This window comes from Streptomyces sp. NPDC093568 (assembly GCF_044764945.1).
Lineage (GTDB): Bacteria > Actinomycetota > Actinomycetes > Streptomycetales > Streptomycetaceae > Streptomyces.
In genome coordinates this window covers 1-115343 of the sequence record NZ_JBIWJD010000001.1, presented here as the reverse complement: position 1 = coordinate 115343, position 115343 = coordinate 1, and the positions used below count along the sequence as shown (strand labels likewise).

The 115343-nt window shown below is 70.1% G+C and carries 92 protein-coding genes, 1 tRNA gene, 2 rRNA genes and 1 pseudogene (1 of these 96 running past the window's edge); 37 read left to right on the top strand and 59 right to left on the bottom strand.

Annotated elements, in window-relative coordinates:
- Nucleotides 1-443, bottom strand: partial view of a M16 family metallopeptidase gene (locus ACIRD7_RS00480; protein ID WP_403447801.1) — the beginning only. 907 nt of this gene lie to the left of the window's left edge; 443 of the gene's 1350 nt are visible here — the first part of the coding sequence; it begins with the start codon at nucleotides 441-443; its stop codon lies off the left edge, out of view.
- Nucleotides 444-1035: 592 nt separating this feature from the next.
- Here ACIRD7_RS00480 and ACIRD7_RS00475 point away from each other — a divergent pair.
- Complete coding sequence (locus ACIRD7_RS00475; protein WP_403447800.1) at nucleotides 1036-3492, top strand: DNA topoisomerase (ATP-hydrolyzing) subunit A; 2457 nt, start codon at nucleotides 1036-1038, stop codon at nucleotides 3490-3492.
- Between the two features lie 6 nt (nucleotides 3493-3498).
- Here the strand turns inward: ACIRD7_RS00475 and ACIRD7_RS00470 are convergent, their stop codons facing one another.
- Entirely contained in the window at nucleotides 3499-4608 is a 1110-nt protein-coding gene (locus ACIRD7_RS00470; protein WP_403447798.1) for a CobW family GTP-binding protein, read from the bottom strand.
- A gap of 323 nt (nucleotides 4609-4931) precedes the next feature.
- Between ACIRD7_RS00470 and ACIRD7_RS00465 the strand changes: the two genes are divergently transcribed.
- Nucleotides 4932-5483: a DUF6082 family protein gene (locus ACIRD7_RS00465; protein ID WP_403447796.1), complete on the top strand. Its 552-nt coding sequence runs from the start codon at nucleotides 4932-4934 to the stop codon at nucleotides 5481-5483.
- On the opposite strand, the gene ACIRD7_RS00460 is transcribed toward ACIRD7_RS00465, so the two are convergent.
- Together ACIRD7_RS00460 and ACIRD7_RS00455 are read right to left on the bottom strand one after the other, a co-directional pair.
- Nucleotides 5484-5990 (bottom strand): hypothetical protein, encoded by a 507-nt coding sequence (locus tag ACIRD7_RS00460; protein WP_403447795.1) that lies wholly within the window; start codon nucleotides 5988-5990, stop codon nucleotides 5484-5486. It lies immediately after the preceding gene.
- Nucleotides 5987-6256, bottom strand: a complete 270-nt coding sequence (locus tag ACIRD7_RS00455) for a hypothetical protein (protein WP_403447793.1) — start codon at nucleotides 6254-6256, stop codon at nucleotides 5987-5989. The genes ACIRD7_RS00460 and ACIRD7_RS00455 overlap by 4 nt, the downstream gene beginning before the upstream one ends.
- A 57-nt stretch (nucleotides 6257-6313) precedes the next feature.
- Between ACIRD7_RS00455 and ACIRD7_RS00450 the strand changes: the two genes are divergently transcribed.
- The 7 genes from ACIRD7_RS00450 (at nucleotide 6314) to ACIRD7_RS00420 (ending at nucleotide 12408) form a co-directional block, all read left to right on the top strand.
- Nucleotides 6314-6892, top strand: coding sequence for a DUF4240 domain-containing protein (locus ACIRD7_RS00450; RefSeq protein ID WP_403447791.1), 579 nt, complete (start codon nucleotides 6314-6316; stop codon nucleotides 6890-6892).
- Nucleotides 6893-6951: 59 nt separating this feature from the next.
- Nucleotides 6952-7338: a hypothetical protein gene (locus ACIRD7_RS00445; RefSeq protein ID WP_403447789.1), complete on the top strand. Its 387-nt coding sequence runs from the start codon at nucleotides 6952-6954 to the stop codon at nucleotides 7336-7338.
- Nucleotides 7335-7928 (top strand): hypothetical protein, encoded by a 594-nt coding sequence (locus ACIRD7_RS00440; RefSeq protein WP_403447787.1) that lies wholly within the window; start codon nucleotides 7335-7337, stop codon nucleotides 7926-7928. The genes ACIRD7_RS00445 and ACIRD7_RS00440 overlap by 4 nt, the downstream gene beginning before the upstream one ends.
- Nucleotides 7929-8400: 472 nt before the next feature.
- Entirely contained in the window at nucleotides 8401-8637 is a 237-nt protein-coding gene (locus tag ACIRD7_RS00435) for a hypothetical protein (RefSeq protein ID WP_328422532.1), read from the top strand.
- 365 nt (nucleotides 8638-9002) lie between these two features.
- Nucleotides 9003-9947 carry a sucrase ferredoxin gene (locus ACIRD7_RS00430; RefSeq protein WP_403447785.1) on the top strand — a complete coding sequence of 315 codons (945 nt, stop codon included), beginning with the start codon at nucleotides 9003-9005 and terminating at the stop codon, nucleotides 9945-9947.
- A gap of 107 nt (nucleotides 9948-10054) precedes the next feature.
- Nucleotides 10055-11731 carry an ATP-binding protein gene (locus ACIRD7_RS00425; protein WP_403447783.1) on the top strand — a complete coding sequence of 559 codons (1677 nt, stop codon included), beginning with the start codon at nucleotides 10055-10057 and terminating at the stop codon, nucleotides 11729-11731.
- Complete coding sequence (locus ACIRD7_RS00420; RefSeq protein ID WP_403447781.1) at nucleotides 11728-12408, top strand: response regulator; 681 nt, start codon at nucleotides 11728-11730, stop codon at nucleotides 12406-12408. The genes ACIRD7_RS00425 and ACIRD7_RS00420 overlap by 4 nt, the downstream gene beginning before the upstream one ends.
- A 168-nt stretch (nucleotides 12409-12576) precedes the next feature.
- Here ACIRD7_RS00420 and ACIRD7_RS00415 read toward each other — a convergent pair whose 3' ends face one another.
- The 3 genes from ACIRD7_RS00415 to ACIRD7_RS00405 form a co-directional block, all read right to left on the bottom strand.
- The gene (locus tag ACIRD7_RS00415) at nucleotides 12577-14169 is read right to left on the bottom strand and encodes a cation acetate symporter (protein WP_403447779.1); all 1593 of its coding nucleotides are present in this window, start codon (nucleotides 14167-14169) and stop codon (nucleotides 12577-12579) included.
- Entirely contained in the window at nucleotides 14166-14627 is a 462-nt protein-coding gene (locus tag ACIRD7_RS00410) for a DUF485 domain-containing protein (protein WP_403447777.1), read from the bottom strand. Before ACIRD7_RS00410 ends, ACIRD7_RS00415 begins: the two co-directional genes overlap by 4 nt.
- Nucleotides 14628-14852: 225 nt before the next feature.
- Nucleotides 14853-16976 carry a type IIA DNA topoisomerase subunit B gene (locus tag ACIRD7_RS00405; protein ID WP_403447775.1) on the bottom strand — a complete coding sequence of 708 codons (2124 nt, stop codon included), beginning with the start codon at nucleotides 16974-16976 and terminating at the stop codon, nucleotides 14853-14855.
- Nucleotides 16977-17421: 445 nt separating this feature from the next.
- Here ACIRD7_RS00405 and ACIRD7_RS00400 point away from each other — a divergent pair, with 445 nt between their 5' ends.
- On the top strand, nucleotides 17422-17652 hold the full coding sequence (locus ACIRD7_RS00400) for a hypothetical protein (RefSeq protein ID WP_383408983.1): 231 nt from the start codon (nucleotides 17422-17424) through the stop codon (nucleotides 17650-17652).
- 111 nt (nucleotides 17653-17763) lie between these two features.
- Here ACIRD7_RS00400 and ACIRD7_RS00395 read toward each other — a convergent pair whose 3' ends face one another.
- The 7 genes from ACIRD7_RS00395 to ACIRD7_RS00365 form a co-directional block, all read right to left on the bottom strand.
- Nucleotides 17764-18621 (bottom strand): serine protease, encoded by an 858-nt coding sequence (locus ACIRD7_RS00395; protein WP_403447773.1) that lies wholly within the window; start codon nucleotides 18619-18621, stop codon nucleotides 17764-17766.
- A 149-nt stretch (nucleotides 18622-18770) separates the two neighbouring features.
- A complete protein-coding gene (locus tag ACIRD7_RS00390; RefSeq protein ID WP_403447771.1) occupies nucleotides 18771-20309 on the bottom strand; it encodes an RNA polymerase sigma factor in 1539 nt (512 codons plus the stop codon).
- Nucleotides 20310-20734: 425 nt separating this feature from the next.
- Nucleotides 20735-21622, bottom strand: coding sequence for a FadR/GntR family transcriptional regulator (locus tag ACIRD7_RS00385; protein ID WP_403447769.1), 888 nt, complete (start codon nucleotides 21620-21622; stop codon nucleotides 20735-20737).
- 163 nt (nucleotides 21623-21785) lie between these two features.
- A complete protein-coding gene (locus ACIRD7_RS00380; protein WP_403447767.1) occupies nucleotides 21786-23759 on the bottom strand; it encodes an ATP-binding cassette domain-containing protein in 1974 nt (657 codons plus the stop codon).
- A gap of 190 nt (nucleotides 23760-23949) precedes the next feature.
- Nucleotides 23950-24708: an NUDIX domain-containing protein gene (locus ACIRD7_RS00375; protein WP_403447765.1), complete on the bottom strand. Its 759-nt coding sequence runs from the start codon at nucleotides 24706-24708 to the stop codon at nucleotides 23950-23952.
- A gap of 427 nt (nucleotides 24709-25135) precedes the next feature.
- Nucleotides 25136-27052, bottom strand: a complete 1917-nt coding sequence (locus tag ACIRD7_RS00370) for a glycogen debranching N-terminal domain-containing protein (protein WP_403451582.1) — start codon at nucleotides 27050-27052, stop codon at nucleotides 25136-25138.
- Nucleotides 27053-27699: 647 nt separating this feature from the next.
- Nucleotides 27700-29343 carry a DUF4192 domain-containing protein gene (locus ACIRD7_RS00365; RefSeq protein ID WP_403447763.1) on the bottom strand — a complete coding sequence of 548 codons (1644 nt, stop codon included), beginning with the start codon at nucleotides 29341-29343 and terminating at the stop codon, nucleotides 27700-27702.
- A 224-nt stretch (nucleotides 29344-29567) separates the two neighbouring features.
- Here ACIRD7_RS00365 and ACIRD7_RS00360 point away from each other — a divergent pair, with 224 nt between their 5' ends.
- On the top strand, nucleotides 29568-31733 hold the full coding sequence (locus ACIRD7_RS00360) for a RecQ family ATP-dependent DNA helicase (RefSeq protein WP_403447761.1): 2166 nt from the start codon (nucleotides 29568-29570) through the stop codon (nucleotides 31731-31733).
- 315 nt (nucleotides 31734-32048) lie between these two features.
- A complete protein-coding gene (locus ACIRD7_RS00355) occupies nucleotides 32049-32684 on the top strand; it encodes a hypothetical protein (protein WP_403447759.1) in 636 nt (211 codons plus the stop codon).
- A 327-nt stretch (nucleotides 32685-33011) separates the two neighbouring features.
- Here the strand turns inward: ACIRD7_RS00355 and ACIRD7_RS00350 are convergent, their stop codons facing one another.
- The 3 genes from ACIRD7_RS00350 to ACIRD7_RS00340 all read right to left on the bottom strand — a co-directional run bounded on the left by ACIRD7_RS00350 (nucleotide 33012) and on the right by ACIRD7_RS00340 (nucleotide 35129).
- A complete protein-coding gene (locus ACIRD7_RS00350) occupies nucleotides 33012-33653 on the bottom strand; it encodes a hypothetical protein (RefSeq protein WP_403447757.1) in 642 nt (213 codons plus the stop codon).
- Between the two features lie 68 nt (nucleotides 33654-33721).
- Nucleotides 33722-34423 carry a ribonuclease HII gene (locus ACIRD7_RS00345; RefSeq protein ID WP_403447755.1) on the bottom strand — a complete coding sequence of 234 codons (702 nt, stop codon included), beginning with the start codon at nucleotides 34421-34423 and terminating at the stop codon, nucleotides 33722-33724.
- A gap of 82 nt (nucleotides 34424-34505) precedes the next feature.
- Nucleotides 34506-35129 (bottom strand): TetR/AcrR family transcriptional regulator, encoded by a 624-nt coding sequence (locus tag ACIRD7_RS00340; RefSeq protein WP_403447753.1) that lies wholly within the window; start codon nucleotides 35127-35129, stop codon nucleotides 34506-34508.
- A gap of 186 nt (nucleotides 35130-35315) precedes the next feature.
- Between ACIRD7_RS00340 and ACIRD7_RS00335 the strand changes: the two genes are divergently transcribed.
- Nucleotides 35316-36863, top strand: coding sequence for an MFS transporter (locus ACIRD7_RS00335; protein ID WP_403447751.1), 1548 nt, complete (start codon nucleotides 35316-35318; stop codon nucleotides 36861-36863).
- Nucleotides 36864-37427: 564 nt separating this feature from the next.
- Here the strand turns inward: ACIRD7_RS00335 and ACIRD7_RS00330 are convergent.
- The 3 genes from ACIRD7_RS00330 to ACIRD7_RS00320 all read right to left on the bottom strand — a co-directional run bounded on the left by ACIRD7_RS00330 (nucleotide 37428) and on the right by ACIRD7_RS00320 (nucleotide 39730).
- Nucleotides 37428-38333 carry an ADP-ribosylglycohydrolase family protein gene (locus ACIRD7_RS00330; protein WP_403447749.1) on the bottom strand — a complete coding sequence of 302 codons (906 nt, stop codon included), beginning with the start codon at nucleotides 38331-38333 and terminating at the stop codon, nucleotides 37428-37430.
- Nucleotides 38334-38345: 12 nt separating this feature from the next.
- Nucleotides 38346-39005, bottom strand: a complete 660-nt coding sequence (locus tag ACIRD7_RS00325; RefSeq protein ID WP_403447747.1) for a histidine phosphatase family protein — start codon at nucleotides 39003-39005, stop codon at nucleotides 38346-38348.
- Nucleotides 39006-39124: 119 nt separating this feature from the next.
- The gene (locus ACIRD7_RS00320) at nucleotides 39125-39730 is read right to left on the bottom strand and encodes a YdbC family protein (protein ID WP_403447746.1); all 606 of its coding nucleotides are present in this window, start codon (nucleotides 39728-39730) and stop codon (nucleotides 39125-39127) included.
- Between the two features lie 156 nt (nucleotides 39731-39886).
- Here ACIRD7_RS00320 and ACIRD7_RS00315 point away from each other — a divergent pair, with 156 nt between their 5' ends.
- Nucleotides 39887-40420: a TerD family protein gene (locus ACIRD7_RS00315; RefSeq protein WP_403447744.1), complete on the top strand. Its 534-nt coding sequence runs from the start codon at nucleotides 39887-39889 to the stop codon at nucleotides 40418-40420.
- A gap of 155 nt (nucleotides 40421-40575) precedes the next feature.
- Here ACIRD7_RS00315 and ACIRD7_RS00310 read toward each other — a convergent pair whose 3' ends face one another.
- Both ACIRD7_RS00310 and nrdR read right to left on the bottom strand, forming a co-directional pair.
- Nucleotides 40576-43470 (bottom strand): vitamin B12-dependent ribonucleotide reductase, encoded by a 2895-nt coding sequence (locus ACIRD7_RS00310; protein WP_403447742.1) that lies wholly within the window; start codon nucleotides 43468-43470, stop codon nucleotides 40576-40578.
- 165 nt (nucleotides 43471-43635) lie between these two features.
- Nucleotides 43636-44205 carry a transcriptional regulator NrdR gene (gene nrdR / locus ACIRD7_RS00305; RefSeq protein ID WP_403447740.1) on the bottom strand — a complete coding sequence of 190 codons (570 nt, stop codon included), beginning with the start codon at nucleotides 44203-44205 and terminating at the stop codon, nucleotides 43636-43638.
- Between the two features lie 565 nt (nucleotides 44206-44770).
- On the opposite strand from nrdR, the gene lexA reads away from it, so the two are divergent.
- Entirely contained in the window at nucleotides 44771-45550 is a 780-nt protein-coding gene (gene lexA / locus ACIRD7_RS00300; RefSeq protein WP_093911680.1) for a transcriptional repressor LexA, read from the top strand.
- A gap of 189 nt (nucleotides 45551-45739) precedes the next feature.
- Here the strand turns inward: lexA and ACIRD7_RS00295 are convergent, their stop codons facing one another.
- The 4 genes from ACIRD7_RS00295 to ACIRD7_RS00280 form a co-directional block, all read right to left on the bottom strand.
- Nucleotides 45740-47725 (bottom strand): ATP-dependent DNA helicase, encoded by a 1986-nt coding sequence (locus tag ACIRD7_RS00295; protein ID WP_403447737.1) that lies wholly within the window; start codon nucleotides 47723-47725, stop codon nucleotides 45740-45742.
- Between the two features lie 535 nt (nucleotides 47726-48260).
- A complete protein-coding gene (locus ACIRD7_RS00290) occupies nucleotides 48261-49082 on the bottom strand; it encodes a GNAT family N-acetyltransferase (protein ID WP_403447735.1) in 822 nt (273 codons plus the stop codon).
- 38 nt (nucleotides 49083-49120) lie between these two features.
- Nucleotides 49121-51103, bottom strand: a complete 1983-nt coding sequence (locus ACIRD7_RS00285; RefSeq protein ID WP_403447734.1) for an IucA/IucC family protein — start codon at nucleotides 51101-51103, stop codon at nucleotides 49121-49123.
- 242 nt (nucleotides 51104-51345) lie between these two features.
- On the bottom strand, nucleotides 51346-53103 hold the full coding sequence (locus tag ACIRD7_RS00280) for a diaminobutyrate--2-oxoglutarate transaminase family protein (RefSeq protein WP_403447732.1): 1758 nt from the start codon (nucleotides 53101-53103) through the stop codon (nucleotides 51346-51348).
- 459 nt (nucleotides 53104-53562) lie between these two features.
- Between ACIRD7_RS00280 and ACIRD7_RS00275 the strand changes: the two genes are divergently transcribed.
- A complete protein-coding gene (locus ACIRD7_RS00275) occupies nucleotides 53563-54783 on the top strand; it encodes a trypsin-like serine peptidase (protein WP_403447731.1) in 1221 nt (406 codons plus the stop codon).
- A gap of 263 nt (nucleotides 54784-55046) precedes the next feature.
- Nucleotides 55047-56249, top strand: coding sequence for a trypsin-like serine peptidase (locus ACIRD7_RS00270; protein ID WP_403447729.1), 1203 nt, complete (start codon nucleotides 55047-55049; stop codon nucleotides 56247-56249).
- A gap of 99 nt (nucleotides 56250-56348) precedes the next feature.
- Here ACIRD7_RS00270 and hflX read toward each other — a convergent pair whose 3' ends face one another.
- The 6 genes from hflX to miaA all read right to left on the bottom strand — a co-directional run bounded on the left by hflX (nucleotide 56349) and on the right by miaA (nucleotide 64801).
- A complete protein-coding gene (gene hflX / locus ACIRD7_RS00265; protein WP_403447727.1) occupies nucleotides 56349-57839 on the bottom strand; it encodes a GTPase HflX in 1491 nt (496 codons plus the stop codon).
- Nucleotides 57840-58026: 187 nt separating this feature from the next.
- Nucleotides 58027-59670, bottom strand: a complete 1644-nt coding sequence (locus ACIRD7_RS00260; RefSeq protein WP_403447725.1) for a M1 family aminopeptidase — start codon at nucleotides 59668-59670, stop codon at nucleotides 58027-58029.
- A gap of 114 nt (nucleotides 59671-59784) precedes the next feature.
- Nucleotides 59785-61974 carry a RelA/SpoT family protein gene (locus ACIRD7_RS00255; RefSeq protein ID WP_403447723.1) on the bottom strand — a complete coding sequence of 730 codons (2190 nt, stop codon included), beginning with the start codon at nucleotides 61972-61974 and terminating at the stop codon, nucleotides 59785-59787.
- A gap of 298 nt (nucleotides 61975-62272) precedes the next feature.
- Nucleotides 62273-63142, bottom strand: coding sequence for a diaminopimelate epimerase (gene dapF, locus ACIRD7_RS00250; protein WP_403447721.1), 870 nt, complete (start codon nucleotides 63140-63142; stop codon nucleotides 62273-62275).
- A gap of 108 nt (nucleotides 63143-63250) precedes the next feature.
- A complete protein-coding gene (locus tag ACIRD7_RS00245) occupies nucleotides 63251-63754 on the bottom strand; it encodes a hypothetical protein (RefSeq protein WP_403451580.1) in 504 nt (167 codons plus the stop codon).
- Nucleotides 63755-63862: 108 nt separating this feature from the next.
- A complete protein-coding gene (gene miaA, locus ACIRD7_RS00240; RefSeq protein WP_403447719.1) occupies nucleotides 63863-64801 on the bottom strand; it encodes a tRNA (adenosine(37)-N6)-dimethylallyltransferase MiaA in 939 nt (312 codons plus the stop codon).
- A gap of 182 nt (nucleotides 64802-64983) precedes the next feature.
- Here miaA and ACIRD7_RS00235 point away from each other — a divergent pair, with 182 nt between their 5' ends.
- Nucleotides 64984-65256, top strand: a complete 273-nt coding sequence (locus ACIRD7_RS00235; RefSeq protein ID WP_403447717.1) for a hypothetical protein — start codon at nucleotides 64984-64986, stop codon at nucleotides 65254-65256.
- Between the two features lie 24 nt (nucleotides 65257-65280).
- The gene (locus ACIRD7_RS00230; RefSeq protein ID WP_403447716.1) at nucleotides 65281-65550 is read left to right on the top strand and encodes an antitoxin; all 270 of its coding nucleotides are present in this window, start codon (nucleotides 65281-65283) and stop codon (nucleotides 65548-65550) included.
- A gap of 75 nt (nucleotides 65551-65625) precedes the next feature.
- On the opposite strand, the gene ACIRD7_RS00225 is transcribed toward ACIRD7_RS00230, so the two are convergent.
- The 4 genes from ACIRD7_RS00225 to ACIRD7_RS00210 all read right to left on the bottom strand — a co-directional run bounded on the left by ACIRD7_RS00225 (nucleotide 65626) and on the right by ACIRD7_RS00210 (nucleotide 68842).
- Nucleotides 65626-66342, bottom strand: coding sequence for a class III extradiol dioxygenase subunit B-like domain-containing protein (locus ACIRD7_RS00225; protein WP_403447714.1), 717 nt, complete (start codon nucleotides 66340-66342; stop codon nucleotides 65626-65628).
- A 34-nt stretch (nucleotides 66343-66376) separates the two neighbouring features.
- Nucleotides 66377-66646 (bottom strand): hypothetical protein, encoded by a 270-nt coding sequence (locus ACIRD7_RS00220; RefSeq protein ID WP_403447712.1) that lies wholly within the window; start codon nucleotides 66644-66646, stop codon nucleotides 66377-66379.
- 35 nt (nucleotides 66647-66681) lie between these two features.
- Nucleotides 66682-68211 (bottom strand): tRNA (N6-isopentenyl adenosine(37)-C2)-methylthiotransferase MiaB, encoded by a 1530-nt coding sequence (miaB, locus tag ACIRD7_RS00215; protein WP_403447710.1) that lies wholly within the window; start codon nucleotides 68209-68211, stop codon nucleotides 66682-66684.
- A 154-nt stretch (nucleotides 68212-68365) separates the two neighbouring features.
- Nucleotides 68366-68842: a MarR family winged helix-turn-helix transcriptional regulator gene (locus tag ACIRD7_RS00210; protein ID WP_403447708.1), complete on the bottom strand. Its 477-nt coding sequence runs from the start codon at nucleotides 68840-68842 to the stop codon at nucleotides 68366-68368.
- A 170-nt stretch (nucleotides 68843-69012) separates the two neighbouring features.
- On the opposite strand from ACIRD7_RS00210, the gene ribA reads away from it, so the two are divergent.
- The 3 genes from ribA (at nucleotide 69013) to ACIRD7_RS00195 (ending at nucleotide 71151) form a co-directional block, all read left to right on the top strand.
- Nucleotides 69013-69684 carry a GTP cyclohydrolase II gene (gene ribA, locus ACIRD7_RS00205; protein WP_403447706.1) on the top strand — a complete coding sequence of 224 codons (672 nt, stop codon included), beginning with the start codon at nucleotides 69013-69015 and terminating at the stop codon, nucleotides 69682-69684.
- Between the two features lie 35 nt (nucleotides 69685-69719).
- A complete protein-coding gene (locus ACIRD7_RS00200) occupies nucleotides 69720-70016 on the top strand; it encodes a DUF2218 domain-containing protein (protein WP_403447705.1) in 297 nt (98 codons plus the stop codon).
- 187 nt (nucleotides 70017-70203) lie between these two features.
- Nucleotides 70204-71151, top strand: coding sequence for an NADP-dependent oxidoreductase (locus ACIRD7_RS00195; protein ID WP_403447703.1), 948 nt, complete (start codon nucleotides 70204-70206; stop codon nucleotides 71149-71151).
- Between the two features lie 9 nt (nucleotides 71152-71160).
- Here ACIRD7_RS00195 and ACIRD7_RS00190 read toward each other — a convergent pair whose 3' ends face one another.
- Entirely contained in the window at nucleotides 71161-71565 is a 405-nt protein-coding gene (locus ACIRD7_RS00190; protein ID WP_403447701.1) for a MazG nucleotide pyrophosphohydrolase domain-containing protein, read from the bottom strand.
- Nucleotides 71566-71708: 143 nt separating this feature from the next.
- Between ACIRD7_RS00190 and ACIRD7_RS00185 the strand changes: the two genes are divergently transcribed.
- The gene (locus tag ACIRD7_RS00185; RefSeq protein WP_403447699.1) at nucleotides 71709-72704 is read left to right on the top strand and encodes a TAXI family TRAP transporter solute-binding subunit; all 996 of its coding nucleotides are present in this window, start codon (nucleotides 71709-71711) and stop codon (nucleotides 72702-72704) included.
- Nucleotides 72705-72800: 96 nt separating this feature from the next.
- On the opposite strand, the gene ACIRD7_RS00180 is transcribed toward ACIRD7_RS00185, so the two are convergent.
- Complete coding sequence (locus tag ACIRD7_RS00180) at nucleotides 72801-74192, bottom strand: sensor histidine kinase (RefSeq protein WP_403447697.1); 1392 nt, start codon at nucleotides 74190-74192, stop codon at nucleotides 72801-72803.
- An 8-nt stretch (nucleotides 74193-74200) separates the two neighbouring features.
- Nucleotides 74201-74887 (bottom strand): response regulator transcription factor, encoded by a 687-nt coding sequence (locus tag ACIRD7_RS00175; protein ID WP_403447696.1) that lies wholly within the window; start codon nucleotides 74885-74887, stop codon nucleotides 74201-74203.
- 288 nt (nucleotides 74888-75175) lie between these two features.
- Here ACIRD7_RS00175 and ACIRD7_RS00170 point away from each other — a divergent pair, with 288 nt between their 5' ends.
- The 8 genes from ACIRD7_RS00170 (at nucleotide 75176) to ACIRD7_RS00135 (ending at nucleotide 81905) form a co-directional block, all read left to right on the top strand.
- Nucleotides 75176-75952: an amino acid ABC transporter ATP-binding protein gene (locus ACIRD7_RS00170; protein WP_403447694.1), complete on the top strand. Its 777-nt coding sequence runs from the start codon at nucleotides 75176-75178 to the stop codon at nucleotides 75950-75952.
- A 103-nt stretch (nucleotides 75953-76055) separates the two neighbouring features.
- Entirely contained in the window at nucleotides 76056-76898 is an 843-nt protein-coding gene (locus tag ACIRD7_RS00165) for a glutamate ABC transporter substrate-binding protein (RefSeq protein ID WP_403447692.1), read from the top strand.
- A 94-nt stretch (nucleotides 76899-76992) separates the two neighbouring features.
- On the top strand, nucleotides 76993-77667 hold the full coding sequence (locus ACIRD7_RS00160) for an amino acid ABC transporter permease (RefSeq protein WP_403447690.1): 675 nt from the start codon (nucleotides 76993-76995) through the stop codon (nucleotides 77665-77667).
- A complete protein-coding gene (locus tag ACIRD7_RS00155) occupies nucleotides 77664-78572 on the top strand; it encodes an amino acid ABC transporter permease (protein WP_403447688.1) in 909 nt (302 codons plus the stop codon). Before ACIRD7_RS00160 ends, ACIRD7_RS00155 begins: the two co-directional genes overlap by 4 nt.
- A 176-nt stretch (nucleotides 78573-78748) precedes the next feature.
- Complete coding sequence (locus ACIRD7_RS00150) at nucleotides 78749-80392, top strand: FAD-dependent monooxygenase (RefSeq protein ID WP_403447686.1); 1644 nt, start codon at nucleotides 78749-78751, stop codon at nucleotides 80390-80392.
- 203 nt (nucleotides 80393-80595) lie between these two features.
- Nucleotides 80596-80682: a putative leader peptide gene (locus tag ACIRD7_RS00145; protein ID WP_313960178.1), complete on the top strand. Its 87-nt coding sequence runs from the start codon at nucleotides 80596-80598 to the stop codon at nucleotides 80680-80682.
- 90 nt (nucleotides 80683-80772) lie between these two features.
- Entirely contained in the window at nucleotides 80773-81357 is a 585-nt protein-coding gene (locus ACIRD7_RS00140; protein WP_403447684.1) for a cysteine dioxygenase, read from the top strand.
- A gap of 107 nt (nucleotides 81358-81464) precedes the next feature.
- Complete coding sequence (locus ACIRD7_RS00135) at nucleotides 81465-81905, top strand: rhodanese-like domain-containing protein (RefSeq protein ID WP_403451579.1); 441 nt, start codon at nucleotides 81465-81467, stop codon at nucleotides 81903-81905.
- Between the two features lie 132 nt (nucleotides 81906-82037).
- On the opposite strand, the gene recX is transcribed toward ACIRD7_RS00135, so the two are convergent.
- Both recX and recA read right to left on the bottom strand, forming a co-directional pair.
- Entirely contained in the window at nucleotides 82038-82889 is an 852-nt protein-coding gene (recX, locus tag ACIRD7_RS00130) for a recombination regulator RecX (RefSeq protein WP_403447682.1), read from the bottom strand.
- Nucleotides 82890-82892: 3 nt separating this feature from the next.
- The gene (gene recA, locus ACIRD7_RS00125; protein WP_403447680.1) at nucleotides 82893-84020 is read right to left on the bottom strand and encodes a recombinase RecA; all 1128 of its coding nucleotides are present in this window, start codon (nucleotides 84018-84020) and stop codon (nucleotides 82893-82895) included.
- A 443-nt stretch (nucleotides 84021-84463) separates the two neighbouring features.
- Here recA and phoU point away from each other — a divergent pair, with 443 nt between their 5' ends.
- Nucleotides 84464-85138 carry a phosphate signaling complex protein PhoU gene (gene phoU, locus ACIRD7_RS00120; RefSeq protein WP_403447678.1) on the top strand — a complete coding sequence of 225 codons (675 nt, stop codon included), beginning with the start codon at nucleotides 84464-84466 and terminating at the stop codon, nucleotides 85136-85138.
- A 123-nt stretch (nucleotides 85139-85261) separates the two neighbouring features.
- Here the strand turns inward: phoU and ACIRD7_RS00115 are convergent, their stop codons facing one another.
- Together ACIRD7_RS00115 and ACIRD7_RS00110 are read right to left on the bottom strand one after the other, a co-directional pair.
- A complete protein-coding gene (locus ACIRD7_RS00115) occupies nucleotides 85262-86533 on the bottom strand; it encodes an AI-2E family transporter (protein WP_403447676.1) in 1272 nt (423 codons plus the stop codon).
- A 60-nt stretch (nucleotides 86534-86593) separates the two neighbouring features.
- On the bottom strand, nucleotides 86594-86788 hold the full coding sequence (locus ACIRD7_RS00110) for a DUF3046 domain-containing protein (protein WP_403447674.1): 195 nt from the start codon (nucleotides 86786-86788) through the stop codon (nucleotides 86594-86596).
- A gap of 80 nt (nucleotides 86789-86868) precedes the next feature.
- Here ACIRD7_RS00110 and ACIRD7_RS00105 point away from each other — a divergent pair, with 80 nt between their 5' ends.
- Nucleotides 86869-87813, top strand: a complete 945-nt coding sequence (locus ACIRD7_RS00105; protein WP_403447672.1) for a hypothetical protein — start codon at nucleotides 86869-86871, stop codon at nucleotides 87811-87813.
- A 6-nt stretch (nucleotides 87814-87819) separates the two neighbouring features.
- Here the strand turns inward: ACIRD7_RS00105 and ACIRD7_RS00100 are convergent, their stop codons facing one another.
- From ACIRD7_RS00100 to ACIRD7_RS00090, 3 genes and pseudogenes are all read right to left on the bottom strand, one after another.
- Complete coding sequence (locus ACIRD7_RS00100) at nucleotides 87820-88128, bottom strand: AzlD domain-containing protein (protein WP_403447670.1); 309 nt, start codon at nucleotides 88126-88128, stop codon at nucleotides 87820-87822.
- A complete protein-coding gene (locus ACIRD7_RS00095; protein ID WP_403447668.1) occupies nucleotides 88125-88847 on the bottom strand; it encodes an AzlC family ABC transporter permease in 723 nt (240 codons plus the stop codon). Before ACIRD7_RS00095 ends, ACIRD7_RS00100 begins: the two co-directional genes overlap by 4 nt.
- A 32-nt stretch (nucleotides 88848-88879) precedes the next feature.
- Nucleotides 88880-89710, bottom strand: a pseudogene (locus ACIRD7_RS00090) (AraC family transcriptional regulator); the annotation flags it as partial.
- A gap of 149 nt (nucleotides 89711-89859) precedes the next feature.
- On the opposite strand from ACIRD7_RS00090, the gene ACIRD7_RS00085 reads away from it, so the two are divergent.
- From ACIRD7_RS00085 to ACIRD7_RS00075, 3 genes are read left to right on the top strand one after another with little or no spacing between them, the layout of a single operon-like run.
- Nucleotides 89860-94833, top strand: coding sequence for an ATP-dependent helicase (locus ACIRD7_RS00085; protein WP_403447666.1), 4974 nt, complete (start codon nucleotides 89860-89862; stop codon nucleotides 94831-94833).
- 49 nt (nucleotides 94834-94882) lie between these two features.
- The gene (locus ACIRD7_RS00080) at nucleotides 94883-95770 is read left to right on the top strand and encodes an Fpg/Nei family DNA glycosylase (protein WP_403447664.1); all 888 of its coding nucleotides are present in this window, start codon (nucleotides 94883-94885) and stop codon (nucleotides 95768-95770) included.
- A 32-nt stretch (nucleotides 95771-95802) separates the two neighbouring features.
- The gene (locus ACIRD7_RS00075) at nucleotides 95803-96567 is read left to right on the top strand and encodes an SDR family NAD(P)-dependent oxidoreductase (protein ID WP_403447662.1); all 765 of its coding nucleotides are present in this window, start codon (nucleotides 95803-95805) and stop codon (nucleotides 96565-96567) included.
- Between the two features lie 27 nt (nucleotides 96568-96594).
- On the opposite strand, the gene ACIRD7_RS00070 is transcribed toward ACIRD7_RS00075, so the two are convergent.
- From ACIRD7_RS00070 to ACIRD7_RS00030, 9 genes are all read right to left on the bottom strand, one after another.
- Nucleotides 96595-96855, bottom strand: coding sequence for a hypothetical protein (locus tag ACIRD7_RS00070; RefSeq protein WP_403447660.1), 261 nt, complete (start codon nucleotides 96853-96855; stop codon nucleotides 96595-96597).
- A 287-nt stretch (nucleotides 96856-97142) separates the two neighbouring features.
- Entirely contained in the window at nucleotides 97143-97523 is a 381-nt protein-coding gene (locus ACIRD7_RS00065; RefSeq protein WP_030046881.1) for a helix-turn-helix domain-containing protein, read from the bottom strand.
- A 109-nt stretch (nucleotides 97524-97632) separates the two neighbouring features.
- A complete protein-coding gene (locus ACIRD7_RS00060) occupies nucleotides 97633-98178 on the bottom strand; it encodes a CinA family protein (RefSeq protein ID WP_403447658.1) in 546 nt (181 codons plus the stop codon).
- Entirely contained in the window at nucleotides 98175-98966 is a 792-nt protein-coding gene (gene pgsA, locus ACIRD7_RS00055) for a CDP-diacylglycerol--glycerol-3-phosphate 3-phosphatidyltransferase (RefSeq protein ID WP_403447656.1), read from the bottom strand. Before pgsA ends, ACIRD7_RS00060 begins: the two co-directional genes overlap by 4 nt.
- Nucleotides 98963-100444 carry a 30S ribosomal protein S12 methylthiotransferase RimO gene (gene rimO, locus ACIRD7_RS00050; protein WP_403447654.1) on the bottom strand — a complete coding sequence of 494 codons (1482 nt, stop codon included), beginning with the start codon at nucleotides 100442-100444 and terminating at the stop codon, nucleotides 98963-98965. Before rimO ends, pgsA begins: the two co-directional genes overlap by 4 nt.
- A gap of 94 nt (nucleotides 100445-100538) precedes the next feature.
- Nucleotides 100539-101375 (bottom strand): helix-turn-helix domain-containing protein, encoded by an 837-nt coding sequence (locus tag ACIRD7_RS00045; protein WP_403447652.1) that lies wholly within the window; start codon nucleotides 101373-101375, stop codon nucleotides 100539-100541.
- A gap of 280 nt (nucleotides 101376-101655) precedes the next feature.
- Entirely contained in the window at nucleotides 101656-104397 is a 2742-nt protein-coding gene (locus ACIRD7_RS00040) for a DNA translocase FtsK (protein WP_403447650.1), read from the bottom strand.
- Between the two features lie 161 nt (nucleotides 104398-104558).
- Entirely contained in the window at nucleotides 104559-105239 is a 681-nt protein-coding gene (locus ACIRD7_RS00035) for a two-component system response regulator (RefSeq protein WP_403447648.1), read from the bottom strand.
- Nucleotides 105240-105483: 244 nt separating this feature from the next.
- Nucleotides 105484-110961 carry a HAMP domain-containing protein gene (locus ACIRD7_RS00030; protein WP_403447646.1) on the bottom strand — a complete coding sequence of 1826 codons (5478 nt, stop codon included), beginning with the start codon at nucleotides 110959-110961 and terminating at the stop codon, nucleotides 105484-105486.
- A 379-nt stretch (nucleotides 110962-111340) separates the two neighbouring features.
- On the opposite strand from ACIRD7_RS00030, the gene ACIRD7_RS00025 reads away from it, so the two are divergent.
- The gene (locus tag ACIRD7_RS00025) at nucleotides 111341-114085 is read left to right on the top strand and encodes a SpoIIE family protein phosphatase (protein WP_403447644.1); all 2745 of its coding nucleotides are present in this window, start codon (nucleotides 111341-111343) and stop codon (nucleotides 114083-114085) included.
- Nucleotides 114086-114128: 43 nt separating this feature from the next.
- On the opposite strand, the gene ACIRD7_RS00020 is transcribed toward ACIRD7_RS00025, so the two are convergent.
- The 4 genes from ACIRD7_RS00020 to ACIRD7_RS00005 form a co-directional block, all read right to left on the bottom strand.
- Nucleotides 114129-114204: transfer RNA gene (locus tag ACIRD7_RS00020), tRNA-Thr, on the bottom strand.
- A gap of 76 nt (nucleotides 114205-114280) precedes the next feature.
- Entirely contained in the window at nucleotides 114281-114943 is a 663-nt protein-coding gene (locus ACIRD7_RS00015) for a DegT/DnrJ/EryC1/StrS family aminotransferase (RefSeq protein WP_403451578.1), read from the bottom strand.
- A 113-nt stretch (nucleotides 114944-115056) separates the two neighbouring features.
- Nucleotides 115057-115173: ribosomal RNA gene (gene rrf / locus ACIRD7_RS00010) — 5S ribosomal RNA — on the bottom strand.
- Nucleotides 115174-115246: 73 nt separating this feature from the next.
- A 23S ribosomal RNA gene (locus ACIRD7_RS00005) occupies nucleotides 115247-115343 on the bottom strand; the annotation flags it as partial.

The window sequence follows — 115343 nt, the reverse complement described above, 5'->3', positions numbered from 1 at the left end:
TCGTAGCGCTGGCGGCGCTCGTTCTTGACGACGTCGCGCTGGTTCTCCAGGCCCTCCTCGTCGAGCGCCACCAGGAGGCTGCCCATGCGGTCGGCCTCCAGCCACAGCGCGAGCTCCAGCTGGTGGGCGGGCATGGTCTCGAAGTAGTTGGTGCGCTCGAAGCTGGTGGTGCCGTTCGGCGAGCCGCCGGCGCCCTGGACGAGCTCGAAGTGCCCCGTGCCCTTGACGCTGCTCGACCCCTGGAACATCAGGTGCTCGAAGAGGTGGGCGAGTCCGGTACGGCCCTTGACCTCGTGGCGGGAGCCGACGTCGTACCAGAGACAGACCGCGGCGACCGGCGTGAGGTGGTCCTCGGAGAGCACCACGCGCAGGCCGTTGGCCAGGCGGTGCTCCGTCGCGGTGAGGCCGCCGGATTGTGCCTCCGGTGTGGCCGTGTGACCCATGGGCAAGGTGTCCTTCCGGTCGCGTGCACTGCGCTTTGCCGAGCAGTTCGGCTTGCGTTCCTGCCACTGTATGCAGCGTCCGAAGGGTCGGCGAAGTTCCCGGTCAGAACGCCTGGGTGCGACGCGTGGGCGCGAGCCCGGGCACTGCCCGCCCCGGGTCCGCGCTTCGCGCCCCGACCTGCGGATCGGGGACGGCCGCGGGCCGCCGCGTGGTCGCGCACTCCCGCGCGGCCCGGGCGACCTCGCCGGACCCCCTGTCGATCACTCCGGCGAGTGAACGGTGAACCGGCGTGACCTTGCCGCCGGGGGCGACGCACCCCATGGAGCGGCACCCGTGGCCGCCTGTCGGTAGGGCCCGGGAATTCCGCGGGACCGCTCCTGGCCCGTTGCACGTCCGCGTGCAAGCACCGGGCCGGCCTGGGAGTTGATGCCGGTTCCCTCCCCTCGGTCGCCGTCGGGGGCGGACGTCGGCGACACTTCTCACGCGCCGGGTGGGAGGCCAACATCGGATCCTGGTCGGTGGTTGTCAGTGCCGCGGTCCACAATGGTCCGCGTCATATCCGTCAAACGCTTCAGCAAGGAGCCGGCAGCGATGGCCCGCCGTAGCACGAAGACCCCGCCGCCCGACGACTCGTACGAGGAGAAGATCCTCGACATCGACGTCGTCGACGAGATGCAGGGCTCCTTCCTCGAGTACGCGTACTCGGTCATCTACTCCCGAGCCCTGCCGGACGCTCGCGACGGGCTCAAGCCGGTGCATCGCCGCATCGTGTACCAGATGAACGAGATGGGCCTGCGCCCCGACCGCGGCTATGTGAAGTGCGCCCGCGTCGTCGGCGAGGTCATGGGTAAGTTGCACCCGCACGGCGACGCGTCGATCTACGACGCCCTGGTGCGCATGGCCCAGCCCTTCTCGATGCGCGTCCCGCTGGTCGACGGTCACGGCAACTTCGGCTCGCTGGGCAACGACGACCCGCCGGCCGCCATGCGGTACACCGAGTGCCGGCAGGCGCAGGCGACGAGCCTGATGACCGAGTCGATCGACGAGGACACGGTCGACTTCGCGCCCAACTACGACGGTCAGGAGCAGGAGCCGGTGGCGCTGCCCGCCGCCTTCCCGAACCTCCTGGTCAACGGCGCCTCGGGCATCGCCGTCGGCATGGCCACGAACATGCCGCCGCACAACCTCGGCGAGGTCATCGCGGCCGCCCGCCATCTGATCCGCCACCCGAACGCGGATCTGGACACCCTGATGAAGTACGTCCCGGGCCCCGACCTGCCCACGGGCGGCCGGATCGTCGGCCTCGCCGGTATCCGGGACGCGTACGAGTCGGGCCGCGGCACCTTCAAGATCCGCGCCACGGTGGAGATCGAGACCGTGACCGCCCGCCGCAAGGGCCTCGTCATCACCGAGCTGCCCTTCGCGGTCGGCCCGGAGAAGGTCATCGCCAAGATCAAGGACCTGGTCGGCTCGAAGAAGATCCAGGGCATCGCCGACGTCAAGGACCTCACCGACCGCGCGCACGGCCTGCGCCTGGTCATCGAGATCAAGAACGGCTTCGTGCCGGAGGCGGTCCTCGAACAGCTCTACAAGCTGACGCCGATGGAGGAGTCCTTCGGTATCAACAACGTCGCGCTGGTCGACGGCCAGCCCCTCACCCTGGGCCTCAAGGAGCTCCTGGAGGTCTACCTCGACCACCGCTTCGAGGTCGTCCGGCGCCGCAGCGAGTTCCGCCGCGGCAAGCGCCGTGACCGTCTGCACCTGGTCGAGGGCCTGCTCACGGCGCTCGTCGACATCGACGAGGTCATCCGTCTGATCCGCTCCAGCGAGAACAGCGCCGAGGCGAAGGAGCGCCTGATGGAGCGCTTCTCGCTGTCCGAGGTCCAGACCCAGTACATCCTCGACACGCCGCTGCGCCGCCTCACCAAGTACGACCGCATCGAGCTGGAGGCGGAGAAGGAGCGGCTCAACGCGGAGATCGCCGAGCTGACCCGGATCCTCGAGTCGGACGCCGAGCTGCGCAAGCTGGTCTCCTCCGAACTGGCGGCGGTGGCCAAGAAGTTCGGTACCGAGCGGCGCACGGTCCTGCTGGAGGCGGCGGGCACCCCGGTCGCCGCCGTGCCGCTGCAGGTGGCGGACGACCCTTGCCGGGTGCTGCTGTCGTCCACGGAGCTGCTGGCCCGTACGGCCAACGGCGACCCGTTCGCCGAGGACGGCGACGCCAAGCGCTCCAAGCACGACGTGATCGTCTCGGCGGTGCCGGCCACGGCACGCGGCGAGGTGGGCGCGGTGACGTCCGCCGGCCGGCTGCTGCGGATCAACGTCATCGATCTGCCTCAGCTGCCGGAGACGGCGTCGAGACCGAACCTCGCGGGCGGCGCGCCGCTGTCGGAGTTCGTCTCCCTGGAGGACGGCGAGTCGGTGGTCTGCCTGACGACGCTGGACGAGTCCTCCCCCGGCCTCGCGATCGGCACGGCGCAGGGTGTCGTGAAGCGTGTGGTGCCCGACTACCCGTCCAACAAGGAGGAGTTGGAGGTCATCACCCTGAAGGAGGGCGACCGGATCGTCGGCGCGATCGAGCTGCGCACGGGTGAGGAGGACCTGGTCTTCATCACGGACGACGCCCAGCTGCTGCGCTACCAGGCCGCGCAGGTCCGGCCGCAGGGCCGGGCCGCGGGCGGTATGGCGGGCATCAAGCTCACCGAGGGCGCGAAGGTCATCTCCTTCACGGCGGTGGACCCGGCGGCCGACGCGGTGGTGTTCACGGTCGCGGGCTCGCGCGGCACGCTGGACGACTCGGTCCAGACGACGGCCAAGCTGACCCCGTTCGACCAGTTCCCGCGCAAGGGCCGCGCCACGGGCGGTGTCCGCTGCCAGCGGTTCCTGAAGGGCGAGGACTGCCTGTCCCTGGCCTGGGCGGGCGCCACCCCGGCCCGGGCCGCACAGAAGAACGGCACCCCGGTCGAGCTCCCGGAGATGGATCCGCGCCGCGACGGCTCGGGGGTGTCGCTGGCCAAGACGGTGTCGGTGGTGGCGGGGCCGGTGTAGGCCGGCCTACACCGACTGGTCCGACTGGTCCGACTGGTCCGACTGGTCGGACAGGTCGGACAGGTCGTCCGGGCCCCGCCCGTCAGGGTCTTGCACATAGCGCAGAACGCCCCACATGCCGTGCTCGTCGGTGTGTGGGGCGTCGCTCTTGCACGCGTCGAGTTCCTTGGCGATGGCGGCGGTGTCGATGCCGGACCCGATCAGGACGAGCTGGGTGGGACGGGCGCCGGCGGCCGGCCACGGCTCCGGGTAGAAGCGCAGGAACGGCCCGACGGCGTGCACGGCGTAGCGGTTCGCGGTGTCGTACGGGCCGAAGTCGACGTACCCCTTGATCCGGTACAGCCCCTGCGGCCTGCTGTCCAGGAACGCCATCAACCGGCGCGGATCGAGCGGCTCTTCGGAGACGAAGGACAGGCTGTCGTAGGCGCTGTGCAGATGGTCGGCGTGGTCCTCGCCATGGCGCTCGTACAGGTCGTCGAACGACAGCTGCCCGATACGTTCCTCGGTGGGCCGGCAGTCGAAGAGGAACTCGGGGTCGACACGACCGTAGATGGCGGGCACGACGGCGGCGCGCTCGGCGAGCTCACGGACGACCCCGAGGACGCGCTCCCCGTCGCCGGCCCGGTCGGTCTTGTTGACCACGACGAGGTCGGCGAGCGCGAGATGCCGCTCGATCTCGGGGTGCTTGGCGCGCGTGTCGTCGAACTCGACGGCGTCGACGACCTCGACGAGCCCGCCGTACACGATGCCGGGATGCTCACTGGCGAGCACCATGCGCACGAGTTCCTGGGGCTCGGCAAGCCCGCTGGCCTCGATGACGATGACGTCGATGCCGGTGGCGGGCCGGGCCAGCCGCTCCAGATAGACGTCCAGCTCACTGGCGTCGACCGCGCAGCACAGACAGCCGTTGCCGAGGGAGACGGTGGAGTCGCCGAGCGCGCCGGCGACGGCCATGGCATCGATCTCGATGGCGCCGAAGTCGTTGACGATGGCCCCGATGCGGGTGCCTCCGCTGCGGTGGAGGAGGTGGTTGAGCAGAGTCGTCTTGCCGGAACCGAGGAATCCGGCGAGAACGACGACCGGGATCTGCTGCGGACCGGGGCTCGGCTTGCTCAACGTGCGACCTTTCTCACGCCGACGGGTGCACCGGCTCGCGGCTCGGCGCACATAGGAGGATCTGAATGCCGACCCAGGATACGAGCCGGAAGAATCCCCGCGAAGTGAACGATTGTTAGCAGCACTTGCCGGGCAGACGTTGGGCATGGCGCCGGAGTGTGCGACCCTCGCATCCCTCTGTGCGCCTCCTCTCCGCCTCCCCGCCGATCAGAGCCGCTCGGCACTCTGGGAGACGGCAAGCGCCGCCCACCGCTCGCCGGTCCCCTCCAGTCGACCCGCACCCCGACGACCGGCGGACGGCCGCCTGATCGGGGGTAGTTGACATGGCCACACGGAAAATTACAGCGGGGAGGCTGGCCACCACCGCGGCCGGCTTACTGCTCGCCACCGCCACCTTGACGCTCGCCTCGCGTCAGCGACGTCTGGAAGAGGCTCGCCTGCAGATGAGGCACCTGGAACTCGAGGAGCTGGCTTCCCGGCGCAAGGCCCTGGAGCACCAGCAGCGAATGCACTGGGAACTTCTGTCGAAGGCGATCGACGACCCCTCGCTGGCCGCGGTGATCGACACCTACGACAAGAGCATTCCCGCCGAGAAGCGGCGGCAGTTCTTCTACGCCAACGCCTGGTACGTCAACCTCTACCACCTGTACAGGATGGGGATCCTGGACCTCGACGGGCTGTTCGGACGTCTGCGCGAGATCTTCCAGAGCCCAGTGCTGCGCGAATACTGGGAGGCTTCTCGAGGGCAGCGCGCCACCCTGGAGCCGTCGTCGGACGAGGCCAAGATCGGCCGCATGGTGGATGCGCTCATCAAGGACCTGGACGAAGCCGACACCGACGAATGGTGGGTGGTGGGCAACCCACCGCCCATGTGATCACCCCTCCGGGGGTTCCCCCCTCAACGATGGGCGGGCACGCGACGAGTGTCCCGTCTCAGTGAAGGTGAACCACGTCGAGGCTGTGACCAGCGATGAGTCATGTTGAGTGAGACGCGGTGCGGCGCGACGTCTCACTGAATCCGAAGTCTGTGAGTCATGCGCTGCCTCGCGCTCGGCAGCGAACTCGTCGAGGAGCTCGCAAAGGACCTTGATCGCGTGCTGTTCGTCCTCAGGCGGAGGATTCCAGAAGTCGTCCCAGCCGTTCGGGAGAGCTATGTGGAGGACCTGGCCGGGCCAGGCGTGGCCGCAGTCGCGTCCGTGACGGGCGACGAGCCAGTTGTGCCAGCCGGTGAGCCCGGGCTCGCCGTGCCGGAGAGCATGCTGGTCATAACCGGTCAGGAAAGCGGTCAGCATGTGGAAGGGGGGCTTGCCGACGAACATGCCGGGACGTCGGCCGATGCTGGCGAAGTACTCGCGTTCAGCCATCTCCGAGAGGGGCTTCATGCGTCCGCTCCCCCCTCGTCACTGGCGCTGTCGTCCAGGTCTGGACGAAGCCTGCTGCGGGCCACCTCCAGGCGTTCGGCGCAGTCCGCCGCAAAGATCTCCGGGAGCGACTTGTCGAGCGTTCCGGCAATGCGGTGAAGGGGCGCCCTGACCGCCGCGTCGCCGACGAGACGACCGAGGTCCGTCATCTGCACCTGCTCCAGCCAGTCCGACAGGACCAGCGCCTCATCCGAGGTGAGCTTGATGATGATCTCCGGATTCAGCACCCCTCGAACATAGTTCGTCGACCCTGCGCTGTCAGAGGTGCCTGGCACAGTCCCGCTGTGGACATTGATTCCTTCTGGGAGCTCATCGAGGAGTGCCGGCGTCGGGCGCAGGGCCCGGACGAGCGGCTCGCGTGGCTGCGTAGCGCCTTGTCGCGAAGGGCGCTGGCTGATGTCGTGCAGTTCCAGGTGCGCTTGGACGAAGTGACGCACGAGGCGTTCACGTGGGATCTGTGGGCAGCAGCGGACCGGATCTTCGGTGGCTGGTGTTCGGATGACGGATTCCGCTACTTCGGCCTGTGGATGGTGGGGCTCGGCCGTGATGCCTTCTCCAGGGCGCTGGCTGATCCGGACTCTCTGGCCGACGTTCCGGAGGTCCAGCGCTTGAGGGGACGCCCGCGGGAGATGTGGAACGACGACTGGCCCGAGTGGGAGTCTCTCGACTATGTCGCGATGGCGGCGTATGGGGGCCTGACCGGTATCGACGACGACTGCAGCGAGGCGTTTCATGAGGCTGTCGAGGCCGAACAAGGAGATGCAGAGGGCAGTTGGGGGCCGCTCGGTCAGCGGTGGGACGTGCGACGCGAGGACGAGGCGGCACGCAAGCTGCCGAGACTGAGCGTGATGTTTCCTCTGTGACCGTTCGCCTGAACGAGTCGGACGGCGTCGCAGGTGCGTCAACCGGAAGCGGTCGGCCCGTGGGCCTCGCCGAACGCACCTTCTCCTCACCAAGAGATCATGTGAGCGTGATGCCGTGGTTCCGCGCCTACGACGGTGCGAGCGATGTCTGGTCGTACTTCGAGCTCGACGGCGAGGGATGGGCCCTGCGCCAAGTCGACCTGCAAGGACCTCAGCGCCGGCCTGTGACCGCAGCCTCGCTGACGGAGGTCATCGAGATCCGTGACCGTGGCGGCCTCGCTGCCATGACCGCCTACGAGCGGCAGTACGGCGTCCTCGCGGAAGGCGCACTGCGCGGATGGCAAGAAGCGGACGGCGCTGCCGTGATCACCCGCCAGGAATTCGAGTCGACTTGGGCCGCTGCACGAGAGACCCTCGACGCGGATCGCACCGAGGAGACGACTTGATCACTGAGTACCAACAGAAGCTGCGCGAGCGCTATCTCGCCGCCACCGTCATGCCGGCTCCCGATCCATGGCAGCCGGTGATGGACGGCAGGACTTCCATCGGGGGGCTTCTCGGTATTGGATTCGCCGTCCATCCCGACAGCGGACACGACCTCATCATGGTCGTGTCCAGCGACGGCCATGGACTCTTCGACGCGGTCACCGGCGAGAAGATCGCCCGCGACCGGGACCCTGCCCCGGAAACCAGCACCCCCGACGCCCACCCGGACCTCACCTGTCCTGGGCTCGGCCCCATCGCGGGCGTCCCTGTACGCATAGCCGGACTCTTCGGCGGCGGCCTGCACCGCACCACGCCGGACGGCTGGACCGTGGACGTCGTCAGCCCCGAGTGGCCCCACGACCGCGTCATCCTCTCCGCCGACGGCGGGTCCCACAAAGGCCCGATGGGAGGGACGTGGTGGCACGTCTTCCACTCCGAGTACTCAGAGCTCCGCGCGGCCGGGTTCTCTCCCTCCGGCCTGACCCTGGCGGTCGCCACCAGCAGCGACCTCACACTCTGGACCCGGCCTGGCCTCCACTTCGACGACTGAGCGGACTGCGGGACAGCAGGCGGGAAGAGGACGATGCACCGGGCGGAACTCGCCCGGATGCTGACGACCAGACCACGGCCTGCGAAGCAGTCAGGGATGCGCTTCTCGCCGGAGGCGACTTCGTCGCCTTCAAGCGACCCCTCATGCGGGTCACCGCGAGCGTCCACGTACTCCAGCCAGAAGTTCTCAGCCTCCACCAGCCACCCCGACCCGGCGCTGACCATGTACGACGACCGTAGACAGGCAGGCGCGGCAGCGGCTCAGGAAGAGCGAGGCAGAACAGCAGATGGCCGAGGTTGACCGAGACACTCACTCGGACGGCTCGGATAGGCCGAGATCGGCCCGCCTTCAGCGAGAGAGGTCAGCGAGAACCGGCCGATGACACTTCGCCCGTGCAGCCGCACAGTCCTCACGAAGCCCAGTAAGGTGCTGCCAAATCACAAGCCCTGAACTTCAGAAGGACCGGTAAGCCTTGAAAATCGTGCGCCGTATCGGTGTGCCTCCGAGCGCCCGTGGCAGTACCTCGGGAGCCAACTGCCCCGACGTGTTCGAACTCAGCGACGGCAACTTCGCAGTCATCGGCACAGAGGCCACCGAGGCGCTTGAGCCGGAGCTGCCCGCCGATGCCGCCCGCGCCGACTACGAGCGCATCGTCATCGTCAGCCGCGAGACCCTCATTCGCGCCAAGGCGGACATCCCCGACGCCTGAGCCCCCCGCACGAGCACGCGTCCCCACCCCAGACCCGTACCGTCACACCCCCCGGCCGTGAGCAACCGTTACGCGAGCCGGGCCACCGACCCGGCGAGCAGCCGGCACCCCGTCACTGCTCGAACTCCACCGATGAGGCCTGGCGCCGGAACGGCACCAGGCCACACGTGTGGTTTGGACAACTCCAGGACGTGGGCTGCCGCTTTCGCCGACGTCAGCCTCGTCGTCGCCGCCCTGGTCGGCGTGCCAGGCTTGCGACGCTCTCGGCCACCAGACCCGACATGGATGCCTTCGGCGAGCTGCGCCGACGCAGGAAGCACCCCTCGCGCAGCCCATTCGACCCAAGTCAGGTTAGGCTCACCTCTGTGAGTACGTGCTCAACCGTCTCGCAGGACCTCGACGAGCCCATCGCGGGGACCGCGGCGACCGCGACGACCTGGCTGCTGCTGGAGCAGCCCGGCCCGTGGGGTGCCAAGGCGCTCACCCAGAGCCACCTGGATCCCGCACTGGGCCGTGCCCTGGAGGCGGCCGCGCAGGGCACCGGTGTACGCATCGCCCTCATCCGCCGACCCGGTCGGCACGCGGACTGCGGCGGGGTCGCCGAGCGTCAGGTGTACGTGGCCCACACCGTCCCCGGAAACGTATGGCTGCACGCCGCAACGATCAGTGACCCGGAGCAGCTCCTCGACCTGGACTTCGCCGCCCTCGGCTTGGGTGACCACCACACCTTCGACACGGTGCTCCAGGGGCAGCCCCACACAGGCGACCCGCTCGCGCTCGTCTGTACCAACGGCAAGCGGGACCGCTGCTGCGCCCTCCTGGGCCGCCCGCTCGCGGCCGAGCTCGCCGCCTCCGGCCTGGACGGCGTCTGGGAGGTCACTCATCTGGGTGGACATCGCTTCTCCCCGACCCTGCTCGTGCTGCCGTACGGCTACGCGTACGGCCGGGCGCAGGCACACGCCGTCAAGCAGGTCCTGCACAGCGTCCGGGACGGCCGGATCGTCGTCGAGGGCTGTCGCGGGAACTCCGCCTGGGAGCGACCGGGCCAGGCGGCCGAGCTGGCCGTGCGCAGGGCCACGGCCGAGGACGCCGCGGAGGCGCTGACGGTCGTACGGACGGACGGCGCGGCCCCGCGCTGGGAGGTCACCGTCGCCCACGCGGACGGACGCACCTGGCGGGTCACCGTGGCTCAGGGCACCTCCCTGCCGCCTCGTCCGGAGAGCTGCGGGGTGTCGGTGCTCGGTTCGCCCGCGCGCATGGACGTCGTGGCGGTGCGCGAGCTCCGGGTGACGACGGCGCTCGCGAGCTGACCGAGCGGGCGGTTCGCGCCCGGCCGCCAGGACGACCCGGATCGATCGGGAGATCCACGCCACATCCCTCTACGGGACGCCCGGCCCTGCCACGTACGGTCATGGGTATGAGCCCCACTCCCCCCGCCCGCCGCCTGCGCCTCGGCCTGCCCCGGCAGATGTTCGCGCAGGTGCTGCTGATGCAGGTGGCGATCGCCGCGGGAGTCGCGGTGCTCGCGACCGGACTGTTCCTCGCCCCGCTCAGCGACCAGCTGGACGACCAGGCGATGCGCCGCGCGCTGTCGATCGCGCAGACCACCGCCGCCCAGCCGCAGATCGCCGAGGACCTCGCGAGCACGCCCGCGACGGCCGGCGGCCCGGTCCAGCGGGAGGCGGAGCGGATCCGTGCGGCGACCAGGGCCGAGTACGTCGTCGTGATGGACCGGCGCGGTGTGCGCTGGTCGCATCCCACGTCGAGCGAGATCGGCAGGCTCGTCTCGACCGATCCGGGCCGGGCTCTCGCCGGGCACGAGGTCATGCAGATCGACAACGGGACGCTCGGCCGCACCGCCCGGGGAAAGGTGCCGTTGCGGGACGACGACGGGAAGATCGTCGGGGCGGTCTCGGTCGGTATCGCGTACGACAGCGTGCGGGCCCGGCTGCTGCACGCGATCCCGGGGCTGCTCGCCTACGCGGGCGGAGCCCTCGCGGTCGGCGCGCTGGCCGCCTGGCTGATCTCCCGCCGGGTCCAGCGGCAGACCCGTGACCTGGCCTTCTCCGACATCTCGGCACTGCTCGCGGAGCGCGAGGCGATGCTGCACGGCATCCGTGAGGGCGTCGTCGCGCTGGACCGCGGAGGCCGTATCCGCCTCCTCAACGACGAGGCGCGGCGGCTGCTCGGCATCGGTGACGAGGCCGTCGGCCGGTCCCTCGACGAGGCGCTCGGCGAGGGCCGCAGCGCCGACGTGCTGGCCGGCCGGGTGACCGGCACCGATCTGCTGACGGTCCGCGGCCAGCGCGTCCTGGTCGCCAACCGCATGCCCACCGACGACGGCGGGGCCGTCGCCACCCTGCGTGACCGCACCGAGCTGGAGCAGCTCGGCCGGGAGCTCGACTCGACCCGCGGTCTGATCGACGCGCTGCGGGCGCAGGACCACGAGCACGCGAACCGTATGCACACGCTCCTCGGACTGCTGGAGCTGGAGATGTACGACGACGCCGTGGAGTTCGTCGGTGAGGTGGTCGGTGATCACCGGGCCACCGCCGAGCAGGTCGCCGAGAAGATCCAGGACCCGCTGCTCGCCGCCCTGCTGGTCGGGAAGGCGACCGTGGCGGCGGAGCGCGGTGTCCCGCTGCGGCTCTCGGATCGCACGGGGCTTCCGGACCGGCTGATCGACCCCAGGGGCCTCGTCACGATCGTCGGCAACCTGGTCGACAACGCCCTCGACGCCGTCGCGGGCACGCCGCACGCGCGCGTGGAGGTCGAACTGCGGGCCGAGGGGCGCGCCGCGACCCTCAGGGTGCGCGACACAGGGCCGGGCATCCCGGAGGAGCAACGCGAGTTGATCTTCACGGAGGGATGGTCCACCAAGCAGCGCCCGGCCCACCGCGAGCGCGGCATCGGGCTGCCCCTCGTGCGCAGGCTCGCCGAACGGCAGGGCGGCAGCGCCGGGGTGGGCGAGGCGGCCGGCGGGGGCGCGGAGTTCACCGTGGTCCTGCCCGAGGCGCTGGCCGAGCCGGATATGGAGCCCGCTCTCACCGTGCCGGAAGATCCGCACCCCGTCGCCGAGGAGGAGTCGCGATGATCGAGGTCCTGGTCGTGGACGACGACACGCGCGTCGCGCGGGTCAACGCCGCCTACGTCGAGAAGGTGCCGGGCTTCCGTGTCGCGGGCGAGGCGCACAGCGCGGCCGAGGCGCTGCGCAGCGTGGAGGAACTGCCCCGCGTGGACCTGGTTCTCATGGATCACTACCTGCCCGACGAGACGGGCCTGGCGGTCGTCCAGGAGATGCGCCGACGCGGCCACCAGGCCGACGTGATCATGGTGACGGCGGCGCGGGACGTGACGACGGTGCAGGCGGCGATGCGGCACGGGGCGCTCCAGTACCTGGTCAAGCCGTTCGCCTTCGCGGGGCTGCGGGCCAAGCTGGAGGCGTACGCGGAGCTGCGCCGCACCCTCGACGGCGGCGGGGAGGCGGAACAGGCCGAGGTGGACCGCATTTTCGGCGCCCTGTCGGCTCCTTCGGAACCGGATCTGCCCAAGGGCCACTCCCCCACCACCGCGGAACTCGTCCGCCGCTCCCTGATGAACGCCGAAGGCCCGCTGTCGGCCCAGGAGATCGCCGAGCGGACCGGCGTGAGCCGCCAGACCGCCCAGCGCTATCTCAAGCTCCTGGAACGCACGGGCCGGGCACGGCTCACCCTCAAGTACGGGGACGCGGGCCGCCCGGAACACCGTTACGTGTGGGCGACCCGCGCCTGAGGCACGGCCCGTGGGGGCGGGGGAAGGAACCGTGCCCTCCTCTTCATACGGATGCCGACCGCCGATCTATCACCCGAACCCCGCGACAGCGCGCGGGGCGTCTCGGCGGTACGACGCCGAAGGCGCCGTAACCCCGCGCCCGCCCTGTCCCTGACCTGCGCCCTTGCCCTACACCGCGCCCGCTCCGGTCAGCGACCGCACCTCCGTCTCCGCGTGCTTGGCCTCGTCGGGTTCCTCGGCCGAGGTGACGGTGCCGAGCCAGCCCGCGACGAAGCCCAGCGGGATCGAAACGAGGCCGGGGTTCTGCAGGGGGAAGTACTGGAAGTCGACGCCGGGGAACAGCGATTCGGGGCTGCCCGAGACCACCGGTGACAGCACCACGAGCACGACGGCCGGGATCAGGCCGCCGTACACGGACCAGACGGCACCGCGTGTGGTGAAGTCCCGCCAGAACAGCGAGTAGAGCAGCACCGGGAGATTGGCGGAGGCGGCGACGGCGAAGGCGAGGCCCACGAGGAACGCGACGTTCAGCTCGCGGGCCAGCAGGCCGAGGCCGATCGCTACGACGCCGATGCCGACGGCGGCGACGCGGGCCACGGCCACCTCGCTGCGGGGCTTGGCGTGCCGGCGCCGTAGGGAGGCGTACAGGTCGTGGGCGACGGAGGCCGAGGAGGACAGCGTGATGCCGGCGACCACGGCGAGGATCGTGGCGAAGGCGATGGCGGCCACCACGGCGAACAGAACCGTTCCACCCGTGGAGTCCGCGCCGCCGCCGAGGTCGAGGGCGAGCAGCGGAACCGCCGTGTTCCCAGCCGCGTTCGACCCGCGTACGGCGTCGGGCCCGACGATCGCCGCCGCGCCGAAGCCCAGGACGATGGTCATCAGGTAGAAGCCGCCGATGAGCCCGATCGCCCAGACCACCGAGCGCCGCGCCGCGCGGGCGGTGGGGACGGTGTAGAAGCGGGAGAGGATGTGCGGCAGCCCCGCCGTGCCCAGCACCAGGGCGAGGCCCAGGCTGATGAAGTCGAACCGGGCCGTCCAGTCACCGCCGTACTTCAACCCCGGCGCCAGGAACGCCTCACCGTGACCACTGCGCTCCGCCGCCGTGAGCAGCAGTTGATCGAAGTCGCCGTGAAAGCGCAGGAGTACGAGCACGGTCAACGCGACGGTGCCGCCGAGCAGCAGGACCGATTTGACAATCTGGATCCAGGTGGTGGCCCGCATCCCTCCCAACGACACATAGATCACCATGAGCGCGCCGACGCCGATGACGGTCCAGGACTGGGCCGCCTCGTCCTTCCCGCCGAGCAGCAGCGCGACCAGGGTGCCCGCGCCCACCATCTGCGCCACCAGATACAGAACGGACACGGTGACCGAGGAAGTTCCCGCCGCGATCCGCACCGGTCGCTCTCTCATGCGTGCGGCGACCACGTCCGCGAGCGTGAACCGCCCGCAGTTGCGCACCAGTTCCGCGACCAGGAACAGCACGACCAGCCAGGCCACGAGGAAGCCGACCGAGTACAGCAGCCCGTCGTAGCCGAAGAGGGCGATGAGCCCGGAGATGCCGAGGAAGGAGGCCGCCGACATGTAGTCACCGGCGATGGCAAAACCATTCTCCATGGGCGTGAAGAGCCGACCGCCCGCGTAGAACTCCTCAGCGGAGCCTCGCCGGTTGCGGCTCACCCAGGTCGTGATACCCAGCGTGATCGCGACAAACACGCTGAACAGCAGCAACGACAGGGCCTGATGGTCTCGCGTCACGCGGCACCGCCCTTCGCGACGCGCGTCAACTCCTGGGTGTCCCAGCGCAGTTCGAGTGCGGCCCGGTCCCTGCGCAGTCGGGCGTGCCGGGCGTAGGCCCAGGTGAGCAGGAAAGTAGTGAGGAACTGCCCGAGCCCCGCGAGCATGGCGACGTTCACCGCGCCCACGACCGGGCGGGCCATCAGCCCCGGGGCTGTCGTGGCGGCCACGACGTACGCCACGTACCAGGAGAGGAACACGACGACCGCCGGCACCACGAACCGCCGGTAGCGGCTGCGCACTTCGCGGAAGGCGGCGCTGCGCTGCACCTCCAGGTACACGTCCCGCGCGACGGGCGGGGCGGCCTCGGGCGCGTCCGTACCGTCCAACTCCCCCCACCCGGAGGCGAGGGCGTCGTACCAGGGGTCGTCGTACCGCGTACCTGTGCTTTCGCGGGGACGACCGTCGCTTGAGTGCATGCCCAAGCATGGACAGAACGGAAAGATCGCCGACTCGGCTTCTCTGCGGGCTTCACCCCATCAGGTGATTAACCCCACGAGGCCGCATAGCCGCCGACGGCGGGAAACCTCCACAGGGGCCACCCGCACCCGACGGTGAGAGTCGCACGGTCGGTGCGGGTGGGAACCCAAAAAACGGCCGAAGGCGTAGCCGAGACCGAAGACCCGGCCCAGCCGGCGCAGCGACTACGCGTCGATACGCGACCGGTCCAGCGTCGCCGCCGAGCTGGAGATGAACTCCTTGCGCGGCGCCACGTCGTTGCCCATCAGCAGATCGAAGACCCGCTCGGCGGCCTCCAGGTCCGTGAGGCTGATCCTCCGCAGCGTGCGGTGGCGCGGGTCCATGGTCGTCTCGGCCAGCTGGTCGGCGTCCATCTCACCGAGACCCTTGTACCGCTGGATGGTGTCCTTGTACCGCACGCCCTTGCTCTGGAACTCCATGAGCTTGTCCCGCAGTTCCCGGTCCGAGTACGTGTACACGTACTTGTCCTGGCCCTTCTTGGGCTGGATCAGCTCGATCCGGTGCAGCGGAGGCACGGCGGCGAACACCCGGCCCGCCTCGATCATCGGCCGCATGTAGCGCTGGAACAGCGTCAGCAGCAGCGTGCGGATGTGGGAGCCGTCGACGTCGGCGTCGGTCATCATGATGATCTTGCCGTAGCGGGCGGCGTCGATGTCGAAGGTCCGGCCGGACCCCGCTCCTATGACCTGGATGATCGCGCCGCACTCGGCGTTCTTGAGCATGTCGGTCACGGACGACTTCTGAACGTTGAGGATCTTGCCGCGGATCGGCAGCAGGGCCTGGAACTCGGAGTTCCGGGCGAGTTTGGCGGTGCCGAGCGCGGAGTCTCCCTCGACGATGAACAGCTCACTGCGGTCGACGTCGTCGCTGCGGCAGTCGGCGAGCTTGGCGGGCAGCGACGAGGACTCCAGGGCCGTCTTCCGGCGCTGGGCGTCCTTGTGCTGGCGGGCGGCGATGCGCGTACGGGCCGCCGCGACGGCCTTTTCGAGCACCACACGCGCCTGCGCCGCCGAGTCCCGCTTGGCGGACGTAAGGAACGCCTTGAGCTCCTTGGAGATCACGCTGTTCACGATGCGCCGGGCCGCCGAGGTGCCGAGGACCTCCTTGGTCTGGCCCTCGAACTGCGGCTCGGCGAGGCGGACCGTGACGACCGCGGTGAGGCCCTCCAGGGCGTCGTCCTTGACGATGTCGTCCTCGGCGACGCGCAGCATCTTCTTGGTGCGCAGCACCTCGTTCATGGTGCTGGTCACGGCCGTCTCGAAGCCCGCGACGTGGGTGCCGCCCTTGGGGGTGGCGATGATGTTCACGAACGACTTCAGAGTCGTGTCGTAGCCCGTGCCCCAGCGCATCGCGACATCGACGTCCAGCTCACGCGTGACCTGTGTGGGCGTCATCTGGCCGTGCTCGTCCAGGACCGGGACGGTCTCCCTGAAGGTGCCCTGGCCCGAGAAGCGGAGGACGTCGCACACCGGCTTGTCGGTGGCCAGGTACTCGCAGAACTCGCTGATGCCGCCGTCGAAGCGGAAGGACTCCTCGCCCTTGCTGCCGCCCTCGCCGAGGCCGAACTCGTCGCGGACGACGATGGTCAGGCCGGGCACCAGGAACGCGGTCTGACGCGCGCGCTGGTGCAGCGTGTCCAGGGAGAGCTTGGCGTCCTTGAGGAAGATCTGGCGGTCGGCCCAGTAGCGCACGCGCGTGCCGGTGCGCGTCTTGGGGATCTTCTTGCCCTTGCGCAGGCCGCCCTTGGCGTCGAACTTGGCGTTCGGCCCGTCGGCGGCGAAGGCGCCGGGCACTCCGCGCCGGAAGCTGATGGCGTGGGTGTGGCCGTTGCGGTCCACCTCGACGTCCAGGCGCGCGGACAGGGCGTTCACCACGGAGGCGCCCACGCCGTGCAGACCGCCGGAGGCGGCGTACGAGCCGCCGCCGAACTTTCCGCCTGCGTGCAGCTTGGTCATGACGACCTCGATGCCGGACAGGCCGGTCTTGGGCTCGACGTCGACCGGGATGCCCCGGCCGTTGTCCCGGACCTCGACGGACCCGTCGTCGTGGAGGATCACCTCGATGTGATCGCAGTAGCCGCCGAGGGCCTCGTCGACGGAGTTGTCGATGATCTCCCACAGGCAGTGCATCAGGCCACGGCTGTCGGTCGAGCCGATGTACATGCCCGGACGCTTGCGCACGGCTTCGAGGCCCTCGAGGACGAGCAGGTGCCGCGCGGTGTAGTTGGAACCGTCCCGGTCTGCTCCTGCCAGCAGCGCTGTGGACGGCACGGACGTATCGGCGGTCACGCGGTTCGCTCCTCGCTGAATTTCAGATGACGCCCTGATGGGTAAGGGCGCGGCTTCGGTCGCCGTCAAGAGGGTACCGAGGCCTGGTAGAGCCGATGTAACGCCACCCTCGTGCGAAACACAGACTAGTCCAGGGTCGCATGCTTGTTCGATCCCTCGATGGGGTGAAGTACATATCACGTTCCCTTCCAGGCATGAACCATTTAGGCTCCGGGCACGTCCTCATGAACAAACCGGCAACCCAGCCGGAAGGACTGACCTTGACCGACAGCGCGAAACCGTAAGCACGCCTGACACGCAATACGGCACATTCGCCGCCAAGCCGGCAGCAGCCGGCCCGCCCCCGAAAAATTTCTCTCTGGGAGAAGCCACGAGCGGGAACGATTTGGGGCTGGTTGGATGTTGACCCTGGTACGACAGCTCGTCGAGCTAGAGAAGAGGCGACGTGACTACTGTTCTGACCCCCGCGAGCCCGCTGACGGCCGCTGACCGCTGCGACCGTTGCGGCGCACAGGCGTACGTACGCGTGGTCCTGCTCAGCGGCGGAGAGCTGCTCTTTTGCGCCCACCACGGCCGCAAGTTCGAGCCGGAACTCAAGAAGATCGCCGCTGAGATACAGGACGAGACGGAGCGGCTGACGACCGTTCCCAGCACCGCTTCCGAAGAAGAGCGCTGACACCTCGCATCCCCGACGAGCCAGCTCCGGCACAGGCCGGCTGACGGGCGGTCGCCCCTGATGGCAGGGGCGACCGCCCGCGCTCATACCCTCCGGGCCCTGGCGTCGCGGTCAGCCGCCCGCGCGGTGCTTCCGCTGGACGGCCCGCCATCCCATGGCTCGTACGATCTCGGACACCCGCGTGTACACGCCGGGGCTGCCCGCGCGACCGCACCCGTTGCCCCAGGACACGAGCCCGATCAGCTTGCCCTGAGCGACCAGCGGCCCTCCACTGTCCCCCTGACAGGCGTCCCTGCCGCCCGCGTACTCCCCCGCGCACAGCATGCTGTCGGCCAGGTACCTGCCGTCGCCGTCGCCCGGATACGCCTGCCGGCAGATCGCGTCCGGCAGCACGTGGACGCGTGCCGCCCGCAGGCCCCGCGGGTAGGCACCCGTGCCTGTGACATCACCCCATCCGTAGACCAGCGCCGGCGTCCCCGGCAGATAGGCGGGATCGCCGCGGCGCGCCATCCTGACGACGGCGCTCGCGGGAAGCGGCGCGGCGAGAGAGACCACGGCGAAGTCGCCGGCGTTGCTGTCACTGTCGTAGTCCGGGTTCACCCGGGTGGCGCGGACGGGGATCTCCTGGCCCCGGCCGGACAGCAGGTCCGTGCGGCCCGCGATGACCTTGAGGTCGCGCACCTGTTCCGGCGGAGATCCCAGGACCTCCTCACTCAGGCAGTGGGCCGCGGTGAGCACCGTGGACCGGCTGACTGCGACACCGACGCAGAACTGACCGGCCCGCGTACCTCCGAACCGGTCACGGCTGGACAGAGCCACGGTCCAGGGGCTGTCGGACACATCGACGGGGAACCCGCCGACGACGACGTTGTCGGCGGCCACGGGGGCGGCGGACACCAACGGTATGGCGGTCGCCACGGCCGCCAGAATCAACGGCCGGGCCAGCGCCCGGGCAAGGGGACGGCGCATGACGATCCTCACTCTCGGGTGGTCGTGGGAAACCCAGAGTGAGTCAGCCCGCCGCACCCCGCACCCGCGGACCAGCACAAAGGCCCGGCTCCCACTCGGGGATCCGGGCCTTGTGTGTCGTACGACTACGGCCTGCGTACGGCGACGACCTAGTCGAGGTAGTCGCGCAGCACCTGGGACCGCGACGGGTGGCGCAGCTTCGACATGGTCTTCGACTCGATCTGGCGGATGCGCTCACGCGTCACGCCGTAGACCTTGCCGATCTCGTCGAGGGTCTTCGGCTGACCGTCGGTGAGACCGAAGCGCATCGAGACCACGCCGGCCTCGCGCTCGGACAGGGTGTCGAGGACGGAGTGCAGCTGCTCCTGGAGGAGCGTGAAGCTCACCGCGTCGGCCGGGACGACGGCCTCGGAGTCCTCGATGAGGTCACCGAACTCGCTGTCGCCGTCCTCGCCCAGCGGGGTGTGCAGGGAGATGGGCTCGCGGCCGTACTTCTGGACCTCGATGACCTTCTCCGGGGTCATGTCGAGTTCCTTGGCCAGCTCCTCCGGGGTGGGCTCGCGGCCCAGGTCCTGGAGCATCTGGCGCTGGACGCGCGCGAGCTTGTTGATGACCTCGACCATGTGCACCGGGATACGGATGGTGCGGGCCTGGTCGGCCATGGCGCGGGTGATCGCCTGACGAATCCACCAGGTGGCGTACGTGGAGAACTTGTAGCCCTTGGTGTAGTCGAACTTCTCGACCGCGCGGATCAGACCGAGGTTGCCCTCCTGGATCAGGTCCAGGAAGAGCATGCCGCGGCCGGTGTAGCGCTTGGCCAGGGAGACCACCAGACGGAGGTTGGCCTCCAGGAGGTGGTTCTTGGCGCGGCGGCCGTCCTCGGCGATGATCTCCAGCTCGCGCTTGAGCTTGGGTGCGAGCTTGTCGGCGTTGGCCAGCTTGTCCTCGGCGAAGAGGCCCGCCTCGATGCGCTTGGCGAGCTCGACCTCCTGCTCGGCGTTGAGCAGGGGGACCTTGCCGATCTGCTTGAGGTAGTCCTTGACCGGGTCGGCGGTGGCGCCGGCCGCGGCGACCTGCTGCGCGGGCGCGTCGTCCTCGTCCTCGTCGGAGAGCACGAAGCCGGCGCTCTCGGCGCCCTCGGGCTCCTCACCGGGCTTGCCGCTGTCCTCGAGGACCTCTTCCTCGATGAGCTCGGCGTCGTCCTTCTTGGAGGAGGTCGTCTTCTTGGCGGCCGTCTTCTTGGCAGCCGCCGTCGTCTTCTTCGCGACCGTCTTCTTGGCGGTCGTCTTCTTGGCAGCGGCCTTCTTGGGGGCCTCGTCCTCGACGGCGGGTTCGGCGGCGGGGGCCGCAGGCGTGGCGGTGGCGGTGGCCTTCTTGGCGGTCACCGTCTTCGCCGCGACCGTCTTGGTGGCGGTGCGCTTGGCCGGACTCTTCGCTGCGACGCTCTTTCGTGTGCGCTTGGGCTCCGCGGCACTGACCATCAGCGTCACACCCTCTTCCTCGAGGATCTGGTTGAGGCTGCGCAGTACGTTCTTCCACTGAGTGGCCGGAATCTGGTCGGCTTCGAAGGCCCGACGCACATCGTCGCCGGCGATCTGCCCCTCAGCCTTTCCCCGCTCGATAAGAGCCATGACAGAGACGGACTCGGCGATCTCCGGCGGGAGCGTACGGGATGTGCTGGCCGACACGAACAACCTCTCGGAACGTTGGAAAACGGCTTCCGGCCCCGTCCACGGCGGACAGGAGCCGACCACCGGCCTGGGGATGGGCCGACGGTGCGGGCGGGGGCCGGGAAGATTCACAGCGCCTTGAACGGCGTCCGTATTCCCTCCTCGGCTGTCACCTCTTAGGTCATCGCGCTGTTTCCCCGAGTGTTACGCCCAATCTGCGTGGCCCGAGTCACATCCCGTAACCGACCAAAAGCGGGCAGATATGGACAGAACTGGGCGCCCACGGCTTGATGCACACACTGTACGGCGGCTGCCCGGCCTCTTCGCACCGTCGGACCCGCGGGATCCATGGCGGATCCCGCGGGTCCGACGGGAGGGGGTGCGCAGGCCGGGAGCGCCACAGGAGGGGGAGGCGTTCCGGGCCGCGCCACCCGGGTGGGCGGTCAGTGCTCGCGGGGGGCGGGCACCACACGCTCGACTTCGGGATGGACCGTGAGCAGCTGACGCATGGCGGTCTCGGCGGCCGCGCCGTCGCCGGTGGCCAGGGCGTCGACGATCCTGCTGTGCAGCGCCAGCGAGGTCTCGTTCGGCCGGTCACATCCGGTCACGGGGCCGCCGGAGACCTGGAGCGCGGCCGAGACGATGCCCGAGAGGTGCTCCAGCATGCGATTGCCGGCGACCTGGATGAGCAGCGAGTGGAACTCGGCGTCGGCGCGGGAGAAGGTCAGGACGTCGCCCTGGCCCATCGCGTGGCTCATGATCTCCACCATGTCGCCGAGCCGCTGCTGGACGTCTTCGCGCCCGTGCCCCGCGGCGAGGCGGGCCGCGAGCGGCTCGATCGTCCAGCGCAGCTCGCTGAGCTCGCGGCGCTGGTCGTCGCGCTGCGGCCCGAAGGCCCGCCACTCGATGATGTCCGGGTCGAGGAGATTCCAGTCACTGACGGGGCGCACGCGCGTGCCGACGTTCGGGCGGGCGCTGACCAGGCCCTTGGCCTCCAGAACGCGGAGCGACTCACGGACGACGGTGCGGGAGACCTCGAACCGCTGGCCGATCTCCTCGGGCACGAGCGGGCGGTCGGCGCCCAGGTCGCCGGAGACGATCATCTGACCCAGCTGTTGGACGAGTTGGCCGTGCAGGCCGCGTCCGCGGCTGCCCGCGGCGCGCCGGCCGACCCGGCCCAGTTCTGGATCCGCGCCTTCCCAGGCGGGGGATCCGACGCGGTCGGCGACGGGGGCCTCGGCGTAGGGGTAGCGGTCGAGTTCGCCCGGGCCGGCGAGTCCGGAGTCGGCGGCGCGGGCGGCGGTCATCATGGTGTGCGCAAGGGTACTCACGGATCCTTTGTCGGCGCCGTCTCCAACTCCCTTGAGGTCTTTGGTGAAAAGCACACGAAAGGGTGATCGCTCACCCCGTCGCAATTGACGCCTTATCGGAAAGAAATGGGCGTTGCCGGGGGAGTTGTGGGCACGACAGATCCGAGAACGGCACGGACGGTCGTCATCGGACCCGGCTTCGCAGGGTCGTGAACAGGTAGGCGCAGAGCAGCGCGGTCAGCGACAACGTCAGTGCGCCACCAACGGGTTGACCGATCACACGGGCCAAACCGGCCACGTACCGCTCTCCCCCGAAGGGCCACTGCGACAGGAGCAGCTCCCGCATCCGCAGCGGAAACCCGGCCGCGGTCCGCACCGACGGCCCTTCCAGGACCTTCTGCACGAGGGGTACGACGACGACGGGCACCGTGACCACGGCGGCGAGCCCGGCCGTGGTGGACCGGAACAGGCCCGCGGCGAGCACGCCGGCCCACGCGCAGCCGACCACCAGCCCGATCCAACTCGCGCCCAGCGCAAGCCAGTCGGAGGGAACTTCCGCGAGCTCCCGTCCGTAGACGAGGTAGAGCACCTCGATGTCGCAGCCCAGCGTGAGCACGGCCAGCGCCAAGGCGGTGGCGGAGGCGACGAGCAGTTTCGCGGCCAGCAGCCCCAGCCGACGGGGGACGGTGCCGCGGTCCGCGGCCAGGGCGGGGTGGCGGAACTCGTCGCCGAACGCGATCGCCCCGAGCAGCCCGGCCCCCAGCGCCGCGGGCGGCAGTGGCAGCTCGCGCGGCCACGCGACCAGCAGGCGCGGGTGCGGCGTGTGTCCGATGCGGGCGAGCAGCACGGCGGTGAGTGCGGACACCACGAGCACGACACCCGCGGTGACGAACCCGGTACCGACACCGGCCGCACGCCGCAGCTCGTACCGGAGGGGGCGGAGGGGGGTGGGGGCGGGGCGGACGGCGATGGGGGGCGGGAGATCGGGGAGAGCGTCGTCAGAGGAGGCCGACGTGCGCGCGCCGGGGACCGTCGAGGACTCGTCAGCGCTCGCCTGCGGGCCTTCCGGGGAGGCCTCGTGCCCCGCGAGGTCGATGTGCGCTTCGGCAGCCACCCGGGACACCTGGGCCGTCTCCGCGAGGTCCTCAGCCGCGACCTGGCCTTGGTTCTCCGTCGATGCGACGCCGCGCCGGGGCCCGCGGCCCCGCTCCAAGGCCACCGCCACGTCGCCGTGCGCGGCCGAGACCGCCTCCTCGGACTGAGGCTCGATCCCTCCGCCTCCTGCGCCCATGTCCCCGATCTCATCGGCGAGTTGATGAACGAGGATGCCGTTGCGGAACGCGATCTCGCCGACGGCGGCGCAGGTACTGCCGTACACCGATAGCCGGTTGCCGCTCTCGCGGACGACCTCGACGGAGCGGTGGGCGGTGCGCGCGTCCTTGGTGAGCAGGGCGGCGAGGCGGGAGGCATGGGGGGTGCGGACGGCGACGCGGGGGCGCAGCCGGGTGCGCGCGAACTCGGCGGCGTCCTGGTCGGCGACGAGCAGGCCCCGCTCCAGCGTGACGACCCGGTCGGCGGTGCGGGCGGCTTCCTTGGGGTCGGCCGTGGTCAGCAGGACCGTTCCGCCCTGGACCGCGTGTGCGCGCAGGGCTCCGTGCAGCCAGCGGCGCTCTCGGGTCGTGAGCCCGTCCGCGGGCTCGTCGAGCACGAGCGTGTGCGGGTCGCCCAGCAGTGTGCAGGCCAGACCGAGGCGGCGGTCCATGCCGCGCGAAAGGCTGCCCAGTCGCTCGTCACGCAGGCTGACGAGGCCGACCACCTCCAGGACCTCGTCGGCACGCCGGGCCGGCACCCCAGCGGCGGCGCACAGCATCCGCAGATGACCGCGCACCGTGCGTGCCGGATGCCCTGGCACGTCGCCCAGCAGCACGCCGACCTCGCGCGAGGGATGAGCGATGCGGTGCAGGGGACGCCCTCTGAAGAAGGTGACGCCCCTGCCCGGTTGGAGTTCGAGCATGAGTCTGAGCGCCGTCGTCTTGCCCGCCCCCGACGCTCCGAGCAGCGCGGTGACGCGACCCGCGCGAGCCTCGAAGGACACGTCGTCGACAGCGGGGGGAAGCTCTTTGCGAGGGTTGCTGGTCAGTCCGATCGCCTCGATCACCCGCAGCAAGATAGCGCGCTATGTCCGTTTTTTCGGGTAGGGAACAAGGCGCGCTGCGCCCTCATCTGCGCTGGCGACAGGTATTCCGGTCGGGCACCTGTTCGCATGCCGACCACCAGCCGGGCGCGGTGAACCCCGCCCGAGGGCATCGGACCGCGTCCGACACGGCCGTGCGCGCCGCGCCCTCGCGTCAGACCTCGGGGCGCAGCATCGGGGGGTTGAGCAGGGTGGCTCCGCCGGCCCGGAAGAGCTGCGCCGGGCGACCTCCCTGCCGGGTGGTGGTACCGCCGGTGGGGACGAGGAAGCCCGGCGTGCCCGTCACCTTTCGGTGGAAGTTGCGCGGGTCGAGCGCCACGCCCCACACCGCCTCGTAGACGCGGCGCAGCTCCCCGACGGTGAACTCGGTGGGGCAGAACGCCGTGGCCAGTGACGAGTACTCGATCTTGGAACGCGCCCGCTCCACGCCGTCGGACAGGATCTGCGCGTGATCGAAGGCGAGCGGCGCGACCGGTTCGCCGTCGCGACCGTAGCCGCCCTGCTGCAGCAGCTCGTCGACGGGGGCCCAACGGGCGTTGCTGGCGTCGCCGCCCGCGCGGGGCGCCGGCAGGTCCGGGGCCAGCGCCAGGTGGGCGACGCTGACGACCCGCATCCGCGGATCCCGCTTGGGGTCGCCGTAGGTCGCGAGCTGTTCGAGGTGGGCGCCGTTGTCCTGCACCGGGACGTCCGGGTCGTGGGCGTGCAGCCCGGTCTCTTCCGCCAGTTCGCGCGCGGCGGCCTGCGCCAGATCCTCGTCGGCCCGTACGAATCCACCGGGCAGTGCCCAGCGCCCCTGGAACGGCGGTTCCCCCCTGCGCACCGCCAGCGCACACAGGGCATGGCGACGCACGGTCAGCACGACCAGGTCCACGGTGACGGCAAAGGGCGGAAATGCTGACGGGTCGTAGGGCATGCGGCGATCATAGTCGTCTGCCTGACGATAAACACTCCCTTCGTCGAGGCCGTCGGTGGTTGATCCAGTTCGGTGCGGTATGGGCTTTGGTGGGTTCTGGTGGGGGTTCGTGCGGTGGGGTGGGCTAGGTCGGGGGTGCGGTCGTACGAGGTGGCAGTGGGTGGCGGGCTAGGTCGGGGTTGCGGTCGTACGAGGTAGCAGTGGGCGGCGGGCCAGGTCGAGGTGTAGTCGTCCAAGGTCGCGGTGGGGGGCGGGCCAGGTCGGGGTGCAGTCGTACGAGGTCGCGGTGGGGGCGGGCCAGGTCGGGTTGCAGTCGTACGAGGTCGCGGTGGGGGCGGGCCAAGTCGGGGATGCAGTCGCCGAAGGTCGCTGTGGGTGTGGGTCGGTCGGGCTCTTGGAGGGAGGTTGTGGTTGCCCTCGCGAGGCGTCACGCCCGCAGTTGCAGCCCTTCGGCGGCCTCCTCGACCATGGCGAGGCCCAGGCGGCTGACGCGCACGGAGAAGGGGGCGCCGGCGACTCGGAGGCCTGTGAGGACGATCTCGCCGAGCGGCGCGCTGCGCATGGGGCGCAGCGTGACCGTCCCTGCCGGGGCGTCCGGGCGTATACCTGCGAGGGTGGCCAGCAGCAGCACCCCCGCTCCCGCCGCCGTGGCGGCAGGGCGACAGGCCGCCGGATGCGGCAGGGGCGCGCTCCCTTCGGTGCGCTGCTCCCCCGCGAACATGTCGGGCAGTCGCTGACCGAAGGCCTCCGCCGCTGCCAGTACGCCCCGCAGCAGCGCGCCGGCCTCCTTCTCGTAGCCGGCCGCCGCGAGGCCCGCGACTGCGACCGCCGTCTCGTGGACCCGCACGGCACCGCTGCGGTGACCGAACGGGTTGTGCCCCGCCTCCTTCGCGCTCAGTCCGCGCAGGCCCCAGCCCGAGTGCATGGCCGGGCCGCCGAGCAGCCGGGCCAGCTGTTCGGTCTGCACCTTGTCGAGCAAGCCGAGAGCTTGTTCTCCCTCGCCCAGCAGGCCGGTGTCGAGAAGGTGTGCGGCAGTAGCCCCCAGATACGGCACAGGGCGTCCGTCGGGCGCCAGAGCGGCCGCGGGCCTGCCTCCGCCCAGGTCGTCGATCCAGAAGCCCGCCTGGAAGTCCGCCCGCAGCGCCCCGGCCCAGTTGCGCAGCTCGGAGGCGCCCGGTCTGCCGTAGGCGTCGAGCAGATCGGCGCCGAGCAGCGCGGCACGATGCGCGTGGGCCTGGGTCTCGCAGCGGACTGGGCCACCGGGGTGCGGGTCGGGCAGGCACGCACCGTCGCCCACAGTCGTCCGTAGCCAGGTCAGGCACCGTTCGGCCGCCGGGAGCAGTTCCTCGGCCTCGGACTCGGGTAAGCCCCAGCGTCGCGCCTCCGCGAGCAGTGCGGGAAAGAGCAGCGTGGCCTCTGTGCCCGTGCAGCTCGGCGGGAGATGCGTACCGGCATCCCGTCTCGGCCCGGGGATCAGGCCGAACTGCCGCCCCCGGTCGCGGATTTGGGTGCGCGCGAGGGTCCGCAGTGTGCCTGCGGCGAGCCGGGTACCCAGGGGCAGAGTCATTCGTGCCGCGGCGAGGGCGTCGGCCGGGGCCAGTCCACAGCGCCAGGGAGCCCCGGCAGCCAGGTGGGTGTCGGAAGGGTGGGCGGGGTCGCGCAGCAGGAGGGCCTGGAGGTCTTCGATGCTCGTGCGCAGCAACGCCTCCGCCCTCGGATCGTCGCCCGCCGCCTGCGTGGGGGCTAGCGGGCTAGTCGCCGCCCGGCCCACCGCGCGCACGGGTCCAGCTCCTTCAGGCCGCACCCGCAGTTCGATGCCGACCGTGCCTCCCGGCGCCAGGTCGAACTCCCAGCGCAACAGACCTGCCGAGGCCAGCGCCTCGGAAGGCGGTGGGTTGGCGGTGACCACCGAGTTGCCCTTGGCGGACGACCAACGCAGGCCGGAGTCGATCACGCTGGCGAGGAGTTCCGGTCCTGTGTCGCCTCGCGCGATGGCCGCGAGGTCGGCGAGGTCTGTGGCCAGGGCGACCTCGACCGGCAGCCGCAGGGTGCGGGCGGCCGCACTGCGCAGCGTGATCCGTTCGGTGCCGTCGGCACGACGGGTCCGCTCGACGACTACGTCCGGGTCGGGGCCGGCCTGCGGGGAGGTTCGCAGCGTGCCCACGAAACGGACGGTGTCGGCGGCGGTCATCCGGGCTTGCACCGCGAGTGGTTCACGTCCGGCCACGCGGATCTGGCAGCGCGAGAGCACGCGTCGACCCGCGCGGTAGAACCCATCGAGTCCTCTGCCGGTCAACTGGCCCTGGTCCGTGGAGATTGCGAGGCCAGGGAGGGCCAGGCAGATCAAAGCGTTGTGAGTTGAGGGCAGGGCGGCGGAACGGCCAGCCGTTGGTGGCTGGGCTGGTGTGGGAGCCGCTTGGGGCGGTTGGGTCGGATGGGAGGACGGGAAGCTCGGGCTCGTCGGCCTTACGGGTTGCTGCGGGAGCTTGGTCCGGCGGCTCGGTGAGTCAAGGCCACGTTCCTCATCTGACTTACGCCACCAGGCAGTTCGTTGCGTATGTGGCGTCTGGGGCGTAGTCCGAGGCGCATCACTCCGAGCCTCTGGAACACTCTCCCCCACACGGCCCTCGACCGGCGACAACCCTGCGTCCTGCCTCTGCAACGGCACTGTCCCGCCAGCTGTCGAGCCATCGTCGGCGGCCGGGGAGATCTGACTCGGCTGTGACATGGGGCGGCGTCCTCTGCGCTCATAGCGCCGCAGGCGATTGCGGCACCGGCTGGGGGATCCGGAGTGACGGGGGCGTTGCGGCGGCACAGCCGCTCCACGCGTTGCGCCACTCAGGTGAACGGGGATAGATCCCTCCAGGTCACGCCCCTCATGAGGTAACCCCGCCAAGGCGCCGGCCTGTTCATCAGGTTCGTCAGGTCGGGCGAGGCGCTCCGGGGCACCGAAGCGCAGGTCGGCGGCCCGTACTCGCCGCTCGCGGCTGCTCACTGGTCCCCCTCGGACCCCGCTCCCGGGCGTCCACTTCCGGTCCCGGTCCCGGTCCCGGTCCCGGTTCCAGTTCCGGGCCGCAAGCCATCGCGTCGAGGACCGTTCCAACGTGCGGCCCCCTTCTTCGAGGTGCGCGCAGCCGCCCCGTCCGGCCTCTGGGCACCCGGACGCGTACCGGCCCTCGTACGCGCACGCGGACCATTCGTCCCCCGCCCTCGCCCGGCAGCTCGCGTCGAGCGGGCAAGACTGCCGAACGAAGCCGCGGAAGGCCGAGACCCCCGACCGTCCTCCGCATCCGCCGTCGGTGCGGGCGGCACCACGTCACGCCCCACACGCTCGGCACGCAGGCAGCGCCGGATCGACTCAGGGTTCAGTCCCTCGTTACAGGCTTGGTGCAGCAGGCGGGCGAAGAGGTAGTTCGAATCGGCGGCCAGGGCCATGGCAAGGGCCTCACGGGCCTCCAGCTCATCGCCGCTGGACCAGGCGACCCAACCTGCCAGGGTGAGGGGCGCGGCGGCGTAGTCGCCGTACGGCGTGACACAGCGGCGGGCAAGCGCTCGCCAGAGCCTCAGGGCGGGGGCGGCCTCGTCACCCTCCATCCACTCGGCCACGCGGTCGCGCATCGTACGGTCCTGCAGGCCCAGAATGAGCCTCGCTGCCTCGTCGTGCTCGAGCAGCTCGTCGTCGCGGAGATCCGCGGTGAGCGTCCCCGACAGATGCTTGGCTGCGGCGAACCGGCTCAGCAGCCCTTCGGCCAGCTCCAGCGTCTCCTCCGCCACGCCCGCGCGCATCGCGTCGTCGAGGATCCTCGGCACCAGTTTCGCCGCGACGGTGTCCAGGGCGATCTCCTGCTCCCGAGCCGCGCGGGTCTCCCATGGCAGGAGCCTGGCGCGCAGCTCGCTCAGTGTGCCGCGCACCTGCACTCCGGCGTAGGCGGCCGCGGCTGCCAGCACCGACGTACCGGGCAGGCCCATCGGTCGCCCGTCGGGCGGACAGCACTCAGGCCTGTCGCAGCAGTAGGACCAGTAGCGACCGCCCGAGATGCACAAGGCCTCGACCACCGGCACGTCCAGGCTGCCGCAAGCGACACGCACCTTCTGCGCCAGCGGGCGAAGCCGTTCCATGACCTGCTGGCCGGTCTCGCCCCGCGGCGGTTCCTGGCAGAGGAAGGCAACCATCTGCTCCGGCCGCGCTCCCCTGCGCTCGCTGCCCGTCACTAGTCCGTGGGCCAGCTGGCTGGCCGCGGAGTCCCAGTCGTCCGCGCTCGCGGGAATGCCCAGCCGCGCCCGGCCGCCGAACCGGCCGCGACCGTCCTTGTCGTGCAAGGCGACCAGCACGATGCTGTCCTCCGGGCGATATCCGAGGAGGTACGGCAGCGCATCGGCCAGTTCGGCCGGGGAGCGCAGGGTGACCTGGTGCTCGGGGAGGTGCGTTTCGTACGCCGCGTAGTCGAGCGGGTTAGCGGGCTGTGAACGTCCCCGGGCCTCGTCACTTCCGACGCCGTGCCCACCCCGCACACCCCCCACGTCCTGTAGGTCGCGGGCAACGTACGGTTCCGCCGCTCCGGCGGTGTTGTGCCGCTCCTCAGCCGAGGCGCCGTCGTTCTCAGGGGACCCAGTCGTTTCGCTGTGGTTCGTCATGCGCCGACGATCTCGCGGATCACGAGACTCCGCTTTGACCTGTGGATAACTCCGACCAGGGACACGACAAGGGCACGCAGCCCAGCGCTGCAGCAGGAGGGCCGACGAGTCAGGCGGGCCGACGAGATAGGCACTCCCCGCAGGCCTCCTCCTCACGCCCATCGATCCGCCCGCCAGACCCGCTCGCCCCCCGCCTGTCAGTCCCGTCCTGTTGTATGGAACCCATGGAGCACACGAGCAACGCGGATCTCCGGGCGGCGGCCGACGCGGTCCTCGCCCGCCTCGTCGGGGACACCACGGGCACGGCCCGGCTGCGCGAGGACCAGTGGCGGGCGATCGAAGCACTGGTCGCCGACAAACGCCGTGCGCTCGTCGTGCAGCGCACGGGATGGGGCAAGTCCGCCGTCTACTTCGTGGCCACATCCCTGCTGCGCTCCAGTGGCAGCGGCCCTACCGTGATCGTCTCTCCGCTGCTCGCGCTCATGCGCAACCAGGTCGAGGCCGCCGCCCGGGCCGGTATCCATGCGCGGACCATCAACTCCTCCAACACCGAGGAGTGGGACACGATTCAGAGCGAGATCGCCTCCGGCGAGGTCGACGTACTTCTCGTCTCCCCCGAGCGTCTCAACAACCCCGACTTCCGCGACCAGGTCCTGCCCAAGCTCGCCGCGGCGACCGGCCTGCTCGTGGTGGACGAGGCACACTGCATTTCCGACTGGGGCCACGACTTCCGGCCGGACTACCGGCGGCTGCGCACGATGCTCTCCGATCTCCCGCCCGGAGTGCCGGTGCTCGCGACGACAGCGACCGCCAACGCACGGGTGACCGCCGATGTCGCCGAACAGCTCGGCACAGGTGGCACCTCCGACGCCCTGGTCCTGCGCGGTCCGCTGGACCGGGACAGCCTGAGCCTGAGTGTGCTGCGCCTGCCGGACGCCGCGCATCGGATGGCCTGGCTCGCCGACCACCTGGGCGAGCTGCCGGGCTCGGGGATCATCTACACGCTCACCGTGGCCGCCGCCGAGGAGGTCACGGCCTTCCTGCGGCACCGCGGCCACACGGTCGCCTCCTACACGGGCAAGACGGAGAACGCCGACCGTCAGCAGGCCGAGGACGACCTGCTCGGCAACAGGGTGAAGGCACTTGTGGCCACGTCCGCGCTGGGAATGGGCTTCGACAAGCCGGACCTCGGCTTCGTGGTGCACGTCGGTTCGCCCTCCTCTCCCATCGCCTACTACCAGCAGGTGGGGCGTGCCGGACGCGGTGTCGAACACGCCGAGGTGCTCCTCCTTCCCGGACAGGAGGACGAGGCGATCTGGCAGTACTTCGCCTCGCTGGCCTTCCCCTCGGAGGACCTGGTGCGGCGCACGCTCGACGTCCTCGCGCGGTCGGACAAGCCCCTGTCCCTGCCCGCCCTGGAACCCCTGGTGGAACTGCGCCGCTCCCGCCTGGAGACCATGCTCAAGGTCCTGGACGTGGACGGCGCGGTACAGCGGGTCAAGGGCGGTTGGATCGCCACGGGTCAGCCTTGGGTGTACGAGGCCGAGCGGTACGACTGGGTCGCCCGGCAGCGTCGAGCCGAGCAGCAGGCGATGCGCGAGTACGCCTCGACGCCGGGCTGCCGAATGGAGTTCCTCCAACGGCAGCTGGACGACGAGGGGGCCAAGCCCTGCGGTCGCTGCGACAACTGCGCGGGCGCCCGCTTCACCGCCGACACGTCCACCACCGCGCTGGAGGCCGCGCGCGTCGACCTCGGTCGAGCGGGCGTCGAGGTCGAGCCTCGCCGCATGTGGCCGACGGGCCTTCCGGCGATCGGTGTCGACCTCAAGGGGCGTATCCCGGCTGGCGAACAGGCAGCACCGGGGAGGGCGTTGGGCCGCCTCTCGGACATCGGCTGGGGCAACAGGCTGCGACCGATGCTCGCACCCCACGCCCCTGACGGACCGGTGCCGGACGACGTGGCGAAAGCGGTCGTGGGCGTCCTGGTCGACTGGGCGAAGGGGCCCGGCGGCTGGGCCTCCGGGGCGGAGGACGCCTCACCGCGCCCGGTCGGCGTGATCACGATCGCCTCTCGGACCCGGCCCCAGCTGATCAGCTCCCTGGGCGCGCGCATCGCGGAGATCGGCAGACTTCCGCTGCTGGGTTCCCTGGAGTACGGCGGTGACGCGGCCCCGGTCTCCCGAAGCAACAGCGCGCAGCGGCTGAAGGCCCTCGACGGCGCCCTGATCGTGCCGCCCGCGCTCGCGTCTGCCCTCGCCGAAACCTCGGGACCCGTACTGCTCGTGGACGACTTCACCGAGACCGGCTGGACTCTCGCCGTCGCGGCGCGCATGCTTCGCCGTGCGGGCGCGCAAGGGGTGCTGCCGTTGGTTCTGGCCATGCAGGGTTGATCGCGGCGGACTCTGATCGCGGCGCGCGAGGCCGGGGCCACCAGAAGCGCAGGCCCGCGTGAAGACGTAACACCTGGTTGTGGTGGGTCGCCCCACGCGTCTCCAGGTCATGTACTGGGTAGGGATATAACCCGCGCACCACCAGATATCGGTCGGTGGCCCCAATTGCTCGTTGCCGCAATCAGGTTCGACAGGAAGAATTGAAGTCCGCTCGCCGCACGGTGCGTCCGTGATCCGGAAGGGCCCTGCCGCGGTGTGCGCTCCCCCGAAATCCGACCTCGCCCGCCGTATGGGCGCGTAGCCGAAGGGAGGACCGTGACCTTCGGATTCGCTCCGTCCTCCGCGGCATCCATGTCGACGCCACCCGACCTGTCCGCCGCGTCTGCCAACCCCTTGGCCCGAATACTCGAACCTGCGGAGTGGGCTGCGGCGGGCATACCGCTGCTGCGCAATCCTCGTGAGGTCGTCAGCGGTCTGCACTCACGGCACCACCCCGGGCCGGCGACCGCGATCGTCGCGGTGCTCGACTCGGAGGAGCGGCTGTGCGCCAGTGCCTCGTTCACCCGTCGCCAGACCCCGGCCGACGGCTGGATGTTCCGCAACGCGCTGCTCGCCCAGCTGCGTCGAGTCATCCCCCACGACCTGCGGCGCCGTACCCCGGTACGCACCGCCGTGCTGCTCTACTGCCGTGACGGCGATGCCCGTTGGACGGAGGAGGACGGTGCCTGGATGTGGGGCCTGCGCGATGCCTGCACGCTGCACGGCCTGCGGTGCGGCGCCTACATCACGCTGACCCGTGACGGCTGGCAGGTCCTCGGCGAGGGCCGCGGCGGCCGGCGCCCCAACGCCGACTCGGCGCCGGAGCCCTTCGCCATGTCCGAGTCACCGGTCCCCCTGCCACGCACCGGCGGCGCGGCCTCGGAGGTGCTTCGGCGCGCGGCTGCGCGCTGAAGACGCGAGCCCGGCACAGGGCACGAAGGCGCGTTGGCCGCCAGACCGGATGGACTCGCATCGCACACCTACGAGGCCCGCGCTCGATGTCGCATCCCTAACCGACGTGGCCTGCACACGACAAGTCCCCACTCGTCCGCGCACGCCACAAACCGCACTGTGCTGAGACGCCGCCTCGGCGGCGTCCCGTCCCCCCGGTGTCCCGCGGAGTGTCCCCGGGACGTACAGGACCGGATCAGACGCAGGTCCGGAACCAAATGAGACGCAGGTCCGGAACCAGATCAGACGCAGACCCGGTACCGGATCAGACGCCGACCCTGAACCGAATCAGACGCCCGCACCGAGCACCGAGTTGATCCGCTGCGGGTCGCCGCAGACGATCAACAGGGCACCGGCCCGGCCGAGGGCCAGCGGCAGGGCGCTGGCGGCAGTGGCATCGGAACCACCGTTGACGGCCACCACGACCACGGGTCGCGACGCGGCGCGGCTCGCGACGGAGGCGTCGGCGTAGAACACGTCGTCGCCAGTGTCGTGCTGCGCCCAGTAGGAGGCTTCACCGAAGGACAGCTCGTGGGTGGCCCACGGATGCTGTTCACCGGTCGTGATCACCAGCACCTCGCCCGGGGCGCGACCCGAGTCCAGAAGCAGGTCAACGGCTTCCTCAGCGGCGTCGAGCGCGCCTTCGGGTGAGGCCGGGATCAGCTGGATCTGCGGGGTCGCCGACGCCGGAGCGGAGGCGGCGGAAGCAGGGGGGCCCGACGGTCCGGGCTTGGCCACGGCCGCATCACGCGGCGTACGTTGCGCCGGCGGCGCGGGCCGCACGGGCCCGGGTCGGCCGGGACGCGACGGAGCCGCGGGGCGCGGGCCGGGTACGGGGCGAGGGGTCGGCGCGGTACGGCCGCTGGCCGGAGTGGCGCGGGGACCCTGGGCACTCTCGTGAATCTGAAGCTCCTCGGGAATGAGAGGCATGAGCTGATGTTTATCAAACGCTGGTGCGACCCGCGTCGGCGGGTGGCACACGAGTGCGAACGGAATCGTCAGAAATCGAAGCCGAGCTGACCCTCGATCTCCGGAACGCTTCCGTCCACCCACGTACGGACCTTCTTGAGGTGCCGCCACTGGGGCAGCGCATCAAGATACGCCCACGACAACCGGTGGTACGGGGTGGGTCCCCGCTCCGCCAGTGCGGCCTTGTGCACGGGCGACGGATACCCGGCGTTGTCCGCAAAACCGAAGTCTGCATGGTCGATACCCAGTTCGGCCATCATTTTGTCGCGCTGAACCTTGGCAATCACCGAGGCCGCCGCGACCGCCACACAGGACTGGTCGCCCTTGATCACCGTACGGACCCGCCAGGGCGTCCCGAGATAGTCGTGCTTCCCGTCGAGGATCACGGCGTCGGGGCGGACCGGCAGGGCCTCCAGGGCACGCCCGGCGGCGAGCCGGAGCGCGGCGGTCATCCCGCGCTCGTCGATCTCCTCCGGGGAAGCGTGCCCGAGGGCGAACGACGTCACCCACTTCCGCAGCTCCTGGTCTAGCTCGGTGCGCCGCTTGATGGTGAGCAGCTTGGAGTCCGTGAGGCCCTCGGGAGGCCGGCGCAGTCCGGTGACCGCGGCGCAGACGGTGACGGGACCGGCCCACGCACCGCGCCCCACCTCGTCGACACCGGCAATGATCTTCGCTCCGGTCGTGGCGCGAAGGGAGCGCTCGACGGTGTGAGTAGGGGGTTTGTACGGCATGGCGCCCTTAGCCTACGCCGCCCGGAACCCGCTCCGACACCCTGGTTCGCGAAGGCGACCTTCAGGGTGATGAAGCGCCGCGTCAGCTCCCTGCCGGACGGAGCAAGGGAAGCATCAACTGGTCGACCATCTCCTCGATATCCCGGTCGTTCCATTCGCTGGTGCACATCTTCGATCGATACATCATCATCGCCGGAATGGCGTCGAAAACGTAGCCGTTCGCGGCATCATCCCGCACCTCTCCCCGGTCAATTCCACGGGTGATGACCTCACGAAGCAGCTTGATCATCGGCTCCACGACTCCCTCGAAGATCACGCCATGGAAGCGCTCAGCCTGGAGCGTGTCGCATTCGTGAATGACTGCTCGCAGGGCGAATCCCGGCCGGGAGAACATCGCGTCACGCGCCTGCCGGCACAGTTCGAGCAGGTCCTCGCGCACACCACCGAGGTCCGGGGCCGAGTCGAACCGCGGCAGCCCCGCTCGCAGCGCATCGGCGACGAGGTCCTCTTTGGACGGCCAACGACGATAGACCGCGGCCTTGCCGGTCTGCGCGCCGGCGGCGACACCCTCCATGGTGAGGCCGTTCCAGCCGACGGTGCTGAGTTGTTCCAGCGCGGCATCGAGAATCGCGCGTTCGAGCACGGCGCCGCGCCGACGGAGGGAGGCCGCCTGAGCGGGGGCGGCCGTCCAGCGCGAGGTAACCATCTGAGCGTCTCCAACAAGCTGGGGAAGCGGGGACTTCGGGGACTAGGTACCACCGCACGGCCCTTACAGGGGACAGGCCGCGCGACACGAATGCAAGTGAACGCTTGCGTTCACTAAAGGGGACTCACTACGGTTGACGCGACAGTGAACGCGAGCGTTCACTACGGCACTTGTGGGGGACCCATAGTGACAACCTCTCAGTTGATCAAGGATCAGAAACCGGGTGCGGCCCGCCGGGAGGGGCATCCCGGCATCGCGCTCGCCGTCATCGCGGCCTGCCAACTCATGGTGGTACTCGACGCGACGATTGTGAACATCGCGCTCCCGCACATTCAAAACGCGCTCAAGTTCAGCACCACCGACCTCACCTGGGTCGTCAGCTCCTACACGCTCACGTTCGGCGGTCTGCTGCTGCTGGGCGGTCGTGCCGGTGACATCCTGGGCCGCCGCCGGGTCTTCATGACCGGCATCCTGCTGTTCACGCTCGCCTCGCTGCTCGGCGGACTCGCCCAGGAACCTTGGCAGTTGCTGGCCGCGCGTGTTCTCCAGGGCGTTGGAGGCGCCATCGCCTCGCCCACCTCGCTGGCGCTCATCACCACGACGTTTCCCGAAGGCCCGGAACGAAACCGCGCGTTCGGCGTCTTCGCCGCGGTCTCCGCGGGTGGTGGCGCCATCGGCCTGCTGGCGGGCGGCATGCTCACCGAGTGGCTCGACTGGCGGTGGGTGCTCTTCGTCAACGTGCCCATAGGCATCCTGATAGCCGTGCTCACGCCGCTGTACATCAGCGAGTCCGAACGGCACACCGGCCGCTTCGACATAGCGGGTGCACTGACTTCGACCGCAGGCATGGCGTCCCTGGTCTACGGCTTCATCCGCGCCGCGGACGAGGGCTGGCGCGACAGCCTGACCATCGGGTCCTTCGGCGCCGCGGTGGTCCTGCTGCTGGCCTTCGCATTCATCGAGTCGCGGGCCAAGGAGCCCATCACGCCGCTCAGGATGTTCGCCGACCGCAACCGGTCGGGCACGTATGTGATCATGCTCAGCCTCGCTGCGGCGATGTTCGGGATGTTCTTCTACATCGTTCTCTTCGTGCAGAACGTGCTCCAGTACAGCCCGATCGAGGCCGGTCTCGCCTTCCTGCCGGTCACGGTCGTGATCGCGCTCGGGGCGGGCCTTTCGCAGCGCTTCCTGCCGGCGCTCGGACCCAAGCCGTTCATGCTCGTGGGTTCGACGCTCGTGGCGATCGGGCTGGCCTGGCAGACCCTCATCACCGCCGACAGTTCGTACGTCGGTGGGGTCCTCGGCCCGATGCTGCTGTTCGGATTCGGCATGGGTCTGAACTTCGTGACGCTGACGATCACCGCCGTCTCGGGGGTCGCCCAGCACGAGGCGGGTGCCGCGTCCGGGCTTCTCAACGCCACGCAGCAGGTGGGCGGTTCGCTCGGTCTGTCCATCCTGACGACGGTGTTCGGGTCGGCCAGCAGGGACGAGGCGGAGAAGCAGCTGCCGAAGTTCATGGCGGAGGGAACGCCGGAGCAGAAGGCGGAGTTCGCCCAGACACACCAGCTGCCCGGCCGCTGGGGCCACGAGGTGCTCACCCAGGGCATCTCGATGGGCTTCGTGGCGGCAGCGGCGATGGCGGTACTCGCCCTGGCCACGGCGTGGCTGGTCATACGGGTCCGCAAGAGCGACCTGGAAGCTCTCGCCGGGACGGCGGGCCCGATGGCCGGCTGACCCGGCCCGGCCCGCGAAGGGCCGCGGATGGCCGACTCGCGTTCGGGGGACCGACGGCGAGGACGACGGGCCGGCCATCCGCACCACATTCACGGCTACTGCCGACCGGCGAGCCCCGACGGCATGGGGCAGCGGCAGTCCGCCCCACGCTGCGGCCACCGCGACCAGCAGCACGCCCAGCACCGACACGAACTGCATGACTCCCCTCCCCCTGCGTCCCTCGCGTGTGGTCACGTGTGAGCCCGACCCCAAACGGCCGGCACATCAACTGCCACGACAACGGACCGGCGGTCACACAGAGTTCCCGGGATGCACGGAAAGTTATCGGGGATCTCGGCACAGCGAGGAATCCACGAACAGCAAGGAATCCGTGGAGGCGACGCCCCGGCCGAGCGAGCAACTCTCGACGGGAAGCCTCCCCCACCCGAGCGAGGAACTTTCGACCAGCGGCCTCCCCCGCATAGCAAGGAACAGGCGAGAGATCTCCCCTGCGGGCGAGGAACCCACCGAGACAGACATCCAGGCCCGGCCCTAAACCACCCGACAGCCCGGCCCCGACCCGCCCTACACCGCCCCCGGCACCCACCCCGGCAACGCCTCGGTCCGCCCCACCCACTCGGCAGGCACCGCCCCGGCCTTCCCGGAGCCGATCACGCCGCCCACGATGGCGCAGGTGGTGTCGACGTCGCCCCCGACCTGCGCGGTCGTCCAGAAGGCCTGCTCGTAGTCGCCCAGGGCCCGTGCGGCCGACCAGAGCGCGAAGGGCACCGTGTCATGGGCGGTCGTACGCCGTCCGCACCCAAGGACAGCCGCCACGGTGGCCGCATCTCCGTAATCCAGCATGTCCCGGGCGCGCCGCAGGCCCGCTCCGACCGCGCTCTTCGGGATGAGTGCGACGACGTCGTCGAGCAGCGACTCCGGACTGGGCGGACCACCTGGAGCTGCAGCCAGCGCCGCGGCCGCGGCAACGGCCATCGCGCCGACCACGGCCTCCCGGTGCTGATGCGTGGGGTAGGCCGAGATCTCGGCCTGGTGAGTCGCCTGCTCGGGATCGTCCGCGTACCAGGCGCCGAGCGGTGCGATCCGCATCGCGGCGCCGTTGCCCCAGGACCCTTGCCCGTTGAAGAGCGCGGCCGAAAGCTCGCGCCAGTCCCCGCCTTCCCGGACCAGACGCAGTAGCCGGTTGACCGCAGGGCCGTAGCCGCGGTCGAAGTCGTGGTGCTCGGCGAAGGAGCGGGCCAGGGCGTCCTGGTCGATGCGGTGGTGGGCGACCAGGACGGCGACCACGGAGCAGCCCATCTCCGTGTCGTCCGTCCACTGCCAGGGGCCGGGCGGCAGCTCGCGGCGCTTGAGCAGCGGGTAGTTCGCCGGGACGAAGAACTGCGATCCGAGCGCGTCCCCCACCGCGAGTCCGCGCAGGCTGGCGATGGCGCGGTCCAGGCGCCCTTCGGGTGAGGAGTCAGCGGTCATCGCTCTGCCACTCTATCCGGTGATCCCGTACGGTTCCGGCTCTCGCCAGCGTTCGAACGGCCGGTCGATCGTGTACTTGCCGTCGTCCCCGAGAACGAGCATCCGCATCTCCGCGTTCCCCGGGTTCGCCAGCGACTCGAATTCCGCGACCGTCCAGTGGAACCAGCGCATGCAGAACAGCCGCATCGCCAGGCCGTGGGTCACGAGCAGCACGTTCGGCGGGTGGTCGGGCGCCTCGAAGCTGCGGAACAGGCTCTCCAGGAAGCCGCCGACCCGGTCGTACACGTCGGCTCCGGACTCACCTTGGGCGAAGCGGTAGAAGAAATGGCCGTAGGCGTCGCGGTAGGACTTCTGCAGACGTACGTCGTCGCGGTCCTGCCAGTTCCCCCAATCCTGCTCCCGCAGGCGGGGCTCCTCGCGCACCCGTATGAGCTCGGGGTCGAGGTGGAAGGCACGGAGCGTCTCGTGCGTACGCCGGTAGGGCGAGACGTACACGCTGACGCGCTCGCGGCCGAACACCTCCCGTAGCCGTTTGCCCGTCTCCTCCGCCTGCCGCCAGCCCCGCTCGGTCAGAGCCAGCGCGTGGTCGGGCTCACGCTCATAGACGGTGTCATCAACATTGCCCGTTGACTCCCCGTGCCGGACAAGGACGATGCGCCGTGGTCGTGCCATGCCAAAACCCTAGATCCGCGGACGGCATATCGAGCACTCGTACGGGCTCCATACAGCGTAGGTCACACATTTCCTGCACCATGCGTCACACAGATACGCCCGCGTCACGGGTCCGGAATTCAAACCGTCCAGGTCGCTTCGAGCTCCACGATGTCACCCGTAAGGGCGGCGACATCCGCCTCCGTCTGGGCCCGGAGCGCCAGTCGCTCCACGCGTTCGGTGCGGTACTTGCCGTGTTCCGCGGCCGACTGCCACATCGACAGCACCACGAACTCATGTCCCGGCGCCTCACCGAACAGGCCCCGGACCATACCGGGAGAGCCGGCCATGGCGGGGTTCCAGACCTTCTCCTGCATGAGCGTGAAATGCTCCGCCCGGTCCTCATGGACACGGCAATGCGCTACCCGGACGAGGTCCGCGTCGGTGAAGCGCGGTTCGAAGCCGGTCTTCACGTCGAAGCGGTAGTCGAAGAGTTTGACCTGCATGTCCTTGAAGGTGCCCGACTGAGCCGCCGCCAGCCGGTCGTGGGATCGCGCCATGAAGGAGTCGTAGAAGGAACGGCTCTCCCAGAACGAGAAAATGTGCGCCACCCCCTGCCGCCCCCGGCTCCAACCACCACCCTGCCCCCGAAATCCCGGCTCCCCCAGAAGCCCCGCCCATTTTCGCTGCCCCCGCTCGAAGCCGCGGCGGTCCACCACGGTGCAGCGAATCCACTTGACCAGCACCGCGCCATGGTAAGGCCAGGGAGCGTGGCGCCGGTCACGCTCGACCACACCGCTCCCCGGCGCACGATCCCGGGCGCGTGGCAGGATGAACAACCGGCCTTGTCCAAGAGGCAGTTCGGGCTGAAGGTATATGCGTTACGGGGAAGGGGAAGCCTGGTGAACGCCATCAACAAGGGAATCCGGAAAGTCGAGATCTCACTCAAGTGGGATCCGAGCGCGGCCGGACAGCCGCCCACCGATCTGGACATAGTGGCCGCGACCTATCTGGCGAGCGATCCCTACGGGGACCCCGCCTATGTGGTGCACTTCGACAGCCGCTCTCCCGACGGCACCATTTATCTCAACCGGGACAGCAAGGACGGCAAGGGCTTCGGCTGGGACGAGGTGCTCACCGTCGAGCTCGACCGGCTCGACAGCCGGTACGCGCGCGTGTTGGTCGGCGTCGTGATCCAACAGCACCCCGCCGAGCGCACCTTCGTCAGCGTGATCAAGCCGGCCCTGCGTATCCGCGAGGGCTACACCGTCCTGGCCGAGGACGACTTCGGCGGCGTCCTCGGGTCCACGGCGGCCACCGTCGCCGAGTTCGTGCGCCCGGGATCGAGCACGTGGGAGTTCCACGCCGGCATCCACGGCTTCGAGGACGACCCGGCGACGTTCACCGCGACCATGGGCAGCGCCCGCCGGTCCTGAGAGCCGCACACGCGTGGAGGGGCACAAGCCCCCGCGCGAGGACGTACGACGAAGAGGGGCGCCGACACATGGTCGGCGCCCCTCTCACTTGCTGTACCTGCCGTCAGAGCCCTTCACGGGCTGTCCGACGGTCGGGGCCGTGGCCCCGCGCGGTGTCAGCTGCAGCCGCTGGTCGAGCCGCAGCCCTCGCAGATGTAGCAGGAGCCGGCCCGCTGCATCTTCGTACCGCAGGAGAAGCACAGCGGGGCGTCGGCCTGGATGCCCAGCTGCATCTCCACCAGCTCGGCGCTGGTGTGGGCCTGCTGCGGGGCGGGCTTGGCCGCCGAGGCCTCCGCCTTCGGCGTGGCGACGGCCTTCAGCTCCTGGGCGCGCGGCGCCGACTGGGCCAGACCCTCGACGTCGACCTCGTCCTCGTTGGGCTCGTAGGAGCCCGTCTCGAGGTGGCGCTGACGCTCCTCGGCGGAGTGGATGCCGAGCGCGGAGCGCGTCTCGAAGGGCAGGAAGTCGAGCGCCAGGCGGCGGAAGATGTAGTCGACGATCGACTGCGCCATCCGCACGTCCGGGTCGTCCGTCATGCCGGCCGGCTCGAAGCGCATGTTCGTGAACTTCGAGACGTACGTCTCCAGCGGCACGCCGTACTGAAGGCCGACGGAGACCGCGATCGAGAAGGCGTCCATCATGCCCGCGAGAGTCGAGCCCTGCTTGGACATCTTCAGGAAGACCTCGCCGAGACCGTCGTCCGGGTAGGAGTTGGCGGTCATGTAGCCCTCGGCGCCGCCGACCGTGAAGGACGTCGTGATGCCGGGACGACCCTTGGGGAGGCGCTTGCGGACCGGGCGGTACTCGACGACCTTCTCGACCGTCTCACGGATGGTGGCCTCGGCCTTCTCCGTGATCTCGGCCTTCTCCTTCTCCTTGGTCTTCGCGGAGAGCGGCTGGCCGACCTTGCAGTTGTCGCGGTAGATGGCGAGCGCCTTGACGCCCATCTTCCAGGCCTCGAAGTAGATCTCCTCGACCTCCTCGACGGTCGCCGACTCCGGCATGTTGACCGTCTTGGAGAGCGCACCGGAGATCCAGGGCTGGATCGCGGCCATCATGCGGACGTGGCCCATCGCGGAGATGGAACGCTCGCCCATGGCGCAGTCGAACACCTCGTAGTGCTCGTGCTTGAGGCCCGGGGCGTCGACGACATTGCCGTGCTCGGCGATGTGGGCGACGATCGCCTCGATCTGCTCCTCCTGGTAACCCAGGCGGCGCAGGGCCTGCGGGACGGTGCCGTTGACGATCTGCATCGAGCCGCCGCCGACCAGCTTCTTGAACTTGACCAGCGCGAGGTCGGGCTCAAGACCGGTGGTGTCGCAGGACATCGCCAGACCGATGGTGCCGGTCGGGGCGATGACGGACGCCTGGGAGTTACGGAAACCGTTCTTCTCACCAAGGCGCTGCACGTCCTGCCAGGCCTCCGTGGCGGCGGCCCAGATCGGCGTGTCGAGGTCGTCCATGCGGACGGCCTTGCCGTTGGCGTCGGCGTGCTGCTTCATGACGCGCAGGTGCGGCGTCGCGTTGCGGGCGTAGCCGTCGTACGGGCCGACGACCGCGGCGAGTTCGGCGGAACGGCGGTACGAGGTGCCGGTCATCAGGGAGGTGATGGCACCGGCGAGGGCACGGCCGCCGTCGGAGTCGTACGCGTGGCCGGTCGCCATCAGCAGGGCGCCGAGGTTGGCGTAGCCGATGCCGAGCTGGCGGAACGCGCGCGTGTTCTCACCGATCTTCTGCGTCGGGAAGTCCGCGAAGCAGATGGAGATGTCCATCGCGGTGATGACGAGCTCGACGACCTTAGAGAAGCGCTCGACGTCGAAGGACTGGTTGCCCTTGCCGTCGTCCTTCAGGAACTTCATCAGGTTCAGCGAGGCGAGGTTGCAGGACGTGTTGTCCAGGTGCATGTACTCGCTGCACGGGTTCGAGCCGTTGATGCGGCCGGACTCCGGGCACGTGTGCCAGTGGTTGATGGTGTCGTCGTACTGGATGCCGGGGTCGGCGCAGGCCCAGGCGGCCTCGGCCATCTTGCGGAACAGGGCCTTGGCGTCGACCTCTTCGATGACTTCGCCGGTCATACGGGAGGTCAGGCCGAACTTGCCGCCCGTCTCGACCGCCTTCATGAACGTGTCGTTCACGCGGACCGAGTTGTTGGCGTTCTGGTACTGGACGGACGTGATGTCGTCGCCGCCCAGGTCCATGTCGAAGCCCGCGTCACGCAGGGCGCGGATCTTCTCCTCTTCCTTCACCTTGGTCTCGATGAAGTCCTCGATGTCGGGGTGATCGACGTCGAGGATGACCATCTTGGCGGCGCGGCGGGTGGCGCCGCCCGACTTGATCGTTCCTGCGGAGGCGTCGGCACCGCGCATGAAGGAAACCGGACCGGAGGCGTTGCCGCCGGAGGACAGCAGTTCCTTGGAGGAGCGGATGCGGGAGAGGTTCAGGCCGGCGCCGGAGCCGCCCTTGAAGATCATGCCCTCTTCCTTGTACCAGTCGAGGATCGACTCCATGGAGTCGTCGACGGACAGGATGAAGCAGGCGGAGACCTGCTGGGGCTGCGGGGTGCCCACGTTGAACCAGACGGGGCTGTTGAAGCTGAAGATCTGGTGCAGGAGGGCGTACGCCAGCTCGTGCTCGAAGATCTCGGCGTCGGCGGGCGAGGCGAAGTACTTGTAGTCCTCGCCGGCCTTCCGATACGTCTTCACGATGCGGTCGATGAGCTGCTTGAGGCTCACCTCGCGCTGCGGGGTGCCGACGGCACCGCGGAAGTACTTGCTGGTGACGATGTTGACCGCGTTCACCGACCAGAAGTCGGGGAACTCGACGCCGCGCTGCTCGAAGTTCACCGAGCCGTCGCGCCAGTTGGTCATGACGACGTCACGGCGCTCCCAGGCCACCTCGTCGTACGGGTGCACGCCGGGGGTGGTGTGGATGCGCTCGATACGCAGTCCCTTGGTCGCCTTGGTGCCCTTGGCGCGGGAACTCCGTGCCGGACCGCTCGCCGTCTCTGTCATGCCGCCTCCCTCTACGGGCGAAAACGCCCTGAAGTGCCCCGATGTTCCCCGTGGCACGTGTTCTGTCTGGTGCTGCGGGCACCCTCTGATCGCCACCCGCAGCAGGTCTTCTGTCGCCGCCCTCTCGGCCGGATCCCGGTTCTGACGACCGAGTCCGGCCCGCCCTCAGTCGGCGGCGTTGGCGGGCACGGGGACCTGTGCAGTCCCTCCGGACCCGCGGTCGTCTTCCTGGCCCCCCGTGACTGCGTCCACGTCGCCTTCGCGGTCGTCGTCGTCCGCGGCGGCGCGACCCGTCCCCTCCCTCAGTTCCGCGATCGCGGCCTCGAAGTCCTCGAGCGAGTCGAAGGCTCGGTAGACGGAGGCGAATCGCAGATAGGCGACGAGATCGAGCTCCTGCAACGGGCCGAGTATGGCCAGTCCCACGTCGTGGGTGGTCAGCTCGGCGCTTCCGGTGGCCCGCACCGCCTCCTCGACCCGTTGGCCGAGTTGGGCGAGCGCGTCCTCGGTGACAGGTCGTCCCTGGCATGCCTTGCGCACACCGTTGATGACCTTGGTGCGGCTGAACGGCTCGGTGACTCCGGACCGCTTGATCACCATCAGTGAGCAGGTCTCCACGGTCGTGAAACGACGGGAGCAGTCAGGACACTGGCGGCGCCTGCGGATCGATGTGCCGTCGTCGGTCGTACGGCTGTCGACGACACGGCTGTCGGGGTGCCTGCAGAAGGGACAGTGCATAACTCCCAACCCTCCTCACAGCAGACTCAATAGCCTCGCTGGGCCCCATGAGCCCCGCGAAGCAGCCCCAAGCATAGGCGATCTCCGAACCTCCGAAGACCCGGGGGACCACAACTTCTGGGCTGCTCCCGCAATCCAACCACTAGATGTGGGGATTGGCTCATACATCGACGCCATACGCGCGTGTCGCACGGACATTGGCACGTGCCGTCCTGCCACGCCTCGCGCGCCGCACACGCTGCTGCACGCCCGTATCGCTGCGGCACATACGGAGATACCGTGAGCGCCGCACGGAGGGGACGTGGGACTCCCGCACAGATGGGGGTCGGTACCCGGTTGAAGTGATCCCGGATGGCAGACTGGGGCAACAACCCACGAGGTCGTCACCCCGGCGGTGAAGAGTACAACAATGGGCCCTTTTGCCCGCCGGACAGCTCGTCAGCCATACACCCCGACACGCGATCACGTCAGGTGATTCGCGGTTTTTCACTCGAACGTGTGTTTGGCGCAACCTTTCGAAAGCAACTACCGTTGTGCAGCAGGGAGACCATCGAGAGGGGCCGACGTGACCACCACCGCAGACAGTGCCACCATCACTGCCCAGGACCGCTCCCAGGGCCGACTCGAGCCGGTGCATGCGATGAACGAAGCCATGAATCCCGAGGGACACAAGCGCTCCCTGCCAGGGCGACCTCCTGGCATCCGGGCGGACAGCTCGGGACTCACCGATCGCCAGCGCCGCGTGATCGAGGTCATCAGGGACTCCGTGCAGCGACGCGGCTACCCGCCGTCGATGCGGGAGATCGGCCAGGCGGTCGGCCTGTCCAGCACGTCCTCGGTCGCACACCAGCTGATGGCACTGGAGCGCAAGGGGTTCCTCCGCCGCGACCCGCACCGGCCGCGCGCGTACGAGGTGCGCGGCTCCGACCAGGCCGCCTCCGTGCAGCCCACGGACACCGCCGGCAAGCCCGCCGCGTCGTACGTCCCCCTCGTCGGCCGCATCGCCGCCGGTGGCCCGATCCTCGCCGAGGAGTCGGTCGAGGACGTCTTCCCCCTCCCCCGGCAGCTGGTCGGCGACGGCGAGCTGTTCGTGCTCAAGGTCGTCGGTGACTCGATGATCGAGGCCGCGATCTGCGACGGCGACTGGGTCACGGTCCGGCGCCAGCCGGTCGCCGAGAACGGCGACATCGTGGCCGCGATGCTCGACGGCGAGGCCACCGTCAAGCGCTTCAAGCGCGAGGACGGCCACGTCTGGCTCCTCCCGCACAACTCCGCGTACGAGCCGATTCCCGGCGACGACGCGACCATCCTGGGCAAGGTGGTGGCGGTGCTGCGGCGCGTGTGACGGCCGCGGCGGGCGACCTCGACGGCGTCGCCCTCTGACCGGGCCCCGGGACCCCTGCGCCGGTTCCGGGGCCCTGTGCTGTCTCCAGGGTTCCCGTGCCCTTGCGCTACCGCGCCCACGGGCCCCGGTGTCAGCGCAATTTGGATCGACGGTTAGCCTGTCGCGGCGCCCGCGACAGGCTAACCACGATCACTCGGCCTCTACAGCCTCAGTCTGCTTCGCCTTCGCGTCGATCGCGGCCAGTGACTTCCGAACCTGATTACGGTCCGTGGTGTACCAGAAGTCGGGCAGTGACGCCTTCAGGTAGCTCCCGTACCGCGCCGTAGCGAGCCTCTGATCCAGTACGGCGACTACGCCGCGGTCACCCGACGCCCTCACCAGGCGGCCCGCGCCCTGGGCCATGAGCAGGGCCGCGTGAGTGGCGGCGACCGCCATGAAGCCGTTGCCGCCGGCGTCCTCCACCGCCTTCTGGCGGGCGCTCATCAGCGGGTCGTCCGGCCGGGGGAACGGGATCTTGTCCATGACGACCAGCTGGCAGCTGGGGCCGGGCACGTCCACGCCCTGCCAGAGCGACAGCGTGCCGAACAGACAGGTCTTCGGGTCGGCCGCGAAGTTCTTGATCAGCTCGCCGAGCGTCTCCTCGCCCTGGAGGAGGATCGGGAACTCGGGGATGCGTGAGCGGAGCTCCTCGGCGGCCAGTTGGGCGGCTCGCATCGAGGAGAACAGCCCGAGCGTGCGGCCACCGGCGGCCTGGATCAGTTCGGTCAGCTCATCGAGCATGTCCACGCGATCACCGTCCCGCGCGGGCCGCGACAAGTGCTTGGCCACGTACAGAATGCCCTGCTTGCGGTAGTCGAACGGCGAGCCGACGTCCACGCCCTTCCACTGCGGGAGATCGTCGCCCTCCGTGCCCTCCGGAGCCAGCCCCAGCGACGCACCAACGCCATTGAAGTCGCCGCCGAGCTTCAAGGTCGCGGAGGTCAGGATGACCGAGCGGTCCGTGAAGAGCTTCTCCCGCAGCAGACCCGACACCGACATGGGGGCGACACGCAGGGACGCGCCGAAGCGGTCGTGACGTTCGTACCAGACGACGTCCCACTCCGAACCATTCGTGATCCGCTCCGCCACGTCGTGCACGGACTCGACCGACGCCAGCGCCTGCTTGCGGACCGCGTCCTCGTCCTGCACGGACTTGTCACGGGTCGCGCCGATCCCGGAGATGACGGTGCGGCACGCATCGCGCAGCGCCATGAGCGCGTAGCCGAGGTCCTCCGGGATCTCCTCCAGGCGGCCCGGCAGGGCCAGCTCCATCAGCCGTTCGAAGCCCTCGGCGGCTGTCTGGAGCTGGTCGGCTGCCTTCTCGTTGACGAGCTTGGCGGCGCGGCGCACGGCGCGGTTTACCTGCCCGGGCGTGAGCTCGCCGGTGGCGACTCCGGTGACTCGGGAGACCAGTTCGTGTGCCTCGTCGACGATCAGAACTTCGTGCTGCGGGAGGACCGGGGCACCCTCGATGGCGTCGATCGCGAGCAGCGCGTGGTTAGTGACGATGACGTCCGAGAGCTTGGCCCGCTCTCGGGCCATCTCGGCGAAGCATTCGGCGCCGTACGCGCACTTCGAAGCGCCGAGGCACTCGCGTGACGACACCGACACCTGGGCCCAGGCTCGGTCGGACACACCAGGCGTCATGTCGTCGCGGTCGCCTGTCTCCGTCTCGTCGGACCAGTCCCTCAGCCTCAGCAGGTCCTGACCCAGCTTGCTGGTGGGTGCTGCGGCCTCGAACTGGTCGAAGAGGCCCTCCTCCTCGTCCTGCGGGACGCCCTCACGCAGACGGTGCAGACACAGATAGTTCGACCGGCCCTTGAGCATCGCGAACTCCGGGCGGCGGCGCAGCTGGGGATGCAGTGCATCGACCGTGCGTGGCAGGTCCCGCTCCACGAGCTGGCGCTGAAGCGCCAGGGTGGCCGTCGCCACGACGACGCGTTCCCCGTGCGCAAGCGCGGGCACGAGGTAGCCCAGCGACTTTCCGGTGCCGGTGCCGGCCTGGACCAGCAGATGGGAGCCGCCGTCGATCGCATCAGCGACGGATTCGGCCATCGTCACCTGGCCAGGGCGCTCCGTGCCGCCTACGGCAGTGACGGCAGCATGCAGGAGTTCGGGGAGTGAGGGCTTCGTCATAGCGCGACCACCCTACGGCCCGGCACTGACAAGTGAGCGCCCGCGGTGAGGACGAGGGGCTGGATCAAGACCGGGGTTCCCTGGGCGGCGATCGGATCTGTTCGGGTGTGGGTCGGATCGGATCGGTTGAGGTCGGGGGTGGTTTGACGATGGTCGGGGGTTGATTCGCGGAGTGGGCGGGGTGGACCGGATGCGATCGATGTGGAGGACGGCTGTCGCCCGGGGAGGGGGCTGGTCGGCTGTGCCCGCAGGGGGTCGAGGTTGGTCGGCTGTGGCCGGATTGCTTCGGTGCGACGGAAAGGCAGCCATCGTTGTGTACGGGGTCGCGGGGCGGTCTCCTGCGATGCCTTCGGCAATCGCCTCGATCCGGGATCGGTGATCGACTCGACCCGCGATCCGCGATCGACTCGACCGGGATCGGTGATCGGCTCGATCCGGGATCGGTGATCGGCTCGATCCGAAATTTGGTGCGCCGGGATCGGGAACCGGATCGACACGAGCGGTGTACCAAAAGTGACGACACTGCGACGTGGCGTCACAGCAGATGGCGCAGGCTTCGGTCTCGGATCATGAGGGCGGCTCGCTTGGCGGGCAGGTCGATCTCAGCGGCGAACCGGAATCCTGCGCTCAAGAAGGCAGCGACGGAGGGGGTGTTGCGGATGTCCGGTTCCGCGACGATGCGAGCACAGGCAGGCCGCTGGTCGAGCGCGTGGTCGGCGACGGCTCGGAGAAGAGTTGCTCCGAGGCCTCGCCCGCGGTCACCGGCGGCCCCGATAAGAAGATGGACTCCGATGTCGTGGGGTCGAGCCGGGTAGTGGCGGGCCAGCGGGTCGAGGTCCGCTCGGTAGATCTCCCAGTAGCTCATCGGGGTGCCGCCCAACACGCCCAGGCACGGGACGCTGCGCCCGTCGCCGAAGAGCTGGGAGCTCAGATGATCCTCAGTGGCGTTCTCGGATCCAGCGAGCCCCCAGAAGGCCGTGACAGCGGGGTCGTTCATCCACCGGCTGATGATCGGCACGTCCTGGTCGATCCGTGCGGGGACAAGGTGCAGCAGCCCAGCCGCTGTGCTGACCGGCCCCCAGTCGACCACGCTGCCGAGCAGATCGGGGGCGGTCCGGTCACCGAAGGCAGGCGTGCCCGTGCCTGCTCCCGGGCTCCGCTCCCCGCCGCCACCGGTGCCCTCCGCGCAAAACGCGACGAAATCATCGGGCAGTCGCAGGTCCAGCGTGTCCTCAGCGTCGGCTCCCACATCGGTAGCCGGGCCGATACGGCTCTCACGAGCAAGCGGGCTCATGGTGGTGCCGAACTCGGTGACCGGGACGGTATCTGTGTTGGCACTCGCGTCGGTATGAGGCACGGGACGCTCCTCTCAGGAGGCGTAGTGGGTCATGTTCCTCAGAAATGAAGGGGGTTGGCGATGGTGATGTAGACGGACTGGGTGTCCACGGGCCCTACGAGCTCATCGAGGCCGTGGAGCCTGGTCAGGAGGTTGGCCTTGCAGCGCAGAACCGGTGAGTCGAGCAGGTGAGAGGGCAGTGACGTACGCAGACGGGCGGGACCAGAGGCCGCATCGCCGAGAAACCGGCGGAAGGCGGCGAGCAAGAGTTGTTCATCGGCGAGGTGCTGGGAGCCGAACGCGCCGATGAGGCCGAGCACGTTGTTGATCGCGAGGTAGTACGCGAAGCGCTCATCGGTGACTTCGTCCGTGACGAAGGAGTCGCTGTGCTCGCCGATGCCCGGCAGCCGAGCCTCCAGCTCTGCCCGCCGGGACTCACGGAAGTAATAGCCCTGGTTGTCGCGGTACCGGCCACCCGCAGGCCACCCATGACCGTCCAGCAGGAGCAGCGTGTTCTGCTGGTGTGCCTCCAGGGCGATTCCCGCCTCAGCGTCCAGCCACAGCACGGGGCGAACGACGTGCTCGAGGTATCGCAGGAACCACTCGACAGCGACGGCGCCTCGCGAGCGGCCGGTTCGGGCGGCCAGGCGCATGACCAGTTCGGCAAGACGGGACCGCAGGGGCTCCCGGCCCGATTGAGGTCGGCCAGTGGTGACATCGGCGTGGGGGTGAGGGAGGGGTGAGACAAGGCCGGCTACGCAGGAGACGTCGTCGGAGGGCCGGAAGGGGTTGTGCCTAATCATCACGTCGAGGCCCGGCACAGGGGCACCGTCCAGCCCGTCGACGGCGAGCCAGGCCGGGTCGCGAACGATGTCGAAGGCCGGGTGCGTGGCCTGCCACTGAGTCGCGAGTCCGGTGCGCAGGAGTCGGTGCACCTCCACGCCACGGTGCAGCTCCTTGCGGAGGTTCTGACGGCAGGAGTTCGTGATGCGCAGACCCAGCGACAGCTTGAGCATGGCCGGGGACTGGGTCCTGTGGACGGTTCGGACGGAGGAGGTGGGGTGCCACGGGGCCCCGTGGGCGCCGAGGTCGACCAACAGCCCGGCGTCGAGGAGTGCCTCGCTCTCGGGGCGGTGCCGGATCTCGCGCAGCTGCCACGGATGCAGCGGAAGAGCCGCGTAGCCCTCGGGAAGCGGAAGGTCAGTGCCGGCAAGCCGGGCCGTGAGCTGCGGTGCGGGGATGACACGGCCACGTTCGGTCCATGCGGAGTCGGTGGCGAGCAGGGAAGGCGCCACAGCCAACCAGTGCAGAGGGAAGGAACCACGCAACTCGGGTGAGTAAAGGCGTGCTTCGGACTCGGAGAGACCCTCGCGACTCTTCGGCGTCGGGTGGTACGGGTGGCCGAGCAGAAGTGCCTGCTCGGCTGCGAGGAACAGGTCAGAGGTGCTCGCCGAGCGGCCCCGGCGTTCCTTGACGAAGGTGGCTGTCCGGCGGGTGGAGTCGGCGACGCGGGCGACGAGATCGGTGGTGACGACGGACGCCGCGGTGACTGTGGCGGCGGGGCCGAGAGTGGATGCGAAGGAGGACACCGATGCGCGACGGGATGACGTCGGGTGAGCGAACGCCTCCCTGGCCAATAGCGCGGCGAGGGTGACGGCATCGATCGCCGGGGCCTGGACCGGAGCGTCGGCCAGTCGTGGGAGGCCGAAGCGGTGCCAGCCCGTTGGGGACCAGTAGTGGACCGGGGTCAGCAGGGCTGTGCCGGTGGCAGGCAGAGGGATGCGGAGGATTCCGTCGCGGGGTTGGGGGATGTTGGACTCGCGAACCCAGCAGCGAAGCAGGTTCTCCACCGCGGCGGCTTGGGCTGCGGTGTCCGGGGCGGGGTCTTCCAAGAGGTCAGAGGCGACCCCGTTCAGGCGCTCGATGTCGGGGGCGCCTGTCTGCGCAGGCGTGCGGACCGGCACCTGCGCGCTTACGGCCTCAGAGTCGGCTCGAGTCTGCCCGGCGGCAGGAGGGGCGTCGGTTGTGGAGGTGCTGTTCAAGGCTCGTCCTCTGAGGTGTTTCTGGCTCGTGGGGCGCCGGCGGCCTTATTGCGATGAGGGGACGTGAGGTGGAAGGCCGCGTTCAGCAGACGGTTGGGGGGTGTCAGTTGGGAGCGGGGTTGCGAGGGAGGGTGATGCTTCGCTTGGGAGTGGGTCGCCGCTCGGGCGCGGACCGGTCGGCGGACGACGATGCAAGGAAACGAGGCTGGGCGGGTACGGGCGCGTCCCCATCCCACGCCGGGCTATCCGGCACAGTCAGCCCGATCGCCCCGCCCCGCACAGTCAGCCCGATCGCCCCGCCCCGCACAGTCAGCCCGATCGACCCGTCCCGCGCTGTCGGCCTTGTCGCCCCGTCCTCCCTGCCCTCCCTGCCGCCGACCCAGCTGGCCTCGACCGGCACGCCCGCGGGACACCGCGTCCACCGCGTCGGCCAGTCGGTCGAGCACCGCGGTGGCCTGCTCGTCGCTGATGGTCAGCGGTGGAAGGAGCCGTACGACGCTGGAGTGGCGGCCGCCGAGCTCGATGATGAGGCCACGTCGCAGGCACGCACGCTGGATGGCGGCGGCGAGGTCGGGAGCAGCGGGACGAGGGTCGGGGCCCCGCTCCCCTGTCCCAGCCCTTCCAGCCTCCTCCGCCACGGCGGCACCCCCGGTCGGCACACCGCCCTCACCATGGACAGGACCCGCACCCAAAAGCCCTCCAGCCCCGCCACCGCGCCACCCAAGACCATCCGCAGCACCCGGAATCGCCGGACCGCCAGCTCCCCCCGCCCAGGCAGGGCCGGTAAGCATCTCAGTGCCGCCCTCACCCGCCTGCGCCCCCGAAAGATCCTGCGCGCGCTCCGGTTCGGCCTCCGGCTCCACGACCTCGACGCCGATCATCAGCCCCCTCCCCCGCACATCCCCGATGCACGCGAACTCCCCCGCGAGTCCCTGGAGCCGGCTCAGCATTCGCTCGCCCAGTTCGGCCGCGCGCTCGGCGAGGCGGTTCTCGCGGACGTAGGTGAGCGTCGCCATGCCGGCGGCCATGGCGAGCTGGTTGCCGCGGAAGGTGCCGGCGTGGGCGCCGGGCTGCCAGGCGTCGAGGTCGTCGCGGTAGACGATGACGGCCAGGGGCAGACTGCCCCCGATGGCCTTGGAGAAGACCATGACGTCGGGTGTGACGCCGCTGTGCTCCACGGCCCAGAAGGAGCCGGTGCGTCCGACTCCCGTCTGGACCTCGTCGGCGATCAAGGGGATGGAGCGGTCCGCGGTGATCTGCCGCATGCGCCGCATCCAGGTGTCCGGGGCGGGGATCACACCGCCCTCTCCCTGAACGGGTTCGAGGATCATCCCGGCGGGCTGTCGTACGCCCGACTTGGGGTCGTCCAGGACGGACTCGGTCCAGCGTGCGGCAAGTTCGGCGCCCTGTTCGCCGCCGACGCCGAAGGGGCAGCGGTAGTCCTGCGGGTAGGGAAGGCGCGCCACCCGTACGTCGAAGGCGCCCCCGGAGGCTTCGAGTGCGCCGGCGGTCATGCCGTGGTAGGCGCCGCTGAAGGCGAGGATGCCGGTGCGCCCGGTCGCGGCACGGACGAGCTTGAAGGCGGCCTCGACCGCGTCGGTGCCGGCGGGTCCGCAGAACTGCACGCGCGCGTTGTCGGCGAGGCCGGGCGGCAGCGTGCGGAACAGCTCGGTGATGAAGGCGTCCTTGACCGGGGTCGCCAGGTCGAGGACGTGGAGGGGCGCGCCCGAGTCGAGGACCTTGCGGATGGCCTCCAGGACCACGGGGTGGTTGTGCCCGAGCGCCAAGGTTCCCGCGCCGGACAGGCAGTCCAGGTAGCGGCTGCCGTCCGCCCCTTCGATGGTGAGTCCGCGGGCACGTACCGGCACGATCGGCAGGGCACGCGCGTAGGTGCGTGCCGCCGACTCGCGTGCCGACTGCCGGCGCAGGATCCCCACGTGCACGGCACCCGCTCCTGCCGACTCGGACGTACCCCCGCGCACAGACTCGGTCACGGCCATGGCTCCCTGTCCTCCCGCTGTCCAGGGGCGAGCAGGTCTCTCGCATCCTCGCCCGACCCGACATACGAAGCCCCGCGAGCGTCCACTCGAAACTCCGGGGAACTGGGCACGAGGGACCGCGCGTGGGCTGCGGCTCCCCCACGGCTACCAACAGCGGACCGTTCACCGGGTTACGGGTTGCTTCAAGATCGTTGCCGAGACAGAACCATCGCGGTTCACGCTCGTCACTCCAGCCGCGTAAGCGTGCGCACGTACGTCAAATACGTGCTGCTCCGGACAAGTTGCCTGTTCAGACAGCCCGTAGCGAAACCGTTGCCGTTCCGTCGGCGGGGCCCCACAGCGAGCGCATAGTGTGTGATGCCGTCCCAACGCGCCGTGGCCGCACGCCGGAATCTCCGAGTGATCGGCGGAAGTTCACGGCGCGGCGCCAAGTACTGCCACTTCAGGGGGAGTCAGATCATGCGATCGATACGGCCGTCGTTCACCGCCCGCCGAGGGAGGAGCGCGCGCCGCAGAACCTCCCCGCTGCCTCTGGTCGCGCTCGCCGCGGCGCTGGCCCTCACCGTCACCGCCTGTGACTCGGGCGACGCCGAGGCGGGTGGCGAGGCCACCGCGTCCGCGGCAGCGGGCGCCGAAGGCAAGATCACGATCCCGGACGACATCAAGGACGGGCTCAAGGAACACGGGATCGACATCGACAAGTGGAAGGACGGCGCCTGGAAGAACTGGGACCGGGACGACTGGCTGCGCGAGGCCAAGGACTACATCAACCCGATCATTGAGGGCCTGTGGGACCCGGACCGCATGCGCGACGCCGAGGACCCGGACCGGGGCGTCGACGACAGCGACCTCTCCGGTGACCAGGGCGTGACCGACCCGACGCCGGCTCCGGTGGAGGCGCAGGCCGTGCCGCCCAAGTACCACGCCAACGCGCCCGAGGCGGGCAAGGTGTTCTTCGACTCCCCCGAAGGCACGATGGTCTGCTCGGCGACGGTCGTGAAGGACCCGGCCAACCCCGGAAAGTCCAACATGGTGTGGACGGCGGGCCACTGCGTGCACGCCGGCAAGAACGGCGGCTGGTACCGGAACATCGCGTTCGTGCCGTCGTACAACGACTCGGCCATGGACGCCGCCCAGCAGGAGAACGCCACCAAGGAGCAGGCCGCTCCGTACGGCGTCTGGTGGGCGGACTGGGTGCAGACCTCGGACCAGTGGATCGAGCAGGGCGGGCCGACCGGCGGGGACGGCGCGCCGTACGACTTCGCCGTGCTGCATGTGAAGCCGGAGGCCGGCGGTAGCGGCAAGTCCCTGGAGGAGATCGTCGGTTCGGCCCTTCCGGTGGAGTTCAACGCACCGGCCGTCCCCGACGTGGACAGCATGCGGGCGATCGGTTACCCGGCGGCGGCGCCGTTCGATGGCCAGAAGCTGTACCAGTGCCAGGACAAGCCGGGCCGGCTGTCGCTCAACGCGTCGGACCCGACGATGTACCGCATCGGCTGCACCATGACCGGTGGTTCGTCCGGTGGCGGCTGGGTCGCGACGGGCTCGGACGGCAAGCCCGCGCTCGTGTCCAACACCTCGATCGGTCCGGTGGATGCGGGCTGGCTGGCCGGTCCGCGGCTGGGCAAGGAGGCCAAGGCGGTCTTCGACGGGATGGGCGAGAAGTTCGCCACCCAGTGACGATCGCTCGCCCAGTGACGATCGCCGTGGCCAGGGGGTGACGACGGTCGGACGGTGGGCGGCGATGGGGCGGTGGGGGAAACCTTCACCGCCTCACCGCCGTTCGCTCTCAACTCCACGGGCATAGTGGGGTGTCGCGTTCGGGGTCCGCACCAGAGCCTGTACACGCACACGGCCCCTCCGCGACGAGCACCTGCCTTCAGCGCCACGAGGCGCGACAGGGCGCCGCAGCAGCACCACGCTTCAACGGGGGTTATCGCACCATGCGTTCCACACTCATGCCCGCGGTTCCGGGCCGCAGGCGACGCTCCTTCCTCGCCGCCGCCGGGCTCGTCGCCGGGCTGGCGCTGACCGCGACCGCCTGTAGCGGCTCGACCGGGGACGCGGTCAGCGACGGGGCCGACTCCGCCTCGCATGCCGCCGACGCCAGTGACGGCAAGATCGAGATCCCGGCCGAGATCGCGGACAAGCTCAGGGAACACGGGATCGACATCGACCGGTGGAAGGACGGCGCCTGGAAGGAGTGGGACAAGGACAAGTGGCTCAGCGAGGCCAAGGACTTCGTCAACCCGGTCATCGAGGGCCTCTGGAAGCCTGACCGGATGCAGTCCGCGAAGGAGGCCAACAAGACGGTCACCACGCAGGACGCCGCCGCCGACCAGGGCGTGAGCGACCCGGAGCCGGCGCCGGTCCAGGCCACGGCGGAGAAGACGCCGTATCACGAGAACGCCGCCCCCGTCGGCAAGGTCTTCTTCGACACCCCCGACGGCCCGGCCGTCTGCTCCGGCACAGTCGTCAAAGACGTCAACCACCCGGGCAAGTCCAACCTCGTCTGGACGGCCGGCCACTGTGTGCACGCCGGGCAGAGCGGCGGCTGGTACCGCAACATCGTGTTCGTCCCGGCCTACAACGACCTCGGCAAGTCCGAGGCGCAGCTGGGCGGCGCCACATCCGCGGAGATCGCTCCCTACGGCAACTGGTGGGCCGACTGGGCCTCCACCTCCAACGAGTGGATCCAGGATGGCTCGGACACCGGGGGCGCGGGTGCCGCGCACGACTACGCGGTGCTGCATGTGAAGCCGGAGTCCGACGCGAAGTCCCTGGAGGAGACCACGGGCGCCCTGGATGTCGACTTCTCCGCGCCGTCCGCGACGGAGGTCGCCACGATGGGCGCCTGGGGCTACCCGGCGGCACCGCCGTTCAACGGCCTGCAGATGTTCAAGTGCTTCGACCGACCGGGCCGCCTCTCGCTCAGCCCGTCCCTGCCGACGATGTACCGCATCGGCTGCACGATGACGGGCGGTTCCTCGGGCGGCGGATGGTTCCGGGTGGTGAACGGCACCACCACGCTGGTGTCCAACACGTCGATCGGCCCGGAGGACAACACCTGGCTCGCGGGGCCGCAACTGGGCACGGGCGCCGAGTCGCTCTACCAGAACATGAGCAGGACCTACGGCGGCCGGTGACGGGCCCGCACTGAAGCACGAAGAAGGCCCGCTCCCCTGCGACAGGGGGGCGGGCCTTCAAGGGTTCTACGGCCGCTCGGGCGAGCAGTCCGCGTCGGCTCAGGCGGTCGTCGGAACGTACGGCGCGAGATCCGCCGCCAGTTCCTCGTGCACCCGCGCCTTGAGCAGCGTGCCCTCCGGGGTGTGCTCCTCGGAGATCACCTCGCCCTCGGTGTGGGCGCGGGCGACCAGCTTGCCGTGCGTGTACGGCACGAGCGCCTCGATCTCGACCGACGGCCGCGGCAGCTCGTTGTCGATGAGCGCGAGCAGCTCGGCGATGCCCTTGCCGGTGCGGGCCGAGACCGCGATGGACCGCGTCTCGATCCGCATCAGCCGCTGAAGCGTCAGTGGGTCGGCCGCGTCCGCCTTGTTGATCACGACGATCTCGGGCACGTCGGTGGCACCGACATCCCTGATCACCTCGCGCACGGCCGCGAGCTGCTCCTCCGGGTTCGGGTGCGAGCCGTCCACCACGTGCAGGATCAGGTCGGAGTCGCCGACCTCCTCCATGGTGGAGCGGAACGCCTCGACCAGGTGGTGCGGCAGGTGCCGTACGAAACCGACCGTGTCGGCCAGCGTGTACTGACGCCCGCCCGGGGTCTCGGCCCGGCGCACGGTCGGGTCCAGGGTCGCGAACAGGGCGTTCTCGACGAGCACGCCCGCGCCCGTGAGCCGGTTCAGCAGCGAGGACTTGCCGGCGTTGGTGTAGCCCGCGATGGCGACCGACGGCACCTTGTTGCGCCGGCGCACCTGGCGCTGGATGTCGCGGCCGGTCTTCATCTCCGCGATCTCCCGGCGCATCTTCGCCATCTTCTCGCGGATCCGTCGCCGGTCCGTCTCGATCTTGGTCTCACCGGGACCACGCGTGGCGAGGCCGCCGCCCTTGCCACCGCCCATCTGCCGGGACAGCGACTGACCCCAGCCGCGCAGCCTCGGCAGCATGTACTGCATCTGCGCGAGCGCGACCTGCGCCTTGCCCTCTCGGGACTTGGCGTGCTGGGCGAAGATGTCGAGGATCAGGGCCGTACGGTCGATGACCTTGACCTTGACGACGTCTTCCAGGTGGATGAGCTGGCCGGGGCTGAGCTCACCGTCGCAGATGACGGTGTCCGCGCCCGTGTCGAGCACGATGTCCCGCAGCTCCTCGGCCTTGCCGGAGCCGATGTAGGTGGCCGCGTCAGGCTTGTCGCGGCGCTGGATCACGCCGTCCAGCACGAGCGCGCCGGCGGTCTCCGCGAGGGCGGCGAGCTCGGCCAGGGAGTTCTCCGCGTCCTGCACGGTTCCCGAGGTCCAGACACCGACGAGCACCACGCGCTCCAGACGGAGCTGTCGGTACTCGACCTCGGTGACGTCCTCGAGCTCGGTGGAGAGGCCCGCCACACGGCGCAGGGCCGCGCGGTCGGAGCGGTCGAACTGGTCGCCGTCCCGCTCTCCGTCGATCTCGTGGCTCCAGGCGACGTCCTCTTCCATCAGGGCATCGGCCCGAAGACCTTCGGCATAGGTGTGCGCGAAACGCTGCGTGTCCTGGGAAAAGGATGAAGAGGAGGTCATTGGGTCCTTACGTCTCTGGGGAATCCGCTGGTGCCGACGGTGGCAGCTACGCTCCGGCCCGATTCCGTGACACCCGGAATCAGACCCCGTCACTGATCACAACGCACGAGCGCCCCGGGAGATTCCCGCGGGCCGTGCCACGCCGACCCGAAAATGGTCGCACGGCACGGCCCGTCTCGTCACCGCCTTATTTACCGCCCGCCTTCTTCCCCGCCTTCGTTCCCGCCTTGGTCCCCGCAGGCTTCGCCACCGGCTTGCCAGCCTTCGTGCCGGCCTTCGCGCCCACCTTGGTCCCCGCAGGCTTCGCCACCGGCTTGCCGGCCTTCGTGCCGGCCTTCGTGGCCGCCTCCGCCGGGTCCACGGACCTCCACTCCGGCTGACCCGGCATCGGCGGGGTCTTCTTGCCGTACAGCCAGGGGTGCAGGAAGCCGTCGAGCTCGCGCCCGGCGACCTCCTCCGCCAGCACGACGAAGTCGGCCGTCGAAGCGACGCCGTCCCGGTGACGGGACACCCACAGCCGCTCCAGGCGCTCGAACGCCGGTCGCCCGATCTCCTGCCGCAGCGCGAACAGGACCAGGGCGGCACCGTCGTAGACGTTGGGCCGGAAGATCCCGTTCTTCTTGCCGGGCGAGGGGGCCTTGGGTGCCGCGGGCGGTCCGCCGGCCGCGCGCCAGCGGTCGGACGCGGCGTACGCGGCCTTCATCCGCGTCTCCAGCGGGCGCCCCGCCTTCTCCGCCGCGTACAGGGCCTCGTACCAGGTGGCGTGCCCCTCACTGAGCCACAGGTCGGACCAGGTGCGCGGGCTGACGCTGTCGCCGAACCACTGGTGCGCGAGCTCGTGCACCATGATCGCCTCGACGTACCACTTCGGGAAGGCGGCCTGGGTGAACAGCTCCCGCTCGAACAGCGAGAGCGTCTGGGTCTCCAGCTCGAACCCGGTGGACGCGTGCGCCATGAGCAGGCCGTACGTCTCGAACGGGTACCGCCCGACCTTGTTCTCCATCCAGGCGATATGGCCGGGCGTCTTCTTCAGCCACGGTTCGAGCCGCACCCGGTCCTCGGCAGGGACGACGTCCCGCACGGGCAGTCCGTGCGGCCCGGTGCGGTGCACGACCTTGGAGCGTCCGATGGACACCTGGGCGAGCTCGGTGGCCATGGGGTGCCGGGACCGGTACGTCCAGGTCGTCGAGCGGCCCGCACGGTCCACGTCCGTGGGAAGCCCGTTGGCGACGGCCGTGTAGCCGTTGGGTGCGGTGACCCGGATGGTGAAGAGTGCCTTGTCGGACGGGTGGTCGTTGCATGGGAACACGACGTGCGCGGCGTCGGCCTGGTTGGCCATCGCGAGCCCGTCCGCGGTGCGTACCCAGCCGCCCTCCCGCTTCTCCCCGTAGACGGGATCACTGGTGTGCCGCACGGTGATCCGCATCCAACTGCCGTCGGGCACCTGTTCCGAGGGCGTGACGACGAGGTCCTCACCCGCGCTGCGGAACGAGGCGGCCTCCCCGTCGACCTCGACGGACTCGACCTTGCCGTGGGCGAAGTCCAGGTTGACGTGCTCCAGGTCCGCGGTCGTCCAGGCGTCGATGGTGGTGACGGCCTTCAGGGGCTTGCTGTTATTGCCTGAGTACGTGAAGGCCAGGTCGTACGAGGCCACGTCGTACCCGGGGTTGCCCAGGTGCGGGTAGAGACGGTCACCGATGCCCAGCGGCGTCGCGGGGGCACTGGCGGCGAGGAGACAGACGGAGACGGCGGTGGCCAGCATCGCGGGCACCTTGAGGCGCCGACGGGAACGACGAGTGCGCTGGGCCTCGTTACGGGGGGTGAGCAGCATGAGCCAGGGCTATCAGCGCACAAGCGCAAGACGTCGACGACGCGCGCCGGGCCCACCCGAACGGGTAGTTCCGGCGGGTGCACCGGCAGCGTGGCCGACTCGTCCGCCGTCGGTTCACACTGTGGGCGTCTGCGGCTGCGCCCGGCTCACGTCGTACACCCCGCCGACATTGCGCATCGCCCGCATCAGGCCGGGCAGCAGCGCCGCGTCCGGAAGTTGAACCGTGTAGGTGTGCCGCACCCGCTGCTGGGACGGCGGCTCGACCGTGGCAGACACGATCTCCGCCCCTTCCAGGGCCATGGCTTCGGTGAGGTCCGCGAGGAGATGCGGGCGAACGAACGATTCGGCGACCAGGGTGACGCGGCACTCCGTGGTGTCCCCCCAGCGCACACCGATCTCCGCGCGCCCGGTGCCCTTCATGCGCGCCACCGCGGCGCATTCGAGGCGATGGACGGTCACCACGCCCCCGCGCACGGCGAACCCGGTGACCTCGTCGGGCGGCACAGGCGTACAACACCCGGCGAGCCGTACGGCCGCCCCCGGCCGGTCGACGAGCACGCTGCCGGCACCGAACCGCCCGACCGACCCCTCCCCTGGCGCCCGTACGCCCACGCCCTCACCGGCCGTGACCTGCGCCCCGGGCCCGTCCGATGCGCCCCGGAAAGCCACCCCGGTCTCCTTGACGTCCGAGCCGACCTGCGCGGGATGCGCGGCAAGCCAGCGCTGGATGGCGATCCGGGCGGCCGGCGTATGGGCGTGCTCCAGCCACTCCCTGGAGGGCTCGGCGGCCGGGTCCTGCCCCATCAGCAGCTGAACGGTGTCGCCGTCCCGCAGCACCGTGCTGAGCGTCGCCAGACGCCCGTTGACCCGCGCTCCCATGCAGGCGTGCGCGTCCTCGCCGTACTGCGCGTACGCGGCGTCCACGCAGGTCGCGCCCTCGGGCAGCCCCAGTGTGCCGCCGTCGGGCCGGAACACGGTGATCTCACGGTCCTGTGCGAGGTCCTCACGGAGCGTGGACCAGAAGGTGTCCGGGTCGGGAGCCGCCTCCTGCCAGTCCAGCAGCCGTGACAGCCACCCGGGGCGTGTGGGGTCCGCGCGCTCGCCGTCCGTCGAGGCGACCTGGTCGTCGGCGGAGGTCGCATAGGGGTTGCCGAGTGCGACGACCCCGGCCTCGGCGACCTTGTGCATCTGGTGGGTGCGGATGAGGACTTCGACGACCTGCCCGTCCTGCCGCGCCACGGCGGTGTGCAGCGACTGGTACAGGTTGAACTTGGGGACCGCGATGAAGTCCTTGAACTCGGAGACGACCGGCGTCAAACAGGTGTGCAGTTCGCCCAGGACGCCGTAACAGTCGGCGTCCTCGTTGACCAGCACCAGCAGCCGGCCGAAGTCGGCACCGCGCAGCCGCCCGCGCTTGCGGGACACGCGGTGCACGGACACGAAGTGCCGCGGCCGGATGAGGACTTCGGCCTGGATGTCGGCCTCGCGCAGCACGCCGCGCATCACGTCGGCCATGTCGGAGAGCGGATCGTCCTTGCGGGAGGCGTTCTCGACGATCAGCTCCCGGGTGCGCTCGTACTCCTCGGGGTGCAGGATCGCGAAGACCAGGTCCTCCAGCTCGGTCTTGAGCGCCTGGACCCCGAGCCGCTCGGCGAGCGGGATCAGCACGTCACGGGTCACCTTGGCGATGCGTGCCTGTTTCTCGGGGCGCATCACGCCGAGCGTGCGCATGTTGTGCAGCCGGTCGGCGAGTTTGATCGACATCACCCGGACGTCGTTGCCGGTGGCGACGAGCATCTTGCGGAAGGTCTCGGGCTCGGCGGCGGCGCCGTAGTCGACCTTCTCCAGCTTCGTCACGCCGTCGACCAGGAAGCGGACCTCCGCGTCGAACTCCTCGCCGACCTGATCCAGGGTCACATCGGTGTCCTCGACGGTGTCGTGGAGCAGGGAGGCCGTCAAGGTCGTGGTCTCGGCGCCGAGTTCGGCGAGGATCAGGGTCACCGCCAGGGGGTGCGTGATGTACGGCTCGCCGCTCTTGCGCATCTGGCCGCGGTGCGAGGACTCGGCCAGCACATAGGCGCGGCGCAGCGGTTCGAGGTCGGCGTCGGGATGGTGGGCGCGGTGGGCGTCTACGACATGGCTGATGGCGTCGGGCAGCCGGTCGCGTGAGGCGGAGCCGAGCAACGCCGCCCGGCCGAGTCGGCGCAGGTCGATGCGTGCGCGGGCCTTCCTGCGTGGCACGGCGGGCGGCACAGCGCCTGCTACCGGGCCTGGCGTCGCGGAATTCGTGGCCTCCGCACTCATGGGCACCTCCGGCTGCGTGGACCGGCGGACGGGGTACCCCATGGCGGACACGGCTCAGGGGATGGCGGCTTGTCCCCCGTCCGGGCCGGTGCTTGATGCTACCGAGCCCATCACGTGCGACTGACCGCCTCCGGCCGAGCGTGAAACGGATCACCCATTCGAGCGAGGGTTTGCTGGTTTACGGTTTTGCGCCATGCGACCATCGGCAGTTCGCGTTTTCGAACGTACGCGGCCGCAGGAGCCGTTGGTCTCAAACCCCTGAACGACACAACGCTCCACATCTGAAGCCACGAGCGGCTCAGCGAGCGTACGTTTCCAGCCACTCCGCATCGATCTCGCCCTCGGCCACGATCACGGCGGGGCCGGTCATCTCGATCTCGCCGTCGGGCCGCTCGGTGATCACCAGGGTGCCGCCGGGCACGTCGACGGTGTACGTCGCGGGGACGCCGGTCGCCGCCGGGTCGGCGCCGTCCCGGCGCGCGGCGGCCACGGCGACGGCGCACGCGCCCGTGCCGCAGGACCGGGTCTCGCCGGAGCCGCGCTCGTGCACGCGCAGGGCGACATGCCGGGGTCCGCGGTCGACCACGAACTCGACGTTGACCCCGTCCGGGTAGGCCGAGGCCGGGCTGAACGGCGGCGGCGAGTACAGGTCGCCGGCGTGGGCGAGGTCGGCCACGAAGGCGACCGCGTGCGGGTTGCCCATGTTCACGTTCCGTGCGGGCCAGCTGTGCTCGCCGACACTCACCGTGACATCCCCTTCGGGGAGGCGGGCCTTGCCCATGCCGACGCTGACGTCACGGTCCTTGGCGATGTGCACGGTCTTCACACCACCGCGCGTGGCCACGGTGAGGTCGCCCTCGCCGACATGCCCGGCGCGCTGGAGGTAGCGCGCGAAGACGCGCACGCCGTTGCCGCACATCTCCGCGATGGAGCCGTCGCCGTTGCGGTAGTCCATGAACCACTCGGCCTCGGCCGCCATGCCCTTGGCCTCGGGGTGCGCCGCGGACCGCACGACGTGCAGCAGGCCGTCACCGCCGATGCCCGCACGGCGGTCGCACAGGGCGGCCACCGCGGACGGGGGCAGGTCGATGACGTTCTGCGGGTCCGGGACGATCACGAAGTCGTTCTCGGTGCCGTGACCCTTGAGGAAGGCGATCCGCGTGCTCATTCCTCGATCGTACGGGGTCGGTACGACATCCCCGGCGCGCGTGGCCTCCACGGCCGCCAGGCGCGCGGGCGGGGGAAAGAGCGGGAGGAAAAGGCGGCTGGGAAAGACTCAGCGCAGCCGAGCGACGCGCCACACGGCGAGGACCACCACCGCGGCCACGAGCAGGGCGTACGCCAGTACCACCCGCCAGTCGGTCTTGCGTCCGGAGCCCCGCTGCGGCAGACCCGGCCAGGTGTAGCCCACGCGGCGCGCGGCCGTCATGCCCCAGCCGGCCGCGCAGGAGCAGATGAGGAGCCCCAGCATCGCGATCACGGCTCCGCTGTCGCCGAAGTCGAAGGCCAGCGGGAAGGCGAACATCAGGGAGCCGACGGCCGCCAGACCCACGATGGGCGCGAGCTGCCAGATGCGCAGGCGGCGCTGCGGACGGAGCTCGACCTCGACCTCGGGGCCGCTCGCGTACATCTCCTCGGGCTCGGGCCCGTCGTCGGTGACGCCACCCTCGGTCTCGTCGAGGTCGTCGGGCATCGGACGGTCGCCGTCCGGGTTCCGCTCACCCGTGTCAGTGGTGAGGTTCTCGGTGCTTTGTGCGGTGTCGCGAGGGCCGGCCTCCATCGCCACGCGCCCTCCCAACTCGGACTCCACTTGGTCGATCGAAGCTCGATGATGGCATGGCGTCGGAGGCCGGGAAGACGGCCGGAGCGTCCCGATGCCATCACGTGATCAGGCTGTAACCGGTCGTTCGACCAACGCCAGTGCGAGATGCGGAAGTTCTGTGAGATCTGCCGCAGCCCCACTGAGCCAGTGCACCCGCGGATCGCGCCTGAACCATGAATCCTGGCGGCGCGCGAAGCGTTTGGTGGCTCGGACGGTCTCGGCCCGCGCCTCTTCGAGGGTGCACTCCCCGGCGAGCGCCGCGAGCACCTGCTGGTAGCCGAGCGCGCGCGAGGCCGTACGCCCCTCACGCAACCCCTGCGCCTCCAGCGCGCGCACCTCGTCCACGAGCCCGGCGTCCCACATCCGGTCCACCCGGCGCGCGATGCGCTCGTCCAGTTCGGGGCGGGCCACGTCGACGCCGATCTGGACGGTGTCGTAGACCGAGTCGTGACCGGGGAGGTTGGCGGTGAAGGGCTGGCCGGTGATCTCGATCACCTCGAGGGCCCGGACGATGCGGCGGCCGTTGCTCGGCAGGATCGCCTTCCCGGCCTCGGGGTCGGCGGCGGCCAGGCGGGCGTGCAGTGCCCCGGAGCCGCGCAGCGCCAGCTCCTCCTCCAGCCGGGCCCTGACCTCGGGGTCGGTGCCGGGGAACTCCAGGTTGTCGACGGCTCCGCGGACGTACAGCCCCGAGCCGCCGACCAGGATCGGCCAGCGTCCCTCGGCGAGCAGCGCGTCGATCCGCTCGCGCGCGAGGCGCTGGTACTCGGCGACCGATGCCGTGACCGTGACGTCCCAGATGTCCAGGAGGTGGTGCGGGACGCCCGCGCGCTCCTCGGGCGTCAGCTTGGCGGTGCCGATGTCCATCCCTCGGTAGAGCTGCATGGAGTCGGCGTTGACGACCTCGCCGCCGAGCCGTTGGGCCAGGAAGACGCCCAGATCGGACTTTCCGGCCGCGGTGGGTCCGACAACGGCGATGACTCGGGGGGCGGGAGGTGCGCTGCTCACCGCCCCAGTCTCGCAAACCTCACGGGGTGGACTCGAACGAGTTACGTGACGGCACATCCTCGGGGTCGTTGCCAGTTGCGAGGTTTTCGCCGCCGGTTTCGTGGAGGCGGCGACCCGGGGGCGCAAACGGACGCACCGGACGGCGCGGGATTTCGCCCGCACGAGTAACGTATGGAGTGGATATGGGCGTTTTCGCACGAATTTTCCGGAGGTCGAAGGCTGCCGAGGAGGCGTCAACCGCCGAGGCCCAGGCCGACACACCAACGGCCGAGCCCGCGACGGAGGAGTCGACTGAGGCGAAGGGGGCGGCGGAGGCCAAGGCCGACGAGGACGCGGCTCAGCCCGCCGCCGGGGAATCCGTCGAGGCCGACGGTGACGACGGCGTCGAGATCCCCAAGCAGCAGTCCGCCGACGACGCGGCCGACAGCGAGGCCGGTGAGGGCGCCCGCACGTAACTGCCCAGCGCGGGAAGGTGAACGATGGGTCTGAAGGACAATTTGAAAGCCAAACTCGCCCCGGCCAAGGACAAGGTCTCCGACTTCGCGCAGCGACACGAGGGCCAGGTCCATCACGGCCTCGAAAGGGCTGCCCAGGCCGTCGACAAGAGGACCAAGGGCAAGTACAGCGACAAGATCCACTCGGGTACGGGCAAGGCCAAGGGCGCCATGGACCGACTCGCGCACAAGGGTGACGACACGGCGACCGGCGGCAGTACCCCGCCCTCGGACACACCGCCGCCGACCACCTGAAACGGCACATCGACGGACGGCCGCGGAGCTTACGGGCTCGCGGCCGTCCGCCGTTCGGCCACGGCTCCGGCGGCCCTACGACCAGGTCGCGACCACGTACCCCACGCCGTACGGCGCGTCCTCGTACAGCAGCGCACCCGACAGGTCCGCCTCCTCGGCGGCGCCCGCGAGGACCTGCCAGGGCGCCCTTCCGGAGGCCAGCAGCTCGTACGCGAGCTCGGTGTCCAGCGACTTGAGGGCGGCCACGTCCGCCTCGCCCAGCGCACGCGCGACCGACGCGTCGAACGGTGCCGCCCGGTCGTCGAGGTAGCCGGGCGCCTTGAGCGTGCGGCAGGCGCTGGCGTCGCCCATCACCAGCAGCGCCACCCGCTCGGCCCGGGCCGCGACATCCCTTCCGATCTCAATACACCGCTCGGGCGTCAGAGGTTCCCCCACCGCGAGTCCCTCGATGGGGGCGTCCGCCCAGCCGGTGCGCTCCAGCAGCCACGCGGCGACGGCGAGCGAGGCCGGAAGCGGACGTTCCGACAGCTCGGGCGCCTCGGGCCGCCCCAGCCGTACGTCGATGTCCACGCCGAAGCCCCGGAAGGAGCCCGGCGCCCCCTCGGCGTACCCGCCGTGTTCGCTCTCCTTGGCCGGGCCGACCACCACCAGCCGGTCCGGCCGGGCCGCCGCGAGCAGGCCGAGCGCGTCCGTGCAGGCGGCACGTGCGGCGTCCAGCTCGGGTGCGGCGCCCGCGGCGACGGGGCGCACGAGGAGTGGGGGGCAGGGGCAGACGGCGGCGGCGACAAGCATGATCGGCAGGGTAACGCCGTACGGCGGCCGGGGCTCAGTCCTCGATCAGCACGTCGGTGAGGTCGATCAGCGTGAGGACCAGCACGACGAGCTTGCCGTCACTGATCACGTACTCCACGAAGAGGTTGCGCGAGAGCGCGATCTCCCGTGTCGCCTCGTCACCGCGGACCGGGTGGGAGAGCTTGTGCCGCGGGTCGGTCACCAGTATGGCCAGGCCGCGCTCCAGCACCTCGCGCCGGTCGGCGGGCAGGCTGTCGCGCACCTGCGCGGCCTCTTCGGTGAACGTGACTCGATGCGGCAACATCCGACGCTCCTCTCCGCCGGTATTTTGGCAGGCCGTCAGTCGCAGCCGCAGCCGCTTCCGGTAGCCACGGGCAGCGGCTCCGGGGCCCCGATCCTCGGCAGTCCCAGCATCACGCCGGCCGGCTTCGCCTGCTCGGCGGTGTTCCGCTTCTCCCAGGCGTCGCCCGCGCGCGTGCGGCGCACGTCGAGGACGGCGCCCTCGGCGAGGAGGTGGTGCGGGGCGGCGTAGGTGATCTCGACGGTGACCACGTCGCCGGGGCGGACCTCCTGGTCGGGCTTGGTGAAGTGGACCAGGCGGTTGTCGGGGGCGCGGCCGGACAGGCGGTGCGTGGCGCCGTCCTTGCGGCCCTCACCCTCGGCGACCATCAGCTCCAGGGTGCGGCCGATCTGCGCCTTGTTCTCCTCCCAGGAGATCTCCTCCTGGAGGGCGACGAGACGCTCGTAGCGCTCCTGGACGACCTTCTTGGGGATCTGGTCGTCCATGGTCGCGGCCGGGGTGCCGGGGCGCTTGGAGTACTGGAAGGTGAAGGCCTGGGCGAAGCGCGCCTCGCGGACGACGTGCAGGGTCTGCTCGAAGTCCTCCTCGGTCTCGCCGGGGAAGCCCACGATGATGTCGGTCGTGATGGCCGCGTGCGGGATCGCGGCGCGGACCTTCTCGATGATCCCCAGGTAGCGCTCCTGGCGGTAGGAGCGGCGCATGGCCTTCAGGACCGTGTCCGAGCCGGACTGCAGCGGCATGTGGAGCTGCGGCATGACGTTCGGCGTCTCGGCCATCGCCGCGATCACGTCGTCGGTGAAGTCGCGCGGGTGCGGCGAGGTGAAGCGGACGCGCTCCAGGCCGTCGATCTTGCCGCACGCGCGCAGCAGCTTGCTGAACGCCTCGCGGTCGCCGATGTCCGAGCCGTAGGCGTTGACGTTCTGCCCGAGCAGCGTGATCTCGGAGACTCCCTCGGCGACCAGGGCCTCGATCTCGGCGAGGATGTCGCCGGTCCGGCGGTCCTTCTCCTTGCCGCGCAGGGCCGGGACGATGCAGAAGGTGCAGGTGTTGTTGCAGCCGACGGAGATCGACACCCAGGCGGCGTACGCGCTCTCGCGGCGGGTGGGGAGGGTGGAGGGGAAGGCTTCGAGGGACTCGGCGATCTCGACCTGGGCCTCTTCCTGGACCCGTGCGCGCTCCAGCAGAACCGGCAGCTTGCCGATGTTGTGCGTGCCGAAGACGACGTCCACCCAGGGCGCCCGCTTCACGATGGTGTCGCGGTCCTTCTGCGCGAGGCAGCCGCCGACCGCGATCTGCATGCCGGGCCGGCTCGCCTTCTTCGGGGCGAGGTGGCCGAGGTTGCCGTACAGCTTGTTGTCGGCGTTCTCGCGGACCGCACAGGTGTTGAAGACGACGACGTCCGCGTCGCCGTCGGAACCCTCGGGGGCGCGTACGTAACCGGCGTCCTCCAGCAGCCCGGACAATCGCTCGGAATCGTGGACGTTCATCTGGCACCCGTAGGTGCGAACCTCGTAGGTGAGATTTCTCTGAGCTTCCACTGCCGGGCTCCGGTCACTGCTGCTGGTCATGCGTTCAAGGGTATGTGGTCGCGGGAGGCGCTCGTCCCGGTGCTCCCGAGACGCCTGGGACATGGCGACCGGAGTGTGCGCGGGCGGTGGTCAGACGCCGAACACCGCGTGGACGGCGGCGCGGACGCGGTCGGTCACCGCCTCCCCGGCAGCTCTACCGCCCGACCCCGACGCCCCCCTCCTGCATACGCCGGGCGACCTCGCCCAGGCCGTCGGCGACGGTCGCGAGCTGTTGTGGCGTGAGGACGTCGATGAGGAGCTCGCGGACGAGCGCGACATGGCCCGGCGCCGCCCGCTCGAGCATGGCGCGGCCGGCGTCGGTGAGGACGGCGTACACCGCGCGCACGTCACTCGGGCACGGGCGCCGGGTGACCAGTCCCGCCTTCTCCAGCTGGGTGATCTGGTACGTCAGGCCGCTCTTGGAGTTGAGGAGCGCGTCGGCGAGGCCGCTCATGCGCATCTCGCGGTCCTTGGCTGCGTTCAGACGCACGAGGATCTCGTACTGGAGATGCGTGATCCCCACGTCGTCCTTGAGCTGCTGGTCGAGACGGCGGTTGACGAGCGCGCCGGCCGCCACGAAGGCGTACCAGGCGCGCAGCTCTTCCTCGTTCAACCACGGGGGTTCTGCCATGCGTCCACGGTAGCGCGGATGTTCAAATTCGAACGTCAGAGTCGGTGTGACCGGTGCAACACGAATCAGAGCCGAAGAGAGTGCTCAAAATTTGAAGCTTCACGCTATCGTCGAGGTGTCGAGGTTCAAATTTGAACCGGCTGGTTCGTCCAGCCCTCGAAGGAGTACTCATGGACGCCGCACCCTCCGCAGGTCCCGCCCCCTCCGCCGACGCCTCGGTGCGCACCCGCGTGACCATCCCGCTCCGCTTCGCCGACGGCTACGAGGCCACCGCCGAGGCGGTCACGTTCCACGGCCTGGCCGACGGCAAGGAGCATGTGGCGCTGGTCCTCGGCGATCCCACGGCGGGGCCCGCGCCGCTGGTGCGGCTGCACTCCGAGTGCCTGACCGGGGACGTCTTCGGCTCGGCGCGCTGCGACTGCGGCCCGCAGCTGCGCGAGGCCGTGGAGCGCATCGCCGCCACCGGCGGCGTCCTGCTCTACCTGCGTCAGGAGGGCCGCGGCATCGGCCTGTACAACAAGCTGGACGCCTACGCCCTCCAGGACACCGGCCTCGACACCTACGAGGCCAACACCGCCCTGGGGCTGCCCGAGGACGGCCGCGACTACACCGCCGCCGCCCAGATGCTCACCGCCCTCGGCCTCGGCGAGCTGGACCTGCTGACCAACAACCCGGACAAGGCCGGGCAGTTGCGCGACCTGGGCATCGCCGTACGCTTCGTGCGGCGTACCGGCGTCTTCGCCACCGACAGCAACGTCCGCTATCTGCACGCCAAGGCCCAGCACACGCACCACACCATCACGCTGCCCGAACCGGCCGCCCTCGCCGCGCTGGCCGGCTGACCTCGGCCCGCCCTCACGCCCCGCGGAGTACGCCCATGCCCTCGTCCCTCGCCCGCGTCGCCACCGACGCCGCCCCGCGCTACGCCAAGCAGCTCGCCTCGCACTTCGGCCGGAAGATCCCCGCCGAGGAGACGTCCGACGGCGGCCACCGCCTGACCTTCCAGAAGACCGACGTCCTCCTCGCACCCCAGGACGACCACCTGCTGATCCGGGTCACCGCGCCCGACGCCGCCGCGCTCACCGCCGTCCAGGAGGTCGTGGGCAGCCATCTGGAACGCTTCGGCCGGCGCAACGAGCTGAGCGTGCGCTGGAACGAGCCCGCTCAGGGCTGACAGATCACCACGACAGGCACAAGAGGCCCGAACGGGCACTGCAGGCACTGCAGGCACGACAGGCACGAAGGCACGACAGGCACGACAGGCACGACAGGCACGACAGGCACAGGCAAGGCAGACAGGCACAGGCAAGGCACGACAGGCACCTCAGGCGCCCGTCGGCGACCGCGAGAAAGGCATCCTCATGAAGGCCGTCACCATCGCCGTCTTCGGCGCCGAGCCGCGCCTCACCGACCTGCCCGTGCCTGAACCGGGCCCGGGCGAGATGCTGGTCCGGCTGCACGCCGCCGCGCTGAACCCCTTCGACTGGAAGGTCGCCGACGGCGCCCTCAAGGGCGTGGTCGAGCACGGCTTCCCGCTCGTCATGGGCTCCGACGGCGCCGGTGTGGTCGAGCGCATCGGCGCCGATGTGATCCACTTCCGGCCCGGTGACACGGTCTACGGCCAGTTCATGAACCTCGCGGCGGGACGCGGCTCCTACGCCGAGTACGTGGTGGCCGCCGAGAACGGCACCGTCGCCCGCATGCCCGACGACCTGCCGTTCCCCCTCGCGGCAGCGCTGCCCACCGCCGGCGTCACCGCCTACCAGGCCATCGAGGCCGCCCGGCTCGACACCGGTCAGGTGATCCTCGTCAACGGCGCGTCCGGCGGCGTGGGCCAGTCTGCGATCCAGTTCGCCGCGCTGCAGGGCGCCAGGGTGCTGGCCACCGCCACCGGCGACATCGCCGAGCGTCTTCGCGATCTCGGCGCCGACGAGACCATCGACTTCACCGCCGCGCCGACCGCCGAGCAGGTCCTCGCCGCCCATCCCGACGGCATCGACGCCGTCCTGGACCTGGTGACGCCGGCGGGCGGGGACTTCGACGGCCTGGCCGGTCTGCTCAAGCCCGGCGGCCGGCTCGTGAGCACCAACCACGCCGCTGCCCCCGATGCCCTGGCCGCCCGTGAGATACACGGCGTCAACGTCGTCAACGACCCCAGTCGCAAGGAGCTGGAGTCCCTCGCCGCCCTCGCCGACGCCGGCAAGCTCCGCGTCACGATCAACGCCGAGGTCTCCCTCGCCGACGCGCCGGCCGCCGTGGCCCGCGCCCGTGCCGGGGGCTCGCGCGGGAAGACCGTCATCCTGCTCTGACGCGGCCGCTCAGGCCCCTTCGGCCCCCCACCCCTGGCGGCGCAGCACGGCCGACACGTCCGGTGCCTGGTAGTGGGCGCCCTTAAGGACCTTGCCGTCGGCGCGGCGGGCGACCTGGCCGTCGGGGCCCAGCTTGGTCATGTTGGAGCGGTGGATCTCGGCCAGTACGGCGTCGAGGTCGATGCCGTGCACCAGGGCCGTGCCGTACGCGACGTAGACGACGTCCGCCAGCTCGTGCGCGAGCCTGTCGAGCGGGCCGGTGACGGAGACCTCGGCGACCTCCGCCGCCTCTTCGGCGAGCAGCTCTCCGCGGTGGGCGGCGAGTGCCGGCGAGACCTCCGTCGGCGTACTGCGGCTGTCGAGCCCGAAGGCACGGTGGAATTCACGGACCAGGTCGGCGGGAGAGGCACTCATGCGGCGACTGTAACGGCCGGGTCCGACAGTCCCGCCCGCCCTGCCCCGATCATGGACGCCCCGGCTCCGACGGCCACCCGCTCCCCCGGCGCTGTGACCTCGGCCCTGGTCAGGACCGCGCATCGGCTGGCAGGATCGCCGCCATGTCCAAGGCACTCACCCGCATCAGCAGGCGCCGGGCCGTGCAGGGCACGGCCGCCGGGGTCGTGGCTCTCGGCCTGCTGCTGTGGTGGCTGCTGCCCCTGGGCGAGGAGCCGCCGAGCGGAACGATCACCTTCAGCACCGGCACGCGCGCGGGGGTCTACCAGGAGTACGGCGAGCTTTTGCGCAAGGAGCTGGCCAAGGACATGCCGCAGCTGAAGGTACGGCTGCTGACCAGTGCCGGCTCGCAGGAGAACGTCGAGCGCGTGGCGACCGGTAAGGCCGACTTCACGATCGCCGCCGCCGACGCGGTGGACTCGTACAAGTCCGGCGGCGAGCCCGTCACCGACCGGCTGCGCGGGGTCGCCCGCCTGTACGACGACTACGTGCAGCTCGTCGTCCCGCCGGACTCGGACATCCGCTCCGTCGCGGACCTGAAGGGCAAGCGGGTGGCCATAGGGCTGCCGAACTCCGGCGTACGGCTGATCGCCACGCGCGTACTGCAGGCCGCCGGCATCGACCCGGAGAAGGACATCACGCCGCGGGCGGACGGTATCGACACCGGGCCCAAGCGGCTGGGGCACGAACTGGACGCGTTCTTCTGGTCGGGCGGCGTGCCGACGGACGGGCTGGAGAAGATCGCGGGCGCCTCCGCGTTCCGGTTCGTGCCGATCGACGCCACGCTCGTCGCCAAGGTGCACGCGCAGGGCGACACGGCCCACTTCTACCGCGCGACCAACATGCCGGAGTCGGCGTATCCCACCGTCCAGAACGGCGACACGGTGCCGACGATCGCCGTCTCCAACCTGCTGATCACCCGCGAGGACATGGACCCCCGCCTCACCGAGTGGCTCACCCGCACGGTGATCAAGAGCCGCGACGGCATCGGCGCCCACGTCCACTCCGCCCAGCTCGTCGACCTCCGCACGGCGATCTACACCGACCCGCTGACGCTGCACGACGGTGCCCGGCGCTACTACCGCTCGGTCAAGCCCTGAGCAGGACGGCGTCCCGCGCTACGACCGCTCCGTCAAGCCCCGAGCAGGACGGCGACCCGCGACCCGCGCTACGCCACCCGCGCTACGCCATCCGCGCTATGCCACCGGCCCCGACCTGGGCACCGTCACCGTCACGCGCAACCCGTGCGGCTCGTGATGGGCGTACGAGATCGAGCCCTCGCCCGCCGCCAGCAGGGCCCGTGAGATCGACAGGCCCAGGCCCGAACCCTTGATGTTCTGGTGCCGGCCGCTGCGCCAGAAGCGGTCGCCGATCCGGGCGAGCTCCTCGTCGGTGAGGCCGGGGCCGTTGTCGACCACCTCGATCGTCGACGTCCCGCCGTTGGAGGTGACCGTCACCTCGACGGACTCGTCCTTCGGCGTGAACTTGACCGCGTTGTCGATCACGGCGTCCAGCGCGCTGGACAGGGTGACCGGGTCGGCCCAACCGGTGGTCGGCGGGCATTTCCCCACCAGCCGGACGCCCTTGGCCTCCGCGGTCGGCGCCCAGGCGGCGACCCGCTCGGCGGCCAGCGCGCCGATGTCGGTCAGCTTGAGGTCGGCGGCGGAGTGCTCGGCCAGGGCGAGGTCGAGCAGGTCGTCCAGGACCTGCGCCAGACGCTTGCCCTCGGCCTGCACCGAGGCGATCTCCTCATTGCCCTCGGGCAGCTCGAAGGCGAGCAGCTCGATGCGCAGCAGCAGCGCCGCGAGGGGGTTGCGCAACTGGTGCGAGGCGTCCGCGACGAAGGCACGCTGCTGCTCCAGCACGTCCTCGACGTTGTCCGCCATCTCGTTGAACGACCGGGCCAGGCGCCGGAGTTCCGGCGGACCGCTGGCGACGGCGACCCGTGACTTGAGCCGGCCGCTGGCGATCTCGTGCGTGGTGACGTCCAGTACCCGGACCGGCCTGAGCACCCAGCCCGTCAGCCGCAGGGCCGCCCCGACGGCCACCAGCATCGCCAGCGTCAGACCCCCGCCGATGATCAGCCAGCCCTGCAGGATCCGCGAGCGCATCGGCCCGGTCGGCGAGTCGGTGACGACGACCGCGACGACGTCACCGTCCCGGATGACCGGCGAGGCGACGACGAGGCGCCCGCGCTGCCAGGGCCACACCTGCTTGGGGTCGTGGCTGCGCCGGCTGAGCAGCGACTCCTCGAAGGCGTCGCGCACCTCGCCGTGCTCGGGCAGGAACCAGGTCGTCGGCCCGTTGGCCAGGGGCGTGTCGTTGGGCAGGAAGACGCCGGCCCGGATGCCGTAGACGTCGTAGTAGCTCTCCAGCTCCCGGCTCAGGATGCGCAGGTCGTCGCGGGAGCCGGAGGTGACGTCGGCGGCGGGGCGGGCGATGGCCGCGAAGTACGCCGTGTCGTCGATCCGGTCGACGACCACGTCCTGCTGCTGGGCGGAGGCCAGGCTGATGCCGAGTGGTACGCCGAGCGCGAGCAGCACGGCCGCCATCAGGACGATGAGCAGCGGAAGGAGCCGAGTGCGCACCGTGCCCGCTACGAGGCCGGGGCGACGAGCCGGTAGCCGACGCCGCGTACGGTCTCGATCAGCGCCGGCATACGCAGCTTGGCCCGCAGGGACGCCACATGCACCTCAAGGGTGCGCCCGGTCCCCTCCCAGCTCGTGCGCCACACCTCGCTGATGATCTGCTCCCTGCGGAAGACGACCCCGGGACGCTGGGCGAGCAAGGCGAGCAGGTCGAACTCCTTGCGCGTCAGCTGGACGACCGAACCGTCGACGCTGACCTGTCGCGTGGGCAGCTCGATATGGACGGCACCCAGGCGCAGCACGCCCTCGCCGCCCGTTCCAGGGTCCTCCGGGGCGGTGCGCCGGCTGACGGCGTGGATCCGGGCGAGCAGTTCGCCGGTGTCGTACGGCTTCACCACGTAGTCATCGGCCCCCAGATTGAGGCCGTGGATACGGGAACGTACATCCGAGCGTGCGGTGACCATGATCACCGGGGTGCTGGTGCGCTTGCGGATCTTGCCGCAGACCTCGTATCCGTCCTGGTCGGGAAGGCCGAGGTCGAGGAGGACGACACCGAAGCCGTTCCCCTCGGGGACGAGCGCCTGAAGGGCTTCCTCGCCGCTGCGCGCGTGCGTGACGTCGAAACCGTGCCGCGCCAGGACCGCGGACAGCGCGGCGGCGACATGGTTGTCGTCCTCGACGAGGAGGAGTCTCACTCCGGCCTCCCTCAGTTCACCGGCCGTACGATTCGGGCAATTACACAGTGCGTGTGCACGCGCGCGTGCACCATGGAAGTCACGCTGATGGACGACGACGCCGTCAAGAGGGTTCCGGTTTCGGGCGACTTCCGTTATCCAGCCGGTACGCGCCCAGGCCGCAAGTGCTACGACACGTGTCCGATTGCTATCGGATCGTGATGCTCAGATTCCCCTCAGAACTAATGACGCAGGTCGGATACGGTTATTACTGTCCTCCGAAACCGAGGAGGACGGAGCCTGAGAGCGATGACCGAAGTATCGGTGGCCAAGGAAGATGTGGCCGCGTCCGGCGACCTGGTCGTCCTGAAGAACGTCAACAAGCATTTCGGCGCGTTGCACGTGCTGCAGGACATCGATCTGACGATCGCCCGCGGTGAGGTCGTCGTGGTCATCGGACCCTCCGGGTCCGGGAAGTCCACCCTGTGCCGCACCATCAACCGCCTCGAGACGATCGACTCCGGCGCGATCGCCATCGACGGCAAGCCGCTGCCCGCAGAAGGCAAGGAGCTGGCCCGGCTGCGCGCAGACGTCGGCATGGTCTTCCAGTCCTTCAACCTCTTCGCGCACAAGACCGTGCTCGAGAACGTGATGCTGGGCCAGATCAAGGTCCGTAAGACGGACAAGAAGAAGGCCGAGGAGAAGGCCCGGGCGCTGCTCGACCGCGTGGGTGTGGGTACTCAGGCGGACAAGTATCCGGCACAGCTCTCCGGCGGTCAGCAGCAGCGAGTGGCCATCGCCCGGGCACTGGCCATGGACCCCAAGGTCATGCTCTTCGACGAGCCGACTTCGGCTCTCGACCCGGAGATGATCAACGAGGTCCTGGAGGTCATGCAGCAGCTCGCCCGCGACGGCATGACCATGATTGTCGTCACCCACGAGATGGGCTTCGCCCGTTCGGCCGCCAACCGGGTGGTCTTCATGGCTGACGGAAAGATCGTCGAGGAAGCCGTACCGGACCAGTTCTTCAGCAACCCGCGCAGCGACCGCGCGAAGGACTTCCTGTCCAAGATCCTGCACCACTGACGGATCCCGCACCACTGACGGACTGCGTCTCGCAGCCGACGACCTGCGTCAACCGCCGTACCCGACGGCACGCATCTCTTCTTCACACCAAAGGATGTTCACCATGAAGCTCCGCAAGGTCTCCGCCGCGGCCGCCGCTGCACTCGTCCTCTCGATCACCGCCACCGCGTGTGGTGGGGACGGCGACAGCGACAGCGGGTCGGGCAACGGTGGCGGCGACAAGATCAAGATCGGCATCAAGTACGACCAGCCCGGTCTGGGCCTGAAGGAGCCCGACGGCACCTTCTCCGGCTTCGACGTGGACGTCGCGACGTACGTGGCGAAGGAGCTGGGCTACGAGCCCGACCAGATCGAGTTCATCGAGACGAAGAGCGCCGACCGTGAGAACGCCCTCGCCCGCGGCGACGTGAAGCTCATCGCGGCGACCTACTCCATCACCGACGAGCGCAAGGAGAAGGTCGACTTCGCCGGTCCGTACCTGCTGGCTCACCAGGACCTGCTGATCAAGACGGACTCGGACATCACCGAGGCCACCGACCTGAACGGCAAGAACCTGTGTTCGGTCACCGGTTCGACCTCGGCGCAGAACGTCAAGAACGACTTCGCCCCGAAGGCCAACCTGAAGGAGACCGGCGGTTACTCGGAGTGCATCGCCGGCCTCCAGAGCGGTTCCGTGGACGCCCTGACCACGGACGACTCGATCCTCGCCGGCTACGCGGCGCAGGAGCAGTACAAGGGCAAGTTCAAGCTCGCCGGCCTCAAGCTGAGCAACGAGAACTACGGCATCGGTGTGAAGAAGGGTGACACCGAGACCGTGAACAAGGTCAACGCCGCCCTGGAGAAGATGGTCAAGGACGGCGCCTGGGACAAGGCCGTCAAGGAGAACTTCGGTCCGGCCAACTACAAGAACGAGCCCGCGCCGAAGATCGGCGTCATCGTCCAGTAGCGCAGATCCATCGGCGCGCCGCCGTCCACCGCGATCAGGGCGGCGGCGCGCCGCGCTATCCACGTACGCCACCCACCCGGAAGCGCGGGAGATCGTGTTCGATTTTCTTTCTGACTACAACGACCCGACCCTGTTGGGTGCCTTCTGGATGACGGTGAAGCTCACGTTCTTCTCCGCCATCGGCTCCATGATCTGGGGCACCCTTCTGGCCGCGATGCGGGTCAGCCCGGTCCCGCTCATGCGTGGGTTCGGTACGGCCTATGTGAACATCGTCCGGAACATCCCGCTGACGGTGATCATTATCTTCACCTCGCTCGGCCTCGCCGACATCTTCGGCGTGACGATGGGTGCCTCCGACTTCGGCGTCCGGGGCTTCCGGCTGGCGATCCTCGGTTTCGTCGCCTACACCGCGGCCTTCGTCTGCGAGGCGATTCGTTCCGGCATCAACACGGTGCCGCTCGGCCAGGCCGAGGCGGCCCGCGCCATCGGACTGACCTTCAGCCAGACCCTCCGGCTGATCATCCTGCCGCAGGCCCTCCGCTCGGTCATCGGCCCGCTGGCCAACGTGTTGATCGCCCTGACCAAGAACACCACCGTGGCGGCCGCGATCGGCGTGGCCGAGGCCGCCTACCTGATGAAGGAAATGATCGAGAACGAGGCTGAGGTCGTGCTCATCGGCGCGGTCTTCGCCTTCGGTTTCGTGGTACTGACCCTGCCCACCGGCCTCTTCCTCGGTTGGCTGAGCAAGCGACTGGCGGTGAAGCGATGAGCTCCGTTCTTTACGACGCTCCGGGCCCCCGCGCCAAGCGGCGCAATGTGATCATCTCGGTGATCTTCTTCGCCGTGCTCGCCCTGCTCGTGTGGTTCGTCTGGGCCACCTTGGACGAGAAGGGCCAGCTGGAGTGGGCCCTGTGGAAGCCGTTCACCGAGTCGCAAGCCTGGACGACGTATCTCCTGCCGGGTCTCGCCGACACACTGAAGGCCGCAGCCCTGGCCATGGTGATCGCCCTTCCTCTGGGAGCGTTCTTCGGCATCGCGCGCCTCTCCGACCACCGGTGGGTACGGTGGCCGGCCGCGTGGGTGGTCGAGTTCTTCCGGGCGATCCCGGTCCTGCTGCTCATGCTGTTCGCCAACGAGTTCTACGACCGCTGGACGAACGTCAGCAGTGAGCAGCGGCCTCTGTACGCGGTCGTCACCGGCCTGGTGCTCTACAACGCGTCCGTCCTCGCCGAGGTCGTACGGGCCGGCATCCTCTCCCTGCCCAAGGGGCAGTCGGAAGCCGCCATGGCAGTCGGCCTGCGCAAGGGTCAGACGATGCGGGCCATCCTGCTGCCGCAGGCCGTCACCGCCATGCTGCCGGCCATCGTCAGCCAGCTCGTGGTCATCGTGAAGGACACCGCGCTGGGCGGCGTAATGATCGGGTTCACCGAGCTTCTCAACGCGCGTGCGACGCTGGCGGCCTTCTACGCCAACGTCATCCCCAGCTTCGTCGTCGTGGCGATCATCTACATCGTCCTCAACTTCATCCTCACCAGCTTCGCGAGCTGGCTGGAGAAGAGGCTGCGGCGCAGCAAGAGGGGCACGGGTGCGGTGCTCAGCGCCGAGGACATGGAGGAGCTGAACCCGGCGGCGACGGGTGGCACCTTCGGTACCGGTGCCGGAGGGTCGATCTGACCCCTGGTCACATCGCTTGAACACACGGAGGGCAGTGGCATGATCGCCACTGCCCTCCGTCACTTGACGCAAGCACCGGCAATGGGTTGCATACGTTCTGTGATCGTGCACCCTGCTCCAACTTTCTGTTCACTCGCGTTCCTGAGGACACCGCTGCGGGCAGGGGGCGCCGCGCCATGGACCCGGTGATCATCGTCGGAGCGGGGCCCGTCGGGCTCACGCTCGCCCTGGCACTGGCCCGTCAGGAAGTGCCTTCCGTCGTCCTCGACGAGGGTCCCGGCAAGGACGAACCCCGTCTCGCACGCACGGTCGTCCTGCGCGAGGACACGACCGCCCTCATCGAACGCCTGACGGGTGTGCCGCTCGGCGAGGTCGGAGCCCATTGGGCCGGATGGCGGTCGATGCGGCGCAAGCAGGTGATGCGCGAGGTCACTTTCGACGACACCACGGAGGCTCCCGAAAGCCTCACGAACCCAGCCCCTCTGCACATCGCCCAGCACGTCCTGACCAACGCCCTGCGCACGGCCCTCGTCGGCGAGCCGCTCGTCAAGGTCGTCGTGGACAGCCGTCTGGACGCCCTCGAGCAAGAGCCCTCGGGGGTCACCGCCCACACCCGCGGGCCCAAGGGCACCTGGTGGCGCGGCAGTTACGTGATCGGCTGCGACGGCCCCCGCTCGACCGTGCGCAAGCTGATGGACATCCGCTTTCCCGGCCGTACAGCGGTGGAGCGGCACGCCGTGGCCGCGCTGCGGGTGGAACTTCCGTGGAAGGGTCAGGCGTTGCTCCATCGGATGCCGCCGTGGCGGACGTCCGGACCCTCGGGCGGGGAGGTGACCGGACGGCCGCTCCCGGAGGGGGTGTGGCGCCTGGACTGGCTGCTGCCGCCGGTCAAGGACCTGGTCACACCCGAGCTGCTGGTCGCTCACGTCCGCGAGACGCTCGCCGGCTGGTCCGACGGGTCGACACCGCCGTACGAACTCCTCGACACGGGGGTCCACACGGTCCACCACCGCCTGGCGCGCCGCTGGCGCGTGGGCCGCGTCTTCATCGCCGGGGACGCGGCGCACTGCCTCGGGACGCTCGGTACCCACGGGCTCGACGAGGGGCTGCGGGACGCCGACAACCTCGCCTGGAAGCTGGCGCCGTCCTGGCACCACGGGACGCACGAGGCGCTGCTCGACAGCTACCAGGCCGAGCGGCGTGCCGTGGTCGCCGCTCGGCTGCGCGCCGCCGACCAGGCACTGCCGCTGCTGCGCGCCGGTGGAGCGCTGCGGTCGTACGTCCGCGGCTCCTCCCGGGGCCAGGACGCGCTGCTGATGGACGGCCACCTGGGCCAGGGAGCCATCGGCGCGCCGGGATCGTACGCGGCCTCGCCACTCGCGCCCGGCCGTCTGGAGGGTGAGGTACCCGTGGACACGCCGCCCGGGGCGGCGGTGGTGGACGTGCGGGTCACGGCGGAGGACGGCTCCTTCGTACGGCTGCGGGACCGGCTCGGGCGCGGCGCGCTGCTCGTCCTGCTGATCGCACCGGGCACGGGCGTGTGGGAGCGCAAGCACTGGGCGACCGCCGGGATCATGCCTCGGCTGGCGGCCGCGGTGACGGCGCTGCCGTATCGGGCCGAGCTGCTGGTCGCTGAGAGTTACCCGGGCGCGGCCGCGCACTCCGTCCTGCTGGTGCGGCCCGACGGTCACTTGGTGACGGCGCTGAGCGGTGTGCGGCCCGCCGACCTTTACACGGCGGCGGAGGCGGCGCTGGGCGGGCCGGCGGGTGGACCGGTCAAGGCGACGGAGGAGGCGGGGGCGACGGCGGGATCACGCTGAGGCTTCGGGTCGCTCTGACGCGTCGGGGGCGCCCGTCGCCTTGCGGTGAGCCCGCGCCCCCGGGGTCCGGATCCGTCGCACGGCGCTCATCTCTGAACCGCAACGCACCTGAATACACCTGAATACAGCACTCACTGTCACTGTGCGGTCCGCATAGTGACGGTGAGTTGACCCGTCCGCACCGGCATGGTGTACTCCGGATCGTGACCGACACCTGTGTGCGCCTGTGGCGGAGGGTCCATATGGACCTCGTCCGCTATGCGGGCTGCGTGTGTCGCCCGTCCTGCTGAATTCGCATCCCCCTTCTCTCTTCCCGCACGCGCCGCGCTCTTGCCGACGCCGTCGTGGGCTCTTCGCGAACTCTCTTCAGGACGGTGCCCGTGTCTGTCCCCCCTGCCGCCGCGACCGCGTCCGAACCGGTCGCCGAGCCGACTCCCGTCGCCGACCCCGTTCCGAGTCCTGCCCCGAACTCCGCTCCGACGCAGGCGGACCTGCTCGACTTCGTCCGGCGTACGGCGGCCGACGCCGGCTTGATCGCCTCGCTCCCGCTCGATCCGGAGGGACGTACCTGGGTACGGCTCGACGGCCCCGGCGGCAGCGAGGCCTGGCTGATCGGCTGGCCGCCCGGGACGGGCACCGGCTGGCACGACCACGCCGAGTCGGTCGGCGCCTTCGTCACGGCGGCCGGTGAGCTCAAGGAGAACTCGCTCGCCGTCCGACTGCCGGCCGACGGTTGGAAGACGCTGGAACTGGCGGAGGACGTGGACCGGTCCCGCCGTCTCTCGGCCGGCAAGGGACGCTCATTCGGCCGCCACCATGTGCACGAGGTTCTCAACGACTCCGCCGACCGGCACGCGATCTCCGTGCACGCCTACTACCCGCCCCTGCCGCAGATCCGCCGCTTCAGCCGCAGCGGGCCGATTCTGCGCCTCGAGCAGGTGGAGCGACCGGAGGACTGGCAGTGAGCGGGGCCGTGACTGTGCCCTGGGTGCGCGATGGTGACGAAGAATCGGCGGTCGGCGGGCGCGAGTCGAAGGCCAAGCGCGTCACCGGCGAGCAGTCTGTCGACGGCGTGGATGAGGCGAGCGTGAGCGTTGGCGGTACGGACGGACAGCCCCTCGGTATCGACGGGCTGCTGGAGCGGATACGCGCGGGCTACGAGCGGATCGAGCCGCAGGAGGCGTACGCGGCCGCCCAGGGCGGCGAGGCGCTCCTGGTCGATATCCGGTACGCGGCCCTGCGCGAGCGCGACGGCCTGATTCCCGGCGCCCTCGTCATCGAGCGCAACGAACTTGAGTGGCGGCTCGACCCCCAGGGCAGCCATCGCGCCCCCGAGGCGACGAGCCACGACTTGCGGGTCGTGGTCCTCTGCAACGAGGGGTACGCGTCGAGCCTGGCTGTCGAGTCGCTACGGCGCCTGGGGCTGCACCGGGCCACGGATCTGGTCGGCGGGTTCCAGGCTTGGCGGGCGGAGGGGTTGCCGGTGAGGTCGGGGGCAGGGACGGAGGCCTAGGGACTGGCCCTCGGTGCAGTTTGCTGAGGGGCCGTCGCTCGTTCCCGGCCTGCCCGCCGTACGCGATGGGCGCCCCCGCGCGTCCACCGTGCCCGGCACGGCCTCGAAGAGCTGCCTTCGTCCCTACCGGCCTCAGAACCCCTCGCCCCCAAGAAACTCCGTATCCTCGCCCTCTTCCTCCAGCGCCTGCCGGACCACCCGCAGGGCCATGCCCTCGGGATAACCCTTGCGGGCGAGCATGCCCGCGAGGCGGCGCAGGCGTTTGTCGCGGTCGAGGCCCCGTGTGGAGCGGAGCTTGCGGTCGACGAGTTCGCGGGCGGTCGCTTCTTCCTGCTCGGAGTCGAGCTGGGCCACGGCCGCGTCGATCAGGGTGGAGTCGACCCCCTTGGTGCGCAGCTCCTGAGCGAGGGCGCGCCGGGCCAGCCCTCGGCCGTGGTGCCGGGACTCCACCCAGGCGTCCGCGAACGCGCTGTCGTTGATGAGGCCGACTTCCTCGAACCGCGACAGCACCTCCTCGGCGGCGTCGTCCGGGATCTCCCGCTTGCGCAGGGCGTCCGCGAGTTGCTTGCGCGTGCGCGGGGTCCCGGTGAGCAAGCGCAGACAGATAGCCCGCGCCTGCTCCACCGGGTCCGCTGGGGGCGTCCTCTCCTCGGCCCTCGACAAGGAGGAGGCGCCTCCGTCCTCACCGGACGGCTCTGTACGGCCGCGCCGGCGACGTCCGCGTGAGCCGCCGGCGCCGTCCTGGCTCCGAGCCCCACCGCGGCCGCGCCGGGCGCCGCCACGGAGGTCGTCGGTGCCGTACGCCGAGCCGCCGTCCGGCCATGCCTCGCTGTCGTTCCCCCCGTCCGCTTCGTGAGCCAGGTCCCCTCCATGGGCGTGGCCGCCCACCCCGGAGGAGCCCTCGTCTCCGTCTCTCCCCCATCCCCGCGTCTGCGGGGCATCCGGGTCGGCGGCGTACTCGGCCCAGTCAGTTCGCCGTGTCACGGATCAGCTCTTGGTGGTCGCGGCCTTGGTCGCCTTGGTCGCCTTGGCCGCGGGTGCGGGCACCGTCTTAGCGGTGTCGGCCGGGGTGGCGGAGGACGCGGCGTCCGCGCCCGGTTCGGCGGCCGGCGTCTCCGGCCGTACGCCGACGCCCAGCTTCTCCTTGATCTTCTTCTCGATCTCGTTGGCCAGGTCGGGGTTGTCCTTGAGGAAGTTGCGCGCGTTCTCCTTGCCCTGGCCGAGCTGGTCGCCCTCGTACGTGTACCAGGCGCCGGCCTTGCGCACGAAGCCGTGCTCCACGCCCATGTCGATCAGGCCGCCCTCGCGGCTGATGCCCTGGCCGTAGAGGATGTCGAACTCGGCCTGCTTGAAGGGCGGCGCGACCTTGTTCTTGACGACCTTGCAGCGGGTGCGGTTACCGACCGCCTCCGTGCCGTCCTTCAGGGTCTCGATACGACGGATGTCGATGCGCACCGAGGCGTAGAACTTCAGCGCCCGGCCACCAGTCGTGGTCTCCGGCGAGCCGAACATCACGCCGATCTTCTCGCGGAGCTGGTTGATGAAGATCGCGGTGGTCTTGGACTGGTTGAGCGCGCTGGTGATCTTCCGCAGCGCCTGGCTCATCAGTCGGGCCTGGAGGCCGACGTGGCTGTCGCCCATCTCGCCCTCGATCTCCGCGCGCGGGACGAGCGCGGCGACGGAGTCGATGACGATGAGGTCGAGGGCGCCGGAGCGGACCAGCATGTCCACGATCTCCAGGGCCTGCTCGCCGTTGTCGGGCTGGGAGAGGATCAGGTTGTCGATGTCGACGCCCAGCTTCTTGGCGTACTCGGGGTCGAGGGCGTGCTCCGCGTCCACGAAGGCGACCTGGCCGCCGTTCTTCTGGGCGTTGGCCACGGCGTGCAGAGTCAGGGTCGTCTTACCGGAGGACTCCGGTCCGTAGATCTCCACGACTCGGCCGCGCGGCAGGCCGCCGACCCCGAGGGCCACGTCGAGCGCGGTCGACCCGGTCGAGATGACCTCGATGGGCTCCATCGACCGCTCGCCCATGCGCATGACCGCGCCCTTGCCGAATTGCCGTTCAATCTGTGCGAGTGCGGCATCCAGGGCCTTCTCGCGGTCGGTTCCTGCCATGGGTTCCACCCGATTTGCTTGAGTCGATCGCTTCACGTCAAAGACGCTAACGCCTGCCACTGACAATGCGCCCCGACGCCCGTCCGGCCTGTGGATAACTCGGGCATATCTCCGTCGAAACCGTGGCGAAATGCCTGCCGAGCGCCTTGTCGGCACCCCCATGAGAATGGATGTTCGATTTTCGTGTCAAGCGCACCACGCGCCCCCTCGGCACACCCTCTCGACACACCCGTGGGCGCCCAAGCCGGTCGGCGATCGAGCAGCGCGGAGGGTCCGACGGCTCCAGTGTGCGACCGCTCCGGCGCCTGACGGTCACCTCGGGATCAACGGCGCCCATCCGGGTACTCGGGGCGACGGGCAGGGCGCCCGTCCCCTACCCGCAGCTGGCCACTTCCGCGGTCCGCGGAGGCTGGAGAACGAGCGACGACGCTGAGGGGCACGTGATGCGGGAGCTCTACCACGAAGAACTTGATTCGATCACCGACAGCCTCGTGGAGATGGCGACCCTGGTCGGCTCGGCGGTAGGCCGGGCCACCACTGCCCTCCTCGACGCCGATCTGGAGCTCGCCGAGAGCGTGATCTCGGACGACGAGACAGTCGACGCTCTGCACCGGAACCTCGACGAGCGAGCGATCATGCTGCTGGCCCGGCAGCAGCCGGTCGCCACCGACCTGCGGCTCTTGGTCACCTCACTGCGGATGAGCGCCGACCTTGAGCGGTCGGGAGACCTGGCACAGCACTTGGCCAAGCTGGCGAGGCTGCGCCATCCCGAGTGCGCGGTCCCGCGCGATCTGCGCGACACGGTCCAGGAGATGGGCCGGCTCGCCCAAAGCCTGATGGCACGTACCGCCGAGGTGCTCGTCAGCCACGACCTCGACACCGCGCTCCAGCTGGAGCGGGACGACGACCGCATGGACGAGCTGCACCGCACGATCTTCCGGCACCTCATGGACGATCGCTGGCAGCGCGGGGCCGAAGCAGCCGTGGACGCCACGCTCGCCGGTCGCTATTACGAGCGGTTCGGCGACCATGCCGTGGCGGTGGCCCGAGACGTGGTCTACCTCGTCACCGGCAGGCACGCGGACGACATGGCGCCCGCCGCACCGGTGACCACCTGACCGATGCCCTGGAGCCGGGGCTCTCGGAGCTCCACAGTCCGACCAGTCCACGCCCGACCAGTCCACGCCCGACCAGTCCGATCAGTCCAGCCCGACCAGTCCGGCCCGACCAGTCCAGCCCGATCAGTCCGAGCGCTCCCCGGAACCCCCCGTGTCCGCCGGAGGCTTCTGCCCCGGTCGGCGTATCCACAGCTCACGCGCGTGCCCGTACAGGCCACGCCCCCGGCCCCGCTCCCGGTGCCCATGGACACGGGGATCGTCCGTGACGTCGTAGCGCTTCACGTAAGCGCCCAGGAACGCCTGCAGGGTGGCGATCGCCGGGATGGCGATCAGCGCGCCCACGGCGCCCAGGAGGGCCGTGCCCGCGATGACCGACCCGAAGGCGACCGCGGGGTGGATGTCGACGGTCTTGGCGGTCAGCTTGGGCTGCAGCACATAGTTCTCGAACTGCTGGTAGACCACGACGAAGACCAGCACCCACAGCGCGTACCAGGGATCGACGGTGAACGCGATCAGCATGGGCAGGGCGCCCGCGAGATACGTGCCGATGGTGGGGATGAACTGGGAGACCAGACCGACCCACACGGCGAGCACAGGGGCGTACGGCACGTCCAGGCTCGCGAGCAAGATGTAGTGGGCTATGCCGGAGATCAGCGCCATCAGGCCGCGCGAGTACAGATAGCCGCCGGTCTTGTTGACGGCGATCTCCCAGGCGCGCAGCACCTCGGCCTGCTTGGCGGGCGGCAGTACGGAGCACAGCGCGCGGCGCAGCCGGGGGCCGTCCGCCGCGAAGTAGAACGAGAACAGCGTGATCGTCAGCAGCTGGAAAAGGCCGCCGAGGACCTGGGCGGACACGTCCAGGACGCCTGTGGCGCTGTTCTGCACGTAGTTGCGCAGCCAGTCGGATTTGAGCAGGCCCTCCTGGACGTCGACACGGCGCAGGTCGGTGTGGAAGTGCGCGTTGATCCAGTTGATGACGGAGTCGAGGTAGTTCGGGAAATCCTCGACGATCTTGATGATCTGGCCCGCGAGCATGGACCCCAGCAGCGTCACGAACCCCGCCGACACGGTGATCACGGCGAGGAAGACGATGCCGGTGGCCAGTCCCCGGCGCATGCCGCGCGAGGCCATCCAGCTCACCGCGGGCTCGATGGCCAGAGCCAGGAAGAACGCGATGAGGATGTTGATCAGCAGGCCGGTGAGCTGGTGAAAGGCCCAGCTGCCCAGCTGGAACGCGCCGACGAGCGCCAGGGCGAGCACCATGGCGCGCGGCAGCCAGCGTGGCATGCGCGCGTTCGACCCGGCGTCGCTCGTACCCGGGGGCGGGTCGGGCGGCGTCGTGCCGAACGGGGATCCCTGCCGGGCGAGCTGCCCGGTCTCGTCAGTGCGTGCCACGAAGCAAGTCTCGCCCACGCCACTGACAATCGGCCCCGGTCCTGCGATCTTCGTTACCGGTCAGCGCTTCTCCCCCGGAACGTTCATGACGGAACAGACCACTCGCCATACGTCCTTGGCCTCCCAGCCGGCTTCCAGGGCCTCGTGCACCGTGCGTCCGCCCAGCTCCGTCATCACATGATCACGCGCGAAGGTGTCGGCGTACCCCGGACCGAAGTGATCCGCCATCCGCTCCCAGAAGACCGTCAACCGCATGCGTCCAGTATCCCGCCCACGAGGGTGGGCCTGCGCCGGGACCACTTGTCGAGACCGCTTTCCGCCCTACGGTCTGACGCATGCCCGAAACCGGAGCCTCCCCGCTTCCCCCGACGCCGCCGGCGCACTCCCCGCTCTTCCGCGCCGAGCAGTTCGTCTGGCTCACCGCGCGCGTGCTGGAACAGCGCCTCTTCGCGTACCACTTCCTGAACGGCACCGCCGACCCGGTGGAGACCGCGCTGGACGCCTATCGCAACGAGGACGGCGGCTACGGCCACGCCCTGGAGCCGGATCTGCGGGGCCCGGTCAGTCAGCCGCTGCACACCGCCCGCGCGCTCCATGTCCTGGACGCGATCGAGCGTTGCGGCGGACAGCGAGTGGACCGCGTGTGCCGCTATCTCACCTCGGTCTCCACCCCGGACGGCGCCCTTCCCGCGGTCCACCCCACCCAGCGCGACTACCCAGCGGCCCCCTTCCTGCCGATCACGGCCGCCCCGCCCAGCTCGCTCCTCGCCACCGGCCCGGTGGTCGGCCTGCTGCACCGCAACGAGGTGTGGCACGCCTGGCTGTTCCGCGCCACGGACTTCTGCTGGCAGGCGATCGAAAGCCTGGAGAAGTCCCATCCCTACGAGATCGAGGCCGCCGTGGCCTTCCTGGACTCCGCTCCCGACCGCCCGCGCGCGGAGGCCGCCGCCGACCGACTGGGCCGCCTGGTACGCGACCAGCGGCTCGCGGCACTGGACCCGGACGACCGCGACGCCCTTCCGGTCCCGCCCGGCTACGCCCCCGACGAGCACCACTTCCCGCACGACTACGCGAGCACCCCGCGCTCCCTCGCGCGCGCGTGGTTCACGGACGACGAGATGAGCCGCTCCCTCGACCACCTCGCCGCCGAGCAGCGGGAGGACGGAGGCTGGCCGCTGCGCCGGCCCCGGTGGACACCGGGCATCCCCCAGGAGGCCCGTCCCACGGCGACCGTCGAGGCACTGCGCACACTGAGGGCGTACGGCCGCCACATCGGCTGACCGGCCTCACCCGCCCATGGCCCGCACACCCGCCGTCACCACCACGGCAGCGGCGACGACCAGCAGGAACGGTGCCCGCAGCACCAGCGCCACGGCAGCCGCGGCAAGTCCTGCGGCCCTGGCGTCCAGCACCAGCGCCTGTCCGTCCCCGAACGTCTGCTGAGCCGTGAGAGCGGCCAGCAGGGCAACGGGCAACAGCGCGGCAAGACGCCGTACGAGAGGCTTCTCCAGGGCGCCCGCGGGCACGAGCAGCCCGACGAGCTTGACGGCGTAGCAGCCGACGACGGTCACACCGATGGCTATCCAGACGTTCATCGCAGGCCCTCCCCCGCACGTCGCCCCTGTACCCACAGCACGACCGGCGCCGCGAGGGCGGCCAGCAGCACGGGCACGCCGGCCGGCAGCACCGGCAGGAACCCGAGCCCCAGAATCACGGCCAGCCCGGCGACGGCCCGCTCGGTGGCGGTCTTCAGCATCGGCGCGAGGAGCGCCAGGAACACCGCGGGCCCGGCCGCGTCCAGCCCCCAGGCGTCGGTGTCCCCGATGGCCTCGGCGCCCAGCGCACCCAGCAGGGTGGTGAGATTCCACAGCACGTACAGACTCAGTCCGGTCACGACGAACCCGATGCGCGCACCGCGCCGCGTCGGCTGCGCCAGCGCGACGGCCGCCGTCTCGTCGATCACCCACTGCGCGGCGAACGGCCGCAGCGCGCGCGGGAGGCGCAGCACCTGCGACAGCCGCAGCCCGTAGAAGGCGTTGCGCACCCCCAGAAAGAACGCGCCCGCAGCCGCCGTCAACGGGCTGCCACCGGCCGCGAGCGCCCCCACGAGCGCGAACTGCGAGGCACCGGTGAACACCAGCAGGCTGAGCACACAGGTCTGCAGCAGCGTGAGCCCGCTGCCGGCCGACGTCACCCCGAAGGCGAACCCGGACAGCCCGACGGCGGCCCCGACCCCCAGGGCGTCCCGCACGACGGCGGCATCGGGCTTGCCTCGGTCAACGCGAGGATCTGCGAGAGCTTCCTGTTCTGTCACGCCACCGACGCTAGGCAAACCCGCTAGCGCAGGTCTTGTACGTTCTTGCGCTCGCGCTGATAGGCCCCGGGCGGCACGCCGACGATCCGGGTGAAGTGCCGATTCAGATGGGGCTGATCGGTGAACCCCACGGCGGCCGCCGCCTCGGCCGGTGAGACACCGGTGTCCAGCAGCCGCCGAGCCCGCCGTACCCGCGCATCGGTCAGCCAGGTGTGCGGCGGCATCCCGTACACGTCCCGGAAGGCCCGCAGCAAGGCGAACGGGCTGGTGCCGAGATCGGCGGCCAGCCGTTCCAGACTCGGCGGCTCGGCCATCCGCCCTTCCAGCACCTCACGCGCGCGTACCGCCACCCGGTCCCCCGCCGTCCGCACGTCGCGCTGCGGCAGGGCGCCACCGTTCAACCGCAGCAGCCGCGTCACGGCGACCCGGAGCAGGGTGTCGGCAGCCAGTGCGTTGCCCTCGTCGGCGGCCCGCAGCACCTGATGCACGAGTCCCACCGTGTAGGGGTCGTCCAGGACGGGCCGGACAAACCCCGGCGTCCCCCGAATGACAGTGGTCTCGGCGGCGATCTCCCCGACCAGCTCCGGTGATGGATAGACAGCCCCGTACTGCCACCCCTCCGGCACCCCCGCCCGCCCGGTGTGCGGTGTGTCCGGATTGACCAGCGCAAGGGCACCGGCCCCCGCGTACTGGTCGGCTCCCCGGTGGTGAAAGACCTCCACACCCTCCGCGATCGCGGCGATCACGAAGTGCTCATGCGTGTGCCGCACGAACGTCTTCCGTATGTACCGGGCGCGCAGCAGATCGACACCGGGCAACTCGGCGTACCGCCAGTGCCGCGCCCGCTCATCAGAACCTGCCATGAGTCCATTCTCGGCCAGAGCGCCGGTTCGAGACGGTGGCCCCCTGCCGGGGCACCCCACCACCCCCCGCCAATGGCACCCCAGCCCGGCCGCCGGAGGCATTTCCGCAGCTCAGCGCGATTGTCAGTCCCGGGGTGCAGGATGGACGCATGGTCAGCAATCCGCACCGAGCCCTAGCCGGCTTCTCACCCGCCACCCGCGGCTGGTTCGCGGGCGCCTTCTCCGCGCCCACCGCGGCCCAGGCCGGTGCGTGGCAGGCCATCCACGAGGGTTCGGACGTACTGGTCGTAGCCCCCACCGGTTCCGGCAAGACGCTGGCCGCCTTCCTCGCCGCCCTCGACCAGCTGGCCTCGACACCCCCACCGGCGGACCCCAAGAAGCGCTGCCGAGTCCTCTACGTCTCCCCGCTCAAGGCCTTGGCCGTCGACGTCGAGCGCAACCTACGCAGCCCCCTCACCGGCATCCGCCAGGAGTCCGTCCGCCTGGGCCTGCCGGAGCCCGAGGTGAAGGTCGGCATCCGCTCGGGCGACACCCCCGCCGCGGAGCGCCGAGCCCTCTCCACCCGCCCTCCGGACATCCTGATCACCACCCCTGAGTCCCTCTTCCTGATGCTGACGTCGGCCACCCGCGACGCCCTGACCGGCATCGACACGGTCATCCTGGACGAGGTCCACGCCGTGGCGGGCACCAAGCGCGGCGCCCACCTCGCCCTCACCCTGGAGCGCCTGGACGAGCTCCTGCCGAAGCCGGCCCGCCGCATCGGCCTCTCCGCGACCGTCCGCCCGGTGGACGAGATCGCCCGCTATCTGTCACCCCAACGCAAGGTGGAGATCGTCCAGCCGAAGTCGGGCAAGGAGTTCGACCTCTCGGTCGTGGTCCCGGTGGAAGACCTCGGCGAGCTGGGCGGCTCCCCGGTGGCGGACGGCTCCGAGGGCACCGAGCGCCCCTCGATCTGGCCGCACGTCGAGGAGCGGATCACCGACCTGGTCCAGTCCCACCGCTCCACGATCGTCTTCGCCAACTCGCGCCGCCTGGCGGAGCGCCTCTGCAACCGCCTCAACGAGATCGCCTACGAGCGTGCCACCGGCGAGACCCTGGACGAGCACCACGCACCGGCCGAACTCATGGGCGGCTCCGGTGCGGCCCAGGGTGCCCCTCAGGTCATCGCGCGCGCCCACCACGGCTCGGTCTCCAAGGAGCAGCGCGCGCTCGTGGAGGAGGACCTCAAAGCCGGCCGCCTGCCTGCCGTCGTCGCCACGTCGAGTCTGGAGCTCGGCATCGACATGGGTGCGGTGGACCTCGTCGTCCAGGTCGAATCACCCCCTTCGGTGGCCTCGGGCCTCCAGCGCGTGGGCCGCGCGGGCCACCAGGTCGGCGCGGTCTCGACCGGTGTGGTGTTCCCGAAGTACCGAGGCGACCTGGTCCAGGCGGCGGTCGTCACCGAACGCATGCGCACGGGCGCCATCGAGTCCCTCAGGGTCCCTGCCAACCCCCTGGACGTCCTCGCGCAGCAGCTCGTCGCGATGACGGCGATGGACACCTGGCAGTTCGACGACCTGCTCACCACCGTCCGCCGGGCCGCCCCCTTCGCCTCCCTCCCCGAGTCCGCCTTCACCGCGGTGCTCGACATGCTCGCCGGCCGCTACCCGTCCGACGCCTTCGCGGAGCTGCGCCCTCGCGTGGTCTGGGACCGCGTGGCCGGCACGATCACCGGCCGCCCCGGCGCCCAGCGGCTCGCCGTCACCTCCGGGGGCACGATCCCCGACCGCGGCCTCTTCGGGGTCTTCCTCGCCGGATCGGACCCGAAGAAGGGCGGCGGCAGGGTCGGCGAGCTCGACGAGGAGATGGTCTACGAGTCGCGCGTCGGCGACGTCTTCACGCTCGGCACCAGCTCCTGGCGCATCGAGGACATCACCCGCGACCGCGTGCTGGTCTCCCCCGCCCCGGGTGTACCGGGCCGCCTCCCCTTCTGGAAGGGCGACCAGCTGGGCCGCCCGCTCGAACTGGGCCGCGCGGTCGGCGCGTTCCTGCGCGAGGTCGGCTCACTGCCCAAGGACGACGCCCGCCTGCGCCTGGTCACCGCCGGCCTGGACGCCTGGGCGGCCGACAACGTCCTGTCCTACCTGGACGAGCAGCGCGAGGCCTGCGGCCACGTCCCGGACGACCGCACGATCGTCGTCGAGCGCTTCCGCGACGAGCTCGGTGACTGGCGCGTCGTCGTGCACTCCCCCTTCGGCGCCCAGGTCCACGCCCCCTGGGCCCTGGCCCTCGGCGCGAAGCTCTCCGAGCGCTACGGCATGGACGCGCAGGTCATGCACGCCGACGACGGCATCGTGCTGCGCCTGCCCGACGCCGACCTCATGGGCCTGGACCTCCTGGACCAGGAGCCGCGCAAGGCCGGCACGGAGTACGACGCCGACCAGGCACCCGTCGGCGCGGCCGACGTCGTCTTCGACAAGGGTGACGTCGACCAGATGGTCACCGACCAGGTCGGCGGCTCGGCCCTGTTCGCGTCCCGGTTCCGCGAGTGCGCCGCCCGCGCGCTGCTGCTGCCGCGCCGCAACCCCGGCAAGCGCACCCCGCTGTGGCAGCAGCGCCAGCGCGCCGCCCAACTGCTCCAGGTGGCCAGCGAGTTCGGCTCGTTCCCGATCGTCCTGGAGGCAGTCCGCGAGTGCCTCCAGGACGTCTTCGACGTCCCCGGACTCGTCGAGCTGATGGGCGACCTCGAGTCCCGCAAGGTGCGCCTCGTCGAGGTCACCACCCCCGAGCCGTCCCCCTTCGCCCGCTCGCTCCTGTTCGGATACGTCGCCCAGTTCCTGTACGAGGGGGACTCCCCGCTCGCCGAGCGCCGCGCCGCCGCCCTGTCGCTGGACTCACGGCTGCTGGCCGAGCTGCTCGGCCAGGCGGAGCTGCGCGAGCTGCTCGACGCCGAGGTGCTGACGGAGCTGGAGCGGGAGCTGCAGTGGCTCACCGAGGACCGCCGCGTCAAGGACGTCGAGGGGGTCGCGGACGTCCTGCGCGTCCTCGGCCCGCTCACCGACGCCGAGTTGGCCGAGCGGGGTGCCGAGCCGCACTGGGCGCGGGAGCTGGCCGGCGCCCGCCGCGCCATCAAGGTGCGCATCGCGGGCACCGATCACTGGGCGGCGATCGAGGACGCGGGCCGCCTGCGCGACGCGCTCGGCACGGCCTTGCCGGTCGGCGTCCCCGAAGCCTTCACCGAGCCCGTCAAGGACCCGCTCGGCGACCTCCTCGCCCGCCACGCCCGCACCCACGGCCCGTTCACCTCGGCCACGGCCGCGGCCCGGTTCGGTCTCGGCGTGGCCATCACGGAGGGCGCACTCCAGCGGCTGGCGGCGAGCGGAAGGGTCGTCCAGGGCGAGTTCCACCCGGCCGGCATCGGCCAGGAATGGTGCGACGCGGCAGTCCTGCGCCGCTTGCGCCGCCGCTCCCTCGCCGCACTGCGCCACGAACTGGAGCCGGTGCCGCCGGCCGCGCTCGCGCAGTTCCTGCCGCAGTGGCAGCACATCGGCAAGGGCCACGGACTGCGCGGCATCGACGGCCTGGTCCGCGCCATCGAGCAGTTGCAGGGCGCTTCCGTGCCCGCGTCCGCGCTGGAGAAGCTCGTCCTGCCCTCCCGCGTCGCCGGTTACACCCCGGCGATGCTCGACGAACTCACCTCGGCCGGCGAGGTCGTCTGGGCCGGAGCCGGCTCGCTCCCCGGCAAGGACGGCTGGGTCTCGCTCTACATGGCGGACGCGGCTCCCCTCCTCCTGCCGCCGGCCCACCCCCTGGAGCTGACGGCGCTGCACCAGTCCGTCCTTGACACCCTCTCCGGCGGCTACGGCCTGTTCTTCCGCCAGATCGCCGACCAGGTCCGCGCCACCACCCACCCCGACGCCACCGACCCCCAGCTCGCCGACGCCCTCTGGGAGCTGGCCTGGTCGGGCCGCCTCACGAACGACACCCTCGCCCCCATGCGCTCGCTGCTCGGCTCGGGCCGCACGGCGGGCTCCACGGCCCACCGCGCCAAGCGCACCGTTCCCCGGGGCCGCTACGGATCGCTCACGGCCGCCGCCCGCCCCGCATCCCGCACCGGCCCGCCCACCGTCGCCGGCCGCTGGTCCCTGCTCCCGGCCAACGAGCCCGACCCCACCGTCCGCGCCCACGCCCTCGCCCGCGCACTCCTCGACCGGCACGGCGTGGTGACCCGGGGAGCGGTCGCCGCGGAGGGCGTGGAAGGCGGCTTCTCGGCGACGTACCGCATCCTGTCCGCCTTCGAGGAGAGCGGTCAGGCGCGACGCGGCTATGTGGTCGAGGGCCTCGGCGCCGCTCAGTTCGCGATGGACGGCGCGGTGGACCGCCTGCGCGCGGTGTCCAACGCGCGCGACCGGGGCGAGGACCTGCCGGGCCCCCATATCCCCGACTTCCCCGACGGCTTCGGGGCACCCGGGACCCACGGCTCCACCAGCGGCTTCGGTGCACCCGAGACCCACGGCTCCACCGACGGCTTCGGCACCGCGCACGACAACCCGGACGGCACCCCCGCCTACGACATCCCCGACCTCGACCACGACTTCCTGGACGCCCACCTGGGACAGCTCGGACCGGGCGACTACGTCTCCCCCAAGGACCTCTCCCCCCAGGACGCCGGCCGCACCCGACAGGGCAACCGGTGGCAGAACAGCGGCAACCCCTACGGCCCCGCCCCCCACCGCTCCCGCCCCACCCCCGACACCAGAGCCGTCGTCCTGGCCGCCGCCGACCCGGCGAACGCCTACGGGGCCGCCCTCTCCTGGCCGGAGCCCCCCACCGGCGCCGGGCACAAGCCGGGCCGCAAGGCGGGCTCCCTCGTCGTCCTGGTCGACGGCGAGCTGACCCTCTACATGGAGCGCGGCGGCAAGACCCTGCTGGCCTGGCCCTCGGCCCCGGACGCGGAGCCCACCGAGGACGCCCGCCTCCACACAGCGGCAGAGGCCCTCGCGTCAGCCGCCCGCGCGGGCTCCCTCGGCACGGTCACGGTGGAGCGGGTGAACGGCGCCTCGGCACTGACGTCCCCCATGGGCACCCTCCTGGAGGCAGCGGGCTTCATCGCGACCCCCAGAGGCCTGCGCCTACGCGCCTGACCAGGCCACGCCACCCTCGCGAACCGCACCCCCGTGCCACCCTTGACCCATGCCCGAAGGTGACACGGTCTGGCAGACCGCGAAGCGGCTCCACACCGCCCTCGCGGGCAGAACGCTGACCCGCACCGACTTCCGTGTCCCCCAGTACGCCACGGTCGACCTCACAGGGCGTTCCGTCCTGGAGGTCACCCCACGCGGCAAGCACCTCCTCACCCGCGTCGAGGGCGGCCTCACCATCCATTCGCACCTCGGCATGGAGGGCACCTGGAAGGTTTTCGCCGACCAGCAGCGCTGGACCGGCGGCCCCAACCACCAGATCCGCGTGGTCCTCGTCGCCGCCCCCGACCCGACCGCGCCGGCCCCTGCCCCCGCCCACACAGCCGTCGGCTACCGGCTCCCCGTCCTCGAGCTCCTGCGCACCGCCGAGGAGGACCGAGCCGTGGGCCACCTCGGCCCCGACCTGCTGGGCCCGGACTGGGACCCGGACCGCGCCCTCGCCAACCTCCTGGCGGACCCCGCCCGCCCTCTCGGCGAGGCCCTGCTGGACCAGCGCAACCTCGCCGGCGTCGGCAATGTCTACAAGAGCGAGCTCTGCTTCCTGCTCCGCGTCACTCCCTGGCTCCCCGTCGGCGCACTGCCCGCGGAGCACACGGCCCAGTTGCCCGTGCTCGCGAAGAAGCTCCTGGAAGCCAACCGCGACCGCCCCATCCGCACCACGACGGGCTACCGCAACCAGGACCTCTTCGTGTACGGCCGCGCCCGCCGCCCCTGCCTGCGCTGCTCCACCCCGATCCGCGTGGCCGACCAGGGCGACGGCTCCCGCGAACGCCCCACCTATTGGTGCCCCAGCTGCCAGGCAGGCCCGGCCCCGAGCACCCCGCCCGGGACCGCCTCCCGAAGCGGGCCCCACACCACCCCGCGCCGTACAACTAATTGACGACCCGTCAGATTCACTCGTACCGTCGATTCATGGCCGTCAAGGCGTACGACCTCACCGGACGCACCGCATTCGTCACCGGCGCCGCCAGCGGCATCGGCCGCGCCTCGGCCGTGCTGCTCGCCGAGGCCGGCGCCGCCGTGCACTGCGCCGACCGCGACGAACAGGGCCTGCACGAGACGGCGACCCTGATCAAAGCGGCCGGCGGCACGGCCCACACCCACCACCTCGACGTCACCGACCGCGAACAGCTCCACCGGGCCGTGGCCTCCTGCGACCGCCTGGACGTGATGGCCGCGGTCGCCGGGATCATGCACAGCAGCCCGGTCCTGGAGACCCGCGACGAGGACCTCGAGCGCGTGCTGAGCGTCAACTTCAAGGGTGTGCTCTACGCCTGCCAGGAGGCCGCCCGCGCAATGCTCGCCCAGCGCATCCGGGGCAGCATCGTCACCATGGCCTCGGGCGCCGTGGACACCGGAGGCCCCGGCCTGCTCTGCTACGGCGCCGCCAAAGCGGCAGTCGTACAGCTGACGAAGACTCTGGCGACGGAGGTGGGCGCGCACGGTATCCGCGTCAACGCCGTCGCCCCGGGCTGGATCCGCACACCGATGACCGACCGCCACGACAGCGCGGCACAGTCCCAGACCGAGGCGTTCATGGCCCGGATGTCGCCCCTGGGCCGGGTCGGCGAACCGGAGGACATCGCCCACACGGTGCTGCATCTGGCGTCCGACGCGTCGTCCTTCACCACCGGCCAGATCCTGCGTCCGAACGGCGGCGTGGCGATGCCCTGGTAGCCGGCGTCAGCCACCCCGCTCACCCGGCTACCCGACCCCCTGCACCCGATCCGTACGCTCCCCCCGCCCCGCCCGCCATGCCCGCCCCCACTGCCGCGGATCCATGGCCCCTCCCGCCCGCGTCTTCGGCACACAGTGCACCGGCAGCAGACTCAGCCCCCACCCCCCGGCGGCGACGGCCGCCTCCGGCGCCCCCGCGGCCGGCACCAGCGCGAGCCGCAGTACGGCCCACCACCACAGCGCCCCGAAGGCGAGAGCCGCCCCCCAGCGCGCTATCGGCCGTGCCATCCGCTCACCTCCAGCCCGAGGCTAGGCCGCCCGTCCAGCGGCCGGGAGGGCGCACCGACGGCACACGGAGGCAGCGCGGGCCAATGCCTTCACCGTGCGTCAGGCGCCGTCACGCCACACCGTCACCCCCACCATGGCCGCCGGGCCGCACCCCGGCAAACGGACGTGGAGCCCCCGAACAGCACGAAACCCCGACCGCACTCCCCCAGGTCTCCCTGGAGCAGCCCCGGCCGGGGCCTCACACAACTCCTCAGCGCATGGTCAGCCCATACGCACCGGCGCCGCTGTCACGCGGCGACCACGTCCACCGCCTCGGAAGGCGCCTTGATGGTCACCCGTTCCGGTGGCACGCCGGTCACCGACACGGAACCCAGCATCGGACGGACCGACGCGGGTACAGGCTCGCTGGGTGTGGCCGCAGCAGACTGGGCCAGCTCGGCGAGGGCGAGCTCGTCGCTCACTTCCCGCATGAGCTCGGACATCCGTACGTCCAGCGCGTCGCAAATCGCGGCGAGCAGCTCGGAGGAAGCCTCCTTCTGCCCCCGCTCCACCTCGGAGAGATAGCCGAGTGAGACTCGGGCGGACGAGGAGACTTCGCGCAGAGTACGGCCCTGGCGCTGGCGCTGCCGACGCAGCACGTCACCCAGCAGGCGACGGAGCAGAATCATCGGTGGCTCCCTCCTCGGACCGCGTAGCCGCATCCTTCACGCCCCACCGTACCGCCTTGCGCCGCGGCCGTGCGGGGAGCGATGTCGTGTTCACTCAGGGCTGCAAACATCAAAACCCCCCGTTCTGTTCCGTATCCTGTGCCCGCTCATTCCCAGTGTGTTCGCTCGCAAGCTCCTTCAGAAGCAGTGCGAGTACGCTCCGTACACTCTCCATACGAATTTCCGCGCGGCCGCCGTTCAACCGCAGGGCCTCCACTTTTCCGCCACCGGCGGAACCGGAACCAGCGCCGACGGGCCCGTCAACGGCCACGAAAACGGTCCCCACGGGGTGTCCGTCCTGCGTATCGGGCCCCGCGACACCGGTCGTGGCAATGCCCCAATCGGCTCCCAGCGCCCTGCGCACACCGGCCGCCATCTGGGCCGCGACCTGCGGATTCACCGCCCCGTGCTGGGCCAGCAAGGAGGCGTCGACGCCGAGCATCCGGTGCTTGAGGTCGGTTGCGTAGGCGGTCACCGAACCCCGGAAGACCCTTGATGCTCCAGGGACGGTTGTGAGTTCCGCCGCAACCAGTCCGCCGGTCAGCGACTCGGCGACAGCGAGCGTCTCACTCTTCACTGTGAGTAGTCGCACCACGTCGGTGGCCGGGGAACTCACGCTTCGGTCTCCTCCAACGCGGCCTTGCGCTCGGCGATCCCCTGCCTGCGCAGCACAATGGCTTGTCTCACATAGTCGAGTCCGGTCACCACGGTCAGGACGACCGCCGCGGCCATCACCCACCACCGCAGAGTGGCGAGCCACCCCGTCAGCGCCAGGATGTACATCCCGACGGCCACGCCCTGGGTGAGCGTCTTCAGCTTGCCGCCGCGGCTCGCCGGGATCACGCCGTACCGGATGACCAGGAAACGAAGAAGCGTGATCCCGAGTTCCCGGCCGAGGATGACGGCGGTGACCCACCACGGCAGATCGCCAAGTGCCGACAGACAGATCAGCGCCGCCCCCATGATCGCCTTGTCGGCGATGGGGTCGGCGATCTTCCCGAAGTCGGTGACGAGGTTGTACGAGCGGGCCAGATGACCGTCGAAGAGGTCGGTGATCATGGCGATGGCGAAGGCGGCCCAGGCGAGCGAGCGCCACGCCGGGTCGTATCCGCCGTCGGCCAGCATCAGCGCGACGAACCCCGGCACGAGGACCAGCCGCAGCATGGTCAGAAGGTTGGCGATGTTCCAGACGCTGGCCTGGTTGACGGCAGCGGCCGCGATCTTCCCGCCGCGCGGCGACTTCCCACCGTCCTGGGCGCCGCCCTGGACGCCGCTCTCGGCGCCCCCGGCCTTCGAGCCGCCCGCCCTGGACGAACCGGCCTTGGGCGACCCCATCGCGCTCGCTTTGCCTGCCGCACCCGCCTGGGAGGGACCGCTCGCGGCGGACGCCGGAACTCCGGTCATCTGGCCGCCTCCTCACTACACGCGAGCGTGCCCTGCAGCGGCTCGGCCACCAGGTCGACGCCTTCCGTACCGACCACCTTCGCCTCGACCATACGACCGACACGCAGCCCCGCGCCGCTCGTGAGCAGCACCTGGCCGTCCGTCTCCGGCGCCTGGTGCGCGCCACGGCCGTCCGCACCCTCGTCGGCGTCCTCCGCGTCGACCGCCTCCACCAGCACGTGGACGGTCTCTCCGAGGCGCTCCTCGGCCCGCTGCGAGACGAGCTCCTCGGCCAGCCGGGAGACCCGGGCCAGCCGCTCGGCGACGAGGTCCTCGTCGAGCTTGTTGTCGTAGGTCGCGGCCTCGGTGCCCTCCTCGTCGGAGTAGCCGAAGACGCCGATCGCGTCCAGCCGCGCGTGGTTCAGGAAGCGCTCCAGCTCGGCCAGGTCGGCCTCGGTCTCGCCGGGGAACCCGACGATGAAGTTGGAGCGCACGCCGGCCTGGGGCGCCTTGCCGCGGATGGTGTCGAGCAGCTCCAGGAAGCGGTCGGTGTCGCCGAAACGGCGCATCGCGCGCAGCACGTCGGGCGCGGAGTGCTGGAAGGACAGGTCGAAGTACGGGGCGACCTTCGGCGTCGAGGTCAGCACGTCGATCAGGCCGGGGCGCATCTCGGCCGGCTGGAGGTAGCTGACGCGGACCCGCTCGATGCCGTCGACCTCGGCGAGCTCGGGCAGCAGGGATTCCAGCAGGCGGATGTCGCCGAGGTCCTTGCCGTAGGAGGTGTTGTTCTCGGAGACCAGCATGATCTCCTTCACGCCCTGTTCGGCCAGCCAGCGCGTCTCGTTCAGTACGTCGCTGGGTCGGCGCGAGATGAAGGAGCCGCGGAAGGACGGGATGGCGCAGAAGGTACAACGCCGGTCGCAACCGGAGGCGAGCTTCACCGAGGCGACGGGGGCGCCGTCGAGGCGGCGGCGCAGGGGCGCACGCGGGCCGGATGCCGGAGCGAGCCCCTCCGGAAGGTCGGCGGGCGCGTGCCCGGGGAGCGCGACCGCGGCCGCGGACTCCTGCCGCTGGGCCGGGCTGACCGGCAGCAGCTTGCGCCGGTCGCGCGGGGTGTGCGAGGCGTGGATGCCGCCGGACAGGATGGTCTGGAGGCGGTCCGAGATGTCGGCGTAGTCGTCGAAGCCGAGCACGCCGTCGGCTTCGGGGAGGGCTTCGGCGAGATCCTTGCCGTACCGCTCGGCCATACAGCCCACCGCCACGACGGCCTGGGTTCTTCCATGGCCCTTGAGGTCGTTGGCCTCCAGGAGCGCGTCGACGGAGTCCTTCTTGGCGGCGTCGACGAAGCCACAGGTGTTGACCACGGCGACGTCGGCGTCCGCGGCGTCCTCCACGAGGTCCCAGCCGTCCGCCTCCAAGCGGCCTGCGAGCTCCTCAGAGTCCACCTCATTGCGGGCGCAGCCAAGAGTGACGAGTGCGACGGTACGGCGTTCAGGCATGGGCTCAAGACTACTTTGTCTCACTGACAGCCCACGTCGACGGGGTTGGCCGATCTTGGCCAACCCCGTCCTCAGCTCGCCCTTTCAGCCGGACTTATCCCGCCTGAGGGTCGCCCTTCGTGTACGTGAGACGCTCCACGGCGCCCGGCTGCCAGTCGTCCTCGATCTTCTTGCCGTTGACGAACAGGTCGATCGCGCCCGCGTCACCGAGGACCAGGTTGATCTTCTCGCTGTCCTGGAAGGTCTTGGTGTCGCCCTGCTTGAGGAGGCCGTCGAAGAGGAACCGGCCGTTGTGGTCCTTGGCCGCGATCCAGCTGCGTCCGTCAGCGGCGCTGACCTGGACGGTCACCTTGTCCTGGGGCACGGCGGCGATGGCGCTGTCCGAAGGCTCGGGCTTGGGGTCCTTGGGCTTGTCGGTCTTCGGAGTGGGCGTGGTCTTGTCGGACGTCGGCGTCGAGCCGCCCTCGGCGACCGACGACTTTCCGCCCTCGCCGTCACCCTTGAACGCGGTGAACCCGACGAACCCGACCACCGCGACGATCGCGGCGACCATGGCCGCGGTCCAGTTCGGCCCGCGGCGCTCGGGACGGATGCGCTCCGCCTCGAACAGCGGGGCCGCCGGGGTGGGCGCCGGCCGTCCGCCGTGCGAGGCGTCGTACTGGGCGAGAAGCGGGGCCGGATCGAGGTGGACCGCCTTGGCCAGGGTCCGGATGTGGCCGCGGGCGTACACGTCGCCGCCGCAGGGGGCGAAGTTGTCCGCCTCGATGGCCTGCACGATGGCGATGCGGACCCGGGTGGCGTTGGTGACGTCGTCGACGGTCATCCCGGCGTCGATGCGTGCCTGCCTCAGGGCTCGGCCGATCGAGGTACGGGGTTCGTCGGACACGTCTTCGAACGGACGCTCGTCTTCAGGGGAGTTGCCGATGGACACGGGGGCGCCTTTCGAGCGTTTAAGCCACCTGTGCTGGAGGTTCAGTCTAGGGGGGGTACGAAAGGGTGGGGCAACCGGGCGGTGGGACTTTATACGCCATCAGAATGGCCGGACACGCCGATGGTGGGGTACTGGATTGTCGCTTCGCTCAACTTGACGTACGTCGAAGGGAAACGGTTGCTCAATGATCCCTTACGGGTGGGTCACGATCGGACATCGGCTCATCAGGTACCCACCCGCGAGGCGACCACTGCCTCCCGTATTCCGCGTCGGGCTCGCTCTAAGCCTCCCCGCGGATCACCGCGAGCACGCCGTCCAGCTCGTCAGGTTTCACAAGAACGTCACGAGCCTTCGAGCCCTCACTGGGCCCCACGATGTTCCGCGACTCCATGAGGTCCATCAGGCGCCCGGCCTTGGCGAACCCGACGCGCAGCTTGCGCTGGAGCATCGACGTCGACCCGAACTGCGTGGAGACCACCAGCTCCGCCGCCTGGCACAGCAGGTCGAGATCGTCGCCGATCTCCTCGTCGATCTCCTTCTTCTGCTTGGTCCCGACGGTGACGTCGTCCCGGAAGACGGGGGCCATCTGGTCCTTGCAGTGCTGGACGACGGCCGCGACCTCTTCCTCGGTCACGAACGCGCCCTGCATACGGGTGGGCTTGTTGGCGCCCATCGGCAGGAACAGTCCGTCACCCTTGCCGATGAGCTTCTCGGCACCGGGCTGGTCGAGGATGACCCGCGAGTCCGCGAGCGAGGAGGTGGCGAAGGCGAGGCGTGAGGGGACGTTCGCCTTGATGAGACCGGTGACGACGTCCACGGACGGCCGCTGCGTGGCGAGCACCAGGTGGATGCCGGCCGCGCGCGCGAGCTGCGTGATGCGCACGATGGCGTCCTCGACGTCACGCGGGGCGACCATCATCAGGTCGGCGAGCTCGTCGACGATCACCAGCAGGTACGGGTACGGCTGGAGCTCGCGCTCACTGCCCTCCGGCGACTTCACCTTGCCGCTCCGCACGGCTTCGTTGAAGTCGTCGATGTGCCGGTACCCGTACGCCGCCAGGTCGTCGTAGCGGAGGTCCATCTCCCGTACGACCCACTGGAGCGCCTCCGCGGCGCGCTTCGGGTTGGTGATGATCGGCGTGATCAGGTGCGGGATGCCCTCATAGGCGGTCAGCTCGACCCGCTTGGGGTCGACCAGCACCATCCGGACGTCCTCCGGGGTCGCGCGCATCATGATCGAAGTGATCAAGCAGTTAATGCACGACGACTTACCGGAACCGGTCGCACCGGCGACCAGCACGTGCGGCATCTTCGCGATGTTGGCCATCACGTAGCCGCCCTCGACGTCCTTGCCGAGCGCCACCAGCATCGGGTGGTCGTCCTCGGCGGCGGCCGCGAGGCGCAGCACGTCACCGAGGTTGACCATCTCGCGGTCGGTGTTCGGGATCTCGATGCCGACCGCCGACTTGCCCGGGATCGGGCTGATGATCCGCACGTCCGGGCTGGCGACGGCGTACGCGATGTTCTTGGTCAGCGCTGTGATCCGCTCGACCTTCACCGCGGGCCCGAGCTCGACCTCGTAGCGCGTGACCGTCGGCCCGCGCGTGAAGCCGGTGACGCTGGCGTCGACCTTGAACTCGGTGAAGACGGTGGTGAGCGAGTCCACGATGGCGTCGTTGGCGGCGCTGCGCGCCTTCCCCGGCCCGCCGCGCTCCAGGAGGTCGAGCGACGGCAGCGAGTAGGTGATGTCGCCGGAGAGCTGGAGCTGTTCGGCACGCGGCGGCAGGTCGCGCGTCTCCTCGGGCGCGGCCTTGGTGAGGTCCGGCACGCCGGACTTCGTGAGGTCCGGGACCTCGCTCTTCGGCAGCTTCTCCTGCTTGGGCCGCGCGGCCGGCACGGGCGTCGGCACCGGCGTGGTCTCGGCGCGGTCGCCCACGCTGACGCCCTGGGTGAGGTCGGCGACGATCGGCGAGGGCGGCATCCCGTGCAGGACGGCGCCGTCGAGTGCGGCGGCCGCGGCCGCCGCGAAGTCCACAGCGTCCATGGGACGGTCCATCTCGGGCTGCGGCACCGCGGAGCGCCTCGGCCGCCCGCGACGCCGCGAGAGGGCGTCCTGCTCGGCGCCGTCGGGGTCGTACGCCTCGCGGGCCGGAGCGCGCTTGCGGCCGCGCGACGCGGGCAGCGCCTCACGCCACTGGTCGTCGTAGCGCTGCTCGTCCTCGGTGTACTCGTCGTCGTGCTCTTCGGGGTCGGGCAGGATGCCGAGCTTGATGCCCAACTGCCGCAGCCGCTGCGGGATGGCGTTGACCGGCGTGGCCGTGACGACCAGCAGCCCGAAGATCGTGAGCAGCACGAGCAGCGGCAGGGCGAGGACCTCGCCCATGGCGTACGTCAGCGGGGTCGCCGCCCCCCAGCCGATGAGCCCGCCGGCGTCCCTTATGGCCTGCATGCCGGCGCTGCGGGCGGGCGAGCCGACGGCGATGTGGACCTGGCCGAGCACGCCGATGACGAGGGCGGACAGGCCGATGACGATGCGGCCGTTGGCCTCGGGCTTCTCTGGGTGCCGGATGAACCGCACGGCGATGACCGCGAGCAGTATCGGCACGAGCAGGTCGAGCCGGCCGAAGGCGCCGGTCACGATGATCTCGACGAGGTCGCCGACGGGACCGCGCAGATTGGACCAGGTGCCGGCGGCGACGATCAGCGCGAGGCCGAGCAGCAGCAGCGCGATGCCGTCCTTGCGATGGGCCGGGTCGAGGTTCTTCGCGCCCTGCCCTATGCCGCGGAACACGGCGCCGACCGCGTGCGCGAGCCCGAGCCAGACGGCGCGCACGAGCCGGTACACGCCCCCGGTGGGGTTGGGCGCGGGCTTGGGAGGCGCGGCTTTCCTGGCCGCGGCCTTTTTGGCCGGCGCCTTCTTCGCGGGGGCTTTTTTGGCGGCGGCCTTCTTCGCCGGAGCCTTCGCTGAAGCGGCCGCCTTCTTCGCGGGCGGCTTCTTGGCTGCGGAGGAACGTGAGGCCATGGAGGTGAGGTTACCGGTGTGGAAGACGGCGGACACGTGTGCCCACTGCTTCACCCGTTCGTGTCGCCCTTGCCGGGGCGGCGAACTGACGCCGGTTCACCGCCCCGTCACGCGCGGGACGGGCCGACGCCGCCGGCCCGTCAACCGTTGCCTTCACGACGTCAGTTCTGCGAGGACACCGACGAGGTGCTCCCGGTGCCGGGCTCCAGGGCGTCCAGCGCCCGCCGCAGCCCGGTCAGTTTGCGTTCGAGATGGGCCGCGGTGGCCACCGCGGCCGCGTCCGCCGAGTCGTCGTCCAGCTGCTTGGACAGCGCCTCGGCCTGCTCCTCGACGGCGGCGAGGCGCGCGGACAGCTCGGCGAGCAGGCCCGCCGGCTCCTTCGACTCCGCGCCGGCGGACTTGCCGCCGCCCTCCAACTGGAGCCGCAGCAGGGCCGCCTGCTCCCGCAGCTGGCAGTTCTTCATGTACAGCTCGACGAACACGGAGACCTTCGCCCGCAGCACCCACGGGTCGAACGGCTTGGAGATGTAGTCCACCGCGCCGGCCGCGTAGCCGCGGAAGGTGTGATGCGGGCCGTGGTTGATCGCGGTGAGGAAGATGATCGGGATGTCCCTGGTCCGTTCCCGCCGCTTGATGTGCGCCGCGGTTTCGAAACCGTCCATTCCCGGCATCTGAACGTCCAGCAGAATGACCGCGAAATCGTCCGTCAGAAGTGCCTTGAGCGCTTCCTCCCCGGACGATGCCCGCACCAGGGTCTGATCGAGCGCAGAGAGGATCGCCTCCAGCGCCAGCAGATTCTCCGGCCGGTCATCGACCAGGAGGATCTTGGCCTTCTGCACCATGGCCCGCCCTCCTCGCCCCGGCAGTGCACCGGGCTCCGCCCCAGGGGACGACTCCCTTACGCCGCCCGCCCTCGTGCCGGTCATGGTAGCCGCACCCCGCCTGTCGCCACACCCTGTCACCGCGATGTCACTGTGCACGTAGCAGAAACGCAGCAGGAGACCAGAAGGTTCCCCGTATCCCGCACTTCTACACGGCTTCGAGCACACTGAGTCAGCAACTCCGCGTGAACACTTTCGGCCGTTGTCACTGGTCCCTCATCCACTGGTCCATCACCGCAAGGAGATGATCGGGATCGACCGGCTTCGTCACGTAGTCGGAGGCGCCCGACTCGATCGCCTTCTCCCGGTCACCCTTCATCGCCTTGGCGGTCAGCGCGACGATCGGGAGCCCGGCGAACTGCGGCATCCTGCGGATCGCCGTGGTCGTCGCGTACCCGTCCATCTCCGGCATCATGATGTCCATCAGGACGACCGCCACGTCGTCGTGCTGTTCCAGGACCTCGATGCCCTCGCGGCCGTTCTCGGCGTACAGCACCGACAGGCCGTGCTGCTCCAGGACGCTGGTCAGCGCGAAGACGTTGCGGATGTCGTCGTCGACGATCAGCACCTTCTCCCCGCCGAACCGGATGCCCCGGCGCGGCTGCGGCGCCCGGTCCTGCTGCTCCGCCGCCGACCACTGCTCCAGCTGCGCCGGACGCTGCTCCAGCTCGTTGGCGGCCCTGCGGCGGCGCCTGAAGAGCGCGGCGGCGCCGTTCTGCGTCTCGCGGTACGAGCGCACCTCGGCGGGTGTCTCGATCTCGACGTCGGACAGCTCCGCCAGGTCGGCCGCCGAGGCCACCAGGGCGCCCGCGTCGAGGGGCGGCAGCTGCTGCTGGTAACCCTGCGGAGGCAGTTCGCTGGGGTGCAGCGGCAAATACAGGGTGAACGTGGAGCCGCGTCCGGGCTCGCTCTGCGCGTGGATCTCACCGCCGAGCAGCTGCGCGATCTCCCGCGAGATGGACAGCCCCAGACCCGTGCCGCCGTACTTGCGGCTGGTGGTGCCGTCCGCCTGCTTGAACGCCTCGAAGATGACCCGCATCTTGCTGGCCGCGATCCCGATGCCGGTGTCGGTCACGGAGAACGCGATCAGCGGCGCGTCCGCCTCGGTCAGCGACCCGGCCTCCAGCAGCTGCTCCCGGATGACCTGCGGCACGTCCATCCCGGCCGGCCGGATGACCAGCTCGACCGAACCCGAGTCGGTGAACTTCACCGCGTTGGACAACAGGTTCCGCAGCACCTGCAGCAGCCGCTGCTCGTCCGTGTGCAGCGTGGCGGGCAGCTCCGGAGAGACCCGTACGGACAGGTCCAGGCCCTTCTCCGCGGTCAGCGGCCGGAAGGTGGCCTCCACGTAGTCGACGAGCTGGACGAGCGCGATACGCGTCGGCGAGACGTCCATCTTGCCCGCCTCGACCTTCGACAGGTCCAGGATGTCGTTGATCAACTGGAGCAGGTCGGAGCCGGCGCCGTGGATGGTCTCGGCGAACTCGACCTGCTTGGGCGAGAGGTTGCCCTCGGCGTTGTCGGCGAGCAGCTTGGCCAGGATCAGCAGCGAGTTCAGCGGCGTACGCAGCTCGTGCGACATGTTGGCGAGGAACTCGCTCTTGTACCGCATGGACACGGCGAGCTGCTCGGCGCGCTCCTCCAGGACCTGCCGCGCCTCCTCGATCTCGGTGTTCTTCACCTCGATGTCGCGGTTCTGCTGGGCCAGCAGCTCGGCCTTCTCCTCCAGTTCGGCGTTGGACGCCTGGAGGGCCTTCTGCCGGTTCTCCAACTCCTCCGACCGATCACGCAGTTGCTCGGTCAGCTCCTGCGACTGCTTGAGCAGCACCTCGGTCTTGGTGTTGACGGAGATGGTGTTGACGCTGGTCGCGATCATCTCCGCGATCTGGTTGAGGAAATCCTTCTGGATCTGCGTGAAGGGGGTGAAGGAGGCCAGCTCGATGACACCGAGCACCTTGCCCTCGAACAGCACCGGAAGGACGATCACTTGCGCCGGAGGCGCCTCGCCCAGCCCGGAGGAGATCTTCAGATAGCCGCTGGGCGCGTTCTCCACCAGGATCGTGCGCTTCTCCTCGGCCGCCGTCCCGATGAGCGCCTCACCCGGCCGGAAGGACGTCGGCATGGAGCCCATGGAGTAGCCGTACGACCCCAGCATCCGCAGCTCGTACTGGTCGTCGGTCTCGGCGGCCAGGTCCTTGCCGTCGAGGAGCGGCATGGCGACGAAGAACGCGCCGTGCTGCGCGGTCACCACCGGCGTCAGCTCGCTCATGATCAGCGAGGCCACGTCCTCCAGGTCCCGGCGGCCCTGCATCAGCGCCGAGATCCGGGCGAGGTTGCCCTTGAGCCAGTCCTGCTCCTTGTTGGCGATCGTGGTGTCGCGCAGGTTGGCGATCATCTTGTTGATGTAGTCCTGGAGCTCCTGGATCTCGCCGGACGCGTCGACGTCGATCTTCAGGTTCAGGTCGCCCCGGGTCACCGCGGTGGCCACGCGCGCGATGGCGCGCACCTGCCGAGTAAGGTTTCCTGCCATTTCGTTCACGGACTCGGTGAGGTCCCGCCACGTTCCGTCGACGTCACGCACGCGTGCCTGACCGCCGAGCTGTCCTTCGGTGCCCACCTCGCGGGCGACCCGGGTGACCTCCTCCGCGAAGGACGACAGCTGGTCGACCATCGTGTTGATCGTCGTCTTGAGTTCGAGGATCTCGCCCCGAGCGTCGATGTCGATCTTCTTGGACAGGTCGCCCTTGGCGATGGCGGTCGTGACCAGGGCGATGTTGCGCACCTGACCGGTCAGGTTGGACGCCATCTGGTTCACGGACTCGGTGAGGTCCTTCCACGTGCCGGCCACACCCGGCACATGCGCCTGCCCGCCGAGGATGCCGTCCGTGCCCACCTCACGGGCCACCTTGGTGACCTGGTCGGCGAACGAACTCAGCGTCTTCACCATCGTGTTGAAGGTGTCGGCGAGCTGCGCGACCTCGCCGCGCGCCTCGATCGTCACCGTCCGCGTCAGGTCACCGTTGGCGACGGCCGCCGCAACCTGGGAGATGTTCCGCACCTGCATGGTCAGGTTCTTGGCCATCAGGTTGACGTTGTCGCTGAGGTCCTTCCAGATACCGACGACGCCGGGCACATGCGCCTGACCGCCCAGGATGCCCTCGGTGCCCACCTCACGGGCCACCCGGGTCACCTGCTCGGCGAAGCTGGACAGCTGGTCGACCATCGTGTTGACCGTCGTGACCAGCTCGAGGATCTCGCCCTTGGCGTCGACGGTGATCTTCTTGGACAGGTCGCCCTTGGCGACCGCGGTCGTGACCTCGGCGATGTTGCGCACCTGGATGGTCAGGTTGTTCGCCATGAAGTTCACGGACTGGGTGAGGTCCTTCCAGGTGCCGGAGACACCCTGCACCTCGGCCTGACCGCCGAGCTGGCCCTCCGTACCCACCTCACGGGCGACCCTGGTGACCTCCTCCGCGAACGACGACAGCTGGTCGACCATCGTGTTCAGCGTGTTCTTGAGCTCCAGGATCTCGCCGCGCGCGTCCACGGTGATCTTCTGCGAGAGGTCACCGCGGGCCACCGCGGTGGCGACCTGCGCGATGTTGCGCACCTGGGCCGTAAGGTTTCCTGCCATTCCGTTCACGGAGTCGGTCAGGTCCCGCCACACACCGGCGACGCCGGGCACCTGCGCCTGGCCGCCGAGCCGGCCCTCGGTGCCCACCTCGCGGGCCACCCGGGTCACCTGGTCGGCGAAGCCGGAGAGCTGGTCGACCATCGTGTTGATGGTGTTCTTCAGCTCCAGGATCTCGCCGCGCGCGTCGACGTCGATCTTCTGGGACAGGTCACCGCGGGCGACCGCCGTGGTCACCTGGGCGATGTTCCTCACCTGGGCAGTCAGGTTTCCTGCCATTCCGTTGACGGAGTCGGTGAGTTCCTTCCACGTTCCGGCGACGCCCGGTACGACCGCCTGACCGCCGAGCCGCCCCTCGGTGCCCACGTCCCGGGCCATCCGCGTGACCTGGTCGGCGAAGGACGACAGCTGGTCCACCATCGTGTTCACGGTGTTCTTCAGCTGGAGCATCTCACCGGAGACGTCCACGGTGACCTTCTGCGAGAGGTCGCCGTTGGCCACCGCCGTGGTGACCTGGGCGATGTTCCTCACCTGTCCGGTGAGATTCCGGAACGCGGTGTTGACGGAGTCCGTCAGGTCCTTCCACGTCCCCGCCGCGCCCGGCACCTGCGCCTGCCCGCCCAGCTCACCCTCGACACCGACCTCACGAGCCACACGCGTGACCTCGGCACCGAACGACGACAGCTGGTCGACCATGCCGTTGACGGTGTTCTTCAGCTCCAGCATCTCGCCGGCCACGTCGACCGTGACCTTCTGCGACAGGTCACCGCTCGCCACCGCCGTCGTCACGGCGGCGATGTCCCGCACCTGAATGGTCAGATTCCGGAACACGGTGTTGACGGAGTCCGTCAGGTCCTTCCACGTCCCCGCCGCGCCCGGCACGTTCGCCTGGCCGCCCAGCCGCCCCTCGGCACCGACCTCGTTGGCCACACGCGTGACCTCGTCCGCGAAGATCCGCAGCGTCTCGGTCATCTGGTTGATCGTGTCCGCGAGCTGCGCGACCTCGCCGCGTGCCGACACGGTCACCTTCTGCGAGAGGTCACCGTTGGCGACCGCGGTCGTCACCTGCGAGATCCCTCGCACCTGCGCCGTCAGGTTGCCGGCCATCAGGTTCACCGAATCGGTGAGGTCCTTCCACACCCCGGCCACACCGGGCACCTGCGCCTGACCGCCGAGCTCACCCTCGGTACCCACCTCCCGGGCGACTCGCGTCACCTCGGAGGAGAAGGACGACAGCTGGTCCACCATCGTGTTGACGGTGTTCTTCAGCTCCAGCATCTCGCCGGCCACGTGAACCGTGACCTTCCGCGACAGATCACCCTTGGCGACCGCCGTCGTCACCAGCGCGATGTCCCTCACCTGCGCGGTCAGCCGGTACGCCATCGTGTTGACGGAGTCCGTGAGGTCCTTCCACGAACCGGACATCCCGCGCACCCGCGCCTGCCCACCGAGCTTGCCCTCCGTGCCGACCTCGCTGGCCACACGCGTGACCTCGTCGGTGAACGTGGACAGCTGATCGACAAGGTTGTTTACAGTCCGCCCGACCTTGAGGAACTCACCCCGCAGCGGATGCCCGCTCCCGTCCTGGGCCTGGGTCCGCAGCTCCATACGCGGCGACAGATCACCGTCGGCCACCGCCGACAGCACCCGACTGACCTCCGCGACAGGCCGTACGAGATCGTCGACCAGGGCGTTGGAGTTGTCGACGGCGGCCGCCCAGGAGCCCTCACAGGCACCCGTCTCCAGCCGCTCCGTGAGCTTGCCCTCGCGTCCGACCATGCGGCGCACCCGCGCCAGCTCACCCGTGAGGTGGAGATTTCGGTCGGCCACCTCGTTGAAGACGGCGGCGATCTCCGACATCACGCCGTCGCCGGACACCGTGAGCCGCTTCCGGAAGTTCCCGTCGCGCATCGACACCAGGGCCGCCAGCAGCCGGTTCAGGGCAGCCGTGTCCACCGGAGTGGTCCCGCCACGCGTCTTGCGCTCGTTCCTCAGGGACTGTCCGCCTTTCGCGCGCGTCTTAGTGCCCCGCGTCGCTGCGCCAGACTCCACTGTGTCCCTCCCGCAGGGGTCGACCGTTACTGCCGTGCTCGGGTTCTACTGTTCGGCGTACCCATTACCGCTGGGTAGTCCTGCCGGATATACCAGGCCACACCACGTGCTGCTGCCCGCGGTACGCGAATGACACTCAGCCTGCCCGGACCTTCACAAGAAGCTTGCCCAGTGTTTCACCCCTGCTGAACCCGGCCATAACAGTTCGGCAGCTTCGCACATCGTCCGCACACCCTCCGGGCGGAAACACTGCCGACCGGCATCCGCATGGACGGCGAAGGTAAGTAACCTTGCATGCGGCTGTCCAGCCGCGCCGGTCCCGTCCGGCCTGGGCGGTGACAGGAGGAGTACGAGCGGGCAATCGGAGGGGCAGCCGGACATGACCACCGGACTGATCCCGGGGGGACAATCCCCGGAAAGGCCGACGGGCGCGCACATGCCGCACCAGCGGCACGAGCCGGCCGGCCAGGGAGCCCTGCACGTCGACAACCGGACGAGGAGTTCAGTGATCACCGCGCGTGCGGCAGCCAGCTTCGATCCCGTCGGGCGATCGGTCGCGAGCGCCCGCTCCTTCGTCCGCGACACCCTCCAGGGCTGGGGCTTCGCCGACATCGTCGACGACGCCGTCGTCCTCACCAGTGAACTGGTGACCAACGCCGTCGTCCATGCCGGCACCTCCGCGGACGTCCTGTGCCTGCGCAGTGAAGAGGGCGTACGGATCGAGGTGGCCGACCGGTATCCGGAGCGCGAGATCCCGCTCCAGGGCTCGCCCGTCAACATGGGCAGCCCCGACCGTGAGGGCGGCCGCGGCCTCCAGCTGTGCGCGGCCCTGGCCGGCCGCTGGGGTGTCGAGTACACGCCCACTCACAAGCAGGTCTGGTTCCAACTCGACCTCCCCGAGCGTCCGGTGGGTACCCGGGCGGCGGGCCCGTCCCTGCCCTCCGACCTCCTCCCGCTGGCCGACAGCCGCGTCCGTGTCGCCGTCGTCCAGATCGACCGTACGGGCGCCATCTCGTCGTGGAACGAGGACGCGGAGGAACTCTTCGGCTACGCCGCCGAGCAGGTCGTCGGCAAGCCCCTCACCGACCTCGCGGCCTGGCCGCACACCCCGGGCACCAGCACCGGCATCGCGGAGGCGCTCCAACTCTCCCGCTGGGAAGGCAGCTACGGCATAAGGGGCGCCAACGGCCGCGTCACACCGGTGTACGCCTCCCACCTCCGCGTCCGCGACACCGGTGGCGAGCCCTCCACGGTCTGCCTCCTGGTCCGCGACCACGAACGCGCGGTCCTCCAGACCCCGTTGCGCGTCCCCGCCTCCGACACCGCCTCCGAGGCCCAGAGCACCGACCCCTTCGAGGTGTTCATCGGCTCCCCGGCCCCGGACGACCTCGACGGCCTCCTGCAGCGCACGGTGGAGCGCGCCCGCGACATGCTCGACGGCGACTCCGCCTTCCTGCTGCTCGCGACCGACGACGAGACGGAACTGGAGGTCCGCGCCTCCACCGGCCTGCCCTCCGCCCGCCAGCGCTTCGCCCGCGTGCCCGTCGAGGCAGGCCCCGGCCGCTACGGCTCGGCCCGTATGCCGGCCGTCCACGAGGACCTCACGATGGTCCCCGGCGCCGTCCCTCTGCTGCGCGGCACGGGCATGCGCTCGGTCGTGACGGTCCCGCTGAAGGTCGAGGGCCGCCTCACCGGCTCCCTCGGCGTCGCCGCGGAGGGCCCCGGCAGATACTCCAACGAGGAGGCGCTGCGCCTGCAGTTCGCCGCCGACCGCATCGCCCTGGCGGTGGAATCGGCCCGCCTCGGCGAACTCGAACGCCTGCGCCGAGGCTCCCTCAGCTTCCTCGTCGAGGCCTCCGACCTCCTCGCCGGCACCCTGGACCGCGACCAGACGCTGGCCCTGATGGCCCAGATGACGGTCCCGACCCTGGCCACCTGGTGCGCGGTCTACACGATCGCCGACCAGGCCTCGGAGCCCTACCTGTCGTACGTCCTGCACGAGGACGAGGAACTCATCGACGGCATTAAGTCCCTGCTGTCGAAGATCGCCCCACCGGACCCCGTCCCGACCCCCGGCGCCCGCGTCTGGTCGGCCCCCGCCCAATCGGCCCACCAGGCAGCCCTGCGCACCTCCATGCGCAGCCTGGGCCTGGGCGAGCCCATCGGCCGCATCAGCGCCGGCATCGGCCCCACCCTCGCCACGGCGTCCGCGGTCGGCGGCGAGACGGTCGTCCTGCCCCTGGTGGCCCGCAACCGAGTCATCGGCATGCTCACCCTGGGCAAGCCGACGGACGAGCACTTCCGCCAGGAAATCCTGGAGTTGGCGGAGGACCTCTCCCGCAGGGCCGCCCTGGCCCTCGACAACGCCCGCCTCTACTCCGAGCGCACAGCCATCAGCCAGTCCCTCCAGCGCAGCCTCCTGCCACCCGAGCTCCCCGAGATCGACGGCGTCGAGGTCGAGGTCATCTACCGCGCGGCCGGCGAGGGCAACGAGGTCGGCGGAGACTTCTACGACCTCTTCCCGATCAGCGACGGTGCCTACGGCTTCGCCATCGGAGACGTCTGCGGTACGGGCCCGAACGCGGCGGCGGTCACGGGCCTGGCCCGGCACGCGCTCCGGCTCCTCGCCCGCGAGGGCCTCAGCGGCCCGGCGGTCCTGGAGCGCCTGAACTCCGCCATCCTCGACGAGGGCGCCCGCAGCCGCTTCCTGACCCTGCTGTACGGCGAGTTGAGGCCCCAGGAGGACGGCAGCGCCGAGCTGAAGGTGGTCTGCGCCGGCCACCCGCTGCCGCTCCGCCTCCGCCAGGACGGCACGGTCGAGCCTGCCGCGGAACCCCAGCCGCTGCTCGGCGTCATGGAGGACCTGGAGCTCTACGAGCAGACGGTCACCCTCGACCCCGGCGATGTCCTCCTGTGCGTCACGGACGGCGTCACCGAGCGCCGTGAAGGCAGCCGCATGCTGGGCGACGACGGCCTCACCGACGTCCTCACCACCTGCACCGGCCTCACGGCGGGCGCGGTGGCGGCCCGCATCATGCGCGCGGTCGAACGCTTCGCCTCCGACGCCCCGTCCGACGACATGGCCATCCTGGCGATGCGTGTCCCGGGCATCCACAAGGACTGAGGGCATGAAAAAGGCCCCGCCCGAATGGGCGGGGCCTTTTTGGTGGAGCCCCCAAACGGAATCGAACCGTTGACCTTCTCCTTACCATGGAGACGCTCTACCGACTGAGCTATAGGGGCCAGCTGCCTTTTGCGAAGTTCCCCTCGCGGCAACGGAATAGATCATACCCCGAACACACCCGTGCTCCCAAACCCATCAGAACGCGGGCTGGAGAAGTCCTCCGAGTGCGTTGCAGGCGGACACGATCCGCTGCATGTCCCGCTTGGTCAGCGAGGCGTCGACGGGCAGAGCCAACGTTTCATCAGCGGCCCGCTCGGTCTCCGGCAGCGACACACACCGCCGGTACTCCGGAAGCCGATGCACCGGGGTCTTCACCGGCACCCGGCACTCAACTCCCCTGGCCCGCACGGCCCGAGCGAACGCGTCGCGATCCGGCCGCCCGTTCCCCGGCACCCGCACGACGTACTGCTGGTAGGTGTGCCCGTCACCGCCATCGGGCGTCAGCACGCCCTTGAGCTTGGCGTCCAGATAAGAGGCCCGCTGCCGGCGCTGAGCGATCTCGTCGTACGGCACCTCGGACTCGCCCTGCTCCAGCACCAACAGCCCGTGCCGCTGCCCGACTTCATGCAGCCGAGCGATATCGGCCGACCGACCGAACCGGTGTACGGCCACCACGGCCGCGGTCCGCGACGTGACGGCCGCCTCGACGGCGACGGCGTCCAGGCAATAGGTCACCGGATCTATGTCGGCGAACACCGGCAGCGCCCCGGCCAGGACCACGGCCTCGGCGACTTCGACGTTCCCGAAGGCCGGTACGACAACCTCGTCACCGACTCCGACGCCGGCGGCCCTGAGCATTGCAGCAGTACCCATGTGCGGGATGTTGGTTGCGCAACGTGAACTTCAGGTGACGCACAACAAAAAAGGGTTGGACCCGGAACCGAAGTTCCGGGTCCAACCCGATAAAAGGAGTTCGGCGGTGTCCTACTCTCCCACAGGGTCCCCCCTGCAGTACCATCGGCGCTGTAAGGCTTAGCTTCCGGGTTCGGAATGTAACCGGGCGTTTCCCTCACGCTATGACCACCGAAACACTATGAAACTGTCAACCGGAAACACAACACGGTTGCTGTCTCAGAACCAACACAGTGGACGCGAGCCTCTATGGACAAGCCCTCGGCCTATTAGTACCGGTCACCTCCACACATTACTGTGCTTCCAGATCCGGCCTATCAACCCAGTCGTCTACTGGGAGCCTTAC

What these genes read in the sequence shown, in the direction of transcription:
- ACIRD7_RS00340 (WP_403447753.1), bottom strand. Translation starts at nt 35,129, where the DNA reads ATGGTTACCTCGCGCTGGACGGCCGCCCCCGCTCAGGCGGCCTCCCTC.
- ACIRD7_RS00350 (WP_403447757.1), bottom strand. Translation starts at nt 33,653, where the DNA reads ATGCCTCTCATTCCCGAGGAGCTTCAGATTCACGAGAGTGCCCAGGGT.
- ACIRD7_RS00110 (WP_403447674.1), bottom strand. Translation starts at nt 86,788, where the DNA reads ATGCGGTTGACGGTCTTCTGGGAGCGGATGGCGGATCACTTCGGTCCG.
- ACIRD7_RS00280 (WP_403447732.1), bottom strand. Translation starts at nt 53,103, where the DNA reads ATGGCCGTGACCGAGTCTGTGCGCGGGGGTACGTCCGAGTCGGCAGGA.
- ACIRD7_RS00235 (WP_403447717.1), top strand. Translation starts at nt 64,984, where the DNA reads ATGGGCGTTTTCGCACGAATTTTCCGGAGGTCGAAGGCTGCCGAGGAG.
- ACIRD7_RS00420 (WP_403447781.1), top strand. Translation starts at nt 11,728, where the DNA reads ATGATCGAGGTCCTGGTCGTGGACGACGACACGCGCGTCGCGCGGGTC.
- ACIRD7_RS00040 (WP_403447650.1), bottom strand. Translation starts at nt 104,397, where the DNA reads ATGGCCTCACGTTCCTCCGCAGCCAAGAAGCCGCCCGCGAAGAAGGCG.
- ACIRD7_RS00170 (WP_403447694.1), top strand. Translation starts at nt 75,176, where the DNA reads ATGACCGAAGTATCGGTGGCCAAGGAAGATGTGGCCGCGTCCGGCGAC.
- pgsA (WP_403447656.1), bottom strand. Translation starts at nt 98,966, where the DNA reads ATGACCGGAGTTCCGGCGTCCGCCGCGAGCGGTCCCTCCCAGGCGGGT.
- ACIRD7_RS00325 (WP_403447747.1), bottom strand. Translation starts at nt 39,005, where the DNA reads ATGGCACGACCACGGCGCATCGTCCTTGTCCGGCACGGGGAGTCAACG.
- ACIRD7_RS00230 (WP_403447716.1), top strand. Translation starts at nt 65,281, where the DNA reads ATGGGTCTGAAGGACAATTTGAAAGCCAAACTCGCCCCGGCCAAGGAC.
- ACIRD7_RS00465 (WP_403447796.1), top strand. Translation starts at nt 4,932, where the DNA reads ATGGCCACACGGAAAATTACAGCGGGGAGGCTGGCCACCACCGCGGCC.
- ACIRD7_RS00195 (WP_403447703.1), top strand. Translation starts at nt 70,204, where the DNA reads ATGAAGGCCGTCACCATCGCCGTCTTCGGCGCCGAGCCGCGCCTCACC.
- ACIRD7_RS00065 (WP_030046881.1), bottom strand. Translation starts at nt 97,523, where the DNA reads ATGATTCTGCTCCGTCGCCTGCTGGGTGACGTGCTGCGTCGGCAGCGC.
- ACIRD7_RS00395 (WP_403447773.1), bottom strand. Translation starts at nt 18,621, where the DNA reads ATGCGCCGTCCCCTTGCCCGGGCGCTGGCCCGGCCGTTGATTCTGGCG.
- ACIRD7_RS00225 (WP_403447714.1), bottom strand. Translation starts at nt 66,342, where the DNA reads ATGCTTGTCGCCGCCGCCGTCTGCCCCTGCCCCCCACTCCTCGTGCGC.
- ACIRD7_RS00185 (WP_403447699.1), top strand. Translation starts at nt 71,709, where the DNA reads ATGTCCAAGGCACTCACCCGCATCAGCAGGCGCCGGGCCGTGCAGGGC.
- ACIRD7_RS00375 (WP_403447765.1), bottom strand. Translation starts at nt 24,708, where the DNA reads ATGCCCTACGACCCGTCAGCATTTCCGCCCTTTGCCGTCACCGTGGAC.
- ACIRD7_RS00075 (WP_403447662.1), top strand. Translation starts at nt 95,803, where the DNA reads ATGGCCGTCAAGGCGTACGACCTCACCGGACGCACCGCATTCGTCACC.
- ACIRD7_RS00365 (WP_403447763.1), bottom strand. Translation starts at nt 29,343, where the DNA reads ATGACGAACCACAGCGAAACGACTGGGTCCCCTGAGAACGACGGCGCC.
- ACIRD7_RS00255 (WP_403447723.1), bottom strand. Translation starts at nt 61,974, where the DNA reads ATGAGTGCGGAGGCCACGAATTCCGCGACGCCAGGCCCGGTAGCAGGC.
- rimO (WP_403447654.1), bottom strand. Translation starts at nt 100,444, where the DNA reads ATGCCTGAACGCCGTACCGTCGCACTCGTCACTCTTGGCTGCGCCCGC.
- ACIRD7_RS00070 (WP_403447660.1), bottom strand. Translation starts at nt 96,855, where the DNA reads ATGGCACGGCCGATAGCGCGCTGGGGGGCGGCTCTCGCCTTCGGGGCG.
- hflX (WP_403447727.1), bottom strand. Translation starts at nt 57,839, where the DNA reads ATGACCTCCTCTTCATCCTTTTCCCAGGACACGCAGCGTTTCGCGCAC.
- ACIRD7_RS00310 (WP_403447742.1), bottom strand. Translation starts at nt 43,470, where the DNA reads ATGACAGAGACGGCGAGCGGTCCGGCACGGAGTTCCCGCGCCAAGGGC.
- ACIRD7_RS00150 (WP_403447686.1), top strand. Translation starts at nt 78,749, where the DNA reads ATGGACCCGGTGATCATCGTCGGAGCGGGGCCCGTCGGGCTCACGCTC.
- ACIRD7_RS00275 (WP_403447731.1), top strand. Translation starts at nt 53,563, where the DNA reads ATGCGATCGATACGGCCGTCGTTCACCGCCCGCCGAGGGAGGAGCGCG.
- ACIRD7_RS00360 (WP_403447761.1), top strand. Translation starts at nt 29,568, where the DNA reads ATGGAGCACACGAGCAACGCGGATCTCCGGGCGGCGGCCGACGCGGTC.
- ACIRD7_RS00410 (WP_403447777.1), bottom strand. Translation starts at nt 14,627, where the DNA reads ATGCACTCAAGCGACGGTCGTCCCCGCGAAAGCACAGGTACGCGGTAC.
- ACIRD7_RS00295 (WP_403447737.1), bottom strand. Translation starts at nt 47,725, where the DNA reads ATGACGAAGCCCTCACTCCCCGAACTCCTGCATGCTGCCGTCACTGCC.
- ACIRD7_RS00190 (WP_403447701.1), bottom strand. Translation starts at nt 71,565, where the DNA reads ATGAGTGCCTCTCCCGCCGACCTGGTCCGTGAATTCCACCGTGCCTTC.
- recA (WP_403447680.1), bottom strand. Translation starts at nt 84,020, where the DNA reads ATGGCAGGAACCGACCGCGAGAAGGCCCTGGATGCCGCACTCGCACAG.
- ACIRD7_RS00270 (WP_403447729.1), top strand. Translation starts at nt 55,047, where the DNA reads ATGCGTTCCACACTCATGCCCGCGGTTCCGGGCCGCAGGCGACGCTCC.
- ACIRD7_RS00165 (WP_403447692.1), top strand. Translation starts at nt 76,056, where the DNA reads ATGAAGCTCCGCAAGGTCTCCGCCGCGGCCGCCGCTGCACTCGTCCTC.
- ACIRD7_RS00460 (WP_403447795.1), bottom strand. Translation starts at nt 5,990, where the DNA reads ATGAAGCCCCTCTCGGAGATGGCTGAACGCGAGTACTTCGCCAGCATC.
- nrdR (WP_403447740.1), bottom strand. Translation starts at nt 44,205, where the DNA reads ATGCACTGTCCCTTCTGCAGGCACCCCGACAGCCGTGTCGTCGACAGC.
- ACIRD7_RS00015 (WP_403451578.1), bottom strand. Translation starts at nt 114,943, where the DNA reads ATGCTCAGGGCCGCCGGCGTCGGAGTCGGTGACGAGGTTGTCGTACCG.
- ACIRD7_RS00035 (WP_403447648.1), bottom strand. Translation starts at nt 105,239, where the DNA reads ATGGTGCAGAAGGCCAAGATCCTCCTGGTCGATGACCGGCCGGAGAAT.
- ACIRD7_RS00220 (WP_403447712.1), bottom strand. Translation starts at nt 66,646, where the DNA reads ATGTTGCCGCATCGAGTCACGTTCACCGAAGAGGCCGCGCAGGTGCGC.
- ribA (WP_403447706.1), top strand. Translation starts at nt 69,013, where the DNA reads ATGGACGCCGCACCCTCCGCAGGTCCCGCCCCCTCCGCCGACGCCTCG.
- ACIRD7_RS00025 (WP_403447644.1), top strand. Translation starts at nt 111,341, where the DNA reads ATGACCACCGGACTGATCCCGGGGGGACAATCCCCGGAAAGGCCGACG.
- ACIRD7_RS00330 (WP_403447749.1), bottom strand. Translation starts at nt 38,333, where the DNA reads ATGACCGCTGACTCCTCACCCGAAGGGCGCCTGGACCGCGCCATCGCC.
- ACIRD7_RS00085 (WP_403447666.1), top strand. Translation starts at nt 89,860, where the DNA reads ATGGTCAGCAATCCGCACCGAGCCCTAGCCGGCTTCTCACCCGCCACC.
- ACIRD7_RS00245 (WP_403451580.1), bottom strand. Translation starts at nt 63,754, where the DNA reads ATGGAGGCCGGCCCTCGCGACACCGCACAAAGCACCGAGAACCTCACC.
- phoU (WP_403447678.1), top strand. Translation starts at nt 84,464, where the DNA reads ATGCGGGAGCTCTACCACGAAGAACTTGATTCGATCACCGACAGCCTC.
- ACIRD7_RS00100 (WP_403447670.1), bottom strand. Translation starts at nt 88,128, where the DNA reads ATGAACGTCTGGATAGCCATCGGTGTGACCGTCGTCGGCTGCTACGCC.
- ACIRD7_RS00080 (WP_403447664.1), top strand. Translation starts at nt 94,883, where the DNA reads ATGCCCGAAGGTGACACGGTCTGGCAGACCGCGAAGCGGCTCCACACC.
- dapF (WP_403447721.1), bottom strand. Translation starts at nt 63,142, where the DNA reads ATGAGCACGCGGATCGCCTTCCTCAAGGGTCACGGCACCGAGAACGAC.
- ACIRD7_RS00475 (WP_403447800.1), top strand. Translation starts at nt 1,036, where the DNA reads ATGGCCCGCCGTAGCACGAAGACCCCGCCGCCCGACGACTCGTACGAG.
- ACIRD7_RS00425 (WP_403447783.1), top strand. Translation starts at nt 10,055, where the DNA reads ATGAGCCCCACTCCCCCCGCCCGCCGCCTGCGCCTCGGCCTGCCCCGG.
- ACIRD7_RS00155 (WP_403447688.1), top strand. Translation starts at nt 77,664, where the DNA reads ATGAGCTCCGTTCTTTACGACGCTCCGGGCCCCCGCGCCAAGCGGCGC.
- ACIRD7_RS00345 (WP_403447755.1), bottom strand. Translation starts at nt 34,423, where the DNA reads ATGCCGTACAAACCCCCTACTCACACCGTCGAGCGCTCCCTTCGCGCC.
- miaB (WP_403447710.1), bottom strand. Translation starts at nt 68,211, where the DNA reads ATGACCAGCAGCAGTGACCGGAGCCCGGCAGTGGAAGCTCAGAGAAAT.
- ACIRD7_RS00105 (WP_403447672.1), top strand. Translation starts at nt 86,869, where the DNA reads ATGCCCGAAACCGGAGCCTCCCCGCTTCCCCCGACGCCGCCGGCGCAC.
- ACIRD7_RS00210 (WP_403447708.1), bottom strand. Translation starts at nt 68,842, where the DNA reads ATGGCAGAACCCCCGTGGTTGAACGAGGAAGAGCTGCGCGCCTGGTAC.
- ACIRD7_RS00260 (WP_403447725.1), bottom strand. Translation starts at nt 59,670, where the DNA reads ATGCTGCTCACCCCCCGTAACGAGGCCCAGCGCACTCGTCGTTCCCGT.
- ACIRD7_RS00200 (WP_403447705.1), top strand. Translation starts at nt 69,720, where the DNA reads ATGCCCTCGTCCCTCGCCCGCGTCGCCACCGACGCCGCCCCGCGCTAC.